Raw genomic sequence first — 112,401 nt, 5'->3', positions numbered from 1 at the left:
CGATCCCTATTTCCCGAAAGTCGTGCCGATTGTCATCGTTGCCGCGGTCGCAATACTCATCATGAGCGCGATCGTCATCATGCTCTCCGAACTCTTCAGCGGCCGCGCGCTGCGCCCGGTCGAATCTGTGGGTGCCGAACCGCGCATCATCGAAGACAGGGTCGAGGAGGGGGGGCCGGATGAAGGGCAGGACGAAGTGCGGCCCATTTCCCCGGCGAAGATTGCCAGGCCCAGCATGCTGACGGCAGCCGTCGAAGACGACGAGGAGCCAGAAGCCGAGCCTGTCACGGAAGCACCCGCCGACGACAATGAATTCTCCGTATCGTCAGTCGCGAGCTATCTCATCGACTGCCGCGCACCGCTTGCCGTTTCGATATCTCCGACCGGTGACAATGGCTCCGCCGCAACCGTTGCCCTGGCGCGCAGACTGGCCGACGACGGACGCCGCGTGATCGTGATCGACATGACAGGCTCGGGCTATCCGACCGAACTGATGGCCGAAAACCCCGAGGCATTGGGCGTTACCGACCTTCTCTGCGGCGAGGCTGCCTTTGGCGAAACGATCCACGGCGACCGGATGTCAGATGCGCATCTGATCCCGCAGGGTGCGAGCGATGTGCGCCGCGCCATGCGGGGCGTCGACAGGCTTTCGCTGCTGCTCGATGCCCTGTCATCGGCCTATGATATCGTCCTGGTGGAATGCGGCGCAGCCGATGTCGCCGGCGTTTCGCGGCTGACGCGCAGCAAGGAAATCGAGATTATCTTGTCGCTGCCGGAGATAGATGAGGCTGCTTTCGTCGGCCTGATGCAGGATTTCCAGAGCGCCGGCTATGAGCGCGTCGTCCTGATGTCGGGCGGCGAAGAGGCTGCCATGTACACCCCCGCGCGGCACGCGGCCTGATCTTTAAAGCGTGTCACTTTAAATCTTTGTTTTACGCATGTCGCTGTCGCAAAACCGCTGGGCACTTTTGCGCGACATGCTTACCCAATCTTGGCCCGAATGCTCTGGGCGAATTTATACAGACCGGGGCGGGCCTTGATGAAGGCCTTGCCCCGGGTGATCGCCCGATGCGCCGTGCCGGCCGCGATGCCGATGCCGGAGATCGGCAGAACCACATCATAATGGTCCGTTTCGACGGGCGCCCAGGAGCGCTTGTAGGTCTGGTCGCCGAGACCGAAATCGAAGAGAGCGACTCCCTTGCCGTGCAGACCCGATATCATCTGCCAGAAGAGGAATTCACCGGGGCTTGCATCCGCAATGAGATCCTCGTCGATCGCGCCGAACTGGCAGATGACGTGGTCACCCTTGCGGGAAATGCCTGATAGGGCGGCGATGCGCCCGTCATATTCGCCCTTCAGGCGCAGGCCCCGCATCTGCAGGCAGAAGCTGTCGCCGCTCCGCCTGTCGATCAGCCCGTGCAGGAACGTTTTGGTCTCGGTATCCGCAAAGACATCGGGCAGGCCCAGCGAGGCGAAACGCGCGCTTTTCAAGCGGAAGAAAGTGTCGAGCAGTTCGTGCTGTTCGGTCAGGTCGTCCGGCGCGATATAGTCAAAACCACCAACCGCCTCCAGCCGCCGGCTCTGCACACGGAATTTCTTGCGCCGGTTCTTGGCATTCAACTGCTGCAGTGTCTTGTCGAATGTCTCGAAGAGCGGAAGCTGATAGGCGTGGTTCTGGTTCTGGACAGTGGGCAGGCCGGCAAGCATGCTGCGGCGGTCGCGCCATTCCAGCGGGATATTCTGCAAGAGAAGCAGATCGGCCTTGCCGGCGAGCGCTGCACGAAGGCGAGCGGCAAGGTGATGGCTATCAACCGTATCGCTGTCTTCGGCAAAGGCCTGCGAAAACAGGCCGGTATTGATGTTGCTGTGGTCGGCGCCGATGAATTTGGCGATCCGCATGCCGCGCGAGGCGACGATTTCCACCGGCAGGATGAAGGCGGTATGGCCACCACACCTGCCACGCAGGATGGCGAGCGGCCGGCGAAAGGCCGTTGCCCAGGCCGCGCACCAATCATAGCTCTGATGCAGCGAGGAAAGGTTATCGCGCTCCAGCCCGCGCCATTCCTCCTCCAAAGGCTCCATCCTGTCGAAAAGCTGGATGTCGAGTTCGGCCATCGCGAGTTTCACGCTGAGCTGCCGCAGACGGGAAATGCCGGCATCGGCTTGCGCCGCAGCGTCGAACTTTTGTTCAGGAACATCGAGCCTCTGCGTCTGCACTTTCTTTCTCCGGTCGAGAGATCGCTGCAGAGGAAGGTAGAGCGGGCAGACGTATATTTGGTTTAACCGCCGCGCCGGAGCGAGGTTTTCCGCAGATCAGGGTTATCCCGCCGTTAATCGGGCCCTACTGCTGTTTCGGACCGGCCATCCACTTGATGATCACCATCGCCGGCAGCACCCAGAGCAGGCCGGTGAGCGCGAAGTAAAGCAGGTGTCCCCACCAGGGCGCATTGCCGAGCGTCGCGACCGCGATCGTATTCGCCACAATCGCATAGAAAAGCACGAGGATGATGATCAGGATCGTGCCGATGAATTTGCGAAGGCGGATGGGCATCGTATAACTTTCGAACGGATGGGACTGAGCCGGCGCGACGGCATGCCGCAAAGGTTCGGGGCTTGTTTTGCATCAGCCGGTGGGGCAAATCAACTGCCGGATAAAAGGAGAGATCATGGCCGTCGCGAACCTGAACCCGGAGCAGGCAATCCGCACCGAAGTACGCAGGCAGGACAACAACCGCCGCGCCGTGCGTATCTGGCTGGGTTTCGTGTTGCTGGCGCTCTTCTGTCTTGTGCTCGTCGGCGGCGCGACGCGGCTCACCAATTCCGGCCTCTCCATCACCGAATGGAAACCGATCCATGGCGTCATCCCGCCACTGAATGCCGCCGAGTGGGAAGAGGAGTTCAAGCTCTACCAGCGCATTCCCGAGTTCCAGCAATTGAACAGCGACATGACGGTCGATCAGTTCAAGGGCATCTTCTGGTGGGAATGGGCGCACCGGCTGATCGCGCGCGGCATCGGCGTGATCTTCGCGCTGCCGCTCATCTTTTTCTGGGCGACGGGCAGGATCGAGAAGCGCCTGCGCTGGCCACTTGCCGGCATCCTGGCGCTGGGCGGCCTGCAGGGCTTCATCGGCTGGTGGATGGTCTCCTCCGGCCTGTCTGCGCGCACGGATGTCAGCCAGTACCGACTTGCCACCCATCTCGTCATGGCCTGTCTGATCTTCGCCTCCTGCATGTGGATCATGCGCGGGCTCTCGCCGCATTCCGAGGATGCGGCTCCGACGAGGAATTCCCACCGCTGGGCGGCGGTGATCGCCATCTTCTCGCTCTTCCAGATCTATCTCGGCGCGCTGGTCGCCGGCCTCGATGCCGGCTTCACCTATAATACCTGGCCGCTGATGGATGGCGCCGTCGTGCCCTCCGACCTCTTCATTCAGCAGCCCTTCTGGATCAATCTCTTCGAAAACCCGAAGACGGTGCAGTTCATCCACCGCTTCGGCGCCTACACGCTCTTCGCTCTGGCGCTCGTCAATATGGTGATCGCATTGCGCGCCGCATCCTGGACCACCCATGCGCGCCGGGCCGTGGTGCTCTTCGCACTCGTCACGATCCAGGCGGCAATCGGCATCACCACGCTCTTGCTTGAAGTGCCGCTGCACTGGGGCCTGCTGCATCAGGCGGGCGCGCTCGTGGTCTTCGGTTTCGCCGTCGCCAACTGGCGCGGCTATTACGGCGAATATCCCCGCGCAACTGTTATCGCCGAACGCGATTGAGCAGGGTGGCGACGTCTTTCTCCCCTAGCTCGCGGAAGAGTGAATGGGATCAATGCGATAAGTCCTCGCATGGATTTGCCGTGACATGCTAGATTGTCAGCTTGGCGTATGGGCGATCCTATGAAGGGGGATGTTCACATGAACAGATTTCGCACATTCGTGATGGCCGGCGCTCTGATCACGCTTTCGGCGATCGCTTCGGGCTGTACATCGACGGGGAGATACGACTATGGCGAGGATACATCCCTGAATCCGGCCTGTGCCGGCGGTTTCCGTCCCAGCGATAATCGGCCCTGCTCTTATTGAGCCAAAGCCAATAGGGCTCACCAAGTTCCGGTAAGCGCAGAGGCCGCAAGCAATAGCCCGGTCAGAATATTTGCCAGGAACAGACGATAATTCACATCCGGACGAGCAAGGTCGATCCGCCGGGTTTGCCAGGCAAGGTGCGCGGCTATAGCGAGCATTCCAAACGCATAGGGCAGAGACATGCCCAACAGCCAGCCTCCGACAGACCACGCAACGATCGTCAAGGCGTAAAACAGGCCGATGATCAGCTTGCCATGCCGGCCGAACAGGATTGCCGTCGATTTCAGGCCGAGGCTTCTGTCGTCTTTCACATCGACATAGGCATAGACGGTATCGTAGCCGATCTGCCAGGAGATGGCTCCCGCCCACATGAGGACTGCACCGGCAGGAATATGGCCGGCTATTTCGGCCCAGGCCATGAGCATGCCCCAGTTGAAGGCCGCGCCCAGCACCGCCTGCGGCCAATGGGTGAAGCGTTTGCAGAGCGGATAGATGAACACAAGGGGCAGGACGCATAGGGCGACGAGCCGCGTGTAGGGCGTCAGAAACAACAGGAGAGACGCCGCCAGGGCGAGTTCGATGCCCAGAAAGGTCAACGCCTGGCCTACGCCGATCTGCCCGCTCGCCAGAGGCCGAAAACGGGTTCGCTCGACATGGCCGTCAAATTTCCGGTCCGCGATATCGTTGATCGTGGAACCGGCGCTTCTCATCAGCAGGGCGCCGAGCGTGAAGACGACCATTTGTTTGATATCGGGCAGGCCATGAGACGCCTGAAACAGCGCCGCCCAGCATGGAAAAAGCGTCAGCCATATTCCGACCGGGCGATCCAGCCGTGCTAGCCTCGTGTAAGGCCGCCACGTGATTGGCAACCAACGATCCACCCAGTCACCCCGGTGAATATCGCTCAAATCCGGGCGGCTTAACGCGCTCATGGCATGATCCAAAATTCTTAATGAAAGCAGTTATTTCGTATCTGGGATTGGCGGCCGCAGAATAGGGGCTTTCGCAGTCATTGCAATGATCGCCCTGCGCCAATGACCCATTCAGCCTGTGTGGGAGAGAACATTCAGCAGCTTTCCGCTGGGGTCGCGAATATAGAAGCGACGAACGCCCCAAGGCTCGTCTGCTGGCCCATAGAGGATCGCATGACCGACTTTCGTCACGCGTCGATAGACCTCGTCCACATCGTCGACCTCGATCGAAATGTCAGGCACTGCGGTTCCCGAACCGCCTTCCGTCGCAATCCCGATCTGGGTGATTGCTCGCCTGTCGGAGGCAAGGGTGACGATCCAGCCGTGGTCCATCACGACATCAAGGTCGAACAGCTCGGAATAGAAGTTTCGCACCTCTTCAATGGAAGGGGTGGCGATATTCGGGACGATGCGCAGCACTGTCATGGTGTTCCTCCCTGCGGCATCGGCCCGAAAACCGGAATCGATTTTCGGAAAGCCTGACGCGTAGAGTTAAATAGTTAGAGCATCCTTTGTGCGTCCGAATGGACACACGGCGCTCTTCCCGTGAAAGGGAAATAGCATTTGGTCGATCAGCGGAACAGTTCAGGCTCTGTCTGCTGAACTGCTCCGCATGTCGTCGTCAGCGGACCTCAGATGCTCGCCTGCAGTCCGTAGAGATTGGCATAGATGCCACCGCTTGCCATCAGCCTGTCATGATTGCCTTCTTCGACGATGCCGTCGCCGGTGAGCACCAGAATGCGGTCGGCATGGCGGATCGTCGAAAGGCGATGGGCGATGACGAGCGTCGTACGCCCCCTGGCAAGTGTCAGGAAGGCCTGCTGCACGGCTCGCTCGCTTTCATTGTCGAGCGCGCTCGTCGCCTCATCGAAGATGAGGATGGCAGGGTTCTTGAGGAAAGCGCGGGCGATAGTCAGCCGCTGGCGCTGTCCGCCCGACAGTTTTACGCCGCGCTGGCCGATGTCGGTCTGATAGCCCTGCGGCAATGCCATGATGAAATCATGCGCATGGGCAGCGCGTGCGGCGGCTTCCACCTCCTCGTCTGTCGCATCCGGGCGACCGTAACGCAGGTTGTCCGCCACGGTGCCGGCGAAGAGATAGACATCCTGCTGCACGACGCCGAGATGCCGGCGCAGCGAGGCGAGCGTCACATCGCGGATATCGGTGCCATCGATTTCGATCGATCCATCAGTGACATCATAGAAACGGGGAAGCAGCGCGCAGAGCGTGCTTTTTCCCACGCCGGACGGGCCGACGAGCGCCACGAATTCTCCAGGCTGGATGGTGAGCGACAGGTTGCAGAGCACGTCCGTCCCGTCGTCATAGCTGAAATCGACATTCGAAAGCCGGATCTCACCCTTCGGGGTGCTCAACGCACGGGCCGAGGGGCGATCCACAACGTCGGGGTCGATCTCCAATATCTCCATCGCCCGCACGAAGCCCGTATAACCCTCCTGCCAAAGCCGGGCGAGGTTCGCCATCCGCTTGACCGGATCGACGAGTACCCCGACGCACAGCAGGAAGGTCAGGAGATCGGCAATGGTGAGCTCCGCCGCAAGGATGCGCAATCCGCCGAGGATGACGACCAGAAGCGTAATGATCTGGGCGAATGTCTCGGCACCAGCGGAAAACCAGGCCTCGCTGCGGTAGCCATCGGCGCGGCTTTCGAGGAAGCGTCTGTTCAGCGCCGCAAAGCGTTTCCGCTCCAGGTCTTCATTGGTAAAGGACTGGACGACCCGAATGCCCGCCAACGCGTCTTCCACCCTTTCGTTGACGGCGGCGATCTCCTGCTTGCTCGCCTCAAGCGCACGGTTCATACGCCGGTTGAAGTGCAGCGCGTAAGCTACTGCAAACGGTGTCAGAAAGAGGATCAGAAAGGCTAGCTGCGGATCGATGAAGAACAGCACTGCCATCGCCCCGCTATATTTGAGGATGGCGATCAGCAGGTCTTCCGGACCGTGATGGAAAAGTTCACCCAGCCAGAAGGAGTCACCGACGATGCGGCTCATCAACTGGCCGGTGCGGTGCCGGTCGTAGAAGCCGAAGGATAGCTTCTGGCAGTGATCGAACAATTCCTGCCGGATATGCGCCTCGATATGCGCGCCCATCATGTGGCCGCGATAATCGACGAAGAAGATGGCAGCTGTCTCGACCGCCACGATGGTCAGCATGACGCCGCCAATGCCGAGGATCTGCCAATAGGCCGAAGCCGTGTCGGTGAGCTCGATGAGATGGCTCATGACGATGTTGGCGCAGAGCGGAAGGGCTACTGCGGCGGCAGCGACGACGACTGCACAGGCGATGTCCGCCATGAGCAGGGGAAGATGCGGCCGGAAATAGGACAGGAACTTGCGCAGGCGCATCTGGCGCCAGTCGCGGGTTTTCGATGCGGTTGAGAAGGTGCGATTATGACGCTGCGGTTTTTTCTCCGCGCGTGGAAGCAAACTGGACATGAAGACGGATATCCTGAGTGTTGATCTTGTTGTTCTGGTTGATCAGGATCGTTTTCATAGGTGCCTCCCATCGGCGTGAAACAGGGGCTGCGCACCTTTCAGGCAGCGCGGCCTTGCTGATAGCGTGCCGCTTTTAACGCAAAACGCCGCGAAAGGCGACAGTCTTTTGCTTTGGCGCATGACGGCGGCAGGTTTGTGCAGGAGCTCCGGACCATTTCCGCTTACGGATCCGGCCCGCTGATCTCTTCCTGCAAGCGCTCGAAAGCCGTTGGAAACAACGTGGCAGGTGGGCTGTAAGGATTGGAGAAGGCGTAGATGAAGAAGAGAATGATGCCGGTAAAAACGCCGAAGATCGACAGCAGCAGCAAGTTGCGGCCGTCAGGCGGGTAGGGGTAATAACCGATGGCGGTAAAGATAACGCCGGAAACCGCGGCAAACCAGAAGATCAGGCTGATGGAGTCGGTGCCGCTGTTTTCCCTCCGGTCGCGGGATTCCGAAATCATATGGATTTCTTCGAGCATGTGGCCGCGCAGGCTCTCCTGCTTGGCATTGACGGGAGCCAGTTCGAGAATTCTGAGATAAGCGTTGTTCCATTGATCCCAGGCCGCCGAAGAGAGTTCGCCGGTGCGCCCGAGTTCGCCCCATTCCTGCTCGATGACGATGCGGACATAATCTTTCAGCGCCTTCTGGATTGGCGCCTGTGCTTCCGGGCCATAGCGTTCAGCATCATAGAAGACATCGCCGACCGCATTGCTTTCCACTGTGCTTTCCGTTCGCAGCGCCTGATATTCGATCATTTCCTGCGCAAAAACGAGGGCAAGGATGAGTGCATGCAGGCTGGCAATGCGGGTGATGACCGAACTGGCAAGCTCCCTGTCCCGCCCGCCCGGATCACCGCCCATGACCAGATGCATGACGTAGTAGGCCGCAAGCACGGTTGCGGTCGTTCCTCCAATGATGGCAATGCCGATTAGAACCGACGCCATGAAGCTCCCCTTGCGAGGGAGTGTACGGCTTTCGTGGCAGACGGGCAATCGCGCCTGGTTCTACCGAAGCAGGCTATCGAAAATGGGCATGCCGCCGACCGCGGAGGCTGCAATCAGAATGTAGCAGGTCATGCGGAAGGTGCTTTCCTTGGCGAATCCGAACAGCTTCGAGCCACCGTAGAGGCCGAGCGCATAGGCGGGCAGCGTGACGATGGTGAGCGCAAAGACCGTGGAGACGAACAGCCCACCGAAATAATAGCTGACGAAGCTGAAGACCGTGGAGATCGAAAAGTACAGGATGACGTTCGAGCGCACACGCGTGAAATTGCTGCTGCCGCCGAGCCAGTAGGCGACAACAGGCGGCCCGCCGAGTTGTGCCGCGCCGCTGAAGAGACCGGCAATAAGGCCGATCGCCGCGCTGAGCGGAGCGACCGGCTTGCCATGATAGCGCCAGCCGGAGACAAGCAGCGCCAGCAGGAAGATGGCGATCGCCGAGATGATCCAGCGCAGCAAAAGCGGGTCCATGAGCGCCAAAACCGCCGTTCCGGCCGGAACACCGAGGGCGGCACCTGCTGCCATCGTGAAGACCTCGCGCCTGTCCGCCCCGCGCCATGCGGCCGGAATCATGCCGAGTGTCGCAAGCCCGTCGATGACGAGCAGTACAGGCGAGGTGAGCTTCGGCCCGATGACGGCGCCGGTAAGCGGGATGAAGATGAGCGCTGCGCCGAAACCGGAAAAGCCGCGCGCAAGCCCGGCGACGAAGGCAAAGACGATAAGCGCGTAGATGCCGTGATCGGGCAGCGCGGCATCAAACCAGGCCCGCAGGCCGGTCACCAGCGCTTCCAGCGTCATCGATCAGGCTCCATATTTTGGATTGGGAGACAGGGCGAAGGCCCTGGCCCTGTCGTCGCACTCATCTGACAACAGGCAAATGCCCGATGTCACGCGCCCAGCATCAGATCCATGTTCTGGACAGCGGCACCCGATGCGCCCTTGCCGAGATTGTCGTAGACGGCGACGAGAAGCGCCTGAGCCGTATCGTCATTGGCAAAGACGTGCAGGCGCATACGGTTGGTGTCGTTGTAGATTTCGGGGTTGAGCTCCGCAGTGCGCTCCGTCGTCTCGAAGGCAGCGACTTCGACGAAGCCCCTGATACCAGCATAATAGTCGGCGATCGCGGCATGCAGCTCGGCACCCTTCGGCACCTTGGGCAGATGCGAGAGCTGAAGCGGTACGGTCACGACCATGCCCTGCGCGAAATTGCCCACCACCGGCTGGAAAAACGGCACGCCCGAAAGCTTGGCGTAGCGCTGCAGTTCCGGCAGGTGCTTGTGCTTGAAGCTCAGGCCGTAGGGCATGTACTCAGGCGCATCCTCGCCCCTGGCGACATAATCCTCGATCATGGAGCGGCCGCCGCCGGTATAACCGGAGATGCCGTTGACCGTGACCGGGAAATCGGCCGGGACGAGGCCTGCCTCGATCAACGGGCGTAGCGTGGCGATCGGTCCCTGCGGCCAGCAGCCGGGATTGGCGACACGCTTTGCCGAGGCGATGATGCCGGCCTGCTCCTTGCTCATTTCCGGGAAACCATAGGCCCAGCCTTCGGCGACGCGATGCGCCGTCGAAGCGTCGATCACCTTGGTGCGGTCGTTCTCGATCAGGCTGACGCTTTCCTTGGCGGCATCGTCGGGCAGGCACAGGATGGCGATATCGGCCTCGTTGAGGAGGGCGGCGCGCACCGACTTGTCCTTGCGGCTCTCGGTCGGGATGGACAGCAGTTCAAGATCGCGGCGCTCGGCCAGACGTTCGCGGATCTGCAGACCCGTCGTTCCAGCCTCGCCATCGATGAAGATCTTTGCTGTCATGATTATCCTGCACTTTCAGTGGTTTGTAATTGCTTCCGGAATCAGTTTGCCATGAAGTTGATTCAGTTTGATAACGGCATTCATCCTGCCGTCGCGCGCCGTTCGGCGTGGAGGCCCAGCATATACATCGCGACCGTCGCCCCCGCAATGGCGGTGATATCGGCGTGGTCATAGGCCGGAGAGACTTCGACGACGTCGGCGCCTCTGACATCGAGCTGCTTCAGCCGCTGCAGCACGGAGAGGATCTTTGCGCTGGAGGGGCCGCCCGCAACCGGCGTCCCGGTGCCCGGCGCAAAGGCCGGGTCCAGGCAGTCGATATCGAAGGTGAGATAAACGGGCGAACCCTTCGTATGGCTGATGATCGCGGAAGCGACTTCCGTCGCGCTCATCTCCTCGACCTGATGGCCGTAGAGTAGATGGATGCCGAAATCGTCAGGCGCATGGGTGCGGATGCCGATCTGGATCGAGCGATCAGGATCGATGAGGCCGGCCCGGACCGCACGCGCCACGAAGGAGCCGTGATCGATGCGGCGCTCGTCATCCAACCAGGTGTCCTGATGCGCGTCGAACTGCACGAGCGCCAGCGGGCCATGACGTTCGACATGCGCCTTCAGCAATGGCCAGGTAACATAATGGTCGCCGCCGAGGGTCAGCAGGAAGGCGCCGCTGTCGAGGATGGCGCTTGCCTGCCGCTCGATGGCTGCGGGCGTGTCCTGATGATTGCCGTAGTCGAGCAGGCAGTCGCCATAGTCGATGACGGCCATTTCGGCGAAGAGATCGCGCTGGAATGGATATTGCGGATCATTGTCGAAGATCGCCGATGCACGGCGGATCGCCTGTGGCCCGAAGCGCGTACCCGGCCGGTTGGAGGTCGCAGCATCGAAGGGAATGCCCCAGACGACGGCATCGGCTCCGGTCAGATCCTTGGTGAAGCGGCGGCGCATGAAGGAAAGCGCGCCGGCAAAGGTCGGGTCGGAGGCAGCCGATGTCAGGCTCTGTGCCGTGAAGGCATGGTCGATGGTTCTATTCGCCATGGGAGGCTCCTTCCTCGGCGGTAAAGTCATAAGCGCGTTCTACCCGCGCAATGCGAACCTTATATTGCTTGTACCAGCGCTTACGGCCGAGGTGCTGGGCGGCGAGATGGTTTGCCACCTGTTTCCATGCCTTCAGGCTGTCCTCGTCGGCCCAGTAGGAATTGGTGATGCCGAAGCCATCGGCATCCCGCGCGCTTTCGGCCCCAAGACAGCCCGGCTGCTGCAGCGCCAGTTCCGCCATTCGGTCTGCCATCGCGCCATAACCATCGTCGCCGTCGGTACGAACAGAGGAGAAGGTCACGACGTAATAGGGCGGCTCGGGCGTGGTGGCGAAGGGTGAGGGCTGGGTGGAGGACATGATCGGGTTCCTTGTCTCTAAAGGAAGGGGTAGGCGAGCTTCCGCCAGATTTCAAGGAAACCCATTTCAAGCTAGGGGGCGGATCTTGTCCGCCGCCCCTTTGATCTTAGCCGCGAGCGCGGATATGGCGCAACGCAAGCAGGGTGATGATACCCATCACAGTGCAATAGCCGGCGAGCGGCCATGCCGTATTGCCGTCCAGCAGCAGCACGAAGAGCGTGCCGATGCAGCCGACAACAAGGCTTTCGACGCAGAAATAGAGCGCAACCGCCGTTCCGGCTGTTTGGCCAAAGGCCGCCAGCGCACCGTTCGCTGTGACGGCGGTCGTCAGCACGATACCGACGGCAATCACCCACATCGGCAGGACGAAGCTGGCGAATGAGGGGGCAAGCAACACCTCGCCGGTGCCGAGGAGCAATGCGCCCACAAGAAGCAGGCCCATACCGCGGGCAAGGCTGCCGGCCATTCCCCATCGCACAACGAAACGGCCGGCGAAGCGTGCGGATATGATCATCACCGCTGCTGCCGTGGCGAAGGAAAGGCTGAATGCGAAGCCCGAAAAGCCTGCATGATCGATCAGAACACGAGGTGCGGTGGAAAAGAATACGAAGAAGGCTCCCATCGCCGCGCTGAAGCCCATCGTGTAGGTCCAGAAATGCGCATTCGCCAGGATTGCGCGCATGCTGATCGTTGCATTGGCTGATGCCGCAGGTCTCGTTTCGTGCCAGCCCCGCAGCGCATTGAGGATCGCCGCAATCATCAGTCCGCCGAGCAACAGGAAGATGGCACGCCATCCGGCATGATCGGCCATCAGTGTGCCGGCGATCGGTCCGAGCGCCGGCACGAAGGAGAGGATCGCGCCAAGCAGGCTGTAGATGACTGCGCCTTCCGGCCTCACGGCATAAACATCGCGCACCGTTGCAAACGTCGCCACAAGTGCCGCCGACGCGCCGGCCGCCTGGACCAGACGCAGCACGACGAACAGTGTGGCCGATGAAGTGGCTGCGAGCAGCAGCGAAGAGGCCGCAAACAGCAGCGCGCCGCCAAGCAGCACCGGGCGCCGGCCGATCCGGTCCGACAGAGGGCCGAAGAGCATCTGTCCGGCGCCGAGGATCAGCATATAGAGGCTCAGCGTCAGTTGAACGACTGTCGCCGATGTGCCGAGGGCTTCAGGCATCGTCGGAACGACGGGGAGGTAGATGTCCATGGCAAGCGAGGCCAGGATATCGAAGGGTGCCAGAAGCAGCATCGCTGCCGGCAGGGAGCAAGTCCAGTTCCTGTTTTGGGAAGGCATAGGTATTCATCCGCTCGAATGAGTTCATCCGGTGGCGATCTGCCTTCTCATCGCAGTCTGGATTGATCGGACAGATGCCGCAACAACATCAAAAGGTTGCTGCGGCCTATCTGTCTGCGGACGGGGTGGCTCCCATGTCAGGTCCTGTCTTGTCCGGTTTGAAACCTGGCGTCGATTTAGCAGCCGGGTTCTGCGCCGGCAATAGATGAATGCTGCGCGTTGACTTCGCAAATCGCTTCCAAGAAGCTGCGGCACCAAACAGCAAGGAGCTACATCCAATGTTCGATCACGTATCAATCGGGGTCAAAAGCCTCGACAGATCACGCCAGTTTTATGATGCGGCGCTGGCGCCGCTGGGTTACGAGCGGCTGTCGAATTTCGACGGGACGATGGGGTATGGCGCCGAACGCCCTGCTTTTTGGGTCAGCGAAGTTGAGCGGCCGGTGCCCGCCGATCGCGGGTCGGGGCTGCATTTCTGCTTCGTCGCCACGAGCGAAGAAGCCGTCGATGCCTTCTATGCTGCCGCTTTGGCCAATGGCGGCGAGGATAATGGTCCGCCCGGCATCCGTCCGGATTACAGCCAGTTCTACTATGCCGCCTTCATCATCGATCCTGATGGATATCGGCTGGAAGCTTTCTTCAACAAGCCCGAATAAACGAAAAGGCCGGGCGCGAGCCCGGCCTTTCCATGAAAGCATATCCAGAAAGCGATTAGCGCTTCGAGAACTGGAACGAACGGCGGGCCTTGGCCTTACCGTACTTCTTACGTTCGACGACGCGGCTGTCGCGAGTCAGGAAGCCACCCTTCTTCAGGATCGGGCGCAGGCCCGGTTCGAAGTAGGTGAGGGCCTTCGACAGACCGTGGCGAACGGCACCGGCCTGGCCGGAAAGACCGCCGCCGGCAACCGTAGCGATGATGTCGAACTGGCCGTCGCGGGCAACAGCTACGATCGGCTGGCGCAGGATCATCTGCAGAACCGGACGTGCGAAATATTCCGCGAATTCCTTGCCGTTGACGATGATCTTGCCGGAGCCCGGCTTGACCCACACGCGGGCAACAGCGTTCTTGCGCTTGCCGGTCGCGTAGGAACGGCCAAGCGAGTCGACCTTGCGGACGTGAGCGGGAGCAGCAGCGGCTACTTCCGACGACGTGCCGAGATCCTTCAGGGAAGAGAGGTCAGCCACTATCAGGCGCTCCTTACGTTCTTCTTGTTCAGCGAGGCGACGTCGAGGACGGACGGCTGCTGGGCTTCATGGGGATGGTTCGGGCCGGAATAGACGCGCAGGTTCTTCATCTGGCGACGGCCGAGCGGGCCGCGCGGAACCATGCGCTCAACAGCCTTCTCGAGGACGCGCTCCGGGAAGCGGCCTTCGATGATCTGGCGAGCGGTACGCTCCTTGATGCCGCCGGCATAACCGGTGTGCCAGTAGTAAACCTTGTCGGAATACTTCTTGCCGGTGAAAACAACCTTGTCAGCATTGATGACGATGACATTGTCGCCGTCGTCAACGTGAGGCGTAAAGGTTGCCTTGTGCTTGCCGCGCAGGCGCATGGCGATGACGGAAGCGAGACGGCCAACGACGAGCCCTTCGGCGTCGATGACAACCCACTTCTTCTCCACCTCTGCAGGCTTCTGGGAGAAGGTTACCATAATTGTTACTCTCTCTTGGATCCCCGTGCCCGAAGGCGAGGGGCGTTTCTTGTTGCTTGGTTTGGCTGGCTGAAAGACAGGCCAAAAAGAAAACGGCCCCGAAAGGCTGCATTTCCGGCGCGGCTTATAGCGGCAATCGAATAGCCGGTCAATATAAGCCGTTCCGAGCGCTGGAAAAATAGGGTAATGAAAACAACGGTTTATCTATGTGGTATCGCAATACCTCACATTAACAGGTCTGGAAAGGCCGAAGTTTTGCACTTTGGGCCGTGGCGGCGCCGTATTCGGCTCGAAATTGCCCCACCCTTGTGGCAAAAGGGCAGGACATAGACAGCGCACAGGAATATCCCATGGCCGAGATCGTATCCTTCCGCAAGGACAACAACAATTCGGGCGATGGCGCCCTTGTGCTCCGCCAGCTGTCCGGCGGGATATTGCGCCTGACGCTCAACAACCCGCCGGCCAATGCCCTGTCGATATCGACAATGGAAACGCTGATGGGCGAGCTGCAGGGGGCGGGCGACGACGAGGACGTGCGCATCGTCGTCATCGCTTCGACCGGCAATGTCTTTTCCGCCGGCCACGACCTCAAGGAACTGACCGCTCATCGCGCCGACGAGGACGATGGCGTCGCCTTCTTCGAGGAAACCTTTGCGCTGGCGGCCGACCTGATGCTGGAGATCACGCGCCTTCCGAAGCCAGTCATCGCTGAGATCGACGGGCTCGCGACCGCAGCGGGCTGCCAGCTCGTCGCAAGCTGCGATCTTGCGATCTGTACGGATACGTCCACCTTCTGTACGCCGGGCGTCAATATCGGGCTTTTCTGCTCGACACCGGCTGTCGCCGTCTCCCGCGCCGCCCACCGCAAGCAGGCAATGGAAATGCTGCTGACGGGCGAGACGATCGACGCCTCGACTGCCAAGGATTTCGGCCTGATTAACCGTATCGTACCGAAACAATACCTCACGCAGGTCGTCAGCAAATACGCTTCCGTCATCGCCTCGAAGTCGCCGCAGGCATTGAAGATCGGCAAGGAAGCCTTCTACCGGCAACTGGAGATGCCCATTGTGGAAGCCTATGACTATGCCGCAAACGTGATGGTCGACAGCATGCTGACCGGCGATGCGCAAGAGGGCATCGGCGCTTTCCTCGGCAAACGCACGCCCGAATGGAAGGGCGAGTGATCAGGCGAGCTTCAGGATCAGGCCGCCGAGCGCGATGATGATGCCGGCGAGGTAACGCCAGACGCTGGCTTTTTCCTTCAGCACCACAACCGAGATGACAAGCGCAAACAGGATGGCGGTTTCCCGTAGTGCTGCCACCGTCGCAACCGGAGCCTTCGTCATCGCCCAGAGCGCCAGCCCGTAGGAGGCGATCGAACCGGCGCCGCCGATCAGCCCACGCGCCCAGTTGCGCCTGACGTGAGTGGCGACAGCCACGAGACCGCGCTGCGACAGCGCCCAGGCGAAGAGCAGAACCGGCGGCAGAAGCGACATCCACAAAGTGTAGGAAACCGCATTGCGGGAAAGCCGGGCGCCGATGCCGTCCACATAGGTATAGGTGGCGATGACGCAGGCGTTGATGAGCGCCAGCATGATCGCGTGGCGGCTTCCGTGGCGGGCTTCGAAGGCGAGCGTAAGGATACCAGCGCAGATCGTCATAGTGCCGGCAAGCGCCCCGCCCGTCAGGTTCTCTCCCAGGATGAAGCCGCTGGTGGCGACGATGAGCAGGGGGGCGGCGCCACGCATCAACGGATAGACCAGGCCGATATCGCCGGCCCTATAGGCGGCGGCGACCAGCTGGAAATAGGCAAATTGCAGGATGGCGGAGGCCCCGATGAAGGGCCAGGCCTGCGGCTGCGGCAGGGGAAGCAGGGGAAGGAAGGGCAGTGAGGCGACCGCGCCGCCGGCAGAGATCAGCGCCGCATCGAGCGACTTATCCGTGCCGGCTTTGATGATGGCATTCCATGTCGCATGCAGAAGAGCACCGAAAAGGACGAGGAGAACGACGTCGAGGGGCAAGATGGCTGATCCGGGAGCAGTGCAACAAAATATGGGAAAACGTCACAGCTTTCCCGTTTAAACCTGCTATGAAATAACAACCTGCGTTTGTTCTATTTGATCTGAAGGTGTGTTCCGCATGTCCGAATTTTTAATAGCATGGATTGACTAGCTGAACAATTGCCCACCGCTGTAGCAATTTTTGCGTGCGCTCGAAATACGTTCAATTATGCTCACCTTACTCAACTATGAGATGTTCCTAATGGACACGTGAACATATAGTGATCAAATTATGTATGAAAGGTGAAGCTCTTACGAAGCAGGAGATTGTCAACAATCCTATGATGCTGAAATGTAGATATTATTCTATAACTTTGAAATGATTATAAATTTGCAACTTAAGAAAATAAGCCTCGAATTTTTGTATCCTTGAATTGAACATCGATCCTTTCGCGCATGCGAAAGGATCGATAATATTCAAAATTCCGAATGAACGCGGGTTAGAGACTATAGTGTGGGATGAAGAGCATCCCGTCCTGGTTGTCTATGTTCTGGCAGTTCAGCACTTTGCACTTGGGGTTGTCCTTGGAGGGAATGCTCGTCCATTCCGCATAATCGGTCGCATCGCAGTAGTTGCTGTTGCGGACATAGCGGTCGTAGAGGGGAAGACCGCGCGGCGAGGTGTAGCGAAAGATGACGGCGCCTTCACTGTGGATCGCCGCCCGCACGCTCTGGCAGGTCATGGCAAGCGGATTGTAGCGCGAGATCGCAAGCGCCGGCGAGGCGGTCAGCACGAGCGCGAGGGCAAGGGCGATTTTTTTCATGGCACAATTTCTCCCTGATATTCCGGCACCTATATATACGTCCAAAATTGGTCGACGGTTTCAATGAATCGCGACTGTGAAATCCGCCCCTGGTGACACCAGACTGGAGAGCCCTGATGAACTATGATTCCTATGCCGACGACTATCTCTCCGGCATTCTGAAATCCGTGAGAACCATCGCTCTGACAGGGGCTTCGCCCAATCCGGCCCGACCGAGCAATGGTGTCATGGGCTACCTCCTGTCGCGTGGCTATAAGGTCATTCCCGTCAATCCGGGGCAGGCGGGCAAGCAGATCCATGGGCAGACCGTTTATGCCCGCCTTGCCGACATTCCCGAACCGGTCGACATGGTCGATGTGTTCCGCGCATCCGAATATCTTGATGGAGTGGTGGATGAGGCCCTGGCACTCGATCCCCGCCCGCAGGTTGTGTGGGCGCAACTCGGCGTCAGCGACGATGCGGCCGCCGCCAAGGCAGAGGCCGGCGGCATCAAGGTCGTCATGAACCGATGCCCGGCGATCGAATATCCGCGTCTTTTCGGCTGACGCCATCAGGCAGGACGGATTTTCCCCGGAACGTGCTGCGGTTGAAAAAGATCGCGGTTAACTTTCGCAGTCGAGCGGCTATGATCGCGCCCGTCAACAACAGTACGGGAGGACGAAATGGCCAAAAACGATCCGGGATTCAACACGCTGGCAATCCATGCGGGCGCTCAGCCCGATCCGGCGACCGGCGCGCGGATAACACCGATCTACCAGACGACGGCCTTCGTCTTCAACGATTCCGATCATGCCGCAGCCCTGTTTGGCCTGCAGCAGTTCGGCAATATCTACTCGCGCATCATGAACCCTACCCAGGCGGTTCTGGAGGAGCGTGTCGCGGCGCTTGAGGGCGGCACGGCAGCACTCGCCGTCGCCTCCGGCCATGCGGCGCAGATGATCGTCTTCCACACGCTGATGCGCCCCGGCGAGAATTTCGTCGCCGCCCGCCGCCTCTACGGTGGTTCGATCAACCAATTCGGCCATGCTTTCGAGAATTTCGGCTGGCAGGTACGCTGGGCCGATTCCGACGACCCGGATGATTTCGAGAGCAAGATCGATGACAAGACGCGGGCGATCTTCATCGAAAGTCTTGCCAATCCCGGCGGTACCTTTGTCGATATTGCCGCGATCGCCGAAATCGCCCATCGCCACGATCTGCCGCTGATCGTCGACAACACCATGGCAACACCCTATCTCATCCGGCCGATCGAACACGGCGCCGATATCGTCGTCCATTCGCTGACCAAATTCCTCGGCGGTCATGGCAATTCCATGGGCGGCATCATCGTCGATGGCGGCACATTCGATTGGTCGAAGACCGGCAACTATCCGATGCTGTCCAGCCCGCGGCCGGAATATAATGGCGTCGTCCTGCACCAGACCTTCGGTAATTTCGCCTTCGCCATCGCCTGCCGCGTGCTCGGCCTGCGCGACCTCGGCCCGGCAATCTCGCCCTTCAATTCCTTCCTGATCCTGACCGGCATCGAGACGCTGCCGCTGCGCATGCAGCGCCATAGTGACAATGCGCTCGCTGTAGCCAAATGGCTGAAGGCTCATTCCAAGATCGCCTGGGTGAACTATGCCGGCCTGGAGGATGACCCCAACTACGCCTTGCAGCAGCGCTACTCTCCGAAGGGGGCGGGCTCCGTCTTCACTTTCGGCGTCAAGGGCGGCTACGAGGCGGGCAAGGCGCTGGTCGAAGGACTGGAACTCTTTTCGCATCTCGCCAATATCGGCGATACGCGCTCGCTGGTGATCCATCCGGCTTCCACCACGCACCGGCAGCTGACCGACGAGCAGAGGGTCGCCGCAGGCGCTGGGCCTGACGTGGTGCGCCTCTCCGTTGGCATCGAGGATGTGAAGGACATCATCGCCGATCTCGAACAGTCGCTGTCGAAGATCTGATGCAGTTCGTGAAGGACAGGGGCTCTTTCGAGCCCCTGTAACCTCATGACGATGCATTGCCACAAAGGTCAATGTCGATGCCATGGGTGTCGAACCACCATTCTTTCGATTTGTCCGGATGCTTGTGGCGGAGGCGTTCGAACTTTTCGGCGATCCGCTTCTGTCGATCGGCTTCCTCGGCAAAGAAATGATGATCCACCTTGCCGCCCATAATCTGGATGCGTCTCAGCAATTTGCGCAGGACGTAACCCTGTTCCTTGTTGCCCGGAACATAGCCAGAGCGGATGATCATCATCGCCGTCGAAACCAGCGTTTCAAGCGCGGACTCCGGTGGCGTTCCATTGATCAACATGTCGAGGCGTTCGAGGCCAAACCCCACGTCGATACAAGTCCCGAGCGGGTTGACGATGTTCCCGATCTCGATTCCGTCTCTGTAGAATTCGGTACAGTATCCCGTCACATTGCCGTCGCTCCAGGTGCATTCCGGGTCAGAGATGATCGGTACCCGTCCGCTATAGAGCGGGGACCACTCGTCGACCTTGTCGGGATGAATGGTGGCGTGATCCGGCGTCAGGCCGAGCGATCCGAGAAAGCCCAGCCAAAAGTCGATAGTCTCGCCGACCGTCATCTCGCGAAACGAGAACAGCCCAAGCATGGTGAAGTAGAGGAAGTGCGTCCCGTCTCCGATCTCTTCCAAGTCGCCCATGCGCAGGCAAGCCTGGCTGTTTGCGACGGTTCCCAGGTGGGATGGACTCGAGAAGAGGGGCTTGTACTGCTGCATTCCAGCGCTGCAGAAGAGCGTGGTATCGTCGTGCGGCCGTACGGATTCAATGCGTGAGAATGCAATGCCTCTGGAGAGGCAGTAGTTCTGGTATTCCTGGTTCAGGCGTCCCGCTGTGACATAGGCAACCTCCTTTGCTGTTGTGTGCCTGCGATTCATATACGGCCATGTGCAGCGTCAAACAATATGCGGCTGCCAGAGACCGGCCAGTTCATTGCGCAGATGCGCGGTGCGTGCCACCTTCGGATCATGGAAAACGAACAACATGATCCGCCCCATGGAGCGGAAATCCACCTCTCTCCCAATGAAGCGCTGGTTCTTTTCGAACTTTTGTCACGCTGGTGCGAACAGAGCAGTGCTGCGACTCCCAACGCGGAGTGCTTCGAAAGCACCGCTGAGGGGGCGGTGCTGCACAGGCTGTTGGCAGACCTTGAAAAGCAATTGGTATCGCCATTCAGGGCGGACTATGTTGCTCTCCTAAAAGAAGCTCGCGGCCGTCTGGCTGGAGGGTGGGATTGTCCTACTCTCAGGGGGTGATTGCCCCAGCGTCGGATGTCTGCTTAGACGTCGGCGCTGCCGTGTGAAAAGGCGGACGACTTTATTGCGGTTCGTGCAGAGGTTTGCTGCAAAGAACAGAAAGGCTTTCATGTTCCTGCTTTCCGTTGCAGCCATCTGGGCGGTGGCCGCCATTACGCCGGGTCCGAACTTTTTCATTGTCGTCAGAACGGCGCTGGAGGGGTCGCGAAGCGCGGCGGTTGCCGTCATCGCCGGTGTCATCCTCGGTACTTTCTGCTGGGGGCTGGCCGGCTGGCTCGGCATCAGCGCGCTCTTTGCCGCTGTGCCCTTCGCCTATCTGTTCCTGAAGGTCGCAGGCGGGCTTTATCTTTGCTTCCTCGGCGCGAAGCTCGTCTGGAACAGCTGGCGCAAGGTAAGCGGCAGTGAGCCGAATGCCGCGCGGGCAGGGATTGGTCCGAAGCAGGCCTTCTATTCGGGGCTCGCGACCAATCTCGCCAATCCGAAATCGGCCTTTTTCGTCGCCTCCCTCTTTGCAGCGACACTTCCGGTCGAGCACAGCTGGATACAGGGTGCTTCGGCTGTCGCCACGATGGTTCTGGTCTCCTCGCTCTGGTACTCCTTCGTGTTGACGGTGCTGCGCAATCCGGCCGTTGCCGGCGCCTATGCGCGCGGCCGCAAGACACTCGATGCCGCGGCCGGCGTCATCTTCATGGGCTTCGGCCTGAAACTTCTGACCTCGGCGCGGTGACCATGGCAAACGTTATCCCCTTCGATATCGACAGCATCGAACCGGAAGTCGGCGCTCCCGCCGCCGAACGCATTATCTCCGGCGATCCGCAATTCCGCACCTGGAACCTGGAGGAGGCCGAGGGCGGCCTTTATGCCGGCATCTGGGAGGCGACGCCAGGCAAGTGGCGTATCGTCTATGAGGAATGGGAATATTTCAGCGTGCTCTCCGGTCATTCCATCGTGACCGAGGACGGCGGCGAGCCCATTCATCTCAAGGCCGGCGACCGCCTCATCCTCAGACCGGGCTTCAACGGAACCTGGGAAGTGATTGAAACGACTCGCAAGGATTATGTGATCCGCCTCTGACGTCGCGGATCAGCCCTTGTTTTCGCCAGCCCGGAAGCGGCCGGCGAAATCCTTCGAGGCAATCAGGTTCAGCGTGTCGCGCAGCGCCTTTGCCTGTTCCTGGCCCAAGAGATGCTCGAAGCGTTGATGCGCTTCCCGCCAGAGCCTGGTCGCTTCCTGCCATTTTTCGATACCGGCTTCCGTCAGCCTGGCACGCTTGACGCGGCGATCCTTCTCGTCGGGCACGAGTTCCACCAGCCCGTCCCGGATCAGCGGCTTCAGCGTGTGGCCGAGCGCTGAAAGATCCATCACCATGTTTTCGGCCAGAACCTTCAGCGATGAGCCGGAATTCATATGGATCTGCGTCATCAGCGTATATTGCGTGCCTCTGAGGCCGCTCGCATCGATGACGTCATCATAGAGCTGGCCGAGCTGGCGCGTCGCTCTCTTCAGCGCGCTGTTGCTGCAGATCTGCCAGCCCTCGAAGAGCTTCGCCCGTTCATTCATCATCATTCTCCTGCGGCGGATGTCTCTAGCATATTGATGACGCGCCAAACGCCGCTACGTTTATTTTTCGTCGCGCCCCTTGCGTAAATTCGGGTTCGCTCCTCATATGGTGGCATATACCTCTAATTTCCAATCACGAAAGGATGGAACCATGTCTGCCTCCACTCTCGGAACTGCTCTCGTCACCGGCGCCTCTTCGGGCATCGGCGCAACCTATGCCGACCGGCTTGCCAAGCGTGGCTACGATCTTCTGCTCGTCGCCCGTGACGCCAGTCGCCTGAATGCGCTCTCGGAAAAGCTCTCGGCAGAGCAGGCCATCAAGGTGGACGTCTTGCCCGCTGACCTCACCAAGCGCGAGGACGTGCGCAAGGTCGAGCAGCGCCTGCGCGACGACAAGGCCATCACGCTCCTCGTCAACAATGCCGGCATCGGCCCGAAGGGCACGCTGCTCGAAGATGACATCGACTATCTCGAAACCATGATCGAACTGAACGTCGTCGCAGCAAACCGGCTTGCCGTTGCCGCCGCCCAGACTTTCGCCGAACGCGGCAAGGGCGCAGTCATCAACATCGCCTCCGTCGTCGCCTTCATCCCCGAGCGTTTCAACGGCACTTACAGCGCCACCAAGGCTTTCGTGTTGAACCTCACCCATGCGCTGAATGCCGAAGCCGGTCCGAAGGGCGTCAAGATCCAGGCTGTGTTGCCGGGCCTGACCCGCACCGAGATCTTCGAGCGTGTCGGCGGTTCCTTCGACAGCTTCCCACCATCCATGGTGATGGACGTGACCGACATGGTGGATGCCGCTCTCGCGGGTTTCGATCAGGGCGAGGTGATCACCATCCCTTCGCTGCCTGATATCACCGATTTTGACGCCTATACGGCCGCTCGTCATGGGCTTGGCCCGAACCTTTCTCTCGACAGGCCTGCCGCGCGCTACGGGATTTCCAAGGTCTGATTGCGACATTTTCGAACTGGGCTGCGGCAATCGACCGCAGCCCTGCGGCAATAGGGCCGCACCTCCTTCGCTAGGGCTTTGTTGATGCGCGATTCATTAGGAAAGTCAGTGACTTCAGTGGCTTATGCACAGCTTTGCATTTCATGTCACCCGTCATAAACTGTCATCAAACTGTAATAATAGACGCCTAGCCGCCTTCCCGTGACGAGGAAATTCAGCGCCCCTGACAGTGGACACCCCCTCCATGGCGCCGAGCCTCGTCGTCCTCTAGTTCCATCAGGGAAGAGTCGCAAATGCTCACCAAGAAACTCCTTTCGGCCTGCCTCGGCGCCGGCCTGGTTGCCGCTCTGGCAGTCTCGGCTTCCGCTGCCGACATTACCGGCGCTGGCTCCACCTTCGTCTACCCGGTTCTTTCGAAGTGGTCGGCAGACTACAACAAGGAAACCGGCGACAAGCTGAACTATCAGTCGATCGGTTCGGGTGGCGGTATCGCCCAGATCAAGGCTGCAACGGTTGACTTCGGTGCTTCTGACGCCCCGCTCAAGCCGGAAGATCTGACGGCTGGCGGCTTTGGCCAGTTCCCGCTCGTTGTCGGCGGCATCGTTCCCGTCATCAACGTCAAGGGCATCAAATCAGGCGAACTGAAGCTCTCGGGCAAGGTTCTCGCTGACATCTACCTCGGCAACGTCACCAAGTGGAACGACAAGGCCATCGCCGATCTGAACCCGGGCCTGAAGCTGCCCGACAGCCAGATCGCCGTCGTTCACCGCTCGGACGGCTCGGGCACCTCCTTCAACTGGACGAACTTCTTCTCCAAGGTAAACCCGGACTGGAAGTCGAAGGTCGGTGAAGGCACTGCCGTCAATTGGCCGGTCGGCATCGGCGGCAAGGGCAACGAAGGCGTTGCTGCTTACGTCACCCGCGTCAAGGATTCGATCGGCTACGTCGAATACGCTTACGCCCTGCAGAACAAGCTGCCCTACGTTCTCATCCAGAACGCTTCCGGCCAGTATCCGAAGCCGAATGCTGAAAGCTTCTCGGCTGCCGCTGCAAGCGCAGAATGGGGCAAGGCTCAGGACTTCTACCTGATCATGACCAACGCTCCGGGCGAAAAGGCCTGGCCGATCACGGCGACCACCTGGGCAATCATGTACAAGGAGCCGAAGGACGCTGCTCGCTCCAAGGCTGCTTTTGCCTTCTTCAAGTGGGCTCTCGAAAAGGGCCAGAAGGAAGCTTCTTCGCTCGACTACGTTCCGCTTCCGGACACGCTCGTGAAGCAGATTGAAGGTTACTGGACGGCCTCCTTCAAGGGCTGATCCTGACGAAACTGCGGTCGGGGCGGAAAGCCAAGCTTTCCGCCCCTGATACCTTTGATACCCCCTCAAAGCAGCAGAGCGTACGGATATGAGCGAAGCATTGGCATCGCTGCCCGCCGACACCGCGGGCGTGAAGCGCCGCGACGGCGCCGCAGGCGATCGTATTTTTTACTGGATAGTTTTGGGCTGTGGTCTGTTCGTTCTCGCCGCCCTGCTGGCCGCGGCGATCTCCATGGCCCTGAGCGGGTTTCTCGCGTTCCGAACCTTCGGCTTCGGCTTCCTGACCGGCACGGAATGGGATCCGGTTGCCGAGAAATTCGCAGGCCTTGTGCCGATCTACGGTACGCTGGTCACCTCGGCGCTCGCCATGATCATCGGCGTTCCCGTCAGCCTCGGCATTGCGGTTTTCATCACCGAAGTTGCGCCGCGCTCCATTCGCGGGCCGATCGGCGGCGCCGTCGAGCTTCTCGCCGGCATCCCGTCGATCATTTACGGCATGTGGGGTCTCTTTACGTTTGCTCCCTTCATGTCGGATTACATCCAGCCGGTTCTGATCGACTGGCTCGGCCCGATCCCGGTGATCGGCGCGCTGTTCTCGGGCGCTCCGCTCGGCATTGGCATGCTGACTTCAGGCATCGTGCTGGCGATCATGATCATCCCTTTCATCTCCTCGGTCATGCGCGACGTCTTCCTGGTCGTCCCTGCGCAGCTCAAGGAATCGGCCTATGCGCTTGGTTCGACCAAGTGGGAAGTGGTGCGCGACATCGTCATCCCGCACACGCGCACTGCTGTCGTCGGCGGCATCTTCCTGGGTCTCGGCCGTGCGCTCGGTGAGACCATGGCGGTGACATTCGTCCTCGGCAACACCCACAATATCGCGGTGTCGCTGATGGAGCCCGGCACTTCGATCGCAGCGACCCTCGCCAACGAGTTTGCCGAGGCTTCGGACGACCTCTACAGGTCGTCGCTCGCAGCCCTCGGCCTCATCCTCTTCGTCGTCACCTTCATCGTTCTGGCAGCCGCCAAGCTCATGCTGGTGCGGATGGCAAAGCAGAGGGGAGAGTAATCGTGGCCACCTATTCGGGTTCCCTCTACCGTCGCCGCCAGATCGGCAGCACGATCGCGCTGACGCTTTGCGGCCTGGCGACCATGCTCGGCCTGGTCTTCCTGGTGTGGATCCTCTGGACGACGCTGATCCACGGCCTGTCCGCCATGAGCCCCAGCCTTCTTACGGAAATGACGCCGCCGCCCGGCGAGGACGGCGGCGGTCTCGCCAATGCCTTCATGGGCAGCCTGCTGATGGTCGTTCTGGCCGTTATCATCGGCACGCCGATCGGCGTGCTGGCCGGCACCTACCTGTCGGAATTCGCGCGCGGCAAGAAACTCGGCGAGGCCATCCGATTCGTCAACGACATCCTGCTCTCGGCGCCGTCAATCATCATCGGTCTGTTCGTATATGAAGTGGTCGTCCGCCCGACGTCACGCTTCTCGGGTTTCGCAGGCGGCATCGCGCTCGCCTTCATCTTCCTGCCGGTCGTGGTGCGCACGACCGACGAGATGCTGCGGCTGGTTCCCGACGTCATGCGTGAGGCAGCCCTTTCGCTCGGCATCCCGCGCTGGAAGGTCACGGTCAATGTCCTCTATCGCGCCGCCTCCACGGGCATCCTCACCGGGATCCTGCTCGCCATCGCCCGCATTTCGGGCGAAACCGCGCCGCTCCTCTTCACCGCTCTGAACAACCAGTATTGGAGCTTGGACATGTCCCAGCCGATGGCGAACATTCCGGTCGTCATCTTCCAGTTCGCCATGAGCCCCTATGAGCAATGGCAGAATCTTGCATGGGCCGGTGCCTTCGTGATGACGGCCGTCGTTCTAATCCTGAGCGTCGTATCGCGCTCCGTCCTGAACCGAAAAGGTGGGAAATGATGCTTCAGTCCCCAGACACTTTCGACACCACCAGCACGTCGGGAAAGCCGATGGCCAAAGACAAGATCTCCCTCGAGAAAGTCAATTTCTATTACGGCGATTCTCATGCGATCAAGGATGTGAGCCTGAGCTTCCCGGAACGTCAGGTCTCCGCCCTGATCGGTCCCTCCGGCTGCGGCAAGTCCACGCTGCTGCGCATCCTGAACCGCATCTACATGCTGTATCCGAAGATGCGCGCCAGCGGCTCGATCAAGCTTGACGGGAAGAACATTCTCGACCCGAGCTTCTCGATGAACGAGCTGCGCGCCCGCGTCGGCATGGTGTTCCAGAAGCCTGTGCCGTTTCCGATGTCGATCTATGACAACATCGCTTATGGTATTCGCCACCATGAGCGCCTCAACAAGGCCGACATGGACGTCCGCGTCGAGCAGGCGCTCCGGCAGGCTGCCCTCTGGGATGAGGTTAAGGACAAGCTGAAGGGCAGCGGCCTTGGCCTTTCCGGCGGCCAGCAGCAGCGTCTCTGCATCGCCCGCGGCGTGGCGCTGCGCCCGGAAGTCCTGCTTCTCGATGAGCCGACCTCGGCCCTTGACCCGATCTCGACCGCCAAGGTCGAAGAGCTGGTCGCGCAGTTGAAGGGCGAGTTCACGATCGTCATCGTCACCCACAACATGCAGCAGGCAAGCCGTATCTCCGACAACACCGCCTTCATGTATCTGGGTGAGCTGATCGAATACGGCCCGACCGCGCAGATCTTCCAATCGCCGAAGGTCAAGCGCACGGAAGACTACATCACCGGCCGTTACGGCTGATACGACATTCTTTTGCTGAAAAGGACGGACGGCGTGCGATGAGCATGCCGGCCGTTTTCAGTCCCTGATATCAGAAAGATGGCTTAGCAGACGAGATCCAGGCGATCGAGGCCGTGGAAGTGGTAAACGTCCTTGACGACGGGCGTCTTCGCAAGCTTGAGCCCCGGCAGGCGCCTGAAAAGGATCGGAAGCACGACATTGAGCTCCAGCCGCGCCAGCGGTGCGCCGATGCAGAAATGGATGCCGGCGCCGAAGGACAGATTGGGCGCCTCGTTGCGGTCGGGCGTGAACGTGAGGGGATCGGAAAACTTCGCCGGATCGAGATTGGCGGCGGCGAGGAGCATGCTGACCTTGTCGCCTCGCTTGAACTCTACGCCGTCGATCTCGGCGGGCTCGAGCGCCCAGCGCTGGAAGATGTGGACAGGCGCGCAGATGCGCAGCGTCTCCTCCACCGTCCGCTCGGTGGCGGCCTCGTCGCGGAAGAGATCGGCGGGATCGTAGCCGCTATCCAGAATGATGCGCACCGAATTGCCGATCTGGTGGACCGTCGCCTCATGGCCGGCATTGAGCAGCACGATGGTCGTCGAAACGAGCTCGTCTTCCGTCAGGTACTGGCCCTTGTGTTCAGTATGGATCATGTGCGTCAGCAGGTCGTCACGCGGCTCTGCCCGGCGCTCGGCAATGACCGTCTTCACGTAATCGGAAAATTCTCTGGCAGCCTGCTCGGCGGCATCCTCGTCCGCACGGGTGCGGCCGAACATATACATGCGCACATAGGCATGCGACCATTTCAGCAGCTGCGGCCCCATCTCCTCGGGAATGCCGATCATGCGGGCGATCATCGTCACCGGGATGATATCGGCAAAGGCCGAAAGAAGCTCGACTTCGCCCTTGTCGGCAAAGCCGTCGATCAGTCTATTTGCGAGCTCTTCCAGCTCCGGCTTCATCTTCTCGACATGGCGAGACACGAAGGCGCGGTTGACGAGGGTACGCAGCCGCGTGTGTTCCGGCGGCTCCAGCTCCAGCAGCGAATAGCGTTCGGCGAGATCGAAGGCGGCGATATGCGGCTCCGGTTCGGGCAGGCCAAGCTCCTCGCGGCTGGCAATATGCAGGATCTGCCGGCCGAAGCGGCGGTCGCGCAGCAGTCCGTTCACATGATCATAGCCGGTGACGAACCACTGCTTCTGCTGTTCCCAATAGAAGGTGGGACAATGGGCATGAAGCGCGGCATAGACCGTGTTCGGATCGCTGTAGAAGGCTGGGTCGCTGCCATCGAGCGACACGCGGCGGGTTGCTGGATCGATCTTGAGGAAGGGCGGTATCATCATGGGCAGAGGCTTAGCGGATTTGCCTTGCCTCGAAAAGATGGTCGCTTGAAGCAGTTCGAGCAAAACTGTGCAGCGGTTTTGCGTCCGGAATTGCGTAAAAACAAAAGGCTAGAGCTTTTCCGTTGCTTGAAGAAGCGGAAATGCTCTAGCCGGCGCGAGAGAGCACACCCATGCGGCGCAGTGCTTCCACCTGATCGTCGACGGTCGGCACGAGTTCGCCTGCATTGGTGTTCGGTTCGCCAGGCGCTGGTGCTGCAGCCTCCTCCTCGCCAAAGACGACCGTGCAGTTGCGGCCGGCAGCCTTCGCCGAATAGAGCGCTCGGTCGGCGGCCGACACCAGCCGGTCGATATTGGCCTCGATCGCCGAGGATAGTGCGATGCCGACGCTGACGGTGGCGGGAACCAGTGCCTCGCCCGTGTTGACCGGCAGGCGGCAGAATTCGGCGCGGATCGATTCCGCCAGCGCTTCTGCTTCGGTCTGGTCTCGGACGGTGACGAAGGCTGCGAATTCCTCGCCGCCCATGCGGCCGAAGATATTGTTGGGGATATATTGGCGGGCAAGGCGGGCAAAGGCGGTCAGGACAGCATCGCCCGACTGATGGCCGAAGCGGTCGTTGACGCGCTTGAAATGGTCGAGGTCGAAGAGGATGACGCCGACCTGATGCTGATCGTCATGCGCCTTCTCCTGGATCTTGCCGAAATAGCCGAGCAGGCCGCGGCGGTTCAGTACGCCCGTCAGCGAATCCGTGAGCGTCAGGAGGCGCAGGTGGCGTTCCGAGCGCTCCATGATGAGGCGGCAGGTGAGCGCGAAGGCGATGGTGAGCAGGAAGGCGCTGGCCATGGCGGCCGCGCCGCTGAAATTCGTCGCTTCCCCATCCGAAGGGAGAATAAGCGCCATTGCCAGCGCCACGCCGAAGCAGAGGAAGGCCTGCAGCACGAAGATCGCCATCAGCTTGATGCGGGTACGCTCGCGATGGATGTCGCCGGCGGCGACCGCCATGGCAAGCGCAGTGGCGCCAGTCGCAGAGGAGAGATTGTAGAGAATGACGCGGTTGGAATAATCCTCGTTGATCCATGGAAGGAAAACGCCCGCAAGCCAGATTGCCGGCGGCAGCAGCGCCCACCATTCCATCTTCTTGCGGTCGAGCGCCAGGAAGCCGGCGACCCAGGCGCTCTGGCCGAGCAGGGCAATGGCATTGCCGATTTCGATGGAAAGCAGGTCGGGGATTCCGCCGCGGGCCGCAACGAGCGCAAAGCCGATGCCGCTGAACAGGAAGCCGAGCGCCCAATAAAGGTAGGCGCCGCTCTTCTGGTTGTGGCGCCAGGCCACGCACAGAACCAGAGCGAGCGTAAGGGCTTCGGAGCACCAGATGGACAGACCTGTAGTGACATTGAACACGGCATCAACCCCTTGAGTGTTGGCCGCATCCTTGCCGAAGAAGCTCGCTGTTTGATTAATGGCACAAATCTGGGACCGGCAATTTCGGCGATATCTGCCGATAAGCTTTCCGCCCGGTAAATGTCTGTGAGTTCAGTCGAATGCGGTAAGCCTTCCTTCATCCTGTCACAGAGAAAAACTGTGAGAGGCAAAGGTAAGGCCTCGCCGTTAACAGGCGTTTGGGAGAAACGGGATAGTGAAATGCCAAAGCCATATGCCGCGCACCCTTCTTAACGTTATCCTTATGCGTGTCTTGAAGAGGGGGGCGGGGACACTCTATGTAGGGACAAGGCATTTTTCTTTGATTCCCGGCTTTCGCCGGAAAGACGTTAAAAGGACGCACATGAGAAACCCAGTCGATACCGCTATGGCACTCGTGCCGATGGTTGTGGAACAGACCAATCGCGGTGAACGCTCCTACGACATCTATTCCCGCCTGCTCAAGGAACGCATCATCTTCCTGACAGGCCCTGTCGAGGATCATATGGCGACGCTCGTCTGCGCCCAGCTTCTCTTCCTCGAGGCCGAAAACCCGAAGAAGGAAATCGCGCTCTACATCAATTCGCCGGGCGGCGTCGTTACTGCGGGCATGGCGATCTACGACACCATGCAGTTCATCAAGCCGGCTGTCTCGACGCTTTGCATCGGCCAGGCCGCTTCCATGGGCTCGCTGCTTCTGGCCGCCGGCCACAAGGACATGCGTTTCGCCACGCCGAATTCCCGCATCATGGTTCATCAGCCCTCGGGCGGTTTCCAGGGCCAGGCTTCGGACATCGAACGCCATGCCCGCGACATCATCAAGATGAAGCGCCGCCTCAACGAGGTCTACGTGAAGCACACGGGCCGTACCCTCGAAGAAGTTGAAAAGACACTCGACCGTGACCATTTCATGGATGCGGACGAGGCCCAGACCTGGGGCGTCATCGACAAGGTTCTGACATCGCGCGTCGAAATGGAAGGCGAGCAGGCCTAGTAATTAATAGGGATGGTGTTTTCGCCGCCACAGTTCTATCCCATTTGTGATTGAACAAGGGGTTTCATCTGGCGGCGGAGACGCTAATAGTAACTATTAATGCTATGTTGAATTTTTATGACATAGCATTCGGCATTCGAAGGGGAATTCGTTGCCGCCGGTACCCGGACATGATTGATTGGGCCCGGTTCGTACCCCCTGAAGCCCTTGTCGGCAGGAACTCCGGGTAGGGAGTGCTGCCAGGGAGCTGATTGAGTGGACCGCGATTTCGCGTTCGAAATGCGGCGTGCTGGAAGGAAAGTGATATGAGCAAGGTCAGCGGCAGCAACGGCGGCGACAGTAAGAACACCCTCTATTGTTCTTTCTGCGGAAAGAGCCAGCATGAAGTCCGGAAGCTTATTGCCGGACCGACCGTGTTCATCTGCGATGAATGCGTCGAATTGTGCATGGACATCATCCGCGAGGAGAACAAGTCCTCGATGGTCAAGTCCCGTGACGGCGTTCCCACGCCCCAGGACATCATCAAGGTTCTCGACGAATATGTCATCGGCCAGCGTCAGGCGAAGAAGATCCTGTCGGTCGCCGTTCACAATCACTACAAGCGTCTCGCGCACGCCTCCAAGAACGGCGATGTCGAACTGGCGAAGTCGAACATCATGCTGGTCGGCCCTACCGGCTGCGGCAAGACCTATCTTGCCCAGACGCTCGCCCGGATCATCGACGTTCCCTTCACGATGGCCGACGCGACCACGCTGACGGAAGCCGGCTATGTCGGCGAAGACGTCGAAAACATCATTCTGAAGCTTCTTCAGGCTGCGGATTACAATGTCGAGCGCGCCCAGCGCGGCATCGTCTACATCGACGAAGTCGACAAGATCTCCCGCAAGTCCGACAACCCGTCCATAACCCGCGACGTGTCGGGTGAGGGCGTGCAGCAGGCGCTTCTGAAGATCATGGAAGGCACGGTTGCTTCCGTACCGCCGCAGGGCGGCCGCAAGCATCCGCAGCAGGAGTTCCTGCAGGTCGACACGACGAACATCCTGTTCATCTGCGGCGGCGCCTTCGCTGGTCTCGACAAGATCATTTCGGCCCGTGGCGAGAAGACCTCGATCGGCTTCGGCGCGAGTGTCAAGGCGCAGGACGACCGCCGCGTCGGCGAAGTGCTGCGCGAACTGGAGCCGGAAGATCTGGTCAAGTTCGGCCTCATCCCGGAATTCATCGGCCGTCTGCCGGTCCTGGCAACGCTGGAAGACCTCGATGAGGATGCGCTGATCCAGATCCTGTCCGAGCCGAAAAACGCGCTCATCAAGCAGTATCAGCGCTTGTTCGAGATGGAAGACGTAGAGCTGAGCTTCCACGAGGATGCGCTGCGCGAAATCGCCCGCAAGGCGATTGTCCGCAAGACTGGCGCCCGCGGCCTGCGGTCGATCATGGAAAAGATCCTGCTCGACACGATGTTCGAATTGCCGGCGCTGGAAGGCGTGCGGGAAGTCGTCATCTCCGAGGAGGTCGCACGCGGCTCGGCTCGTCCGCTCTATATCTACGCCGACCGCCAGGACGAGAAGGCAAACGTTTCGGCCTGAAGCTTGAATTGAGAACCGTTATTTTAAGGGGCTTGCCTTGTGCAGGCCCCTTTCTATTTGAAAACAGGTGCCACGCCCTGATAATAGTTGCGGGCAAGGTTGAAAACAGCCGTTGCCGATGTTGCGCAAACGATGACCCTTGGCAATGATGCTGTGATTCCGTAGCGTGTTGCTGGCGTTGTTATTTTAGGCGGATCGGAAATGGTAAGCGTCGCTCCAGTCAGGCGCTTCATTGTGGTGGCGTTCCGGTGTAATAAAGCTGTCACAACCGTGGAACGCGGGCGTTAACGTGGCTTGAAAAGCGTAGTCAGAACCTCCACTTGTAACAATAAGTGAGAGTGCCGGCCGGTTCCCAAGCGGCCGCGCCAAAGAGCCCGGTAACGGGACGATGGAAAGGAATAAAAATGACGAAGAAAACGTCTGTAGCGAGCAGCACCGCCTATCCTGTTCTGCCTCTGCGCGACATCGTGGTTTTCCCCCATATGATCGTGCCGCTGTTCGTCGGGCGGGAAAAGTCTATCCGCGCGCTCGAAGAGGTCATGGGTTCCGACAAGCAGATCATGCTGGTCACCCAGATCAACGCCAGCGACGACGATCCGGACCCGTCTGCGATCCACCGCGTTGGTACGGTCGCGAATGTGCTGCAACTCTTGAAGCTGCCTGACGGCACCGTCAAGGTTTTGGTCGAAGGCCGCGCCCGCGCCGAGATCGACAGCTACACAGGCCGCGAAGATTTCTACGAGGCCCTTGGCCATGTGCTCGAAGAGCCGCATGACGATCCGGTCGAGCTGGAAGCGCTCTCCCGCTCCGTCGTGTCGGAATTCGAGAGCTACGTGAAGCTCAACAAGAAGATTTCGCCCGAGGTTGTCGGTGCGGCCAGCCAGATCGACGACTATTCCAAGCTCGCCGATACGGTCGCCTCGCATCTGTCGATCAAGATCACCGAGAAGCAGGAGATGCTGGAAACCACCAGCGTCAAGGGCCGCCTCGAAAAGGCCCTCGGCTTCATGGAAGGCGAGATCTCGGTCCTGCAGGTCGAAAAGCGCATCCGCTCTCGCGTCAAGCGTCAGATGGAGAAGACCCAGCGCGAATACTATCTGAATGAGCAGATGAAGGCGATCCAGAAGGAACTCGGCGATGGCGAGGAAGGCCGCGACGAGATGAGCGAACTGGAAGAGCGCATCGCCAAGACGAAGCTCTCCAAGGAAGCCCGTGAGAAGGCTGACGCTGAACTGAAGAAGCTGCGCCAGATGAGCCCGATGTCGGCTGAAGCCACCGTCGTGCGCAATTATCTGGACTGGCTGCTCGGTATACCCTGGGGCAAGAAGTCGAAAATCAAGTCCGATCTCAATAATGCCGAGAAGATCCTCGAAGCCGATCACTTCGGTCTCGACAAGGTCAAGGAGCGCATCGTCGAGTATCTGGCGGTTCAGGCTCGCGCTACCAAGATCAAGGGCCCGATCCTGTGCCTCGTCGGCCCTCCGGGTGTCGGCAAGACCTCGCTTGCCCAGTCGATCGCCAAGGCGACCGGCCGCGAGTACATTCGCATGGCTCTCGGCGGCGTTCGTGACGAAGCTGAAATCCGCGGTCACCGCCGTACCTATATCGGCTCGATGCCCGGCAAGGTCATCCAGTCGATGAAGAAGGCGAAGAAGTCGAACCCACTCTTCCTTCTGGATGAGATCGACAAGCTTGGCCAGGACTATCGCGGCGATCCGTCTTCGGCTCTGCTCGAGGTGCTGGACCCGGCTCAGAACTCGACCTTCATGGACCACTACCTGGAAGTCGAATACGACCTGTCTGACGTGATGTTCATCACCACGGCGAATACGCTGAACATTCCGGCTCCGCTGATGGACCGCATGGAAGTCATCCGTATCGCCGGCTACACCGAAGACGAAAAGCGCGAGATCGCCAAGCGGCACCTGCTGCCGAAGGCCATCAAGGAACATGCGCTGCAGCCGGACGAATTCTCGGTCAGCGACGATGCCCTGATGGCGATCAGCCAGCAGTACACCCGCGAAGCCGGTGTCCGTAACTTCGAACGCGAACTGATGAAGCTCGCCCGCAAGGCGGTCACCGAGATCATCAAGGGCAAGACGAAGGCGGTTCATGTCACGGCAGCAAATATCGACGACTATCTCGGCGTTCCGCGCTTCCGCCACGGCGAAGCCGAACGCGAAGATCAGGTTGGTGTTGTCACGGGTCTTGCCTGGACGGAAGTCGGCGGCGAACTGCTGACGATCGAAGGCGTCATGATGCCCGGCAAGGGCCGCATGACCGTCACCGGCAACCTGAAGGAAGTGATGAAGGAATCGATCTCGGCAGCGGCATCTTATGTCCGCTCGCGCGCCGTCGATTTCGGCATCGAGCCGCCGCGCTTCGACAAGAGCGACATTCACGTGCACGTGCCGGAAGGCGCGACGCCGAAGGATGGTCCGTCGGCCGGTGTCGCCATGGCAACCGCGATCGTCTCGATCATGACTGGCATTCCGGTCAACAAGGATGTGGCAATGACGGGTGAAATCACCCTGCGCGGTCGCATTTTGCCGATCGGCGGCCTGAAGGAAAAGCTGCTCGCTGCACTTCGCGGCGGCATCAAGAAGGTACTGATTCCGGAAGAGAATGCCAAGGATCTGGCCGAGATTCCGGACAATGTGAAGAACAACATGGAGATCATTCCGGTCTCCCGCATGGGCGAAGTGATCAAGCATGCGCTGCTGCGTCGTCCCGAGCCGATCGAGTGGGATGGCACGGTGGAAACGCCCGTCATTGCGACGGTCGAAGGGCTTGATGATGCAGGTGCGACCATAGCTCATTGAGCCTTGGCCGCCACATTTATGCCCAATTGTTACAAATCTTGAAAAAGGCCGGCGGTAACGCCGGCCTTTTTTTGTGAAAACGTCATGTAGGCGCTTGCTTTTCCTTGATTTGCAGGGTTTTTGGGTTCCCGGCGGGCCTGATGAAAGCGATTTCTGCGCCTAGCTTACAGATTGAGTTGTTTCAAACCATAGAGAAAGGGGTGGAAACATGAACAAGAATGAACTCGTGTCCGCAGTAGCCGAAAAGGCTGGACTCACGAAGTCTGACGCAGCATCTGCCGTCGACGCAGTTTTTGATGTTGTGCAGGCTGAACTGAAGAACAAGGGCGACATCCGTCTTGCTGGCTTCGGCAGCTTCACGGTTTCTCATCGCGCTGCCACGAAAGGTCGCAACCCGTCGACCGGCGCCGAAGTCGACATCCCGGCACGCAACGTGCCGAAGTTCACGCCCGGCAAGGGCCTGAAGGACGCCGTCAACGGCTGATACGAGATTGTCCGCTGGCCGTAAACGAGAACGGCCGTGCAGGATTTTGAGGGGGTTCGGCATCGCCGGACCCCTTTTTGTTTTCGCCGCTTGCGGCACTCGGTACTTTGTCTTACGACGACAATGTTCTCAGGGCGGGGTGAAAGTCCCCACCGGCGGTAAGGGCTAAGGCCTGAGCCCGCGAGCGCCTTCTCAAGCCTCTGCTTGGAAAGGGTCAGCAGATCCGGTGTGATTCCGGAGCCGACGGTTAAAGTCCGGATGAAAGAGAATGAGCATGGCCGCGCGCGGGCAGGGATCTGCAGGCGTCTGCGTGCCGTCGCCTCATGCGTCCTGATTTATGTTTGGTCTCCTGCATAATTCCCCAACTCGGAATCGATTTAGGGGCGAAATTATGCAGCAATTCAAAGTTCGACAGCGTCCTTTGCGCGTCTGAAAAGACGCGCGGCGCTGTAGTCCGGATGGAAGACATGAATCAGAATTCCCTTGCAGCCTCGCATTCCCGCGCCGTTGCCGGTGCAGCCTTCATGGTGCTTGGAGGCGTCGTCTTCTCGCTCCTCAATGTCGTCACCCAGTGGCTCACGATGACGCTTGCCTTCCCGGCGACTTCCACAGCCTTCTGGCAATACGGCTTCGCCTTTCTTTTTTCGTTGCCCTTCCTGCGCAAGGTCGGTCTTTCCGCCATGCGCACGGACTATCCCTGGCGGCATGTCGTGCGCGTCGTCTTTGCCGCGCTCGGCGTCGAGGCCTGGGTTTCCGGCCTTGCCTCGGTGCCGATCTGGCAGGCGATCGCGCTCGTCATGACCTCGCCCTTCTTCATCATTCTCGGCGCGCGCCTGTTCCTCGGCGAACGGGTCGGACCTGCTCGCTGGATGGCGACGGGAACAGGCTTTGTCGGAGCGATGATCATCCTTCAGCCTTGGTCGGACAGCTTCACCTGGGCGGCACTTCTGCCTGTTATCTCGGCCCTGCTTTGGGGCGCCTCCTCGCTCATCACCAAGAGCCTGACCGGCATCGAGAAGCCGGAGACGATCACCGTCTGGCTGCTGGTGCTGCTGACGCCGATCAATGGCGGCCTGGCGCTCGCAGCGGGCTTCGCAGTGCCGACGGGCGCAGCGCTTGCGCTTTTCCTTCTGGCAGGCCTCCTGACGGTCGTGGCGCAATATCTGCTGACCCTTGCCTATGCGAGTGCCGACGCCGCCTATGTGCAGCCCTTCGATGACCTGAAGCTGCCGTTGAACGTGCTCGCGGGTTGGCTTTTCTTCGGCTATGCGCCGGCTGGTTATCTGTGGCTCGGGGCAGCGCTCATTCTCGCCGCGTCGCTCTTCATCATGCGCATCGAGATGCTTCGCGAACGGCAGGCGGCCTGACGCGAACTGTACAAATGTCGCAGGCTGTCATGTGTCTGTCATGGCAGTCCCGCAAAAAACCTCTGTTCGATTTTTTCGGCATTGGGGGATTTTCAATGACATCGTCTTCGCGCAAGGCAGCGATTGCTGCCGTGCTTTTCGCGTCCGTTGCCTTCCCGGCAGCGGCTGAGCCGGTTTTCAACCGCATCGCCTCTTTCCCGGTCGCGACCAACCTGCCGGCCGACAAGGACAAGCTTTCGACCACCTCGGCCGAAATCATCACCGCCTCGCAGGATGGCAACACGCTGATCTACAGCGATAGCCCGCTCGGCGCGATCGGCTTCATCGACATCACAGATGCCAAGGCACCCAAGGCCGGCGGCGCGCTGATGATGGACGGCGAGCCGACCTCGGTCACATCAGCAGCCGGCAAGGCGCTCGTCGCAGTCAACACCAGCGAGAGCAAGCAGAAGCCGTCCGGTCGTCTGGCGATCGTCGATATCGCCAGCAAGAAGATCGACGCGACCTGCGATCTCGGCGGTCAGCCTGATTCGATCGCCCTCAACAAGGACAGGACGCTCGGCACCATTGCCATCGAAAATGAGCGCGACGAAGAGGTCAACGACGGCAAGATCCCGCAGATGCCGGCTGGCGACCTCGTCGTCTTCCAGGTCAAGACCGACGGCACCGTCGATTGCGGCACGATCAAGCATGTCGCCCTGACCGGTCTCACAGGCGTTGCCCCGGAAGATCCGGAGCCGGAATTCGTTGCCTTCAACAGCCAGAACGAAATTGCGCTCACGCTGCAGGAAAACAACGAGATCATCATTCTCGACGGCACGACCGGCACGGTGAAGACACACTTCACCGCCGGCAGCACCGATCTTTCGGGCATCGACACCAAGCGTGACGGCGCCTTGAAGTTCACCGGCGAGAAGAAGGGCGTCCTGCGCGAGCCGGACGCCGTGAAGTGGCTGGACGACAACCGTCTCGTCGTCGCCAACGAAGGCGACTATGAAGGCGGCTCGCGCGGCTTCACCATCTTCGACAAGACCGGCAAGGTTCTCTACGAATCGGGTAGCTCTTTCGAGCGCGCCGTAGCGGCCCTCGGCCATTATCCGGAAAGCCGCTCCTCGTCGAAGGGCGTCGAACCGGAGGGTCTCGAAGCCGCCAAGTTCGGCGATGACAATCTGTTCTTCGTGCTCGCCGAGCGCGCTTCCGTCGTCGGCGTCTACAAGGATACGGGTGCTGATCCGGAACTGCTGCAGATTTTGCCGTCAGGCATTTCCCCGGAAGGCGCGATTGCCATTCCGCAGCGTAACCTGTTTGCCACCGCCAACGAACTCGACCTCGGCAAAGATGGGGGCACGCGTTCGCACGTCATGATCTATGAGCGCGGCGAAGGCGAAAAGGCCTATCCGCACATCGTCTCCGCCGAGAAAGACGGCAACCCGATCGGCTTTGCAGCCCTTTCGGGACTCGCCGCCGTCCCGGGCAAGCCGGGCATGCTCTACGCCGTCAGCGACAGCGTCCTGGGCTCGCAGCCGACGATCTACACGATCGATGCCACCAAGAAGCCGGCCGTCATCACCGATGCACTTGTCGTCAAGCGTGACGGTGCTCCGGCTCAGAAGCTCGATATCGAAGGCATCGCTGTTGCTGCCGACGGTTCCTTCTGGCTGGCTTCGGAAGGCTATACCGAGCGTCTCGTGCCGCACGCCCTCTACAACGTGACCGCCAAGGGCGACATCAAGACCGAGATCGCCCTGCCGAAGGAACTGCTCGCCAACGAAATCCGCTATGGCTTCGAAGGTGTAACGATCATCGGCACTGGCGACGATGCAACGCTCTGGATGGCCGTTCAGCGCGAGTGGAACGACGATCAGAAGGGCTTCGTGAAGCTTCTCTCCTATAACCCGAAGAAGAAGGAATGGGGCGGCGTTCGCTACCCGCTCGACAAGAGCGAAGGCGGCTGGGTCGGCCTCTCCGAAATTACCGCCCAGGGCGACAGCGTCTACATCATCGAACGCGACAACCTCGTCGGCGATGCAGCCAAGCTGAAGAAGCTCTACAAGGTCGCAATCTCCGACCTGAAGCCGGGCAAGCTCGGCGGCGAACTGCCTGTCGTCAAGAAAACGGAAGCCCATGACTTCATCGGCGACCTGAAGTCGGCCACCAACGGCTATGTTCTCGACAAGCTGGAAGGCTTCGCCTTCGACGCATCGGGCAAGGCCTTTGCCGTGACCGACAACGACGGCGTCAGCGATTCTTCGGGCGAGACCCTCTTCTTCCCGGTCAACCTGACCGCCACGAACTGAGTTCGCATTTCCACGAGATGGAAAGGCCGGGTTTTCGCCCGGCCTTTTTTCTTTGGTCCAATCGTGTCGGGCGATCTGGCGTGCCTAGGTCATGAATCTGGGAAGGGCAGCCGCCAAGGCGTCGACGGCAAGGCGGACTTTGAGCGGCAAATGCGGTGTCTGTAGCCAAAGGGCATGGCAGTCGTAGAGAAACGCCGGCTGCTCCGACAGCAGCACGTCGAGCGTTCCTGCCTGTACGCGGTCGCGAATCAGCCAATAGGGTAGCCAGGCAAGCCCCATGCCGGCCACCGCCGCGTCGGCAATCGCATCGAGATCATCGAGCCGCAGCCGGCTGTTCGGCCGGATTTCCAGGGGAGGGTGGTCGATGCGCGGAAAGAGCCAGGGGCGAAAGCGAGCCGAGCGCGCGTAAATTATCGCGTCATGCCTGCCGAGATCCTCCAGTTGCTGCGGCCTGCCGTGTACCTCGAGATAGGCCCGCGAGGCGCAGACCACCATGCGCTGACGCGCCAGGCGACGAGCGATGACGTGCGACCGGTCCTCGAGTTCTCCGGTGCGGATCGCGAGATCATAGCCGTCTTCTGCAAGATCGACGATGGGATCGCCGAGCGACAGGTTGAGTTCTAGATTTGGATATCGCCGGGCGAGTTCGAGCAGAACCGGGAGCACGCAGTGCCGGCCGAAATGCGCTGGCATGGCGACACGCAGCTTTCCGCAGGGTTCGGAAAGGTGATCGATTGCGAGTGCGTCTGCCGCCTCCGTCTCGGCAAGGATCATCCGGCAGCGTTCGTAATAGGCACGCCCAAAATCCGTCAGGCTCTGGCGGCGCGTCGTGCGATTCAGCAAGCTGACACCCAGCCGCTCCTCTAGAAACCGAATGTGCTTGCCGACCATCGGCCCGGACAGGCCAAGCGCGGTCGCCGCTGCGGCAAAGGAGCCGAGATCGACGGCCTTCACAAAAACGGTCATGCTGGTGAGGCGATCCATATTACAAACTCATGGTTTCTTCTGTCTTGCTCTTCGGCCAATTTATCTTCAACTGCTCAGTCGTCATAGCTCATTCGTTTCAATCGTTTTGGAGTTGATGGCAAATGGCACGCATAATCCGCTTTCACGAACTCGGCGGTCCCGAGGTTCTTCGCATTGAACATGTTGATGTGACACCACCCGGGCCGGGGCAGGTTCAAATCCGGGTCAAGGCGCTGGGCATCAACAGGGCCGAGGCGCTGCTGCGGTCCGGCGCCTACATCGAGATGGCACCTCTGCCGTCTGGCCTGGGTCTGGAGGCGGCCGGCATCGTCGAAGCGGTAGGCGAGGGCGTGGAGAGTGTTGCGCCGGGTGACGGCGTCAGCATCATTCCGCCGACCTCCATGGTGCGCACGCCCGCTTATGGTGAACTCGTCACATTCAACGCCGAATCCGTCGTCAGGCATCCGCCGTCTCTCTCCTGGGTGACGGCGGCCGCGACCTGGATGCAGTATCTCACCGCCTATGGCGCGCTCATCGATATTGCTCGGCTGCAGAAGGGGGATTTCATTGCGGTTACTGCGGCATCGAGCAGCGTGGGGATTGCCGCGATCCAGATCGCCAACATGGTGGGCGCCACGCCGATCGCGATCACCAGGACCGGGAAAAAACGTCAGTCACTACAGGATGTCGGTGCTGCGCATGTGATTGCAGCGCAGGAAGAGGATCTTGAGGCAAGGCTGAGTGAAATCGCCGGGGCGGAAGGCGTCCGCGTCGTCTTCGATGCCGTGGCAGGCCCGATCTTCGAACCGCTGACGGCAGCAATGTCCTTGGGCGGCATTCTGATCGAATATGGTGGACTGAGCACGGCGCCAACACCTTTTCCGCTGCCCGCCGTACTCGGCAAATTCCTGACGCTGCGGGGCTATCTCGTTCATGAGATCACGCGCGATCCGGCCCGACTGGAAGCGGCAAAGCACTTCATACTGGAAGGGCTCGAATCCGGGGCTCTCGAACCCGTCATAGCGAGGACATTCCCCTTCGAGCAGATCGTCGAGGCGCATCGCTTCCTGGAATCGAACGAGCAGTTCGGCAAGATTGTCCTGACGGTTTGATCCGGTTCGCGCCGAACGAATATCTCAGGCCCGGCCGATTCAGCCGGTCGGGCCTGAAGAGCAGTCAGTGCCTACCAGCGCTGATGCACATGCGGTGCGATCAGACGCTCGTAGATCTCGCGCGTCGCGGCCATGACATCGGCAGAGAGCGGCGCAAGATCGGCAGCGCCTGCGTTCGCCTTGGCCTGCTCGGCATTGCGTGCACCAGGGATGACGACGGTGACGGCTTCCGCCATCAGGATCCAGCGCAGCGCAAAGGCGGCCATGCTGGCACCTGCCGGCACAAGCTTGCGCACTTCCTCGACTGCCTGCAGGCCGACCTCGAAAGGCACGCCCGAGAAGGTCTCACCGACATCGAAGGCCTCGCCGTTGCGGTTGAAGTTGCGATGGTCATCGCTTGCGAACTTCGTGTCGCGGGTGATCTTGCCGGAGAGCAGGCCGCTTGCAAGCGGCACACGCGCGATGATCGCCACGTTCTTGCGGCGGGCCTCGCCGAAGAACAGGTGATCCGGGCGCTGGCGGAAGATGTTGTAGATGATCTGGATGCTGACGACGCCGGGATATTCGATCGCCTTCAACGCTTCCTCGACCTTTTCGACACTGACGCCGTAGCCCCGGATCTTGCCGGCTTTCTGCAACTCGTCCAGACCTGCGAAGACTTCGGGACGGTAGAGCACCTCCGTCGGCGGGCAGTGAAGCTGCACGAGGTCGAGGCTGTCCACCTGCAGGTTTTTCAGGCTGCGGTCGATGAAACCTTCCAGATTGGCTTTGGTGTAGCCCTCAGTGACGTGCGGATTGAGACGGCGGCCGGCCTTGGTCGCGACCATTGGACGTTCACCGCCCCGCGCCTTCAGCACGTCGGCGATGATCTTTTCGGAGCGGCCGTCGCCATAGACGTCGGCGGTATCGATGAAGGTCATGCCTGCGTCGAGCGCGGCATTCAGAGCGGCGCGGCCGTCCGCTTCGCTGACATCGCCCCAGGAGCCACCGATCTGCCAGGCGCCGAAGCCGACATCAGTGACGGTGAAGGGCAGGCGGCCGAAAACATGATGTTTCATGGAAATCCTCCGTTCGTGATGAAAGGCCTTCGCAGTAGCAGCCGCCGGGTGGGGCGGCAATTGCCGATGCCGCTTGGATCGCCTGCTGCGATCAAATATCCTTGTCCACGACGGCCTAAACCGCAGACGACGGAAGAACAGGAAAGATCATGGATATCAAGACCGCGGGCTCACGCCCCTCCACAAAAGGCCAGGCCGATTATTTCACCGGCTCCGTCCGCCTCGATCCGCTCGTCGAGGCGCCGGAGCCGGCGCGCGTGCGGGCATCTCACGTAACCTTCGAGCCTGGCGCGCGCACCGCCTGGCATACCCATCCCCTGGGTCAGACGCTGATCGTTACGTCAGGCAGAGGTCTCGCCCAGACATGGGGTGGGGAAATCAGGGAAATCCGCCCGGGTGATGTCGTGTGGTTCCCACCGGGCGAGAAGCATTGGCATGGCGCAAGCCCCGAGAGCGCGATGAGCCATATCGCCATCCAGGAGGCATTGAATGGCAGCGTTGCGGACTGGCTAGAGCAGGTCAGCAACGAAGAATATGTCGGCAAGGCCTGATGTGCGGTTAGCCTCTAAGAGACACGTGCATGCTATCCGGACATCCGTTTCGGATATTTGTCGCAGGAGAGGAGGGTGTTTCAGGCGCCTAAGCCCACATCCGCGCTGACTGATTGTGGAAAACGCGGCGCAGCGGATCAGCGTGAGGGGTGACACGGAACGCATGGCCAAGCGCTTCGGCGGCAAGCTCGTGCGGGCAAAGCGGAATTGCCGACTTGCCGGGGATCGGGGCAACTTTCCGAAACAATTTCAGGACTGTCATGGTTTTGTCTCCAAACCTGCTTGACACTAAAAGGCGAACCCCTTAGTTAGCCGCTCATCCCAACGGCCAGCCCGTTCGGAGAGGGTGCTCAGGCACCGGATTGCTTGAAAGAATGCGGGTGTAGCTCAGTCGGTTAGAGTGCCGGCCTGTCACGCCGGAGGTCGCGGGTTCGAGCCCCGTCACTCGCGCCATTTCAAGCAGGCGGCAAATCGTCGCCTCTGTCCGGTTTCGTGGTATCTTCACGGTCCGAAAGGTCCAATGCGCGGGTGTAGCTCAGTCGGTTAGAGTGCCGGCCTGTCACGCCGGAGGTCGCGGGTTCGAGCCCCGTCACTCGCGCCATTTTCTTCCTGAAAGCCATGCAGTTTCCGAGGGTCAGCCATGCGGCCTTCCGCAACTTTTACGGATTTGTCGCGACATCGTTGCATCTGCTTGATAATGTCCTTCTCACGCTGTTCGAATAGCTTCTGTAAAAGTCTTGCGCCGGGGCTCCGGCTGCGCTAACCACGGCTTGTTGCAACGCACGTTCGCTTGCCGGGCATTTGCCCAGTTGCGCCGCCAGGCGCCGCCCGCAAGCAGGGATGAACATGATGACTGAACTGCTCAGTTCTTATATTCCGATCGCTATTTTCATCGGCATCGCGCTCGTAATTGGCCTGGCGCTTCTCATTGCGCCGTTTGCCGTTGCCTTCAAGGCGCCCGATTCGGAAAAGCTTTCGGCTTACGAATGCGGCTTCAACGCATTCGACGACGCTCGTATGAAGTTCGATATCCGCTTCTACCTCGTGTCGATTCTCTTCATCATCTTCGACCTTGAGGTCGCCTTCCTCTTTCCGTGGGCCGTTTCCTTCGGCGCCATCGGCTGGTTCGGCTTCTGGTCCATGATGGTCTTCCTCCTCGTGCTGACCATCGGCTTTATCTATGAATGGAAGAAGGGAGCCCTGGAATGGGAGTAGCCCCCGCTGGCAATCAGACGCTTGTCGCGCAGCAGCCGAAGGGGATCATCGATCCCTCGACCGGTAAGCCGATCGGCAGCAACGACGCATTCTTCGGTGAGATCAACAATGAGCTCGCCGACAAGGGCTTCCTCGTCACCTCGACCGATGAGCTGATCAACTGGGCTCGTACCGGCTCGCTGATGTGGATGACCTTCGGTCTCGCATGCTGCGCCGTCGAGATGATGCAGCTCTCCATGCCGCGTTACGACGTCGAGCGCTTCGGTTTTGCGCCGCGCGCCTCGCCGCGCCAGTCGGACGTCATGATCGTCGCCGGCACGTTGACCAACAAGATGGCCCCCGCGCTCCGCAAGGTCTACGACCAGATGCCCGAGCCGCGTTACGTTATCTCGATGGGCTCCTGCGCCAATGGCGGCGGCTACTATCACTATTCCTATTCTGTGGTTCGTGGTTGCGACCGCGTCGTGCCGATCGACATCTACGTGCCGGGCTGTCCCCCCACGGCGGAAGCACTGCTTTACGGCGTGCTGCTGCTGCAGAAGAAGATCCGCCGCACCGGCACGATCGAACGCTAAGGGCAAGGACAGGAAATTATGAGCGAAGCCCTCACTGAGCTTTCGTCCTACGTTTCGGAAGCGCGCGGCAATCTGATTGCCGCCTCGCAGCTCAAATACGGCGAGCTGACGCTGACGACGACTGGCGACAATTTGATTCCGCTGCTGACCTTCCTGCGCGATGATGCCAAATGTGGCTTCATCAACATGATTGACATTTGTGGTGTCGACTGGCCGCAGCGCGAGCTGCGCTTCGATGTCGTTTATCATCTCTTGTCTCCGAAGCAGAACCTGCGCATCCGGGTGAAGGTGGCGACCGACGAGGATACGCCGGTTCCGTCCGCTTGCGCCGTCTATCCGGGCGCCGACTGGTTCGAGCGCGAGACCTGGGACATGTACGGCGTTCTCTTCACCGGTCATCCGGACCTGCGCCGCATCCTGACCGACTACGGTTTCGAGGGTCATCCGCTGCGCAAGGACTTCCCGACGACCGGTTTCGTCGAGGTTCGCTACGACGATGCGGCAAAGCGCGTCGTTTACGAACCTGTCGAACTGAAGCAGGAATTCCGCAATTTCGATTTCTTGTCCCCCTGGGAAGGCACGGAATACGTGCTGCCGGGCGACGAAAAGGCGAAGCAGTAAGTTTGAGGCGTGTGGCGGGCTCTTGGTCCGCCGTTCACTGACTACCTGAAAAAGCGAGCCCATCGCCATGACCGAACATAACGTCCGTAACTTCAACATCAATTTCGGGCCGCAGCATCCGGCAGCACACGGCGTTCTGCGTCTTGTGCTGGAGCTTGACGGCGAAATCGTGGAGCGCGTCGACCCGCATATCGGCCTGCTGCACCGCGGTACCGAAAAGCTGATCGAGACCAAGACCTACCTGCAGGCCGTTCCCTATTTCGACCGCCTCGACTACGTGGCGCCAATGAACCAGGAACATGCCTATGCGATGGCGGTCGAAAAGCTGCTGGGCATCGAAATCCCGATTCGCGGCCAGCTCATCCGCGTTCTCTATTCGGAAATCGGCCGTATCCTGTCGCATCTTCTGAACGTCACGACGCAGGCCATGGACGTCGGCGCGTTGACGCCGCCGCTCTGGGGCTTCGAAGAGCGCGAAAAGCTGATGGTGTTCTACGAGCGTGCTTCCGGCTCCCGCATGCATGCCGCCTATTTCCGTCCGGGTGGCGTCCACCAGGACCTGCCGGAAGATCTCGTGCAGGATATCGGCAAGTGGTGCGACCAATTCCCGGGCAAGCTCGATGATATCGACGATCTTCTGACCGGCAACCGCATCTTCAAGCAGCGTAACGTCGATATCGGCGTGGTTTCGCTAGAGGATTGCTGGGCCTGGGGCTTCTCTGGCGTGATGGTACGCGGTTCGGGCGCTGCCTGGGACCTGCGTCGCGCGCAGCCCTATGAATGCTATTCGGATCTTGAGTTCGACATTCCGATCGGCAAGAACGGCGACAACTACGATCGTTACCTGATCCGCATGATCGAAATGCGCGAATCGGTGAAGATCATGAAGCAGTGCGTCAATCGCCTGCTCGGTGATGCCAAGGCAGGGCCCTTCTCCTCCATAGACGGGAAGGTCGTTCCGCCGAAGCGTGGCGAGATGAAGCGCTCGATGGAAGCGTTGATCCACCACTTCAAGCTCTACACCGAAGGCTATCACGTTCCGGCCGGCGAAGTTTACGCTGCCGTCGAGGCGCCGAAGGGCGAGTTCGGCGTCTACCTCGTCTCCGACGGTACCAACAAGCCTTATCGTTGCAAGATCCGCGCCCCGGGCTATGCGCACCTGCAGGCAATGGACTTCATGTGCCGTGGCCACCAGCTCGCCGACGTCGCGGCCGTTCTCGGCTCGCTCGACATCGTGTTCGGCGAGGTGGATCGCTGATGCAGGCTCTGCCGCTCGCAGCTGCACTTCTTCTTTCGGCTTCCTCCGCCTTTGCGCAGGAGGCCGGAAAGCTCGGCACGCCGCTGGGCCACGAGGAAGCACAGCCGCCGGCAGAGCAATCGTCCATGGGCGAGCTTTTGTCCAAGGGCTATCAAATCAAGGCCGCCGTGCCGAATGGCGGCAAGTTCGTGGTATTTATGCAAAAAGACCAGTCGGCCTATGCCTGTGAAATGCAGTCTTTGACTGCTTCGCGGTGTGGAACGCTAAACTGACAAGGCGTGAGGAAGAATGTCCGTTCGTCGATTAGCCGAAGATCAATTCCAGCCGGCCGCATTCGCTTTCAGCGATGAAAATGCGGTCTGGGCGGAAAAGACGATTCAGAAATATCCCGCAGGCCGTCAGCAGTCAGCGGTTATTCCGCTGTTGATGCGTGCGCAGGAGCAGGATGGTTGGGTCACCCGTCCGGCGATCGAAAAGATCGCCGACATGCTGGACATGGCCTATATCCGTGTTCTCGAGGTAGCGACCTTCTACACCCAGTTCCAGCTTCATCCTGTCGGCACCCGCGCTCACGTGCAGGTTTGCGGCACGACGCCCTGCATGCTGCGCGGCTCGGAAAAGCTGATGGGCGTCTGCCGCAGCAAGATCCACCAGCATCCCTTCGAACGTAACGCCGAAGGCACGCTCTCGTGGGAAGAGGTCGAGTGTCTCGGGGCTTGCGTCAACGCGCCCATGGTGATGATCGGCAAGGACACCTATGAGGACTTGACGCCGGAGCGCCTGGAAGAGATCATCGATACGTTCGGGGCTGGCAATGGCGCGAGCATCAAGGTCGGTCCGCAGATCGACCGTCATCTGTCCTCGCCTGAGGGCGGTCCGACGACGCTTCTGGACGCAGTCGCCGTCAGCCGCACCCGGATCGAAGATACCCCGGCAATCGCCCCCGCCGACGGTGCGCCGGTTCCGCCCTCCGAGGCCGCTCGCCCAAAGAGCACCGATGCCGAGACCAATGCGTCGCTGAAGACGCCTGCGACGGCGCCGAAGGCGTCGGCCAGGAATGCGAAGGCTGCCGAAGTTCAGCCTCTTTCCGGAACGGCTGCTTCCGAGCCGGCTCCGGTGGTCGCAGTTACAGCTGCAGCGGCTGCAAAGCCATTGCTGACGGACAAGAATCGCCCGGCCGGCATCGAAAAGCCCGCCGCTCCCGACGATCTCAAGATGATCTCCGGCGTCGGTCCGAAGATCGAAGCAACGTTGAACGAAATCGGCATCTTCACTTTCTCGCAGATCGCGGGCTGGAAGAAGGCCGAACGCGAATGGGTCGATGGTTTCCTGAATTTCCGCGGCCGCATCGAGCGCGACGACTGGGTCAAGCAGGCCAAGGCGCTCGCCAAGGGCGGCGAAGCGGAATATATCAAGGTCTTCGGCAAGAAGCCGCGGTAAGAGGTGTGAAGCATGTTACAAGATAAGGACCGCATCTTTACCAACATCTACGGCCTCAAGGACAAATCCCTGAAGGGCGCGATGAGCCGCGGCAACTGGGATGGCACCAAGCAGATCCTGGAAAAGGGCCGTGACTGGATCATCGACGAGATGAAGGCTTCTGGCCTTCGGGGTCGCGGCGGTGCAGGCTTCCCGACGGGTCTCAAATGGTCGTTCATGCCGAAGCAGAGCGACGGCCGTCCGCATTACCTCGTCGTCAACGCCGACGAATCGGAGCCCGGCACCTGCAAGGACCGCGACATCATGCGCAACGATCCGCATACGCTGATCGAGGGCTGCGTGATCGCGAGCTTCGCCATGGGTGCGAATGCTGCCTATATCTATGTACGCGGCGAATATATCCGCGAGCGCGAAGCCCTGCAGGCTGCGATCGACGAATGTTATGACGCCGGCCTGCTTGGCAAGAACAATAAGCTCGGCTGGGATATCGAAATCTTCGTTCATCACGGTGCCGGTGCCTACATTTGCGGCGAAGAAACCGCGCTGCTCGAGAGCCTTGAAGGCAAGAAGGGCCAGCCGCGCCTGAAGCCGCCGTTCCCGGCAAACATGGGTCTCTACGGCTGCCCGACGACGGTCAACAACGTCGAATCGATCGCCGTCGCCCCGACGATCCTGCGCCGCGGCGCCGGTTGGTTCTCGGCAATCGGTCGGCCGAACAATGTCGGCACCAAGCTGTTCATGCTCTCCGGCCACGTCAACAAGCCGTGCACCGTCGAAGAAGAAATGGGCATCACCTTCCGCGAACTGGTCGATCGGCACGCCGGCGGCATCCGCGGCGGCTGGGATAACCTGCTCGCCGTCATTCCAGGCGGCGCGTCGTGCCCGATCGTTCCGGCCAAGGACATCATCGACTGCCCAATGGATTTCGACGGCCTGCGCGCGGTCGGCTCCTCCTTCGGTACGGCTGCCTCGATCGTCATGGATAAGTCCACCGACGTCATCAAGGCGATCGCCCGTATCTCGGCCTTCTTCAAGCATGAGAGCTGCGGCCAGTGCACGCCGTGCCGTGAAGGCACGGGCTGGATGTGGCGCGTGATGGAGCGTATGGCGCGCGGCAACGCGCAGAAGCGCGAAATCGACATGCTGTTCCAGGTCACCAAGCAGATCGAAGGCCACACCATCTGCGCGCTCGGCGATGCCGCCGCATGGCCGGTGCAGGGTCTGATCCGTAACTTCCGTCCGGAAATCGAAGCCCGCATTGACCAGTATACGGCCAATGCCCTTGATCACGGCGCGGTTCTGGAGGCGGCTGAGTAAGCGATGAGATCAAAGACATCCGACAGCAAGGTGGGGGAAGGGGCAGCCGATTTTGCGGCTGACTTCGGGCGTCTTGCTGCCGATGTTCTGGAGAACGCGCGTGCCATGCCTGTTCACCCGATGATGCTACATCCGGCCGCGGCTTTCGCCGCTGCCACAGCGATCGGTTTCGGTCTTTCCACGCATATGGCCGGCGTCATCTTCGGTGCTTGGCAAGGTGTCCTCGAAACGGCGAACAAGGCGGCAGCGGCGCTCGACGAGACGCTGCCGGATGAGAAGACGCCCGAGATGGACATCCGTCCGGAGAATATTCGCACGCCTGTTCAAAAGACCGAGTCGGTTCGCAGGGTGGCCAGGCCGAAACTGACGGTAGTCTCCGCCGAGGCTCCGGCGGAAGAAGCCGTGAAGCTGGTCGCGCCCAAGGCGAAACCGGCCGCAAGGTCCAGGAAGGTTGACGACCTCAAGCTGGTGGCTGGCATCGGCCCGAAGCTCGAGCAGGTGCTGAAACAAAAAGGCATCCGAACATTTGCCGATGTCGCGGCATGGAGCGAGGACGATGTCGCTCGCTTCGACGCCGAACTCGGGGTCGATGGCCGTATCCTGCGTGACGACTGGGTCGGTCAGGCCAAGGTGCTGGCGACGCGGGGCCGCAGGAAGAAATAAATTTCCAGCCGAATGCGATGGCTGGAGGACGGGCGGATCGATCGGCGGGGCAGGGGGCTCCGGGTCGGGATGCCGATGGCAGGTTCCGGGTCTCGGAGCTTGCGCAAGAGAATTTGGGCAATGCCGCCGCCAGAACGGACGAAATATCCGGCTTGGCAATATGGATGTTGCAAAAATAGGTTTGTTTGCCGGTGCCCGGCGAATGGGAAACAGGACTGAGTGACGATGGCAAAACTGAAGATTGACGGTAACGAGATCGAAGTTCCGGATCATTACACGCTGATTCAGGCGTGCGAAGAGGCCGGTGCTGAAGTTCCGCGCTTCTGCTTCCATGAGCGTCTGTCGGTTGCCGGCAATTGCCGTATGTGCCTCGTCGAGGTCAAGGGCGGTCCGCCGAAGCCGCAGGCTTCTTGCGCCATGGGCGTGCGCGATATCCGCGGCGGCCCGAACGGCGAACTGCCTGAAGTCTTCACCAACACGCCGATGGTCAAGAAGGCCCGCGAAGGCGTGATGGAATTCCTGCTGATCAACCATCCGCTCGATTGCCCGATCTGCGACCAGGGCGGCGAATGCGACCTGCAGGACCAGGCCATGGCCTTCGGTATCGACACCTCGCGCTATCAGGAAGACAAGCGCGCCGTCGAAGACAAGTACATTGGCCCGCTCGTCAAGACGGTCATGAACCGCTGCATTCACTGCACGCGCTGCGTCCGTTTCACGACAGAAGTCGCCGGCATTTCCGAGCTCGGCCTGATCGGCCGCGGCGAGGATGCCGAGATCACCACCTATCTCGAGCAGGCAATGACCTCCGAGCTGCAGGGCAACGTCGTTGACCTCTGCCCGGTCGGCGCTCTGACCTCCAAGCCCTTCGCCTTCACGGCTCGTCCGTGGGAATTGAACAAGACCGAATCGATCGACGTCATGGACGCCGTCGGCTCCGCGATCCGCGTCGATACCCGCGGCCGCGAAGTCATGCGCATCCTGCCGCGCGTCAATGAAGCCGTGAACGAGGAGTGGATCTCCGACAAGACCCGCCACGTTTGGGACGGCCTTAAGACGCAGCGCCTCGACCGCCCTTACGTCCGCAAGGACGGCCGCCTGCAGCCGGCGAGCTGGGGCGAAGCCTTCGGCGCCATCAAGGCTGCCGTATCGGCGACATCAGGCGACAAGATCGGTGCGATCGCCGGGGATCTCGCTTCGGTCGAAGAAATGTATGCGCTGTCCGAACTGGTGAAATCGCTTGGTTCCGAGAACCTGGACTGTCGCCAGGATGGGACGGCACTTGATCCGTCGCTCGGCCGCGCAAGCTACCTCTTCAACCCGACCATTTCAGGCATCGAACAGGCCGACGCGCTGCTCATCGTCGGCGCGAACCCGCGCTTCGAAGCCGCGATCCTCAACGCCCGCATCCGCAAGCGCTTCCGCCGCGGCGGCTTCCCGATCGGCGTGATCGGTGAAGGCGGCGAACTGCGCTACAAGTATGACTATCTCGGCTCGGGTCCGGATACGCTGAAGGACATCCTCGACGGCGGCCACGCCTTCGCCGAAGTCCTTTCCAAGGCGTCCAAGCCGATGATCATTATCGGTCAGGGCGCTCTGACCCGTACGGATGGCGCTGGCGTTCTCGCAACGGCTGCCAAGCTCGCAGTCAACGTCGGCGCGATCGCTGAAGGCTGGAACGGCTTTGCTGTGCTGCACACCGCAGCTTCGCGCGTCGGCGGCCTCGATCTCGGCTTCGTGCCAGGCGCCAAGGGCGTCAACGCTGCAGAGATGCTGAAGGCCATGGACGTGCTCTTCCTGCTCGGAGCCGACGAGTTCGATGTCTCGGCCAAGACGGCGAAGTTCACGGTCTATATCGGTTCGCATGGCGATAACGGCGCACATGGTGCTGACGTCATTCTGCCGGCTGCCGCCTATACGGAAAAGTCGGGCACCTGGGTCAACACTGAAGGCCGCGTCCAGATCGGCAACCGCGCCGGCTTCGCGCCGGGCGACGCTCGCGAAGACTGGGCGATCATTCGCGCTCTTTCCGACGTGCTCGGCAAGAAACTTCCCTTTGATTCGCTCGGTGAATTGCGCAGCAAGCTCTATGCGGCGTTCCCGCATTTCGCGGCCGTTGACGAGATCGCCGCAGGTGAAAGCGCCCAAATTGCCGCACTGGCGAAAAAAGCCGGTAAGATGAACAAATCCGGGTTTGCGTCGCCGGTCAAAGACTTCTATTTGACGAACCCGATAGCGCGCGCCTCGGCTGTCATGGCCGAGTGCTCGGCATTGGCCCGCAACAATTTTAAAGTCGCGGCAGAGTAAGGGCAGGAACTCATGGATTCTTTCTTCTCGACCTATGTCTGGCCGGCGATCATCATGATCGGTCAGTCGTTGCTGCTGCTCGTCTGCCTGCTGGTCTTCATCGCTTACGTTCTTCTTGCCGACCGCAAGATCTGGGCTGCCGTCCAGCTTCGCCGCGGCCCGAACGTCGTCGGCCCCTTTGGCCTGTTCCAGTCCTTCGCCGACCTTCTGAAGTTCGTCTTCAAGGAGCCGGTCATTCCGGCTGGCGCCAACAAGGCTGTCTTCCTGCTGGCTCCGCTCGTCACCGTGCTTCTGGCGCTGTCGACCTGGGCGGTCGTGCCGCTCGCCGATGGCTGGGTGATTGCTAACATCAATGTCGGGATCCTCTACATTCTGGCGATCTCCTCGCTCGAAGTTTACGGCATCATCATGGGCGGCTGGGCTTCGAACTCGAAGTATCCGTTCCTCGGCGCACTGCGCTCCGCCGCGCAGATGGTGTCCTACGAAGTCTCGATCGGCTTCGTCATCGTCACCGTTCTTCTCTGCGTCGGTTCGCTGAACCTGACGGATATCGTCAACGCCCAGCGCACCGGCCTCGGTACGATGATCGGCCTGCCGAACTCGTTCCTCGACTGGCACTGGCTGGCGCTGTTCCCGATGTTCGTCATCTTCTTCATCTCGGCGCTCGCCGAGACGAACCGCCCGCCCTTCGACCTTCCGGAAGCGGAATCGGAACTCGTCGCCGGCTTCATGGTCGAGTACGGCTCGGCTCCGTACATGATGTTCATGCTCGGCGAATATGCGGCCGTCGTGCTGATGTGCTCGCTGACGACGATCCTCTTCCTCGGTGGCTGGCTGCCGCCGGTCGATTTCTGGCTCATCAATTGGGTACCGGGCATTATCTGGTTCCTGCTGAAGTCCTGTCTGGTGTTCTTCATGTTCGCCATGGTCAAGGCTTTCGTGCCGCGCTACCGCTACGACCAGCTCATGCGTCTCGGCTGGAAGGTCTTCCTTCCGCTGTCGCTCGCCATGGTCGTCATCGTTGCATTCGTGCTGAAACTGATGGGATGGGCCTGATGTCCAACCTCGTTTCCGGCAAAATTGGAGATTGAAGATGGCAAGCCTGTCCGCCTCCATCAACTCGCTGTTCCTCAAGGAATTCGTCGGCGCGTTCTTCCTGTCGATGCGTTACTTCTTCAAGCAGAAGGCAACGATCAACTACCCCTTCGAAAAGGGTCCGGTCAGCCCGCGCTTCCGCGGCGAACATGCGCTACGCCGTTATCCGAACGGTGAAGAGCGGTGCATCGCCTGCAAGCTGTGCGAGGCGATCTGTCCTGCCCAGGCGATCACCATCGAAGCCGGCCCGCGCCGCAATGACGGCACGCGCCGCACGGTGCGTTACGACATCGACATGGTGAAGTGCATCTATTGCGGCTTCTGCCAGGAAGCTTGCCCTGTTGATGCGATCGTCGAAGGTCCGAATTTCGAATTCGCCACCGAAACCCGTGAAGAGCTCTACTTCGACAAGCAGAGGCTCCTCGAAAACGGCGACCGGTGGGAGCGTGAAATCGCCCGCAACATGGCGATCGACGCACCGTACCGCTGATTGAGATTTGAAATGCCGCGGGAAGGGCACTCTTGCCCGCCGCGGTCAACATGCACCGGGGCTTTGCCGGCGAAAGCTGCGTGAGGTCCTATCGGGCAGGGAAACTCCCGGCTGCCCGGGGGAAGATGAAAAAGGCACCAACATGGGTCTGCAGGCTCTATTTTTCTATCTTTTCGCCTTTATCGCGATAGCGTCGGCGTTCATGGTCATCTGGGCGAAGAACCCGGTTCACTCGGTTCTGTTCCTGATCCTGGTGTTCTTTAATGCAGCCGGTCTCTTCCTGCTGCTGGGTGCCGAATTCCTGGCGATGATCCTGCTTGTCGTCTATGTCGGCGCGGTCGCTGTTCTCTTCCTCTTCGTGGTGATGATGCTCGATATCGACTTCACCGAGCTTCGTGCCGGTGTTCTCGAATATGCGCCGATCGGTGCGCTGATCGGCCTGATCCTCGCCGCCGAACTGATCGTCGTCGTCGGCGGTAGCGTGATCTCGCCCGAGATCGCCAAGACCGTCGCCATGCCGATCCCGGCTCCGACCGTGCGCACCAACACGGCCGCCCTCGGCGACGTGCTCTATACGAACTACGTCTATTTCTTCGAGATCGCTGGTTTGATCCTGCTGGTCGCCATGATCGGCGCAATCGTGCTGACGCTGAAGCATCGCACCCACATCAAGCGGCAGAATATTTCCCGCCAGGTTGCCCGCACGCCCGCGACTGCCGTCGAGGTGATCAAGGTCAAGCCGGGGCAGGGCGTGAACTGAACCGAGAGGTCAAGGAACAAAGAACATGGTCATCGGACTTTCCCACTATCTCACGGTCAGCGCCATCCTCTTCACCATCGGCGTCTTCGGCATCTTCCTGAACCGGAAGAACATCATCGTCATCCTGATGTCCGTCGAATTGATCCTGCTGTCGGTCAATATCAATATGGTCGCCTTCTCGTCGTTCCTCAACGACATCGTCGGCCAGGTCTTCGCACTGTTCATTCTGACCGTTGCTGCTGCCGAAGCGGCGATCGGTCTCGCAATTCTCGTTGTCTTCTACCGCAACCGCGGTTCGATCGCGGTCGAAGACGTCAATATGATGAAGGGCTGAGCGGCTCATGTTCCTCTACAAGGCTATCGTCTTCCTTCCCCTGATCGGCGCGATCATTGCCGGCCTCTTCGGCCGCGCGATCGGCGCCAAGGCGTCGGAATATGTCACCAGCGGCCTGATGATCATCGCCGCCGTCCTGTCCTGGGTCGTCTTCTTCACGGTTGCGCTCGGCCATCCGGAAGGCGCGATCAAGGTCGAAGTTCTGCGCTGGATCCAGTCCGGCGGCATCGATGTATCCTGGTCGCTGCGTGTCGATACGCTGACCTCGGTCATGCTGATCGTCGTCAACACGGTCTCGACCCTGGTGCATGTCTATTCGATCGGTTACATGCATACCGATCCGCACCGCCCGCGCTTCTTCGCCTATCTCTCGCTCTTTACCTTCGCCATGCTCATGCTGGTGACGTCCGACAACCTGGCCCAGATGTTCTTCGGCTGGGAAGGCGTCGGTCTGGCCTCGTATCTGCTGATCGGCTTCTGGTATAAGAAGCCGTCTGCGTCGGCAGCCGCGATGAAGGCCTTTATCGTCAACCGTGTCGGCGACTTCGGCTTCGTGCTCGGCATCGCCACGGTCTTCGTGCTGTTCGGCTCGATCAACCTCGACACGATCTTCGCCAATGCTTCGACCTTCGCTCCGGCTGAAGGCGGCGGCGAGGCTGGTGAAGTGATCCTGAACCTTTTCGGCATGCATCTCGACAAGGCGCATGCGCTGACCGGCGCCTGCCTGCTGCTCTTCATGGGCGCTATGGGCAAGTCGGCGCAGTTCCTGCTGCACACCTGGCTGCCGGACGCCATGGAAGGCCCGACGCCGGTTTCGGCCCTCATCCATGCTGCGACCATGGTGACCGCCGGCGTCTTTCTCGTCGCCCGCATGTCGCCGATCTTCGAACACTCGCCGGATGCGCTCGTCGTCGTCACCGTGATCGGCGCGATTACCGCCTTCTTCGCGGCCACCGTCGGCCTCGTCCAGAACGACATCAAGCGCGTCATCGCCTACTCGACCTGCTCGCAGCTCGGCTACATGTTCGTGGCGCTCGGCGTCGGTGCCTATGGCGCGGCAATCTTCCACCTCTTCACGCACGCCTTTTTCAAGGCTCTGCTCTTCCTCTGCGCCGGCTCGGTCATCCACGCCGTCGACGGTGAGCAGGACATGCGCTACATGGGTGGCCTGCGTCCGCACATCAAGTGGACGTTCCGTATGATGATCATTGGCACGCTGGCGATCACCGGTGTCGGCATTCCCTTTACCCCGTTCGGCTTTGCCGGCTTCTTCTCGAAGGACGTCATCATCGAGGCTGCCTATGCGTCGCATTCGCCGGTCGCGGGCTTCGCCTTCACACTGCTGGTCATTGCCGCTCTCTTCACGAGCTTCTATTCCTGGCGCCTGATCTTCATGACCTTCTACGGCAAGCCACGTGCTTCGCACGAAGTCATGCATCACGTCCATGAATCGCCGCAGGTCATGCTGGTGCCGCTCTATCTCCTCGCGCTCGGCGCGGTATTTGCCGGCTACCTCTTCGAGGGCCGCTTCTACGGCGAGGAATATGCCGAGTTCTGGAAGGGTGCGATCTTCACCGGCGCCGAAAACGAACTGGTGGAAGAATTCCATCACGTTCCGGCCTGGGTTGGCCTCAGCCCATTCATCGCCATGCTGCTCGGCTTCGTGATTGCCTGGTATATGTACATCAGGTCGCCGTCGACGCCGCGCAAACTCGCTCAGCAGCACCGCGTTCTGTACCAGTTCCTGCTCAACAAGTGGTACTTCGACGAACTCTACGACTTCCTCTTCGTCCGGAGCGCCAAGGCTCTTGGCAACTTCCTGTGGAAGAAGGGTGATGTCGGCGTTATCGATACCTACGGTCCGAACGGCATTGCCGCCCGCGTGGTCAGCGTGACCGACCGCGTCGTGCGCCTGCAGACCGGCTACCTCTATCACTATGCCTTCGCGATGCTGATCGGCGTTGCGGCGCTCGTTACCTGGATGATGCTCGGGAGTTCCTTCTGATGACCGATTGGCCTATTCTTTCAACGGTCACCTTCCTGCCGCTCGTCGGCGTGGTGCTCCTGTTGCTGATGAACGGCGAAACCGAGAACGGCCGCAAGAACGTGCTGTGGATCTCCTTGATCACCACGGTCTTCACCTTCATCCTTTCGCTTTTCATCTGGATCGGCTTCGACAACGCCAATCCGGGCTTCCAGATGATCGAGCAGCATAGCTGGCTCGGCACAGGCATCGGCTACCATGTCGGCGTCGACGGCATCTCGATGCTGTTCATCATCCTCTCGACCTTCCTGATGCCCTTCTGTGTGCTCGCAAGCTGGCTTTCGGTCGAGAAGCGCCTGAAGGAATACATGATCGCCTTCCTCATCCTCGAAGTGATGATGGTCGGTGTCTTCGTCTCGCTCGATATCGTTCTCTTCTACGTCTTCTTCGAAGGCGGCCTCATCCCGATGTTCCTCATCATCGGTGTCTGGGGTGGCGCGAACCGCGTCTATGCGAGCTACAAGTTCTTCCTCTATACGCTGCTCGGCTCGGTGCTGATGTTGCTCGCCATCATGGCCATGTACTGGCAGGCCGGCACGACCGATATCGCCCAGCTTCTGAACTACCAGTTCCCGCCGGCGATGCAGACCTGGCTGTGGCTTGCCTTCTTTGCCTCCTTTGCGGTGAAGATGCCGATGTGGCCGGTCCACACCTGGCTTCCGGATGCGCACGTCCAGGCGCCGACGGCTGGTTCCGTCATCCTGGCAGGCGTGCTCCTCAAGCTCGGCGGTTACGGCCTGATCCGCTTCTCGATCGGCATGTTCCCGGTCGCTTCGGACTATTTCGCGCCGCTCGTCTTCGCGATGTCCGTGATCGCCATCATCTACACCTCGCTGGTCGCGATGATGCAGGACGACATCAAGAAGCTGATTGCCTATTCCTCGGTTGCCCACATGGGCTACGTGACGATGGGCATCTTCGCGGCGAACGCGCAGGGCCTGCAGGGTTCGATCTTCCAGATGCTGTCACACGGCATCGTCTCCGGCGCGCTCTTCCTCTGCGTCGGCGTCATCTATGATCGCACCCACACCCGCGAGATCGCGGCCTATGGCGGCCTGGTCAACAACATGCCGAAATATGCGGTCGCCTTCATGGTCTTCACCATGGCCAATGTCGGCCTGCCGGGCACCTCCGGCTTCATCGGCGAGTTCCTGACGCTGATCGGCGTCTTCCGTGCCAACACCTGGGTTGCGCTCTTTGCCGCCACCGGTGTCATCCTCTCGGCCGCCTATGCGCTCTGGCTCTATCGCAGGGTGATCTTCGGCGCGCTGGAGAAGGAAAAGCTGAAGGCTCTGCTCGACCTTTCGCCGCGTGAAAAGGTCATCCTTTATCCGCTGGTCGCACTTACCATCTTCTTCGGCGTCTACCCGGCTCCGGTCTTCGATGCGACCGCTGCTTCAGTAGACCATCTGATCAACAGCTATTCGGCCGCAGTGCAGGCAGCGCAGAATGTTGCGCTGTCGATGAAATGACGGGACTTTAGGACATGACCGCTGAAACAATCTCCCTAAGCCTGTACCTGTCCGCGCCGGAAATTATCCTCGCGATCGGTGCCCTAGTGCTGCTCATGATCGGCGTCTTCTCGGGCGAGCGGTCGGGTCCGCTCGTCAGCGTGCTGGCGATGATCTTGATTGCCATCTCCGGCCTCTGGCTGATCTTCGTTCCTGGTGACGGCCTTGCCTATGGCGGCGTCTACCTCGCGGATGGCTTCGCACGCTTCATGAAGGTGCTGGCGCTGATCGGTTCTCTCGTTGCGCTGTTCATGTCGATTGGTCATGCGCGGGAAAACCAGCTCGACAAGTTCGAATTCCCGGTTCTCCTGGTACTGTGCACGCTCGGTATCATGCTGATGATCTCGGCAAACGACCTGATCGCGCTCTATCTCGGCCTTGAGCTGCAGTCTCTGGCGATCTACGTCATCGCTGCGATCAACCGCGACAGCCTTAAGTCGACGGAAGCCGGCTTGAAGTATTTCGTGCTCGGCGCGCTCTCCTCGGGCATGCTGCTCTACGGCATGTCGCTGGTTTACGGCTTTACTGGACATACGCACTTTGCCGAGGTTGCCCAGGCTCTGACGGTCGAGGGCGCTCGCTCGCTCGGCCTGATCTTCGGCCTCGTGTTCATCCTCGCCGGCATTGCCTTCAAGATCTCGGCCGTTCCGTTCCACATGTGGACGCCGGATGTTTATGAAGGCGCACCGACTCCGGTCACTGCCTTCCTTGCGAGCGCACCGAAGGTTGCCGCCATGGCGATGATGACCCGTATCGTCATCACCGCCTTCGAGCCGGTGCTATCAGACTGGCAGCAGGTCATCGTCTTCATCTCAATCGCCTCCATGCTGCTCGGCTCGTTTGCGGCTATCGGCCAGAAGAACATCAAGCGACTGATGGCCTATTCCTCGATCGGTCACATGGGTTATGCGCTGGTCGGTCTGGCAGCCGGTAGTCAGACGGGCGTCACCGGCGTCATGCTCTACATGGCGATCTACATGGTCATGACGCTCGGCTCCTTCGCGATCATCATGTCGATGCGCCGCAAGGACGGCACGGTTGTCGAGAACGTCAACGATCTCGCTGGCCTGTCGACGACGAACCCCTTCATGGCTGTTGTGTTGACCGCGCTGATGTTCTCGCTCGCCGGCATTCCGCCGCTTGCCGGCTTCTTCGCGAAGTACTTCGTCTTCGTCGCCGCCATTGAGGCAAAGCTCTATGCGCTTGCCGTGATCGGTGTTTTGGCTTCGGTCGTCGGCGCTTATTACTACCTGCGTGTCATCAAGCTGATGTGGTTCGATGAGGCGACCGGCGAATTCGCCCGCGTCTCCGGCTCGCTGCGTCTCGTCTTCGGTCTCTCCGGCCTCTTCGTCGCCGCCTATGTTCTCATCGGCGGTCCGATCGGCGGCGCGGCTGAACTCGCTGCGGCAACGCTGTTCTGATGGCTTCCGACAAGCGACGCCGGATATCGCTCGGCGATATCAGGCACGAGGCTTTGTCGGATACATCGTCGACCAACACGGAATGCCTTGCCCGGGCTCGGGCAGGGGATGGCGGTCTGCTCTGGGTGACCGCGGAACGACAGACCGGCGGCCGCGGCCGCCGGGGCCGTCCCTGGGTTTCCGAGCGTGGCAACCTCTACGCCTCCCTTCTTCTGATCGATCCGGCGCCGATGGAGCGCCTTGCCTCGCTGCCACTGGCAATTGCCGTCGCCGTGCATCAGGCGATCCGAAGCGTGTTGCCGCCGGGCGCCGAACCGCTGGAGGTGAAGTGGCCAAACGATATCTTGATCGGCCGCAAGAAGACCTGTGGCATCCTCGTGGAAGGCGAACGGCTGGCGGACGGACGCCACGCGGTGGTGATCGGCATCGGCATCAATGTGTCCGTCATGCCGGACAACCCCATCTATCCGGTCACCTGCCTGCGTGATCAGGGAAGTGCTGCTTCGCCCGAAGAACTCTTCGCCCATCTCTTTGCGTCGATGGCCGAGGTGCTGGATATCTGGAACGAAGGGCTGGGCATAAGCGAGGTCACGGCGCTATGGCGTGCGGTTGCCTGCGGCATTGGCGAAAAGATAACTGTGAATCTGCCCGACAGGTCGATTTCCGGATATTTCGCCGGGATTGATGATAATGGCCTGTTGATGCTCGATATCGGCACAGGCAGGATGATGCCGATTGCGGCCGGCGATGTATTCTTTAGATAGTGGAAAAAACAAACATTATGGCGAAACAGGACGAACTGGTATTTCTGCCTCTGGGCGGGGTCGGCGAGATCGGCATGAATCTCGCGCTGTACGGCTACGGCCCGGCGGACCATCGCCAGTGGATCATGGTGGATTGCGGCGTCACCTTTCCGGGACCGGATCTGCCGGGTGTCGATCTCGTCCTGCCGGATATCCGCTTCCTCGCCAACGAGCGCAAGAACCTCAAGGCTATCATCATCACCCACGCCCATGAGGACCACTACGGCGCGCTCGCCGACCTCTGGCCGGGTCTGAACGTGCCGGTTTATGCCTCGCCCTTCACGGCCGGCCTGCTGGAAGCCAAGCGTAGTTTCGAGAAGGATGCGATCGGCGAAGTACCTATAACGGTCTTCAAGGCGGGCGATAGGATCAATGTCGGCCCCTTCAGCATCGAGGGTGTTGCCGTCAATCACTCCATCCCCGAGCCGATGTCGCTGATGATCCGCACGCCGCTCGGCAATGTCATCCACACCGGTGACTGGAAGATCGATCACGAGCCGTCGCTCGGGCCGCTGACCGACGAGACGCGCTTTCGCCAGCTGGGCGATGAAGGCGTGCTGGCGCTGCTCTGCGACTCCACCAACGCATTGCGCGACGGCGTCTCGCCCTCGGAAAAGGATGTCTCCGAAAGCCTGCGCAAGATCATCGAGAATGCCGAGGGACGCGTCGCGATCACCACCTTCTCCTCGAATGTCGGCCGTATTCGCACCGTCGCAGAAGCCGCCGAAGCAGCGGGTCGTGAAGTGCTGCTGCTCGGAAGCTCGTTGAAGCGCGTCTGCGACGTCGCTCAGGATATCGGCCTGCTGGAAGGCGTAAAGCCGTTCATCTCCGAAGAGGATTACGGCTTCATTCCGCGCGACAAGGTCGTGGTCATCCTGACCGGCAGCCAGGGCGAGCCGCGCGCTGCCCTTGCCAAGCTCTCCCGTGACGAGATGCGCAACGTGGCGTTTGCCGCCGGCGATATCGTCGTCTTCTCCTCGCGTGCCATCCCCGGCAACGAGAAGGCGATCCAGGATATCAAGAACGGTCTCGTGGAGCAGGGTGTTCACATCATCACCGATACGGAGGCGCTGGTGCATGTCTCCGGCCATCCTCGCCGCAACGAGTTGCAGAAGATGTACGAGTGGACGCGGCCGAAGGTCGTCGTGCCCGTGCATGGCGAGGCAACGCATCTGACGGCACACAAGGAGCTTGCCGAGCAGTCCGGCATTCCAACGGTACCGCGTGTGCGCAATGGTGACGTGCTGCGGCTCGCCCCGGGTCCGGTCGAGGTCATCGACGAGGCGCCGCATGGCCGCATCTACAAGGACGGGTCACTGATCGGTGACTTCGATGAGATGGGCATCGGCGAGCGCAAGAAGCTTTCCTATGTCGGCCATGTCGCGGTCAGTATCGTGCTCGACAGCCGCTACGACATCATCGGCGAACCTGATCTCGTGGCGATCGGCCTACCGGTCTATGACGACGAGGGCGAGGATATGGAGGATGGGCTGTTCGACGCCGCGATCGGCGCCTTCGAGAGCATTCCACGCGCTCGCCGCAAGGATATCGACATGGTACAGGAGGCCCTGCGCCGCGCCGTGCGCGCTGCCGCCAATCATACCTGGGGCAAGAAGCCTCTCGTCACGGTCTTCATCACCAGGGTCTGATGATGCTTGGCCGGGTGAACCATATCGCCATCGCCGTGCCTGATCTGGCTGCCGCAGTCGCGAGCTATCGCGATACTCTGGGGGCCGCAGTCTCGCAGCCGCAAGCCCTGCCGGCGCATGGCGTCACGGTCGTTTTCGTGGAACTGCCGAACACCAAGGTTGAGTTGCTGGAGCCGCTTGGCGAGGCGTCGCCGATTGCGGCCTTTCTTGAAAAGAATCCCGCTGGCGGCATGCACCACATCTGCTACGAGGTCGATGATATCCTTGCAGTTCGAGACCGGCTGACGGCATCTGGGGCGAGGGTGCTTGGCAATGGTGAGCCGAAGATTGGTGCCCATGGAAAGCCGGTGCTTTTCCTCCATCCGAAGGACTTCTTCGGTACGCTGATCGAGCTGGAGCAGGTCTGATCGCGGTGCGTCAGAGTGACCTAAACTGTCCACCGCCTTTGAACTGGCCGCCATTCCGGCTTATAAGCACCCAAAACCAGCCGCCAAGGCGCTAATCGACGGGAACCAAGATGTTTCAGGCCTTCCTCCAGGGATTCGCAGTCTATTTCATCATCTGGTGGATCACGCTTTTCGCCGTGTTGCCGATCGGCCTGCGCACTCAGGCCGAAGATAATGACATCGTACTTGGCACGGTGCCGAGCGCGCCGAGCCGTTTCCGCCCGCTTTTCGTCTTCTCGCTGACGACGTGCATCTCCGGCGCCATCTACGGTATCTGGTACATCGGCTCGACCTATTTCGGCCTCGGCTTCGACGCGCTTCCACAAATAGGGCCTAGCTTCTATTAAGGATGGCTTTTGCTCAAACTTTGAGCAGATGTAAATGCAACCGCGAAAAACCTGTCATACGCGCGTCATGCAAGTGAGGCAAAGAGCTTTCGTAACGGAAAGCGGGCTCACCTAGCGAAAGGCAGGGCTGGTTTTTCGGTGTAATTGGGAGCCGAAAAGCAAAAAAAAACAAGGCTAAAAGCCTTGTTTTAAGTATCGCGTGATCCTTAACCGTTACCGGGGCAGCGACAAGCGCGCCTAAGATCTGATCCTCCCAAGACTTGACCGCGAATTCGGCAAGAATTTAACCTTCTTGCCTGTTTTGTGAGCTAAAGCTAGCTCAAAGATTGTGCTTTGTCATTAGCTTTTTTTGCATTTTTGCTACACTCGCGCAAAATTTTTCTGTTGACAAGATTTACCTTCAAACCCTTATAAACACGCGTTTTTTCACGCCTGCTGAATTTGTAGGCGCTAACATGCGTCTGCGGGAGGCTGCTCGCGCCGGTCGCGGGTTTCTTTCCTGCTGCGAAGCGGCTATGAACGCTCCCATCTTTAACAAATACCGTCGATTCCGCTTGGGTAAGCGGCATCTCAACTGTACCGGAATCCGCCATGCGTCTGTCCCGCTTTTTCATACCCATCCTGAAGGAAAACCCCAAGGAGGCGGAAATCGTCTCTCATCGGCTGATGCTGCGCTCCGGCATGGTCCGTCAGCAGTCGCAGGGCATCTATTCCTGGCTGCCGCTCGGCAAGAAGGTGCTGGACAAGGTCAACAACATCATCCGCGAGGAGCAGAACCGCGCCGGCGCCATCGAGCTTCTGATGCCGACCCTTCAGTCGGCCGAGCTCTGGCAGGAAAGCGGCCGTTATGACGCCTATGGCAAGGAGATGCTGCGCATCAAGGACCGCCAGGATCGGCCTATGCTCTACGGTCCGACCAACGAAGAAATGGTGACGGATATCTTCCGCTCCTTCGTGAAGTCCTACAAGGACCTGCCGCTCAATCTCTATCACATCCAGCTGAAGTTCCGTGACGAGATCCGTCCGCGCTTCGGCACGATGCGCTCGCGCGAGTTCATGATGAAGGATGCCTATTCCTTCGATCTCACGCGCGAAGGGGCGGAGCATTCCTACAACAAGATGTTCACAGCCTATCTGCGCACCTTCGATCGTCTCGGCCTGCGCGCCATTCCGATGCGCGCCGATACCGGCCCCATTGGCGGGAATCTGAGCCATGAGTTCATCATTCTCGCTGATACCGGTGAGTCCGAAGTCTTCTGCCACAAGGATTTCGTCAATTTCGACATCCCCGCCGAAAGCACGGATTTCGACAGTGTCGACGGTCTGAAGGGGATCTTCGACAAGTGGACGTCGCTCTATGCCGCGACATCCGAAATGCACGACGAGGCAGCTTTCAACGCGGTTCCGGAAAGCGAGCGTCTTTCTGCGCGCGGTATCGAAGTCGGCCATATTTTCTACTTCGGTACGAAGTATTCCGAACCGATGGGTGCAAAGGTGCAGGGTCCTGACGGTAAGGAACACTTCGTTCACATGGGTTCCTACGGTATCGGCCCGACACGCCTTGTTCCCGCCATCATCGAAGCATCGCATGATGAGAACGGAATCATCTGGCCGGAGTCGGTCGCGCCCTTCGATGTCGTGGTCATCAACATGAAGGCCGGCGACGAAGCCTGCGACGGCACTTGCGAGCTGATCTACGCAGCGCTGACCAAGGCCGGCAAGGACGTGCTCTATGACGACACGGACGACCGCGCAGGCACCAAGTTTGCGACCGCCGACCTGATCGGCGTGCCGTACCAGATCATTGCCGGTCCGCGCGCGGTCGCGAATGGCGAAGTGGAAGTGAAGGACCGGAAGACCGGCGCCCGCGAGACGATGACAATCGAGGCGGCGATCAACAGGTTCGTGGCTTAAAGAAAGACGGAGGCGAAATGGCAGAGGCAGCATTGGACCGGAGTTCCAAATCCGGCTTGGGTCCGGCTGGCAAGCCATTTTCTACCTTCGAACGCCTGGTGGCGTGGCGCTATCTGCGCGCCCGCCGAAAGGAGGCGTTCATCTCCGTCATTGCCGGCTTCTCATTCGTCGGCATCATGCTGGGCGTCGCGACGCTGATTATCGTCATGGCCGTGATGAACGGGTTCCGCACGGAACTCGTCTCTCGCATCCTCGGCATCAACGGCCACATGATCATCCAGCCGATTGATGGCCCCTTCACCGATTATGCCGACCTCGTGAAGAAATTCGAGGCGGTGCCCGGTATCAAGATGGCGCTGCCGCTGGTCGAAGGCCAGGTGCTAGCTTCCTCGCGGACGGGCGGCAGTACCGGTGCGCTGGTGCGCGGCACGCGGGCCGAAGACCTGACCAAGCTCAAGGCAGTATCCGACAATATCAAGTCTGGCGACATGGTGGGTTTTGCTGCAGGCGACAGCGTTTTGATGGGCACGCGCATGGCCGACCAGCTCGGCTTGCGGGTCGGCGACCTGATTACGATGACGTCACCGGAAGGTGACGTGACGCCGATGGGCGTCAATCCACGCATCAAATCCTACAAGATTTCCGGTCTCTTCGAGATCGGCATGTCGGAATACGATTCCTCGATCATCTATATGCCGCTGGAGGAATCTCAGCTTTATTTCAATGCCGACGGGCTGGTGCAGTCGATTGAGCTCTTCGTCGACAACCCTGATGATATTGATAATCTGAGACCCAAGGTTGAGGAGGCGGCCGGACGGCAGATCTTGGTCACCGACTGGCGCCAGCGCAACCAGACCTTCTTCTCCGCCCTGGAGGTGGAGCGCAACGTCATGTTCATGATCCTGACGCTGATCGTGCTTGTCGCCGCGCTCAACATCATCTCCGGACTCATCATGCTGGTGAAGGACAAGGGTAGCGATATCGCCATCCTGCGCACCATGGGTGCGAGCGCCGGTGCCATCATGCGCATCTTCTTCATGACCGGAGCGGCGATCGGTATCGTCGGCACGATCGCCGGCGTGCTGCTCGGCGTGCTCGTCTGCGTCAATATCGAGTCCATCCGCCAGTTCTTCTCATGGGTATCGGGCACGGTGCTTTTCGATCCCCAGCTCTATTTCCTCAGCCAGCTACCGGCAGAAATGGATGTGAGTGAAACGGTGTCGGTCGTCATCATGGCGCTGACGCTCTCCTTCATCGCGACGATCTTCCCCGCTTGGCGCGCCTCCCGCCTCGACCCCGTCCAGGCCCTTCGTTACGAATAAGGCTGAGATTCAAGGTCATGCATGATCCAAGGCCCAATCCAAGGAATGCCGCATTCATGAAACGCAATGTCGTTCTCAAGCTTTCGGGCGTCGAGCGCCACTATGGTCAGGGCGAAACGCTGCTGACCATCCTCAAGGGTGCGGATTTCACCCTGTCGAGCGGTGAGATGGTGGCGCTGGTGGCGCCGTCAGGCACCGGCAAGTCGACGCTGCTGCATGTGGCAGGGCTGCTGGAGCATCCTGACAGCGGCGAGGTAATGGTCAACGGTCGCCCATGTGATGGCCTCTCCGATGACAAGCGCACGGCCATCCGCCGCGGCGAGATCGGCTTCGTTTATCAGTTTCATCACCTGCTGCCGGAATTCTCTGCGCAGGAAAATATCATGATGCCACAGCTCATCGCCGGCCTCTCATGGAAGGAAGCGGGCGAGCGGGCAAAGATGCTTCTGGATTACATGCGCATCGGCCACCGCGGTACGCATCGCCCGGGCGAGCTTTCCGGCGGCGAGCAGCAGCGCGTGGCAATCGCTCGCGCCGTTGCCAATGCGCCGAGCCTGCTTCTCGCCGACGAGCCCACCGGCAATCTCGACCCGGAAACCGCCAGCTATGTCTTCGATGCTCTGGAGGCTCTGGTGCGCCAGTCCGGCCTTGCCGCGCTGATCGCCACACACAACCACGAGCTGGCCCGGCGCATGGACCGGCGCGTAACGATCTCCGACGGCAAGGTCGTGGATTTCTGATTATCAGGGGATAATCAGCCCGCCGCGATAATCGAGCTCATAGGCCTTTTGATCATCGACAAGGATGAATTCGTGGCCGCGGAAATGCGTGCAGTCGCCTTCGCTCGTATCGACATAGCGCCCCAACGAATGATCGAAGACCATGCCGCCGAGGAAGCGGCCTTGTTTGTAAAGCTGTGACAGCGCGGCGCTAATGATCGTGCCGGCGACAGTTCCGTCGATGATCCCGGGCTCGATGATCCGCCCAAAATAGTTCATCGCCCACACCGGCTTTTCCTCCAGCCAGACCACTTCCTGACCGGCAAAATCCGTGCCGCCGAAATAGCTGTCGAGGTAGCGCCAGATCCCGCGCTTGTAGCCGATATCATGGGCGCCGATCCGATAGGAGGGCTGCGGCTTCGCGCCGGCGACATAAGTCTGCGATTTGGCTTCGACAATGAAGCCGTTGAGTTCCTGCGTGTCCATCGTCCCGCTGCTCCGACGTTAACCATGTCCCGCGAGAGCGGGAGGGAATCCTGTTGACAACAGAACATACATGGAACAAATTAAAAACATAAGAGCACAGGAGAGCCAAATGACTGACATGATCCGTGATATCGCAGCATTCACCTCCATCGCAATGTTCATTGCCAGCTTTTCGCTGATCGTCATGGCAATGTAAGAATTCAGGGGATCGCATGGCTGCCATGCGGTCCCGAAGCGGGACTTTTTCTGGACAGAATCGCCTTGAATGCCGACAATGCTCTCTCTTCAGTGAGGCGGTTCGAAAGGCAGATCATGGCGGATGCGGAAAAAGGTGCTGCTGGCGCAGTCGTCGGCGGAAAACCGGGCTTCGTCCATCTGAGGGTCCACTCCGCCTATTCGTTGCTCGAAGGCGCGTTGCCCCTCAAAAAGATCCTCTACAAGGCGTCGGGCGACAGCCAGCCGGCGATCGCCATTACCGATACCAACAATCTCTTCGTCGCTCTGGAGTTTTCCCAGAAGGCGATGGAAGACGGTCTGCAGCCGATCATCGGCTGCCAGGTATCGATCGACATGGAAGACGGCCTCGAAACCGAAAAGCGGGGCGGCCACCAGACGCTGGTCAAGTTGCCCTCGATCGTACTTTTGTCCGCCACGGACGCAGGCTATGAACGGCTGGTCGATCTCGTCAGCCGCGCCTATCTCGGCGGCGAGAACAATCAGGCCATCAATATCCGCTCCTCCTGGCTGGCGGAAATCGGCACCGAAGGGCTGATCGCATTGACGGGTGCCTCGACCGGCCCCGTCGACATGCCGCTCAAGGACGGCCATGGCGCCCAGGCGGAGACTCGTCTGCTGGCGCTGAAGCGCATCTTCGGTGACAGGCTCTATGTCGAACTGCAGCGGCATGGAACCTACGACAAGCGGCACGAACAGAAGATTATCGGCCTTGCTTATAAGCACGACCTGCCGCTGGTGGCGACCAACGAAGCCTTCTTCCCGACGCGCGACGATTACGATGCGCATGACGCGCTGATGGCGGTGGCCCACAACGCCATCGTTTCCGACGACAGCCGCTTCCGCCTGTCGCCGGATCACTATCTGAAAAGCCGCGCAGAGATGGAAAAGCTCTTCGCCGACCTGCCCGAGGCGCTCGACAACACCGTCGAGATCGCAAGGCGCTGCTCCTTCGTGCTGAAGACCCGCAAGCCGATTCTGCCGCGCTTCACCGGCGCGACCGATGATCCCGAAGAGGCCGAGCGCGCAGAATCGCTCGAACTTCGCCGCCAGGCGGAGGAGGGGCTGGATATGCGCCTTGCCGAGCTTGGAATGTCCGCCGGCTACGAGGAGAAGGATTATCGCGAGCGGCTGGAATTCGAGCTCAGTGTTATCGAGCGCATGAAGTTCCCCGGCTACTTCCTGATCGTTGCGGACTTCATCAAATGGGCCAAGCAGCATGATATCCCGGTTGGCCCAGGCCGCGGTTCGGGCGCGGGCTCGCTGGTCGCCTATGCGCTGACGATCACCGACGTCGATCCGCTGCGCTTCTCGCTGCTCTTCGAACGCTTCCTCAATCCCGAACGCATCTCGATGCCCGACTTCGATATCGACTTCTGCCAGGACCGCCGTGAAGAGGTGATCCGCTATGTGCAGCAGAAATACGGTCGCGAGCAGGTGGCGCAGATTATCACCTTCGGTTCGCTGCAGGCGCGCGCCGCATTGCGCGACGTTGGCCGCGTGCTGGAAATGCCTTACGGCCAGGTCGACAAGATCTGCAAGCTGGTGCCGAACAATCCCGCAAACCCGACGCCGCTTTCGAAGGCGATCGAGGAAGAGCCGAAACTGCAGGAGGAGGCCGCCAAGGAACCCGTCGTCGCGCGCCTCCTGGATATCGCCCAGAAGATCGAAGGCCTCTACCGGCACGCCTCGACCCACGCCGCCGGTATCGTGATCGGCGATCGCCCGCTGTCGAAACTGGTGCCGATGTATCGCGATCCGCGATCCGACATGCCGGTCACCCAGTTCAACATGAAGTGGGTAGAGCAGGCCGGCCTCGTCAAGTTCGACTTCCTCGGCCTGAAGACGCTGACCGTGCTCAAGGTGGCCGTCGATTTCTGCAGGAAGCGCGGCATCGAGGTCGATCTCGCCAAGATCCCGCTCGACGACAAGAAGACCTACGAGATGCTTTCGCGCGGCGAAACGGTCGGCGTGTTCCAGGTTGAAAGTGCCGGCATGCGCAAGGCGCTGATCGGCATGAAGCCTGACTGCATCGAGGATATCATCGCACTGGTGGCGCTCTATCGTCCCGGCCCGATGGAAAACATCCCGACCTACAATGCCCGCAAGCACGGGGAGGAAGAGCTTGAATCGATCCATCCGACGATCGACCATCTGCTCAAGGAAACGCAGGGCGTTATCGTCTATCAGGAACAGGTGATGCAGATCGCCCAGGTCCTGTCGGGCTATTCGCTCGGCGAAGCCGATCTTCTGCGTCGCGCCATGGGTAAGAAGATCAAGGCTGAGATGGATCAGCAGCGCGAGCGCTTCGTCGATGGTGCGGTCAGGAACGGCGTGTCGAAGCCGCAGGCCGATAACATCTTCGAACTCCTGGCGAAGTTCGCAAACTACGGCTTCAACAAGTCGCATGCGGCCGCCTACGCCATTGTCTCCTATCAGACGGCCTTTATGAAGGCGCACTATCCGGTCGAATTCCTGGCTGCTTCGATGACGCTCGATATGTCGAACACCGAAAAGGTCAACGACTTCCGCCAGGATGCGAAGCGTCTCGGCATCGAAGTCATCGCGCCCTCCGTCCAGACCTCCTTCCGACAGTTCGAGACCGGCGACAACCGCATCTATTATGCGCTCGCGGCCCTCAAAGGGGTCGGCGAATCCGCCGTCGATCACATCGTCGACATGCGCGGCGATAAGCCCTTCGCCAGCATCGAGGATTTCTGCCTGCGCATCGATCCACGCCAGGTAAACCGCCGTGTGCTGGAAAGCCTGATCTATGCGGGCGCCTTCGATTGCTTCAATCTGGACCGTGCCCAGCTTTCAGCCGGCCTCGACCGTGTGCTCGGCTATGCGCAGCGCGCGCAGGAAAACAAGCTGAGCGGCCAGTCGGACATTTTCGGTGGCGCGCTGTCGTCAGGCCCGGAAAAGATCGCCCTGCCACCATTCTCGCCCTGGCTTGCTTCTGAGCGGCTGCTCAAGGAATTCCAGGTGCTGGGCTTCTATCTCACCGCCCATCCGCTCGACAGCTACAACAACCTCCTCCAGAAGATGCGCGTGCAAACCTTCCAGGATTTCTCGACGGCGGTGAAGCAGGGTGCTGCAAACGGGCGGCTGGCCGGCACGGTCATTTCCAAGCAGGAGCGCAAGACGCGCACCGGCAACAAGATGGGCATCATCGTCTTCTCGGATTCCTCCGGCCAGTACGAAGCCGTGCTCTTCTCCGAAATGCTGAACCAGTATCGCGACGTGCTGGAGCCCGGAAAATCCTTCGTCATCACCGCGATCGGCGAAGAGCGGCCGGAAGGTGTGAGCCTGCGTCTGCAGACCATTCAGTCGCTGGAGGAAAAGTCGCTGCAGATGCAGAAGGCTCTGCGTGTCTATGTCCGCGACTCCGGCCCGTTGCGCGCCGTCGCAGCACACCTGAATGCCAGGGGCGATGGCCTCGTCTCCTTTATCGTCATCAAGGAAGAGGGCAAGCGCGAAGTCGAGGTCGTGTTATCGGACAAATACCGGATCACGCCCGAGATCGCAGCCGCTTTGCGGGCTGCTCCCGGCGTCGTCGACGTCGAACTCGTCTGAAGAAAAGAGCGACCGGCGTTGCGCCGGCCGCCTTTGTTTTTCAGCCCGCCTGCAGCCGGCAGGATGCATCCGTGCAGCGGCCCCTGCCGAACCCCATGATGAGCGTGCCGATCAGCGTGGCCACGACAGGAACCAGCAAGGCGGCACGCAATGCCTCCAGCCGTTCGGACGGGCTTTCTCCGTCGCCGAGAGCAAGTGTGCCGACGGCGCTGACGGCGGAGAGGCCTAGTGCTGCGCCGAACTGGAACGACGTATTCACCAGCCCGCTCGCCAGCCCCTGTTCGTTTTCGGCAATACCATCAGTCGCAATAATCGTCAGCGGGCCGTAGCCGAGGGAAAAGGCAAGGCCGAGCAGGATCGTCGACGGCAGCATCGCCGCATAGGTCCAGTCGAGCCCCATGCCCAGGAAGAGCACATAGCCAGCGGCAGCGAGTGCAAAACCGCCAAGCACCACGCGTCCATTGCCGAAGCGCTCGACGAGCAGGGGCGTCAGCAGCGGTGCCAGAATGGCGTCCATGCCGATGACGATCAGGGCAAGGCTGGTTTCGAACGAGGACCAGCCCAGCAGTTCCTGCAGATAGAGCGAGACGATGAACTGGAAGCCGAAGAACGCGCCGGTGAAAAGCATCGCTCCGAGGTTCGATTGCACCAGTCCGGCAGACCGGAATATCCCGAGACGCACGAGCGGTGCACGTGACTTGCGTTCTATGAGTATGAAGGCAAGCCAGAGAACCGCGCTCGCCCCAGCCGCCGCGATTGTCCAGGTCAGGTCGTTGGTCATATGCTCCAGCCGTGTCAGCGCATAGACGGCAAGCAGCATGGCACCCGTCAGGGCCAGTGCGCCGGCAATGTCGAATTTCTGGCGTGGGGCGGCGTCTTCCTTGTTTTCCACGATCAGCTTCATACCGGCAAGCAGTAGGATGGCCGAAAAGATGACCGGCGCGAAGAACACCCAGCGCCAATCGATGGTGGACAGAAGCCCGCCGATGACGAGGCCGAGCGAAAAGCCCGCCGATGCCGTGCCGGCATAGATCAGGACAGCCCTGTTGCGCTGCGGCCCCTCGGGAAAGCTGCCATTGATAAGAGCAAGACCGGCTGGCGTCATGAAGGCGGCCGCTGCTCCCGTCACGAAGCGGGCCGTCAGCAGCATCCAGCCTTCGGTTGCAAAGCCGCCGAGACCGGAGAAAAGCAGGAATACGGTTAGCGCCGTCAGGAAGACTTTGCGCTTGCCATACATGTCGGCGACGCGGCCGCCGAGCAACATCAGCCCGGCATAGGCAAGCACATAGGCCGAGACTACGGCGCTGAGCGTCGTGGTCGAAAGGCCGAGTTCAGCGCGGATAGAGGGGAGAGCGATGTTGAGCATGGCTGCATCGACGCCTTCGAGAAAGATCGCGCCGCAGAGAACGGCGAGCATGCCGACAGCACTGCGGCTCATTCTTCCGCTACCCAGTGCCAGAGGAGGACTTGTAGACATTCTGATTTCCTTGTCAGTGAAGCAGGGAAGAGCGAGAATGGTTACATTTTGATCCTCGGTTCCCTATTGTAACCAAGGCTGACATAAGGCATGGTTCGAACCCATGGAAGAAGGCACTTCAAACTCACCGAGTGACTGCTGCAGCACCGACCGCGATTACGATATCCACCAGTGGGATGCGCGGGAGGACTGCGAGGTGCGCCAGATCCTCGATCGCATCGCCGACAAGTGGTCGCTGCTGGTCATTGCCCTGCTCGAAAAACGCACGTTACGCTTTACTGAGTTGCGCAAGAGCATCGATGGCATCAGCCAGCGCATGCTGACGACGACATTGCGCCAGCTCGAGCGTGACGGGCTGATCGAGCGGACAGTCTACCCAGTGGTGCCGCCAAGGGTCGATTATGCTCTGACGGAGCTCGGCTGCACGCTGCATGAGACCATCAAGGCGCTCGTTGTCTGGACGGAGACGAACCAGGCAAAGATCATCTCCGCCCGCCGACGTTACGACGAGCGTGCCAGCGAGAAGCTTTGGTAGGTCTCAGCTTTCGCGAGTGATGGTAATGAATTCCGTGCCTTCGCCGGTTTCGGAACCGAGACCGGTATCTGTAATCGTCAGCGTCGAGCCGGGCGAGATCAGCGCATCAATCCGGTGACGGGTTTCTTCTGACATCGAGATACGGCTGAGCGCTCTGGCGATTGGACGGCCGCTGATGATGGAGCTTTCCTGATTGGCGATGCCGAGCCGCTTAACCGTCTCGCGGGAGAGATTGTTCGCCAGCGTGACGCCCAGCCAATCCGCCGTGCCGGCCGCCTGATCAACTGCATGCAGCGAGAAGAAGTGTGTGCCGAGCGCAAGTCCCGGATCGCCAATCGTGATCGGCGCCTCGAAGAGCGGCCTGAAATCCTTGCGTACCATGATGACGCCATTCGGAGGCTCGCCTCTGCCTGCTGCAGCGTAAACTTCCCTTAGGAGAGTATCCGTGATCAGACCCTTGTCACGGGCAAATTCCGTTGGCCGCAGCGCCTTGAAGGCATTGATGGCCTGAACGGTCGCAGGACCGGCCAGCCCGTCAGGTTCGCCGGCGGCAAAGCCGAGCTGGTTTAGCAGGGTCTGAATATCGATGACGTTTTCACGCAGCGTCCGGCGCGTAATCAGCATGCTGATCGGCGCGGTATCCGCAGCGGGCGATTGCAGCTGGAACTGCGGCATCGGCAGGGCAGCCGTCGTCTCGTTCATGGCGACCTGCACCTGCATCTTCGCATCGCCGATGGATGGGCGCAGCTCGACGTCCGAGAGCAGTGGCGACGGCTCGGGCCGCTCCGGGTGGAACAGGGTCGGATGGTCGATCGGCTGCGGTGTCAGCTCGCTGTCGGTAATGATGACGGGCACGCCCATCTCGGTCATTTTGTAGAGTGATTTCGCAAAGGCGCCGGGCATGCGCACGCAGCCGTGCGACGCCGGATAGCGCGGTACGGAATTGGACTCGTGCAACGCGATGCCGGACCAGGTCAGCCGCTGCATGAAGGGCATCGGCGCATTCGAATAGATGTTGGATTCGTGGTACTTCTGCTTCTCGATGACGGAGAAGATGCCGCTCGGCGTCGTATGCCCGTCCTTGCCGCTCGAGATCTTGGAGGTCGCCACGACCTCCGTACCGTCATAGACGGCCAGCGACTGCTGGTCCTTGGACACGAATATCTGCAGCGTACGCGCATCGGCTGCAAAAGCCGGATCGACAAGAGCGGTCGCCGACAGCAACCCGATAAGGACACTTACACGCACAGACATGACGCAATACACCACATGCACAAAAACGACGCGAGTTAAGCACGCGAAGTTTAACGAAGGCTTGAATACGCCGGTGCGCTTTGATCACGAGATTGTGGGATATTCAATTTTATGCAAATCTAAAAAAGGAGAAGTCTTGGGGGAGACTTGGAAATGCATGTCGATATTGTTTCTGCGTTCGATGATCTGCATGCCCTGAAAGATAACTGGAACGAGGTCTATGCCGCCGATCCGGAAGGGCACTATTTCCTTTCCTGGCACTGGATCGCCCGATGGCTGGAGCGGCGGACATTATGGTTCGTTCTGGCCGCCAGGTGGCAGGGGGACGAGCGCTATGTGGCTTTCCTTCCCATTCAGCTTCATGTGGATTTCGAGGAATGGCAGGGCCTTGGCAATGTCGTACGCCTAGGTGGCACGCCCTATGCCGGCTGCAACGGTGTTCTGACGCGTCCCGAGGATGCAGAGGCGGCGCTGAGCGCTTTCGCCGATTGCCTGCAAAGCTTCAACTGGAAGCATCTCGATCTCGACGATATCTATATGCCCGAGGCGAGGCTGAAGACGTTTCTGGCCGCCTTTCAGCCTTCCGAGTTCTCAAGGAGGAAGGTTCCGCGCCGGCCGCATATCACCGCTGACGGCGAAAATATTGACCACGACGTGTATGTTTACGTCCCCCTTGGCGAGGATTTCGAAACTTTCCTGCATGAGCGCATCGGCGCCAAGACGCGGCGCAACGCCCGCAAGGCGCTGCGCGATCTCGTCGACCCGGAAAACGAGCTGCGCATCACACATGTGACGCCGGAGACGATGGAGCGCGATCTCGAGATCTTCTACGAGATGTGGAACGTGCAGTGGGGTAAGCGCCAGCCACGCTACGGCAAGTTCATCCTCGACAACAGCCGGCACATGCTGCCGGCCTGCATAAAGGATGGCACGGTCTTCATGCCGATCCTCTGGGACAAGGACAAGCCGGTCGGCACCTTCATCGTCTTCCTGGATCCCTATCGCAAGTCGATGGTGTGCTTCCTTGGAAGCCGCGACTTGACCTTCCGCCGCTCGATCAGCCCCGGCTTCATGCTGCATTGCTACAACATGCGCTGGGGCATCGAGAACGGCTATCGGACCTACGACCTCGGCACTGGCAACTATGGCTACAAGGACCTCTTTGGCTCAAAACACCATATCGTCGAGAAGCTGCAGATATCCACGCTCTCCGGCCGCAATATCGGCGATCGCCTCGATCCGCGCTCGCTGGATATCGCCATGCATCAGGCGGTGCATTTCTTCAGGAGCGGAAACCCGGACGCTGCAGAACTCTGCTGCCGGCAGATCCTTGTCGTCGATGATGCGCGTGCGCCTGCAATCTCGCTGCTGGCGGAAATCGAAGCAGCGCACCGGCCGAGGCTGGTAAGCGATCCCGCAGCCCATTTCAGTGCCGCCACCGAACGGCACCGCGCCGGCGATCTTGCCGCAGCGGAATCGGGCTACCGCGAGGTGATCTCGGTCGTGCCGGAGCATTTCGATGCCCTGCAGCATCTGGCGTTGCTACTGTTGCAGAAGGGCGATTTCAGCGCAGCCAGAGACTGTGTCGACAAGGCGATCGAGGTAAAACCGGCCTCCGCCTCGGCCTATTGCAATCGCGGCAATATTCTCGCGCGGCTATCAGATTTCGAAGAGGCGCTCGGAAATTACGATCGAGCCATCGCGCTGGACGCTGGCCATGCCATCGCCTTCAACAATCGCGGCAACGTACTGCGAAGGCTGGGCCGCCATGACGAGGCGGTAGAGAGCTACGACCGCGCCATCGCGCTCGATCCGGGTTATGCCCAGGCGCTGAAGAACCGCGATGCCGCGCTGCAGGAAGTGGCCACGGTGCAAGCCTAGCCTACCGGTTGCCCTTGCCGCCGAACGTATAGCCGGTTTCGACTGTGCCCTTGCCGAACTTGTCGCGCAGCTTGTCCATCGCTGCCTCCGCCGCCGCACGCCGGCCGGACTGCTGATCGATGAGATCGGGCGGATCGGCCCGGCCGGCATCGCCGAGATCGGTGACGCCGATGCCGATCAGGCGGAATTTCGTGCCGTCCGTTTCCTTCTCCAGAAGGTCGAGGCCGGTACGGAAGATCTTGTCGGCAAGCTGTGTCGAATCCTCGAGCCGCCGGTTGCGGGTTCGTGATTTGAAATCGGCTGTCTTCATCTTCAGCACGACCGTCTGGCCGGCAATGCCGTTCTTCTTCAGTCGCCAGGAAACTTTCTCCGAGAGATTGCGCAGGATCGGTACCAGATCGTCATGGCGCGAAATATCGTCGAAGAAAGTGGTCTCAGCCGAAACGCTCTTGGCGGCATCGTTGAGATGCACCTCCCTGTCGTCGATGCCGCGCGACAGGCGGGAAAGCCGTTGGCCGATGCTGCCATAGCGGCGCATCAGGTCGTTCTCCTGCATTTCCTGGAGTTGGCCGATCGTGCGGATGCCATCGGCTTCGAGCGTTGCAGCGAAGGCCTTGCCAACGCCCCAGATGGTCGTTACCGGGCGAGGCGCCAGGAACTCGACGGCTTCCTCCTGCCCGATGACCGAAAAGCCGCGCGGCTTCTGCAGGTCGGAGGCAACCTTGGCGAGGAACTTGCAGTAGGAGAGCCCGACCGAGACGGTGATGCCGATCTCCTTTTCGACGCGACGGGCGAACTTTGCCAGCGTGCGGGCTGGCGGATCGTGATGCAGCCGTTCTGTGCCTTCGAGTTCCAGGAAGGCCTCGTCGATAGACAGGGGCTGCACGAGTGGTGTCAGCTCCTGCATCAGCGCGCGGACCTGCCGCCCGACTTGAACATATTTCTCCATATCAGGGCGGATGACGATCGCCTGCGGGCAGGCCTCGAGCGCCTTGAACATCGGCATGGCCGAGCGTACGCCGTGGATACGCGCGATATAGCAGGCGGTGGAGACCACGCCTCGCTTGCCACCGCCGATAATCACAGGCTTGTCGGCGAGTTCCGGATTGTCGCGCTTCTCGACTGCGGCATAGAAAGCGTCGCAATCGATATGCGCGAGCGTCAGGTCATAGAGTTCTTTGTGACGTATCAGACGCGGACTGCCGCAGGCATGGCAGCGGCGCACGTCTCCCTTCTGCTCGGCAAGGCAGTCGCGACAGAAGCCGGGTGTCTTGTCAGATGCAGGCGCCATGGTGGGAACAAAGGTTGAACATCGCAACATTACGCCCTAAGCTTTCGAGTCTCAAGAGAGGAGGAGAGCTTGGCCGTGGATATCGATCTTCGTTTCGACCCTGTCACGGCCGAACGCTGGGGCGACTTTGAAAAGCTGTTCGGCCCACAGGGTGCCTTTTATAATTGCTGGTGTGTGGCGCTACGCCTGCCGCATGCCGTCCGCACGAAGATGGAGTCTTTGGAGCGCAAGGCCCATATGCAGGGTCGAATCGCGGCCGGACCGCCGCCGGGCATCCTCTGTTATGTCGAAGGCGAGCCGGTGGCCTGGGTGCAGGTCGGACCGCGCCATGATGTGCCGCAGTTCAATTCGCCGCGCACGGTCTCGCGGCCGTTGGAGGAGGACGATGCGCATGATCCCTCTATCTGGGCAGTCAGCTGTTTCTTCCTGCTGCCGAAGCTGCGCGGCAAAGGGCTGAGCCACAGATTGCTTGCCGGAGCCATCGATTATGCCCGCAGCCAGGGCGCGCGATTGCTGGAGGCCTGTCCGATCGACCATGTGAAGCAGTCGAAATCCGTCACGCTTTGCATCGGTTCGACGGCGATTTTCGATACGGCCGGTTTCGAGACGATCGCGCGGCGCAAGGACGGCCGGCCGCTCATGCGGCTGGATTTGTGCGTTTGACGAGGCCTGCCGCGAGATGCTGGTCGATGAGTTCTGAGGCATGCGGCCAGTCTCGCGCCCGCATAATATCCTCGGCGGCCACCGGCGCGAAGCGGTGGACGGGCGAGTCCGGCATGAGATGGATGAGCAGACAATCGGCCACATGCTCCTTCACGGAATGCAGGTTCCGCGCCATATCGTCGATAAAGATGACAGGAAGGTCGCGGCCGCCATGCAGTGCCTGCACAATCGGTCCCTTCGGCTGCTCGCTGGCCAACAGCGGGAAGTTCAGACCGGTGCTGTCGAGAAGGCGGCGGCGATGCGCGGAAAATTGCGGCGGCATCGCGGTGAGGAACAGGACGTCGGCGTCATCAGACAGGCGTTCGAGTGTCGAAACGACCGGATCGAACGGCGTCTGCCAGCTTTCCTGGGCCTCGAAGAATTCGAGGATCAGCCGGCTGACATGCTGATCCTCGAGCGCAAGCCCGTCGGCGAGCGAGACGATGTTGCCGTGGAGGCGGAAGGAACGCGGCAGGAATTCGTGGCCGAGGCTTTTGAGGTACTGTTGAAAAGGATCGATGAATTGCAGCACCACATCATCGACATCGCAGACGATGAGCGGCCTGTCGCCAAGGCGGATATGCGAGATGTCGAGTTCGGCGCTCACCATCAGTATTCTCCGGAATCGAGACCGGGCGGCGAGAAGTGGCGCCATGCCGCCGTCAGCGCCTCCGGTGTCGTGCCTGTCGCCTCGCAGAAGGCGATCGCCGTCGGCTCGTGGTTCATGAGGAAATCGAGCATGCCGGCCAAAAAGCCGGGATCGTTGATGGCATTACGCACCTGCTGCGGCTCGACGCCGGTCAGTGCCAGGAAGCGGCCGAAGAGATCTGGGTCGTTCGCCAGCCAGCCGAGCACGGCAATGGCCGTTTCTTGCGGAGCGGCTGCCGCCGCAAGTTGTTTCGAAGTCTTGAAGTTGCTTTGCATTGCGGCGGTCAAGTTACCTTTTTTTCAACCAAATACCGGTAGTTTGCACTATCGGTTTCATGGAGCCATTTGTCAGCTAATGTCTTTTCAAGAGACATCTGGCTTCAAGAACGGACGTAAGGACAGCTTGTCATGCCCAAACAGGTGATGATTGTAGAAGATAACGAGCTCAACATGAAGCTCTTTCGCGACCTCATCGAGGCCTCGGGCTATACCACGATCCAGACCCGTAATGGCATGGAAGCGCTTGATCTTGCTCGCAAACATCGCCCTGATCTTATTCTTATGGATATTCAGCTTCCGGAAGTGTCCGGCCTTGAAGTGACAAAATGGCTGAAGGAAGACGACGAACTCCACGTGATCCCGGTCATTGCCGTCACCGCATTCGCCATGAAGGGCGACGAGGAACGGATTCGTCAGGGCGGCTGCGAGGCCTATGTCTCAAAGCCGATCTCCGTTCCAAAATTCATTGAAACGATCAAAACTTATTTGGGCGACGCCTGAGGCATCGGAAAAGATTCATGACTGCGCGAATACTGGTGGTTGACGATATTCCGGCGAATGTGAAGCTGCTCGAAGCGCGGCTGCTGGCCGAATATTTCGACGTACTGACCGCAGCCGACGGCCACGAGGCGCTGGCGATCTGCGACCGCAACCAGGTCGATCTCATCCTGCTCGACATCATGATGCCCGGCATCGACGGCTTCGAAGTCTGCGAGCGGCTGAAGGCCAATCCGAAGACTGCCCATATTCCCGTCGTCATGGTCACCGCGCTGGACCAGCCGGCCGACCGTGTGCGTGGCCTGAAGGTCGGCGCCGACGACTTCCTGACCAAGCCGGTCAACGACCTGCAGCTGATCTCCCGGGTGAAGAGCCTGCTGCGCCTGAAGACGTTGAGCGACGAACTTCGTATGCGCGCCGAGACGGCCCATACGATGGGCTTGGATGAACTGATGCGAGCCGGCGACGGTCGCTACGACGAGGCGGGACAGATATTATTGGTCGACAGCCGCGCCAACTCGCAGGAACGCATTATCAGGGCGCTGAAGCCCGTCGCCGATGTTGTCGCCATTTCCGATCCGCAGGCTGCCCTTTTCGAAGCGGCCGAGAGCGCCTTCGAACTTGTCATCGTCAACGCCAATTTCGATGACTACGACCCGCTGCGACTCTGCTCGCAATTTCGCTCGCTGGAGCGGACCCGTTTCCTGCCGATCCTGATCATCACGGAGCAGGGCTCCGATGAAATGGTGATCCGCGCGCTCGATCTCGGCGTTAACGACTATATCGTCCGCCCCGTCGATCCGAACGAGCTGGTCGCCCGCAGCCTGACGCAGATCCGCCGCAAGCGCTACAACGACCGCCTGCGCGCCAGCGTCAAGCAGACGATCGAGCTCGCCGTCACTGATCCGCTGACCGGCCTCAACAACCGCCGTTATCTCGACAACCATCTCAACGTGCTCTTCAACCGTTCGATGGCCCGCGGCCGGCCGCTCTCGGTCCTGATCACCGATATCGACAGGTTCAAGCACGTCAACGATACCTATGGCCATGACGGCGGCGACCAGGTGCTGAAGGAATTTGCAAACCGCGTGCGCTCGACCGTTCGTGGCGCTGATCTCGCCTGCCGTTATGGCGGGGAGGAATTTGTCGTTGTCATGCCGGACACCTCGCCGGAAGTCGCCGCGGCCGTTGCAGAGAGGCTGCGCGCAGCCATCGAAAGCACGTCGTTCCTGCTGAAGTCATCAGGCGAAACGCTGAATATTACGGCCTCTTTCGGCATATCCTCGCGTATCGCCTCGGTCATAACACCCGACCAGCTCATGAAGCAGGCAGACCTTGCGCTGTATGAGGCGAAGAACACCGGGCGCAACCGCGTCGTGGCCTCAGCCGCCTGACGATACGGCGCTCCGTAACGCGTCGCTTTCGGTTATCCACTGGGGGTAGCTGGACCTTACGAATATTTAATGTTGATGGCTGCAACGAGGAGGCTTGCTTTTCAAGCCGATAGCGAAAAAATGAACTTTAAAGCCTGTTTCTTCCTATGGCAGACATCGCCTGCGCCCGAAAGATAGAGGCAATGAATGAAGAAAGAAGAGCGAACTATAACCGCCTAATGGACAGCTTGTCCGCGTAAGTCGTATTTCGGAACACGTAACGCCGGCGCCTTACGTAAGGGTAGGGGCGACCGTGTTATTGTAATATATTTATCGAATTCTTGGCAGGGGCAAATATTGTCCTTTTGGTAAAAGAGAACGGATGTTTCTTTACATGTACCAAAACTGGACTTTTAACCATAGAATCATGCCTTGAAATTTTACCATTAAGAATTTGTTGATTTTCTTTCATTTTTGCGCAAATTATCGGCTTAGAACAGAAAACGCTCCCATGGAGGAGCCGTCGATACCCCATGATGCTCAGGTCCGCCGCATCTCCTGGGTCGTGGGGTCGGTCGGCTGGTACGCAATTTAAACGGTTCCTCGTGCCGTTTTGCATGCTGGCCGACCCCCTTTTCGTAAAAACGCCGTCACTTCCCGAAGATGGAAGGGCGGCGTTTTTCTTGTTTGCGCTAACATTGCCTCATGCGAGCCCAGTACAAACAAAAAGCGCGCAACCCGAGGGCGCGCGCTTTTTTGAAAAAACCGTGAGATCAGGTAAATTACTTGATCTTGGTTTCCTTGAACTCGACATGCTTCTTAGCAACCGGGTCGTACTTGGTCTTCGTCATCTTGTCCGTCATCGTACGGCTGTTCTTCGTCGTGACGTAGAAGAAACCAGTGTCGGCCGTCGACAGAAGCTTGATCTTGATAGTGGTAGCCTTGGCCATGGTCGTCCTGCCTTTAAGAAAATGAAAGCCGTGGAAAGCCGGATAGGCTCCACGGCAAATTCTGGCGCGAAACTACGAATCTAGCCCGAAAAGTCAAGCCCGCTTTCCGAGGAAAAGCAGTCTTATGCCGGCGAGCACGGCATAAAGCCCGAAGAAGCAGGCAATTGCCCAGGCAAAACCGTTGTTTCCGGCAACATCGATGGCCGCGCCGATCGCCTGCGGACCGGCAACGGTGCCGACCGCATAACAGAAAACGAAGGCCGCATTGGCTGCCGCAAGGTCCGAGCCTGTCAGTCGCGAGCCGAGATGGCTGAGTCCGACTGTGTAGAGGCCGGAGACGCAACCGCCCCAGAAAACCAGAAGCCCGGCCATGAGAAGCCAGTTATCGACGAGGATCGGCAGCATCATCGTGCCGATGAAACCGGTGAACGCCATCAGAACGAGCAGGGGACGCTTGTCCTTGATGCGGTCCGAAAGCAACCCGAGCGGGATCTGGAAGATGACGTTGCCGACACCCATCATGGTGAGCAGCAGGGCCGCCTGCGATTCCGTGAAATGTGCACGCACCGCAAAGATCGGAAAGAGCGAGAGGCCGCCGGCTTCGACCGCACCGAAAATGAAGACGGCTGCGGTCGCGGTCGGCACCAGGAAGACGTAGCGCATGAAATGCAGCTCCGGCTTCTCGTCCAGGACAGGGCTTTCATGGCGGGCGATGAAAATCGGGATCGCAGCCAAGAGGATCGCAAAGGCACCGACCAGGAAGGGCAGGATGCCGTCGCTGCCGAGCAGCGAGAAGATCAGCGGGCCGGCTGCAAAACCGAGTGAAAGGACGGTCGCGTAGATGCCGAGCACGAAGCCGCGTTTGGAAGGCGGCGAGGCCGCGTTGATCCAGAATTCAGAGAGGATGAAGAGTGTGGTCGTGGCGCCGTGGAAGGCGAAGCGCAGCGGAAACCACATCCAGAAGTCCTGCGCGTAGTAGAAGCCGAGCGCGCTGAATGCCGAGATCAGCACCGCCCACAGCATGGTGGGCGCCACCCCGTATTTATGCGCCAGCTTGGTGGTGATCGGCGCTGCTGCCATCGCTGCTACGCCGGCCATGGCCGTATTGAGACCGATAAGGGTGGAGGAGATGCCCCGCTTTTCGAGAATGATGCTCAGAAGAGGAAGTCCCAGGCCGATCGCGATGCCAACGGCGGAAATGGACGAGACGGCTGCCACCAGAGAAGGCCAATGGATTTCCTCGACATCGCCCGGTGTGCCGTTTCTCGGCTGAGACATTTATCCATCCTTAGAGAAGTATGCGGACGAATCGTCCGTCTGGTGCCACATAGAAAGACATAGACATGCCAAATCCGAGTGACGGGCAGGGTTCATAATATTTCGGGCGTTCGTCGGCAATTCCTGGAGTGTAAGCCTTCCCCGCACAAGAAATGATTACCGCTTCGATCTGCTGCAGATAGTCGGCTACAGGCCGTGGCGCTTAGGTCGCTGCCACTACACGCGAAATATGTCTGTAAGGTGAAGGTGTTCAAGCTTGCCGGCCGGGTATGTCGTATTCATCATGTTCGTCGTCGCCGCCGCCGAAACCATGCATCCTCAGCGCCCACTGTAGGCCTATGACGCCGCCCTTGATCGGCTGGATCGAGACGAGTGCGGTTATGATGGTGATCGGCGCCCAGATGGCGAGATGTGCCCAGACCGGTAGCACGAAGGCCATGTCCGTCAGCATGAAGCCACCGATCACGACGTGGCCGATCACGAAGATGACAAGATAAGGCGGCAGGTCGTCGGCGCGCTGGTGGTACATAGCCTCGCTGCAGGCGGCGCAATGATCGACGGGTTTGAGGAAGGCTCTGAACAGCTTGCCGACGCCGCAGGCCGGACAGCGGTTGAGCATGCCGCGCATGATGGAGCGTCCGAGCGGGCGCTCTGCATCGGGCGTATCCCCGTAGCGGACGACCTCATCTGTCGGTGTGCTCATAGGTCTTTCCTTTCCGGAACTAGCGCCGCCCGCGCGGCGGCCTTGTTCCGACCTTCTTGCGGGCGCGATTTGCATCGCGTCGTCCGGCCTTGTGGAAGGAGCGCACCGCCGTCGGCATGTTGCGTCCCTCGCTCAGCATTTCAAAACGCAGGGCGCCTGCAAGCGGTATCGCCTCTGCCAGCCGCACCGTCACATTATCGCCGAGACGATAGCCAAGGCCGGTTTTTTCACCGCTTAGGGCCTGATGAGCCTCGTCATAGATGAAGTAGTCGGTGCCGAGCGTAGATATAGGGATGAAACCATCAGCGCCATAGTCCGGCAGCATGATAAACAGGCCGGATTTGGTGACACCCGAAACGCGCCCTTCGAATTCCTGGCCGATGCGGCCGGCAAGATGATGGGCAATGAGACGGTCGACTGTCTCGCGCTCGGCGGCCATGGCGCGTCGCTCGAAGGTCGAGATTTCGGCGGCGATATCGTCGAGTGTTGCCTCTTCATCCGGCGTGATGCCGCCTTCGCCGAAGCCGAGCGAGCCGACCAGCGCGCGATGGACGATGAGGTCGGCATAACGGCGGATCGGCGAGGTGAAGTGTGCGTACTTCATCAGGTTCAGGCCGAAATGGCCGATGTTTTCAGGACTGTAGATTGCCTGGCTCTGCGACCGCAACACCATCTCGTTGACCATGGTCTGATGCGCCGTGCCGTCCGCCTTGGCGAGAATGCCGTTGAAATTGTTGGCCCGCATATTGCCGCCTTTGGCAAGCGAGATGCCGAGCGTGGCTAGGAATTCGCGCAGGATTTCCTGCTTGGCGAGCGTCGGTCCGTCGTGAATGCGATAGATCAGCGGCTGGCGTTTCTTTTCGAGTGTCTCGGCGGCGCAGACATTCGCCTGGATCATCATTTCTTCGATCAGCTTGTGCGCATCGAGGCGCGGCGGAACGAAGACCCGGTCGACGGTGCCGTCAGGCTTCAGCAGGATCTTGCGCTCGGGCATATCGAGCTCGAGGGGCTGACGCCGGTCTCGGCCGCGCTTCATCGTCTCGTAGGCGCGCCAGAGCGGCTTCAGGATCGGCTCCAGCATTGGCCCGGCCTTGTCGTCGGGCTTGCCGTCAATCGCCGCCTGCGCCTGTTGATAGGAGAGCTTGGCAGCACTCTTCATCATGATGCGGTGGAAGGTATGGCCAATCTTGCGGCCTTCCTTCGAAAAGACCATGCGCACGGCAAGAGCAGGACGGTCGACGCCTTCCTTCAGCGAGCAGAGATCGTTGGAGATGCGCTCCGGCAGCATAGGCACGACACGGTCGGGGAAATAGACCGAATTGCCGCGCTTCAGCGCTTCGCGGTCGAGCGGTGAATTCGGCCGCACATACCAGGATACATCGGCGATGGCGACCGTGATGATGACGCCGCCGGCATTGTCTTCCGATGGATCATCCTCGGCATAGACGGCGTCGTCATGGTCCTTGGCGTCGGCAGGGTCGATGGTAATCAGCGGCATGTCGCGCCAGTCTTCGCGATGCGACATGGTGGCAGGCTTGGCGTCATCCGCCTCTGCGACGGCGGCGGGAGGGAAAACATGCGGAATACCGTGCGCATGCACGGCAATCATCGAGATCGCCTTTTCCGATCCGACCGAACCGACGACCGAGAGAACCTTGGCGCGCGGCAGTCCGAAGCGGCCGAGACGCGCAATCTCCACCTCGACCAGATCGCCGTCCTTGGCATCGCCCTTATATTCAGGGTCGATCACCATTTCCTCGCCGCGCCGGTCGATGGGCAGCAGGCGTCCGGCACCTCCCGGCGCGTCCTTGAAGACACCCATGCTAGCGCCGCGGCGTTTGTCGATCACTTTGATGATGCGGGCGGTGTAGGCCGGGCCGCCGCGGTCGACGGCGGGGAAGATCTTAGCGAGGATACGGTCGCCGAGGCCGGCAACGGGCGACTTGCCCTTGCCTTGTCGGCCGGCTGGCGATTGCTGGCGGATGGCGACGGCCGGGGCCACGCCCTGATCCTCCGGCCATTCGGCGGGGCGACCGATCAGATCGCCGTCCTTGTCGCGCGTGGTGATGTCGAGCACGGTGACAGGCGGCAGTGCACCCGGCCGGATCAGCGACTTGCGGGTCTTCTGCAGCATGCCTTCCTGTTCAAGCTCCTGCAGCAGGCGCTTGAGCTCGACGCGGCTTTCGCCCTTCAGCCCGAAGGCCTTCGCGAGTTCGCGCTTGGAGGCCTTCTGCGGATGTTCGGCGATGAAACGAAGGATCACCTCACGTGGCGGCAGCACTCCATGCACGACGTTCAGCGGCTCGGGCGCAGCTTCCCTGCTCGAGCGGCCGATCTTTCCCGGGCGTTTGCCCATGGGTCTCGTAGTCTCGCGCGGTTCTCTCGTCACCCTCAGCTCTTTTTCGTTTTCGCCGATGCTTTTGCCTTGGTCGCCTTCGGCTTGGCGGCAGTCTTCGTCGGCTTGGCTTCCGCTGCGGCAGCCTTCGGCTTTGCCTTGGCTTTGGTCTTGCCCGCGGGAGCCTTGCCGGCCTTTTCCACGATCAGCGCCAGCGCTTCCTCGACGGTGATGGCCTGCGGATCCTTGTCCTTTGGCAGCGTCGCATTGACCTTGCCCCAGTTGACATAGGGGCCGTAGCGGCCGTCGCGAACGGTGATTGCGCCACCGTCTGGATGATCGCCGAGTTCCTTCAGGGCTGCCGGCGTTCCGCGGTTGCCGCCTGGCGCCTTCGCCTGCTTTTCGGCAATCAGCGTCACGGCGCGGTTGAGGCCGACCGAGAAGACGTCCTCGATGCTCTCCAGATTGGCGTAGGTGCCGTCATGCAGCAGGAATGGCCCGTAGCGACCGAGCCCGGAAGAGATCATCTTGCCGGACTCCGGATGCTTGCCGATATCGCGCGGCAGCGAAATCAGCGCCATCGCTTTCTCGTAATCGATATCCTCAGGCTTCCAGCCCTTCGGCAGCGAAGAGCGCTTGGCGTCCTTGCCGTCGCCACGCTGGATATAGGGGCCGAAACGGCCCGAACGCAGCGTCAGTTCCTCGCCGGTGGTCGGATCGGTGCCGAGGTTCTTCGGTTCGTTCAGCGCAGCGCCTTCAGCCTCGCCGCCATTTTCGGAGGAAAGCTGGCGGGTATAGTTGCATTCCGGATAGTTCGAGCAGCCGACGAAGGCGCCATATTTGCCAAGCTTCAGCGACAGGTTGCCAGTACCGCAGACCTGGCAGATGCGCGGATCGCTGCCATCCTCGCGCTTGGGGAAGACCAGCGGCGCCAGTGCTTCGTTCAACGAGTCCAATACATTGGTGACGCGCAGTTCCTTGGTGTCTTCGATCTGCGAGAAGAAATCCTTCCAGAAGTCGCGAAGGACCTGCTTCCAGTTGAGCTCGCCTGCCGAGATCCGGTCGAGCTTCTCTTCGAGATCGGCCGTGAAATCATATTCGACATACTTGGTGAAGAAGCTTTCGAGGAAGGCGGTGACGAGACGGCCCTTCGCCTGCGGGATCAGCTTGCGTTTGTCGATCGTCACGTAATCGCGGTCGCGGAGCGTAGCCAGCGTCGCGGCATAGGTGGACGGCCGGCCGATGCCGAGCTCTTCCATCTTCTTGATGAGCGAAGCTTCGGAATAGCGCGGCGGCGGCTCGGTGAAATGCTGTGTCGAGTTGATCTTCTGCTTGGCGAGGTTCTCGCGCGCATTGATCTCCGGCAGGCGACCATCCTCGTCGTCGGCGTCGTCGCTCTGTTCGCCGTCTTCCTTCTGGTCGGTATAGGCGGCGATGAAGCCATCGAAGCGGATGACGGAGCCTACCGCACGCAACCCAGCCTTCTGGCCGTTATTGTCGGCAATGATTTCCGCCGTCGTGCGCTCAATCTCGGCCGACGCCATTTGGCTGGCAATGCCGCGCTTCCAGATCAGGTCATAGAGGCGGATCTGGTCGGCATCGAGGAACTTGCGGACGCGGTCTGGCGAGCGGTTGAAATCGGTCGGACGGATCGCTTCGTGCGCTTCCTGGGCGTTCTTGGCCTTGGTGGAGTAGAAGCGCGCCTTTTCGGGCAGATAACGCTCACCGAACTGATCCGCGATGGCGCCGCGCGCCGCATCGATCGCTTCCGGCGCCATCTGCACGCCGTCGGTACGCATATAGGTGATGAGACCGACCGTCTCGCCGCCGATATCGAAACCCTCATAGAGCTTCTGCGCGACCTGCATGGTGCGCGAAGCCGAGAAACCGAGCTTGGAGGAGGCGGCCTGTTGCAATGTGGAGGTCGTGAAGGGCGGAGCCGGATTGCGCTTGACAGGCTTTGCCTCGACGCTTTCGACGACATAGCTTGCGCCTTCCAGCAGTGCCTTCAGTTTGCCGGCTTCGTCACCATTGCCGATCGCGCGCGGCTGCAGCCGCTTGCCGTCGGCGGCAACCAGCCTTGCTTCGAACTCGTCGCCGCGTGGCGTCTTCAGGAGCGCTGAAAGGTTCCAGTATTCCTCGGAGATGAAGCGCTCGATCTCGGATTCACGATCGCAGACGAGGCGCAGCGCAACCGACTGCACGCGGCCGGCCGACCGCGCGCCGGGCAGCTTGCGCCAGAGAACGGGCGACAGGTTAAAGCCGACGAGATAATCGAGCGCACGGCGCGCGAGATAGGCATCGACCAACGGGACATCGATGTCACGCGGATCGGCCATCGCATCGAGCACGGCCTTCTTGGTGATGGCGTTGAAGACGACGCGTTTGACGGGCTTGCCGTTGATGACGCGCTTCTTGTTCAGAAGGTCGAGAACATGCCAGGAGATCGCCTCGCCTTCGCGATCGGGGTCGGTCGCCAGGAACAGCGCATCGGAGGATTTCACCGCGTCGGCAATATCCTTCATGCGCTTGGACGAGGCGCTATCCACCTCCCACAGCATCTCGAAATCCTGATCCGGAAGAACTGATCCATCCTTGGCAGGCAGATCGCGCACATGGCCGAAAGAGGCGAGCACCTTGTATCCTGGACCCAGATACTTGTTGATCGTCTTGGCCTTGGCAGGCGATTCCACCACTACAACATTCATGATGATTCTCTAAAAAAGTGCCGATCCGGCGAACAAGCAGGCGGAACATGCACTGCAGCATGAATACCGGCCCTCCGACATGGACAGGGAATTCGCTCTGGTCAAGAGGTTTGCTCTAATTTTACGTCTTTGCGACGTGACGCAACCATTGCGCGACTGTTGGTGTATTGCAATTCAAGATAATTGCTCTGTCATTTTTGAAGTTTGGTTCGGGCTCCTTGTAAAGCAGCCTTTTCTGATTTCACAGAGACAATTATGGCGCCCAAGGTTGCAGGAACAGACATCGATCGCTCGGCATCGCGTGAGAACATTGCTTTCATCCGGCAGATGCTTGGAGAGTTACGTCAGGTAGATGAACGCGAAAATGCGGAGATGCTCTGCTATCTTATCGAAATGGCCTATGTCGAATCTGGCGACCTGCAGGCACGCATGACAGCTCAGTCGGTCATGGAAACTGAAACCAACCCGCCGGCATGGCGGTGAAGCCGCCCGGCCATATCCAGCTCCAGAAGAACGAGATAGACGGCGGATGCCGAAAGGCCCGTATGGCGAATAATGTCGTCGATCTCCGCCGGCGTCGTGCCAAGCGCATCGATGACGAGTGTGCGATCCGTTTCGTCGGGCGGAAGCGATATCCTGCCGCCTTCGCGCCTCGGTTCTTCTGCTGACGGCAGCGAGAAGAGATCGGGCTGGGAGAGCGGCGCCAAGGCCTCGACAACGTCCTCAGCTGCGGTGACGATCGTCGCCCCGTCCTTCAATAGTCCGTTCGTGCCGTGACAGCGCGGATCGAGCGGCGAGCCCGGCACGGCAAAGACCAGCCGTCCGAATTCGCCAGCCATCCGCGCCGTGATCAGCGAACCGGAACGAACCGCTGCTTCCACGACAACGACACCGAGCGAGATGCCTGATATCAGCCGGTTGCGGCGCGGGAAATCGCGGGCGCGCGGTTCCCAGCCGAAAGGCATCTCACTGACGGCAAGCCCGTTGCCATTCCATATACCCTCGAGCAGCCCGACATTTTCGGGCGGGTAGGGCTGGTCCAGCCCTCCGGCCATTGCGGCAATGGTGCCGGTATCAAGGCTCGCCCGGTGGGCGGCCGTATCGATGCCACGGGCAAGCCCGGAGACCACGGTATAGCCCGCCCGGCCGCAGTCGCGGGCGATCATCGCCGCAAACTTCGCGCCGCTGATCGAAGCGTTGCGCGAACCGACGATGCCCACCGCCGGCCTGTCACCCACGGAAAGATCACCCTTGACCGCCAGCAGCGGCGGCGCGCCGTCGATCTGACGCAGAGCCTGCGGATAGTCGGGCTCGCCGATACCGACGAAGCGGGCGCCGAAGCGCTGTGCTGCCTCAAGTTCACGATGGGCTTCAGCCTCGGTGGCTATGCGGATCGAACGGGTCGCACCGCCGCGCGCCGAAAGCTCCGACAGCATGGAAAGTGCCGCTTCTGCCGAGCCGAAATGATTAACGAGATCACGAAAAGTCGCGGGGCCGACGTTGTCGGAACGGATCAGCCTCAGCCAGGCGATCCTCTGCCTCTCCGTCAGCGCAATTCCCTTTGGCCTTGCGCTGAGCGCGTCCATTACCCTTTAGCCCCGATCTTGCTTTCCGTCCCGCTCATCAGGCGGGAGATATTCGCCTTGTGTTTCCAGTAGGAAATGACGGTCATGATTGCCATGATCGCCGCTACCTTTTCATCGCCCAATATCCACAGTGCAACCGGAATGACAAGCATCGCAACCAGAGCGGAAAGCGAGGAATAACGGGTGGTAAATGCGGTTCCCAGCCAGACGGCTGCAAACAGCAGAACCATTGATGGAGCGACGCCGAGCAGCGTGCCGATATAGGTGGCGACACCTTTGCCGCCCTTGAAGCCGATCCAGACCGGGAAGAGGTGGCCGATGAAGGCAAAGAAACCAGCAATGATGCCCGCTTCCTCACCCACGAAATAGGCCATGATCCAGGCGGCTGCGGCAGCCTTCAGCGCATCCAGCAGCAACGTTGCGGCCGCAAGCTTCTTGTTGCCGGTGCGCAGGACGTTGGTGGCGCCGATATTGCCGGAGCCGATGCTGCGCACGTCGCCAAGGCCGGCGGCGCGCGTAAGAATGAGACCGAACGGGATGGAGCCGAGCAGGTAGCCCACGACGACGGCGGCAAGCGCCAGGGGCAGCGTAATCTGCCAGGTGACAAGATCAGATATCATTTTGTTCCCCAACTCTTCTTGCGGAGAGCCCACCAGCAAGGGCAGGGCAGCCTTCAGCCCTGCAATGCGTGAACCAGCTTGCCCCTGACATAGGTCGCGACGGCCCGCCCGCTGAAGCGCGCATCCTCAAACGGCGTGTTCTTCGAGCGGGAAAGAAGCATGTCCTTGGCGACAAGCCAAGGCTCCTCGAGGTCGATTAAGGCAATATCGGCCTTCGCACCGGGCTTCAATGTTCCGGCATCGAGCCCGAAGATCTGTGCCGGGCGAGTCGACATCGCATCGATCAGCCGCATCAGGCTGACATCGCCGCTGTGGTGCAGCCGCAATGCTGCAGCCAGCATCGTTTCGAGCCCTACGGCCCCATCCTCAGCCTCGCCAAAGGGCAGGCGTTTGGTATCGACATCCTGCGGATCGTGCGAGGAGACGATGATATCGATTGCACCCCTGGCCAGCGCGTCCACCATCGCGACCCGATCGTCCTCGGAGCGTAGCGGTGGATAGAGCTTGAAGAAGGTGCGGTATTCGCCGATGTCGTTCTCGTTCAGCGCCAGATTGTTGATCGACACACCGCAGGTGACATTCGCACCGCGCGAACGGGCAAGCTCGATCGCCTCGACCGATTCCGGAACCGATATCATCGCCGCATGGTAGTTGCCTCGCGTCAGCTGGGCGATGCGCAGGTCGCGCTCGATCGGGATGAGCTCCGCTTCCTTCGGAATGCCGGAAAGGCCGAGCCAGCTCGCCAGCAGGCCTTCATGCATGACGCCGTTGGCGCCGAGATATTTGTCGCGTGTGGCGCAGGAGATGACCGCGCCGAATTCGCGCGCATAGGTCATCACCCGGCGCAGCACCTGTGTGTCGTGGATGCTCGAATGGGCATCGGTGAAGGCGACGGCGCCTGCCTGCATCAGCAGGCCGATTTCCGTCATTTCTTCGCCGGCAAGCCCCTTGGTGATGGCCGCTGCCGGATAGACATTGACGACGGCTGTATCCCGCGCCGTCTTCTTGACGAATTCGACGAGCGCGATGTCGTCGATGACAGGATGGGTATCCGGCATCATGATGATGGAGGTAACACCGCCTGCTGCCGCAGCACGGCTTGCCGAAGCGATCGTTTCGCGGTGTTCGCCACCGGGTTCGCCGATATGGACGCGCGCATCGACGAGGCCCGGCGTCGCGACGAGACCGGTGCAGTCGCGCACGGTAGCGCCTTCCGGCGTGCCCTGGTTCTGCGCATCCTTGCCGGCCGCAACGATGAGACCGTTCTTGACGATAACGGTCCCGACCTCATCGAGATTGCGGGAGGGGTCGACGATGCGCACATTCTTGAGGACGAGATTGCTCATGCGCCCACTCCATCAGTGCGGGGTCCCTGGTTCTGGGAAACCAGCAGGGTCTCCATGACGGCCATGCGCACGGCAACCCCCATTTCCACCTGTTCGGCGATTACGCTCTGCGGCCCGTCGGCGACCTCAGAGGCGATTTCCACGCCGCGGTTCATCGGTCCCGGATGCATGACGAGGGCATCGTCCTTCGCCGCCTTCAGCGTTTCCGCATCCAGCCCGTAGAAATGATAATATTCACGCACCGACGGCACGAAGGCGCCGGACATGCGCTCGCGCTGCAGTCGCAGCATCATCACCACATCGGCGTCCTTCAGCCCTTCCTTCATCGAATGGAAGACCTCGACACCCATCTCGGCAATGCCGGCCGGCAGCAACGTTGCGGGGGCGACGACGCGCACCCTTGCGCCCATGGCGTTCAGAAGCAGGATGTTGGAGCGCGCCACGCGCGAATGCAGCACGTCGCCGCAGATCGCCACGATGATGCGCGAGAGCCGGCCCTTGGCGCGGCGGATCGTCAGCGCGTCGAGCAGCGCCTGCGTCGGGTGCTCATGCTGGCCATCGCCGGCATTGACGACGGAGCAGGAGACCTTCTGCGCCAGAAGGGCTGCAGCACCAGCGCTGGAGTGGCGGATGATCAGGACATCAGGCCGCATCGCATTCAGCGTCATCGCCGTATCGATCAGCGTCTCGCCCTTCTTCACCGAGGAATTGCCGACCGACATGTTCATCACGTCGGCGCCGAGGCGTTTGCCGGCAAGTTCGAAGGAGGCTTGCGTTCGCGTCGACGCTTCAAAGAAGAGGTTGATCTGCGTCAGTCCCCGAAGGGTCGACGTCTTCTTTTCTCTCTGTCGGCTGATCTTGACGGCTTCGTCAGCCTTGTCGAGAAGATAGGTAATATCCTGCTCGGTGAGGCCCTTGATGCCAATGAGGTGGCGGTGGGGGAAAAAGACCATGACCCTGCCTCTTATTGTCTTCGCGGGGTCTATAAAGAGTGCAGGGGGATGGGGCAAGCTTGTGCTGTGCGCAAATCCCTATGTTCCCCATGCATTTTCCGTCGAATCTCGATAGAGCAGAAATCTGCGAATCACGAACTTCCGGTTTACCTTTGCCGGRCTCATGAAATAGAAGCGAATAATGACCTCCGCAAACCGGACTGAAGACAAACTCGCCGAACTCAACCAGCCGAGCCTCTGGTCGGGAATCAATGCCTATCGATCCGATCCACTGATCGTCGATCTGACTTCCACGCTGCCGCGCACCATCCGCGAAGACCTTGAAAACATGGGCCGCTATGTGACCTCGCCGGAAGCGCAGGAACTGGCGCGCATGGCAAACCAGGGCACGCCGCAGCTTCGAACCCACGGTCCGCGCGGCGAGCGTCTGGATATCGTCGAATTCCACCCGGCCTGGCATGCGCTGATGCGCCGTTCCATGGCGTCCGGCCTGCATTCCTCCGTCTGGGACCCGCAGGCCGATACGGAAGCCAAGGATCAGGCCCATCACATTCGCGCGGCTCGTTTCTATCTGACGGCGCAACTCGAATCCGGCCATCTCTGCCCGATAACGATGACCAGCGCGTCCGTTGCAGCTCTCTCGGCCTCACCGGCCGTGCAGAAAGACTGGGCGCCGAAGATCCTGTCGCGCAAATATGATTCATCCAACCGTCCCGCCATGCAGAAGTCGGCCGTGACGATCGGTATGGGCATGACGGAAAAACAGGGTGGCACGGATGTCCGCGCCAACAAGACTGCTGCCGAAAAGGTCAGCGAGGGCATCTATCGCCTCTCCGGCCACAAGTGGTTTATGTCCGCGCCGATGAGCGACGCCTTCATCATGCTGGGGCAGACCAAGGAGGGCATGGGCTGCTTCCTGGTGCCGCGTCTTCTGGAGGACGGTTCGGCCAACGGCCTGCAGTTCCAGCGCCTGAAGGACAAGATCGGCAACCGCTCCAACGCTTCTTCCGAGGTTGAGTTTACGGATACGTTCGGCTTCCTGCTCGGGGCTCCGGATGGTGGCATCCGCACCATTCTTGACATGGTGACGCTGACGCGTCTCGATTGCGCCCTGGCGTCCTCCGGCATCATGCGCGCCTCGCTGGCCGAGGCCGTGCACCATACCCGCGGCCGCAGCGTTTTCGGCAAGATGCTCGTCAACCAGCCGATCATGACGCGCGTGCTTGCCGACATGGCGCTCGATGTGGCCGCAGCCACGGCGCTCTCCTTCCGCCTTGCAGATGCCTTCGACAAGGCGCGCGGCAATGCCGAAGACGCCGCCTACGCCCGCGTCATGACGCCGGTCGCCAAGTACTGGTGCTGCAAGATCGCCCCGGCGCTGATCTACGAGGCGATGGAGTGCATCGGCGGCAGCGGCTACATCGAAGAACGTCCGATCGCCCGCCATTATCGCGAGGCCCCGGTCAATGCGATCTGGGAAGGTTCGGGCAATGTCATGGCGCTGGACGTGCTGCGCGTCTTGAACCGCGGCAAGGACCTCTTCGAGACGGTTTTTGCAGGTCTCGCACGCGATCTCGGCCCGGCTGGCAAGAAGACGATCGACGTGCTGCGCGCAGCGATCGCGCTCTGCGAACAGGACGAGGGTGCTGCCCGCCTGCTCGTCGAACAGCTGGCACTCGCCGCCGGTGCCGCCGAACTCTACCGCCTCGGGGCAGGACGCATTGCCGATGCCTTCATCGAGACCCGACTTGCCGGCGGCTGGCGCTCGACCTACGGCATGCTCGATTCCCGCTTTGACGCGAGTTATATCGTCGACCTGCTTTATCCGCCGGCTGCGTAGTGCCGGCGTTTCGCAATGCGCGGCGGGACGATCTCGGTGAGATCTATGCCATCTCGCTTGCGACCGGCGACGGCGGACAGGATGCGAGCCATCTCTATCGCGATAACAGGCTGATCGGTCATATCTATTCGGCACCCTACGTGGTGCTCGGCCCGGAAATGACCCTTGTCGCGGAAGACGAACAGGGCATTGCCGGCTATATCGTTGGTGCTTACGACACGGCCGCTTTCGAAGGCTTGCTCGAGCGCGAATGGTGGCCCTCTTTGCGCGATCAGTATGCCGATCCTGCCGGCGATCCTTCCCAATGGACCACCGATGAACGCCGCAGCTTTGCGATCCATCATCCACGCATCATGTCGGCTGATATCGTCGAAGCCTACCCCGCCCATATTCACATGAACCTCCTGCCGCGCCTGCAAGGGCAGGGCGTCGGTGGCATGCTTCTGAAGCAGTGGGTGTCACAGGCCCGAAAGGCAGGCGTGCGCGGTATTCATCTCGGGGTCAATGCCGGCAACCAGGGCGGCCAGCACTTCTGGTCTTCACGAGGTTTCGTGCGCCTGCTCCCGCCGCTCGTCTCGGCATCGGAAACCACTGTCTGGTTCGGCCGCACACTCTAGGCTGAACTTCGTCCGACGGGCAGCAGGCTGAACGCCCTTCATTCAACGACATAAAAAATCCGGCCGCGTTGCCGCAGCCGGATCGTGTCACTTATCGCCGAAAATCAGCGTTCAGAAGAAGCCGCGGCGCTGCCACCAGCCGGCCTTCTTCGGCTTGCCTTCACCGTCAGTCTCTCCGTTTTCGGTGCGGTTCGAGGTGACCGTCGGTTCGGAGGACGAGATGTTGGAGCCGCGGTTGGCGCGGGCAGGCTTTGCCTCTTCCTGTGCTGGGGTCGCGAGATCTGCAGAGGCTTCCATCACTTCAGGCTCGGCTTCGGCAACGGGTGCTTCAACAGCAACCGCTTCTGCGACCGGCGTTTCAATGATGGGCTCTTCGACCGGCGAGGGTGCTGCGACCTTACGGCGGCCACGGCCGCGTGCGGGCTTGACCACTTCGGCAACGCTTTCGCTGTCTTCGATGGCAGCCGCGGCGGACTGGCCTTCATTGGTTTCAGCTGCGATGACTTCGATCACCTCTGCCTCGGTCGCAGACGTCACTTCGGCTACGCTATCGTCGGCTTCATCCGCGTCGCCGTCTTCGGAAGCTGCACCTTCAGCGCCTTCCTCACCACGATTACGGCGTCCGCCACGCTTGCCTCGACGGCGGCGCTTGCGGCGCTGAGAATCATCGCCCTCGGCGTGGGCGTCTGCAACACCTTCGGCGGCATCGCTGTCGCCTTCGCTGCCCTCGTCTTCGCCGTCTTCGCCATCGTCAGCCTCGTCGGAGACGGTATCGGCTCCAACCTGCTGCTCGGCAGTGCCGTTGCGGCCACGACGGCGGCGACGGCGTTTGCGCTTGCGTCCATTTTCGCCTTCACCCTCTGCGCGGGCGGCAGCAGCCGGGCGCTCGGAAGCGGCAGGCTTTTCTTCCAGCTCTTCGTCTTCTTCCTCGTCGTGCTCGATGACGACATCATCATCATCATCGTCGTCGGGGATGGCTGCGAAATTGAAGAGGCTTTCGATCTTGACGGGGTTTTCAACCGGTTCGCCACGATCGATCGCGAAGTGCTGAGCACCAACCGAACCATCAGCATCGATGATGATCGCCACGCCGAAGCGGGCTTCATAATCGACGATCGTCTGGCGCTTGTGGTTGAGCAGGTAGAGCGCGATATCGGGCGTCGTGCGTACCGTGATATTATGCGTGGTGTTCTTGAGCAGATACTCCTCGACGCCGCGCAGCACATGCAGGGCAACGGAGGACTGCGAACGAACGTGGCCGGTGCCGCCGCAATGCGAGCAGACCTGCGTCGTCGATTCAAGAACGGAAGCGCGGATGCGCTGGCGCGACATTTCCAGAAGGCCGAAATGCGAGATGCGGCCGACCTGGATGCGGGCGCGATCGTTCTTCAGGCATTCCTTCAGCTTCTTCTCGACGGCGCGATTGTTGCGCTTTTCTTCCATGTCGATGAAGTCGATGACGATAAGGCCGGCAAGGTCGCGAAGGCGAAGCTGACGGGCGACTTCGTCTGCAGCCTCGAGGTTCGTCTGGAGAGCCGTATCCTCGATCGAATGCTCGCGGGTGGAGCGGCCGGAGTTGACGTCGATCGAAACCAGCGCTTCGGTCTGGTTCATGATCAGGTAGCCGCCGGACTTCAGCGTTACCTGCGGCTGCAGCATGCGGTCGAGCTGCGCTTCGATGCCGGAACGCGAGAAGATCGGATGGATGTCGCGGTAGGGCTGAACCACCTTGGCATGGCTCGGCATCAGCATCTTCATGAAGTCTTTCGCTTCACGATAGCCTTCTTCGCCGGAGACGATGACTTCGCTGATATCCTTGTTGTAGAGGTCGCGGATCGAGCGCTTGATGAGCGAGCCTTCCTCGTAGACGAGGCAGGGTGCCGTGGAGGCGAGCGTCAGCGTGCGGACGTTCTCCCACAGGCGCATCAGATATTCGAAGTCGCGCTTGACCTCGACCTTGGTGCGGTTCGCACCGGCCGTGCGCAGGATCACGCCCATGCCCTGCGGCACCTCGAGCATGCGGGCGATTTCCTTCAGCCGCTTGCGGTCCTGCGGATTGGTGATCTTGCGGGAAATGCCGCCGCCGCGCGCCGTGTTCGGCATCAGAACCGAATAGCGGCCTGCGAGCGACAGATATGTCGTGAGGGCAGCGCCCTTGTTACCGCGTTCTTCCTTGGCGACCTGCACCAGCAGGATCTGGCGGCGCTTGATGACTTCCTGGATGCGGTACTGCTTGCGCGGCTTGCGCTGCACACGGTCCGGAACCTCTTCCATCGCGTCTTCGGCGCCGACGGATTCAATAACTTCCTCTTCGCCGTGGTCGTCATCATCGTCGTCATCATCCTGACGGCGCTTGGAGACGTCCTCGGAGATGGAGTCCGTTTCGACCATTGCGGCCATCTCGCCGCCGGTCGAGCCTTCGTCGTCGTTGTCGGCAACAGACGCTTCCGCTGCTGCCTCTTCGGCGACAGGTTCGACTACCTTCTTGCGGCTGCGGCGGGCGCGAGGCTTCTTGGCCGGGGCTTCTTCAGCAACAGGTGCTGCCTCTTCGGCGGGTGCGGCTGCTTCTTCTGCCGCGACTGCCTCGGGCTGTTCGACCGGAACGATGCCGATATCAGGCTGGTCCTGCGTCGAGAGATCGACCATAGGAGCCGTCTCGACATGCTCGACATCCTCGTCGCGGCGGTGCTCCTCGGCTTCGGCACGAAGCAGGGCCTGACGGTCGGCAAGCGGGATCTGGTAATAGTCGGGATGGATTTCGGCAAAGGCCAGGAAGCCGTGCCGGTTGCCGCCGTAGTCTACGAAAGCGGCCTGCAGCGAGGGCTCTACCCTCGTTACCTTTGCAAGATAGATGTTGCCGCGGATCTGCTTCTTGTGCTGCGACTCGAAGTCAAATTCTTCTATACGGTTCCCGCGAACGACAACGACGCGCGTCTCTTCTTCGTGAGACGCATCGATAAGCATTTTGTCTGCCATGTAAGCTGAGCTCCTCGGCGAGGCCGCGAGAGCGCATTCCCGACTGCTGTTGACACAGAAAGAATGCGGTCCGCTGTGGCCGCGCCGGATAATGAAAGTCGAGATTGGTGCGAGGGGCAGGGCAGCAGCCAGACCGCAGCCGGAACATTTTCGTTCCGGGGCCTGTACACTTCAGATAAAACCTGCTGCGAAACCATCAACAACCAAGCGCGATCGATAAATGACGAAGACCCATTTCGGGTCCGATGAGTTTGCTCCCTGAGAGCGTGGTGGCTGATCCACCAATGAAGTCCCAGCATGAAGCCGGAAAATCAGGATCCAGTTCTTGAGTGGAAATGCATTAGACGGCGGACGATTACCGGTTGTGGCGCCAGGTCCGTAGTGGCTGGCTGCCTCGCGGCGACTCTATCCCGTCAACACCTCTACCCTAAAATTTGTTGTATGTTTTCTCTGTCACAATAGCAAGGGAAAAGCCAAATGTGCCATAATATTGATGGATTTCGTATCGCATAAACTCCTCGGGGATAGGCGATCCTGAGTCGTGGTCGGTGCGCGCGCGCTCGCCTCCAGCGGGCGTTCGCGGAAACGGTGGTGGCTCCATCGCGATAATAAATAGGGTGTGGCGGGCTATTGTTTAAGAGTTCTCGGATCGCAGCGGAGTTGTCCGCAGGGCGCAAACTGGGTTTTACGGCGTGGCTTTTGGCCTTCGCAGCGTTTTGCGCGGTCCCGGGCGCGGCAGCCGGTACGAAGGATCCCCTGCTGGCTTACGGAGCACGCATCGTCGGCGACGACGCCAGAACTCGCATCGTTATCGATTTCGACCGTGAGCCGCGTTTTTCCGTCCACTATATCGCCAATCCCGAGCGTATCGTCGTTGACCTGCCGGCAACGGCCTTTGGTTTCCCCGCCAAGGATCTTGAGGCGCGTGGTCTCTTCAAGGACATTCGCTACGGCGCCATGGACGAGGGCAGCGCCCGCATCGTGCTGACGGCGGCGCGTCCGGTCCAGCTCGCGCTCGCCAAGGTGCAGATGGATGAGAGCGGTAATGGCCACCGGCTGGTGCTCGATGCCGAGATGATCGATAAACAGAAGTTCGCCGAGTTGGTGAAGACGCAGTCCTGGACCGATCAGGCCGATGCAGCTCAGACGACAAGTGCGATTCCCCAGCCGGAAAAGACCGCACCCGGAGATTTCGTCATTGCCATCGATGCCGGCCATGGCGGCATCGATACCGGCGCGATCGGTGTCGATACGAAGACCGAGGAAAAGCAGGTGACGCTAGCCTTCGCCAAGGCGCTCGCCGACCGCCTGAACAAGGAGCGGGGCATCAAGGCTTTTCTGACGCGCGACAACGACGAATTCCTGTCGCTCTCGCAGCGCGTGCTCATCGCCCGACAGAACCATGCGGGCCTCTTCATTTCGCTGCATGCCGATACGCTGAAGCAGAAGGACATTCGCGGCGCAACCGTCTACACGATTTCCGACAAGGCTTCGGACAAGCTCGCCGCCGATCTCGCTGAGCGCGAAAACCTGTCGGACCAGATCGCCGGGAAGGAAACGGTCGCCGAGCCGCCCGAGGTTGCTGATATCCTCCTCGACCTGACGCGGCGCGAGACGCAGGCGTTCTCGATCTCGCTCGCCGAAAGCGTGCTCGCTTCCTTCAAGGACCAGGTCGGCACGATCAATAATCCGCATCGTCACGCAGGCTTCCGTGTACTGCAGGCGCCAGATGTTCCCTCGATCCTGCTCGAACTCGGCTTCCTCTCCAATGTCGATGACGAGAAGCTTTTGCTTGACGATACGTGGCGAGTGAAGATGACCGATCTTCTGACGGATGCAGTGAAGCGTTACCGCACCAGCCTGATGGCAAACGGTGGTTAGTGCCTATCCCGGTCAGAACGATTCAATCTGAACGGTAAAGGCTTTAAACCAGGCGTTGCCCGTAAGTAACAACCACCCTAAACCGGGCCTCTTGCCGGAAGGGAAGGCGAAAGTGGCGGGGTAAGCCCTATTTTGCTCACATTCGCGCCGTTACTCCACTCTATATGTTTCGCACCTGTCTAAGACGAAATCGCCTTGTGGCGCCAACGCTCATGGAGTAAGCCGCGCAACGTGCAATGAGACATGATCTGTGCGATTGTTGCGGCTGCGCCGATCTAATGATTAGAAATACCGGTAGCTGAAAATATGGTTAGACTTCTTGGATATTTCTTCGGGATAGCGTGTGTCCTTTTCCTGGGCGCTGCGGCGGTTATTGCCGTCTATCTTGCCAATGTCGCGAAGGATCTTCCTGACTATGCGGTGCTCAACAGCTATGCGCCGCCGGTCACCACCCGTGTTCACGCCGGCAACGGTGCCCTCATGGCCGAATACGCCAAGGAAAAGCGCCTTTTCCTGCCGATCCAGGCGATCCCGGACCGCGTGAAGGCGGCCTTCCTTTCGGCTGAAGACAAGAATTTCTACAACCATCCTGGCGTTGACCTGACGGGCCTCGGCCGCGCTATCCTCGTCAACCTGCAGAATTTCGGCTCAGGCCGCCGGCCGGTCGGTGCTTCGACGATCACCCAGCAGGTGGCGAAGAACTTCCTTCTGACCTCGGACCAGACGATCGACCGCAAGATCAAGGAAGCAATCCTTTCCTTTCGCATCGAGCAGGCCTACAGCAAGGACAAGATCCTCGAGCTCTATCTCAATGAGATCTTCTTTGGCCTGAACTCCTACGGTATCGGCAGCGCCTCGCTCACCTATTTCAACAAGTCGGTCACCGAACTGACGATCGCCGAATCCGCCTATCTCGCTTCGTTGCCGAAGGGCCCGGCCAACTACCATCCCTTCCGTCATCCGGAAGCCGCTCTCGAGCGCCGCAACTGGGTGATCGATCGTATGGTAGAGAATGGCTATGTGAGCCAGAGCGACGGCGAGGACGCCAAGAAGCAGCCGCTCGGCGTCACTGCCCGCACCAGCGGCCCGTCTCTTTTTGCTTCCGACTATTTCGCCGAAGCCGTCCGTCGCCAGCTCATCGACCAGTACGGCGAGAAGACGCTGTATGAAGGCGGTCTCTCGGTGCGCACCTCGCTCGATCCGCAGATGCAGCTCGAGGCCCGCAAGGCGCTGCAGGACGGCTTGGTCACCTATGACGAGCGTCGGGGTTTTCACGGCCCGGTCAAGCAGATCGCTGCCTCGGGGGACTGGGGACCGGCGCTCGCCGAAGTTCCCGCTCTCTCCGACGTGCCGGAATGGCGCCTTGCCGTCGTGCTTGCCGTGTCCAACGAGGCCGTCGATATCGGTCTCCAGCCGCCGCAGGATGGGGGTGGCAAGGTTGCGGCCGCGCGCGAGCGCGGCACGATCGCCGCCAAGGACATGCAGTGGGCATTCCGCTCCGCCACCGGCGACCGCAAGTCGACAAGGTCGCCGGTCGGCGTCGTGACGGCAGGCGATGTCGTTTATGTCGAGCGCCTTGGCGGTGACGGCTCGACCTCCTATCGTCTGCGCCAGCCACCGAAAGTGCAGGGCGGTCTCGTCGCCATGGATCCGAAGACCGGCCGCGTTCTCGCCATGGTCGGCGGCTTCTCCTATGCCCAGTCGGAATTCAATCGCGCCACTCAGGCGATGCGCCAGCCGGGCTCCTCCTTCAAGCCCTTCGTTTATGCTGCCGCGATGGACAACGGCTACACGCCGGCCTCGGTCATCATGGATGCGCCGATCGAGATCGTTTCGGGCGGTCAGGTGTGGAAGCCGGAAAACTACGGCGGCGAAGTCAGCGGTCCCTCGACGCTGCGCTCCGGCATCGAGAATTCGCGCAACCTGATGACGGTGCGCCTTGCTAATGACCTCGGCATGAATATCGTCGCGGAATATGCAGAACGCTTCGGCATCTACGACAAGATGCCGCCGCTGCTCGCCATGTCGCTCGGCTCGGGTGAAACGACGGTGCTGCGCATGGTTTCGGCCTATTCGGTCATCGCCAATGGCGGCAAGCAGATCAAGCCGACGCTGATCGACCGCATTCAGGACCGTTACGGCAAGACGATCTTCAGGCACGAGGAACGTCTTTGCGAAGGCTGCAATGCGGGCGACTGGCAGAGCCAGGAAGAGCCTAACATCGTCGACAACCGCGAGCAGGTTCTCGATCCGATGACCTCTTACCAGATCACCTCGATGATGCAGGGCGTCATCCAGCGTGGTACCGCGGCCGGCAAGGTCGATCTGGCGGGCCGCGACGTTGCCGGCAAGACTGGCACGACCAACGATGAGAAGGACGCCTGGTTCGTCGGCTTCACGCCGGATCTGGTCGCAGGCCTTTACATGGGCTTCGATACGCCGGCTCCGCTCGGCCGCGGCGGCACGGGTGGTGTTCTCTCGGCGCCGATCTTCAACGAATTCATGCAGGCGGCCGTCAAGGATATGCCGGAATCCAAATTCGTGGTCCCGGCCGGCATGAACATGATCGCGATCAACCGCAAGACCGGCATGGCAGCTGTCGACGGCGATCCAGGCACCATCATCGAAGCCTTCAAGCCAGGCACCGGCCCGGCCGACAGCCTCTCTGTCATCGGCATGGACGGCACGATGGCGCCGGAGGAAATCCTGCGCACGTCGCCGCAGGCAAACCAGGCGGTTCAGACCAACACGCCAGGCCTGTTCTGATCGACACCGATTTTTGTTGCGCCCGCCGCGGCTCTTTACATCCGCGGCAGGCGTCTCTATGTCACGAGCCTTAAAGAATAGCCCGGCATTCCCAGAATACCGAAGCAAAGAAGCAGGAAAATGCGAGCGGAAATCCAGAACATAGTCGATGAAACCAAGCAGGCTATCACCCTGCTGAGGAGGCATCTTTGACTGGGACCAGGCGGTAAGACGACTGGACTGGTTGAACAACAAGGCAGAGGATCCCAACCTCTGGAACGATGCACAGGAAGCCCAGAAGCTGATGCGCGAGCGTCAGCAGCTCGATGATGGCATCAATGGGGTCAGGGCGCTGGAACAGCAGCTTTCCGACAATGTCGAGCTCATTGAACTCGGGGAAGAAGAAGGCGACGAAAGCATCGTCAAGGAAGCCGAGGCCGCGCTGAAAAGCCTGCAGGCCGAGGCAGCCCGCCGACAGGTCGAAGCCATGCTATCAGGCGAAGCTGATGGCAACGACACCTACCTGGAAGTCCATTCCGGCGCGGGCGGCACGGAAAGCCAGGACTGGGCGAACATGCTTCTGCGCATGTACACCCGCTGGGCCGAGCGCCAGCGCTTCAAGGTCGAGCTCATGGAAGTGCATGACGGGGAAGAAGCCGGCATCAAATCCGCCACATTGCTGGTAAAAGGCCATAACGCCTATGGCTGGCTGAAGACGGAATCGGGCGTCCATCGTCTCGTGCGCATCTCGCCCTACGACAGCAATGCGCGCCGCCACACATCCTTCTCGTCGATCTGGGTCTATCCCGTCGTCGACGACTCGATCCAGATCGAGATCAACGAAAGCGACTGCCGTATCGACACCTACCGTTCGTCGGGCGCCGGCGGCCAGCACGTTAACACCACCGACTCGGCAGTGCGCATCACGCATATCCCGACAGGCATCGTCGTGCAGTGCCAACAGGAGCGTTCGCAGCACAAGAACCGCGCCAAGGCCTGGGACATGCTGCGCGCCCGCATGTACGAAGCCGAGTTGAAGAAGCGCGAGGACGCCGCCAACGCCGAAGCCGCTTCCAAGACGGATATCGGCTGGGGCCACCAGATCCGCTCCTACGTTCTGCAGCCCTACCAGCTGGTAAAAGACCTGCGCACCGGCGTTGCGAGCACGGCTCCTGACGACGTGCTCGATGGCGACTTGAACGAGTTCATGGAAGCCGCACTTGCTCACCGCATCAGCGGCGCAGCCGACGCTGTCGTCGACGATGTCGACTGACCAGTGAAGACAGATCTGAGATAGAAGGCCCCGGAAACGGGGCTTTTCTTTTTCAGGTGTCCACTGGAATGTCAGTTCTGTGAAAGAACCCACCTGACAGTTCGGCGATCTCCTCGTGGACATCAGCACGTTCTATGCCTGCCGGATCGGTGAAGAGATGTTCTGCGAAGGAAAGTCCCATTGGCGTGCCCTCCGGCAGGAAGACATAATGCCCAAGCCCGCCCGGAAGTATCCTGAGGAGGCTTCGATCAAGTCGTGCATGCAGCCAATTTGAACACTCTTCGACCGGAGCCGTGTTGTCGGCATCACCGACCAGAATGAGGGCAGGCCCATCAATGGCTTTCAGGCTGTCTTCACTGAAGCCTCGGACCGATCGACCCGGCGCGCAGACCAATGCCGCTCTGATCCTGTCATCGCGATAGGATTGCGACATCCTCGACCATGAATCGCGAAATGCCGTGCTCGTGCCAAGCAGCGACGGAATATGATCGGCGAGGTCAGGAAACTCCCTCGGACCGCGCGGTCCTCCAGGCTTCAGCCTGGATTGTTCGAACTGCGAGAATTGCGCGACAGCGCCGAGGAGCAGCATGACCGTATAGGCTCCCGCTGAAAATCCGGCGGCGAACACGCTATCGGTATCGATATGCCCGGCAAGATCACCCTGCCAGTCCTCGCGGCGGTCGAGCATGAGACTTAGATCGGGCGCGCGCTCCCAGAGACAGGCAAAACCCTCGGCGCGATAGGGCTCGCCGCTGGTATTGCCGTGATGGTTGACGCCGAGCGCGATAAATCCTCGATTGACCAGGCGGCTGGCAAGCCATTCCAGCCCGGCAGCCGATCCGCCGGTGCCATGCGACAGCAGGACCAGCGGGTAGGGCTTCGCCATTGGCTGAAGGGGGGCATCGCGGGCAACTGCCACCCTTCGGAACCATCTTCGTCCCGGGATTTCGGTTTCGAGCGAGCCCTCGGCTGCTGGATACCATAGGGACCAGCGGATCGGTCTTGGGCCGATCGCGTCCCAGTCCGGCCGCGTCTCGTCGTGAAGCACGCCTTCGCGAAAGCCGAGTTTCATGGCCTATGCCTCGAACAGTCCGGTGACACTCAGTTCGTCGCCTTCTCCACGGTAATGTCCCCGAACTCGTCGATCAGCACGGTCCAGCCATCGGATTCGGCGCTAGGGTCGGTCTTCACATAGACCGTGGCGAACAGGCCAGGCTCCTTGATGATGCCGCTCGAATTCTCGGGCCGGATATCTGTGACATAGGGCTTGAGGTCGCTGATTTCCTGCAATTCGACCGTCGAGATGATGGCGGGTCCGGCGTCGCTCTGCGCGATCTGCTGCAGGTAGACCTTGGAGGTCTTGTCGGACTGGCGCACGGCGAAAAGCTTGTAATAGCCGTGTCGCCGCTGCTGCGGCTTGGCATCAGCGGTGCTGACGCTCTGGGTGGTTGTCGGCGCGCGCTCGACCGGCAGCGAATTGCCGTCGTCTTCCCAATAGCCGGTGCTGGTCGCGAAGATGATCGAGGCCGGCAGGATATCGTCGTGAACGGTCTGTGCCTCGGCGGCGATCGCCCATCCCGCTACGAGGAACGCCGTCATAAATGCTTGCCGCATCGCCATTATTTCAATCCTCGAATTGTTCTGCCAAAATCCGGTCCGACCAAGAGCGGTCGGGATCGGAAAGGATGCGTGCTGTCATGTCCTCGGATTGGGCGATGCGCACATGCAGTATGGATTTGATCTCCGTATTGTCGGCGACGGCATTCACCGGCCGCTTCTCGGCTTCCAATATGTGGATGTCGACGGTTACGCGGTTGGGAAGCAGCGCTCCGCGCCAGCGTCGCGGACGGAAGGCGCTGACTGGCGTCATGGCGAGCAGGGGGGCGTCAAGCGGCAGGATCGGACCGTGAGCGGAAAGATTGTAGGCGGTAGAGCCCGCAGGCGTTGCCACCATCAAGCCATCGCAGATCAGTTCCTCCAGCCGCACGTGCCCGTCGATCTCCACCCTGAGCTTCGCCGCCTGATAGGATTGCCGGAAAAGATAGACCTCGTTGATCGCAAGCGCGGACGAATTGCTGCCGTCGGCATTGCGCGTCGTCATTTTCAACGGATGAAAGGCATTCTCGACGGCGAAACAGATGCGGTCGTGCAGGCCATCTGTCTTGTAGTCATTCATCAGGAAGCCGACTGATCCGCAATTCATACCGTAGACGAGCTTGCCGCTGTTCATCGTGCTGTGCAGCGTCTGAAGCATGAAGCCATCGCCGCCGAGTGCGACGATGACGTCGGCCTCGTTTGCGGGCACATCGCCGTAAAGACGAATCAGCTCATCCCGTGCGGCGAGCGCTTCGGTCGTCGGCGAAGCGATAAAAGAAAGCGTCTGAAATGACCTGCCCATGCAATGCCCTTTGTTATGCTGCTCTAGCTAAAGGATAAAGGGCTTGTACGACAAGACGTTTTGCGTTGCGCGCGAAGTTCGGATGATCTTATCACCCATAGATCGGCCCGCGATTTAGTCCACCGGGCTTTCCCAACCATAGCGCTGATCGACAACGGCTGTGGATAGCCTTCTTCGACTGCCCGAAAGAGGCAAATTTTCTTTACAAAAGATCAGAATCTGCTACTTCGCAGCCGTTGCCCTTGTAGCTCAGTTGGTAGAGCACCTGATTTGTAATCAGGGGGTCCCGGGTTCGAACCCTGGCGGGGGCACCAGTTTTCCAACCATTCCATGACATGAACAAAGACTGAAGGGTCGATTCAGCGGCAATTCAGGTGCGCTCGGCCATTCTCGCTTCATCAGAAACGAGGAAGTGAGCCATGAAGGTCGCCAATTTTCTCCTAGCCGTTGCTCTTTCGGCAGGTACCCTGTTTTCCGCCGTAGCACCGGCTGCGGCTGTCCCTCTCAACCGTCCGGAAGTCTCACACCAGAGCGATGTGATTCAGGTCCGCGGCGGTGATCGTGATTGGGGCGATCGTGACGATTGGCGGGATCGCCGCGATTGGCGGGATCGCCGAGACTGGCGTGAACGCCGCTATTGGCGACCGGCCTGGGGCTATGAGCGTCGCGAGTGGCGGGGAGAGGAACGTTGGCGCGAACGTCGCTGGCGCCATCATGATCGGCCCTACTGGCTCTACCGGAGCTGACGGCTGATCAGCAAAGGGCGGTTGCCGGCCTAAACAAAATCCCGTCGCAAAGGTCCAACCGTGCGGCGGGTTTTTTGTGCCTGTAAACATGCATTCTGCCGCATAGACTAGGTGCTTCGAGCAGACAGATATTATTGACTGACCACCAGTCAATAATATAGAAGAAGGCAGATGCCCGCCGCGATGGAGTTCGCCATGTCTGCAAAAACGCTTTTGACCTCCTTGTTTCAGTATAAGGCCAACGTCGATGAGGAACTGCTGGACGCTCTCGACTCATTTTCCGATCGGGGGCCATCCGAGGAGCTGCTGTCCGCTTTCCGCGTCCTCAATCACGCGCATATCGTCGACCGGATCTTCGCCGCCAACCTGCAGAAGAAGTTTCACGGGTACACGGCGAGTTGGAGCAGGGAGCCGCCGGCCTTTGCCGATCTCGCCTCCGCGATCAGGCAAACCGATGAATGGTATCTGAACTATGTATTGCGGCTTACGCCCGACGAGCTGGAAGAGGTGATCGACTTCACTTTCACCGATGGCGGACAGGGCCGTATGTCGCGGGAGGAGATGCTTGCCCATGTGATTACACATAGCGGCTATCACCGTGGCGAGGCCGGTCGTCTTTTGCCTGACATTGAAAACACTGCTATGCGGGACGTCTTCGCAGGCTACCTTCATCGAGCGGAGCCTCAGCGTCGCGGGCATTGACGGATTTTCCGATGGCACCACGCGTGGCCGGCAGGCCAAGGACTAAACCGGCTGAGGAAAGACGGGACGAGCTCATGCTTGCGGCCGAACGCCTCTTTCTCGACAAGGGGGTTGAGCATACGACGATCGAGGAGATCACCCAGGGCGCTGCCGTCTCGAAGGGAGCCTTCTACCTTCACTTCTCCTCGAAGGCGGATGTTATCGAAGCATTGCGGACCCGCTTCGTTCAAAATCTCCTGAACGGCATCGTGGAAGAAGTGGGTAAACAGGGTGTAAGCGACTGGAACGGCAAGTTGACAGCCTGGGCAAAAGCCTGCGCCGAGGGCTACCTGAACGCATCGCCCCTTCACAACCTTGTCTTTGCTGTTGCTCCGCCGCCGAGCCGCGAAGGCCTGACAAGCAACATCCTGATAGATGATCTCGCGGAACTCCTTGCAGCAGGCGACCGCGAAGGGGCTTGGCCGCTGGCGGACCCGGCATTCACCGCCATGTTCCTGTTCAACGCCCTTCATGGTGTCGTAAATCAGGACGGTGTCGGCGAAAATGGCGCTGACCGTGCGCGGCTACTCGGCAATATCGCGGAAAACGTCCGGCGTCTCGTCCGTTGAGGAGATTTGACGTCAGGTTCACTTCTGCTCGGGTGCGTTCACACTTGATGCGATCTTCGTGCCGTTGCCCGTCTGTCCGGCGCCGGACGGAGACATCATCGCGAGGCTGAGCACCGAGGCAATCATAATGGCAACGACAGCAATCATCAGGCGCATGAACATTTAAATCCCTGTTTGTCTTGCGGGATTAAACGTCTGACGGCTTTGCGGGTTCCGGATCGGCTATTGCGCTGACGGAGGTGGGCTTGCTGGCGTCGTCGACGGCGCCAGCGGATCCGGCTGGCGGATCGGGTGAGACTTGTCCACCCACATGATGCTCAAAATGACCATGACGAAGACCGCAATGAAGAGAACACCGAAGATCAGCGGTCGAAATGCCATAATGCGGATTTCCTTTTGTCCGGTGCCCCAGGGGATAAAATGCGTTGCCGACAATAGTGACCAGCAAGCTCTTTCCAACGCGGAATATGGACCAGAGGAGGAGGTGTTCAACCGCGATGGCGGGATCCTTGCCTCTGTCCACGACATATTAAGAGTGATCTGCAGGCTGTGGTCTATGCCTTTAGATGCAGCCCCGCCGCATAAAGCGCAATCGCCGCGGCATTCGATACGTTCAGCGATTTGATGGCGCCAGGCATATCGAGACGGGCAAGCGCGCTGACGGTTTCCCGAGTCTTCTGCCGCAGGCCCTTGCCTTCGGCGCCGAGCACAAGCGCTATTCTGCCACCTGAGAACGTGCCTTCCAGTGGCGCCGGTCCCTCCGAATCGAGCCCGATCGTGAAGAAGCCGAGCTTGTGCAATTCGCCGAGCGCATCCGAGAGATTGGTGATCTGTATATAAGGTATGAGTTCCAGCGCGCCGGAAGCCGATTTGGCAAGTACGCCCGATTCGGTCGGGCTATGTCTCTGGGTGGTGATAACTGCGCCTGCATTGAAGGCGACGGCCGAGCGCATGATGGCGCCGACATTGTGGGGATCGGTCACCTGATCGAGCACGAGAAGCAGCGGACTGTCCTTCAGCGCTTCCAGCCTTCGGACGGGCAGGGGGCTTGTTTCCAGCATCACGCCCTGATGGATTGCTTCGGGGCCGAGCACCTTGTCGATATCCTGTGGCGAAACCATTTCGACGGGAATGCCGATCGTCTCGGGATCGATCTCCAATCGCGCAAGCGCGTTCTGCGTGACCGATAGCTTGATCTTCTTGCGCTCCGGATTTTCGAGCGCGGCGCGAACGGTATGAAGGCCGTAAAGGAAGACCTGGTCGGGGGCCATCGCCGGCGGCTTCCAGTCGTCCCCGCCACGCTTGCGCTTCTGCGGCGCCGGCGTCGGGATTTCACCGCGTTCGCGCTTGCCGTCGCGATGCGCGCGTCGCAGCGTTGCGTAATGCGTGTCCTTTGCGGACTTGTCAGTGATGGGCGTGTCGCCGGATTTCTTATCTTTGCTCATGCGGCTTTATAACGATGGCGCCTGTTTCCGCATAGACCTTCTTTCTTACGCCGGCTTTCAACAGGCGATGAAATTTTTCCTGTCTTTTCCATTGTCTTCGTGTTGACAGACTGAAATGCTCCGGTCATATACGCGGCGCAGACGACGGGGCGGCAATGCTTCAAAGTCTGACGAACTTGGTCTCACGATCCGGACGAAAAACTGGAGAGATGCCCGAGTGGTTAAAGGGGACGGACTGTAAATCCGTTGGCTCAGCCTACGTTGGTTCAAATCCAACTCTCTCCACCATTCGTCATTGGATCGGACCACCCCGCGGGTATAGCTCAATGGTAGAGCAGCAGCCTTCCAAGCTGAATACGCGGGTTCGATTCCCGCTACCCGCTCCAGCTTGATCCCCACTATCGAAGACTTGTTTTAGCGCGTTGCGTTCGAGGCGGAAGGTGCTGTGTCGCCAGCACTATGTGATGCTTGCGCGGCGATTGCAAAAATCGCAGCTGCCTCTGGGCTTGGCTGAAGCGCGAGCCCAGGCCTTCTGTCGATTTTGTCTGGAATTTCAGATGTTTTGGGGAGGGCACAGGCGAATCGTCTTGCGGGTTGCGAATTAGCTCCCATATGCGCTCACACGCGAAGAATGGCGTCTGCAATTAAGTCTTGCGCAATTTCGCCGAAAGCCTTAAACGGCGGCACTAAACCGGTTCGCCGGGGTCACCCATTTTACGTCCACAGGAAGCATTCAAATGGCAAAGAGTAAGTTTGAGCGCAACAAGCCGCACGTCAACATCGGCACGATCGGCCACGTTGACCACGGCAAGACGTCTCTGACGGCAGCGATCACGAAGTATTTCGGTGAGTTCAAGGCGTATGACCAGATCGACGCTGCACCG

General features: G+C 60.2%; 105 protein-coding genes, 5 tRNA genes and 1 riboswitch (1 of these 111 only partly in view). Of the genes, 65 read left to right on the top strand and 45 right to left on the bottom strand.

All coding sequences use genetic code 11. The annotated features are described in order from the left end of the window. Positions 1-901 carry the 3' portion of an exopolysaccharide transport family protein gene (locus AC1DUP_RS12225; RefSeq protein ID WP_113335268.1) on the top strand. 1,277 nt of this gene lie to the left of the window's left edge, so the window shows 901 of its 2,178 coding nt (coding positions 1,278-2,178); the start codon falls outside the window, past its left edge; the stop codon is at positions 899-901. Positions 902-981: 80 nt separating this feature from the next. Here the strand turns inward: AC1DUP_RS12225 and AC1DUP_RS12220 are convergent, their stop codons facing one another. Continuing rightward, entirely contained in the window at positions 982-2,217 is a 1,236-nt protein-coding gene (locus tag AC1DUP_RS12220; RefSeq protein WP_477832773.1) for a GNAT family N-acetyltransferase, read from the bottom strand. 124 nt (positions 2,218-2,341) lie between these two features. Next, positions 2,342-2,551 (bottom strand): DUF2842 domain-containing protein, encoded by a 210-nt coding sequence (locus tag AC1DUP_RS12215; RefSeq protein WP_029616260.1) that lies wholly within the window; start codon positions 2,549-2,551, stop codon positions 2,342-2,344. Positions 2,552-2,666: 115 nt separating this feature from the next. Between AC1DUP_RS12215 and AC1DUP_RS12210 the strand changes: the two genes are divergently transcribed. After that, the gene (locus AC1DUP_RS12210; protein WP_477832772.1) at positions 2,667-3,770 is read left to right on the top strand and encodes a COX15/CtaA family protein; all 1,104 of its coding nucleotides are present in this window, start codon (positions 2,667-2,669) and stop codon (positions 3,768-3,770) included. A gap of 323 nt (positions 3,771-4,093) precedes the next feature. On the opposite strand, the gene ubiA is transcribed toward AC1DUP_RS12210, so the two are convergent. The 9 genes from ubiA to cml all read right to left on the bottom strand — a co-directional run bounded on the left by ubiA (position 4,094) and on the right by cml (position 13,037). Further along, positions 4,094-5,008, bottom strand: coding sequence for a 4-hydroxybenzoate octaprenyltransferase (gene ubiA, locus AC1DUP_RS12205; RefSeq protein ID WP_477832771.1), 915 nt, complete (start codon positions 5,006-5,008; stop codon positions 4,094-4,096). Between the two features lie 111 nt (positions 5,009-5,119). Then, a complete protein-coding gene (locus tag AC1DUP_RS12200) occupies positions 5,120-5,473 on the bottom strand; it encodes a VOC family protein (RefSeq protein ID WP_113301201.1) in 354 nt (117 codons plus the stop codon). Between the two features lie 206 nt (positions 5,474-5,679). Then, positions 5,680-7,500, bottom strand: coding sequence for an ABC transporter ATP-binding protein (locus AC1DUP_RS12195; protein ID WP_477832770.1), 1,821 nt, complete (start codon positions 7,498-7,500; stop codon positions 5,680-5,682). A 221-nt stretch (positions 7,501-7,721) separates the two neighbouring features. Beyond that, complete coding sequence (locus AC1DUP_RS12190) at positions 7,722-8,486, bottom strand: bestrophin-like domain (RefSeq protein ID WP_477832769.1); 765 nt, start codon at positions 8,484-8,486, stop codon at positions 7,722-7,724. Between the two features lie 60 nt (positions 8,487-8,546). After that, a complete protein-coding gene (locus AC1DUP_RS12185) occupies positions 8,547-9,338 on the bottom strand; it encodes a sulfite exporter TauE/SafE family protein (RefSeq protein ID WP_477832768.1) in 792 nt (263 codons plus the stop codon). A gap of 89 nt (positions 9,339-9,427) precedes the next feature. Beyond that, a complete protein-coding gene (argC, locus tag AC1DUP_RS12180) occupies positions 9,428-10,351 on the bottom strand; it encodes an N-acetyl-gamma-glutamyl-phosphate reductase (RefSeq protein ID WP_477832767.1) in 924 nt (307 codons plus the stop codon). Between the two features lie 80 nt (positions 10,352-10,431). Next, entirely contained in the window at positions 10,432-11,385 is a 954-nt protein-coding gene (speB, locus tag AC1DUP_RS12175) for an agmatinase (protein ID WP_113308462.1), read from the bottom strand. Then, complete coding sequence (locus AC1DUP_RS12170; RefSeq protein WP_113301207.1) at positions 11,375-11,743, bottom strand: antibiotic biosynthesis monooxygenase family protein; 369 nt, start codon at positions 11,741-11,743, stop codon at positions 11,375-11,377. The genes speB and AC1DUP_RS12170 overlap by 11 nt, the downstream gene beginning before the upstream one ends. A 106-nt stretch (positions 11,744-11,849) precedes the next feature. Beyond that, the gene (gene cml, locus AC1DUP_RS12165; protein WP_477832766.1) at positions 11,850-13,037 is read right to left on the bottom strand and encodes a CmlA/FloR family chloramphenicol efflux MFS transporter; all 1,188 of its coding nucleotides are present in this window, start codon (positions 13,035-13,037) and stop codon (positions 11,850-11,852) included. Positions 13,038-13,315: 278 nt separating this feature from the next. On the opposite strand from cml, the gene AC1DUP_RS12160 reads away from it, so the two are divergent. Further along, positions 13,316-13,693, top strand: a complete 378-nt coding sequence (locus AC1DUP_RS12160; RefSeq protein WP_113301279.1) for a VOC family protein — start codon at positions 13,316-13,318, stop codon at positions 13,691-13,693. Between the two features lie 55 nt (positions 13,694-13,748). Here the strand turns inward: AC1DUP_RS12160 and rpsI are convergent, their stop codons facing one another. Together rpsI and rplM are read right to left on the bottom strand one after the other, a co-directional pair. Beyond that, positions 13,749-14,222 carry a 30S ribosomal protein S9 gene (gene rpsI, locus AC1DUP_RS12155; protein WP_113301209.1) on the bottom strand — a complete coding sequence of 158 codons (474 nt, stop codon included), beginning with the start codon at positions 14,220-14,222 and terminating at the stop codon, positions 13,749-13,751. 2 nt (positions 14,223-14,224) lie between these two features. Then, positions 14,225-14,689 carry a 50S ribosomal protein L13 gene (rplM, locus tag AC1DUP_RS12150; RefSeq protein ID WP_113301210.1) on the bottom strand — a complete coding sequence of 155 codons (465 nt, stop codon included), beginning with the start codon at positions 14,687-14,689 and terminating at the stop codon, positions 14,225-14,227. A gap of 350 nt (positions 14,690-15,039) precedes the next feature. On the opposite strand from rplM, the gene AC1DUP_RS12145 reads away from it, so the two are divergent. Next, positions 15,040-15,873 carry an enoyl-CoA hydratase gene (locus tag AC1DUP_RS12145; protein WP_113301211.1) on the top strand — a complete coding sequence of 278 codons (834 nt, stop codon included), beginning with the start codon at positions 15,040-15,042 and terminating at the stop codon, positions 15,871-15,873. On the opposite strand, the gene AC1DUP_RS12140 is transcribed toward AC1DUP_RS12145, so the two are convergent. Beyond that, positions 15,874-16,710, bottom strand: a complete 837-nt coding sequence (locus AC1DUP_RS12140) for an EamA family transporter (protein WP_477832765.1) — start codon at positions 16,708-16,710, stop codon at positions 15,874-15,876. Between the two features lie 479 nt (positions 16,711-17,189). Beyond that, positions 17,190-17,513: a hypothetical protein gene (locus AC1DUP_RS12135; RefSeq protein WP_113308466.1), complete on the bottom strand. Its 324-nt coding sequence runs from the start codon at positions 17,511-17,513 to the stop codon at positions 17,190-17,192. 116 nt (positions 17,514-17,629) lie between these two features. Here AC1DUP_RS12135 and AC1DUP_RS12130 point away from each other — a divergent pair, with 116 nt between their 5' ends. After that, a complete protein-coding gene (locus AC1DUP_RS12130) occupies positions 17,630-18,058 on the top strand; it encodes a CoA-binding protein (protein WP_113510530.1) in 429 nt (142 codons plus the stop codon). Between the two features lie 117 nt (positions 18,059-18,175). Further along, on the top strand, positions 18,176-19,459 hold the full coding sequence (locus tag AC1DUP_RS12125) for an O-acetylhomoserine aminocarboxypropyltransferase (RefSeq protein WP_113301215.1): 1,284 nt from the start codon (positions 18,176-18,178) through the stop codon (positions 19,457-19,459). A gap of 43 nt (positions 19,460-19,502) precedes the next feature. Here AC1DUP_RS12125 and AC1DUP_RS12120 read toward each other — a convergent pair whose 3' ends face one another. Then, positions 19,503-20,399, bottom strand: a complete 897-nt coding sequence (locus AC1DUP_RS12120; protein ID WP_477832764.1) for an alanine--tRNA ligase-related protein — start codon at positions 20,397-20,399, stop codon at positions 19,503-19,505. A gap of 487 nt (positions 20,400-20,886) precedes the next feature. Here AC1DUP_RS12120 and AC1DUP_RS12115 point away from each other — a divergent pair, with 487 nt between their 5' ends. Together AC1DUP_RS12115 and AC1DUP_RS12110 are read left to right on the top strand one after the other, a co-directional pair. Continuing rightward, the gene (locus tag AC1DUP_RS12115) at positions 20,887-21,504 is read left to right on the top strand and encodes a LysE family translocator (protein ID WP_113301281.1); all 618 of its coding nucleotides are present in this window, start codon (positions 20,887-20,889) and stop codon (positions 21,502-21,504) included. A 2-nt stretch (positions 21,505-21,506) separates the two neighbouring features. Then, positions 21,507-21,851, top strand: coding sequence for a cupin domain-containing protein (locus tag AC1DUP_RS12110; protein ID WP_113301216.1), 345 nt, complete (start codon positions 21,507-21,509; stop codon positions 21,849-21,851). A gap of 9 nt (positions 21,852-21,860) precedes the next feature. Here the strand turns inward: AC1DUP_RS12110 and AC1DUP_RS12105 are convergent, their stop codons facing one another. Then, positions 21,861-22,337 (bottom strand): MarR family transcriptional regulator, encoded by a 477-nt coding sequence (locus AC1DUP_RS12105; RefSeq protein ID WP_113510527.1) that lies wholly within the window; start codon positions 22,335-22,337, stop codon positions 21,861-21,863. A 151-nt stretch (positions 22,338-22,488) separates the two neighbouring features. Between AC1DUP_RS12105 and AC1DUP_RS12100 the strand changes: the two genes are divergently transcribed. The 5 genes from AC1DUP_RS12100 (at position 22,489) to pstB (ending at position 27,343) form a co-directional block, all read left to right on the top strand. Then, entirely contained in the window at positions 22,489-23,292 is an 804-nt protein-coding gene (locus AC1DUP_RS12100; protein ID WP_477832763.1) for an SDR family NAD(P)-dependent oxidoreductase, read from the top strand. Positions 23,293-23,585: 293 nt separating this feature from the next. Then, positions 23,586-24,608, top strand: a complete 1,023-nt coding sequence (gene pstS / locus AC1DUP_RS12095) for a phosphate ABC transporter substrate-binding protein PstS (RefSeq protein WP_113301219.1) — start codon at positions 23,586-23,588, stop codon at positions 24,606-24,608. 88 nt (positions 24,609-24,696) lie between these two features. Continuing rightward, positions 24,697-25,674 (top strand): phosphate ABC transporter permease subunit PstC, encoded by a 978-nt coding sequence (gene pstC, locus AC1DUP_RS12090; protein WP_477832762.1) that lies wholly within the window; start codon positions 24,697-24,699, stop codon positions 25,672-25,674. 2 nt (positions 25,675-25,676) lie between these two features. Continuing rightward, positions 25,677-26,534: a phosphate ABC transporter permease PstA gene (gene pstA / locus AC1DUP_RS12085; RefSeq protein ID WP_477832761.1), complete on the top strand. Its 858-nt coding sequence runs from the start codon at positions 25,677-25,679 to the stop codon at positions 26,532-26,534. After that, a complete protein-coding gene (gene pstB, locus AC1DUP_RS12080; protein ID WP_477832760.1) occupies positions 26,534-27,343 on the top strand; it encodes a phosphate ABC transporter ATP-binding protein PstB in 810 nt (269 codons plus the stop codon). The genes pstA and pstB overlap by 1 nt, the downstream gene beginning before the upstream one ends. 83 nt (positions 27,344-27,426) lie before the next feature. On the opposite strand, the gene AC1DUP_RS12075 is transcribed toward pstB, so the two are convergent. Then, positions 27,427-28,671 (bottom strand): cytochrome P450, encoded by a 1,245-nt coding sequence (locus tag AC1DUP_RS12075; protein ID WP_477832759.1) that lies wholly within the window; start codon positions 28,669-28,671, stop codon positions 27,427-27,429. A 145-nt stretch (positions 28,672-28,816) separates the two neighbouring features. Continuing rightward, a complete protein-coding gene (locus AC1DUP_RS12070; protein ID WP_113301222.1) occupies positions 28,817-30,070 on the bottom strand; it encodes a GGDEF domain-containing protein in 1,254 nt (417 codons plus the stop codon). A 382-nt stretch (positions 30,071-30,452) separates the two neighbouring features. Here AC1DUP_RS12070 and clpP point away from each other — a divergent pair, with 382 nt between their 5' ends. The 6 genes from clpP (at position 30,453) to AC1DUP_RS12040 (ending at position 39,635) form a co-directional block, all read left to right on the top strand. Next, positions 30,453-31,082 (top strand): ATP-dependent Clp endopeptidase proteolytic subunit ClpP, encoded by a 630-nt coding sequence (gene clpP, locus AC1DUP_RS12065; protein WP_113301223.1) that lies wholly within the window; start codon positions 30,453-30,455, stop codon positions 31,080-31,082. Between the two features lie 305 nt (positions 31,083-31,387). Further along, positions 31,388-32,665 (top strand): ATP-dependent Clp protease ATP-binding subunit ClpX, encoded by a 1,278-nt coding sequence (clpX, locus tag AC1DUP_RS12060; RefSeq protein WP_113301224.1) that lies wholly within the window; start codon positions 31,388-31,390, stop codon positions 32,663-32,665. A gap of 404 nt (positions 32,666-33,069) precedes the next feature. Beyond that, positions 33,070-35,487, top strand: coding sequence for an endopeptidase La (gene lon, locus AC1DUP_RS12055; protein WP_113301225.1), 2,418 nt, complete (start codon positions 33,070-33,072; stop codon positions 35,485-35,487). A gap of 208 nt (positions 35,488-35,695) precedes the next feature. Continuing rightward, on the top strand, positions 35,696-35,971 hold the full coding sequence (gene hupB / locus AC1DUP_RS12050) for a DNA-binding protein HupB (RefSeq protein ID WP_003558438.1): 276 nt from the start codon (positions 35,696-35,698) through the stop codon (positions 35,969-35,971). A gap of 121 nt (positions 35,972-36,092) precedes the next feature. After that, positions 36,093-36,245, top strand: a riboswitch (FMN riboswitch). Positions 36,246-36,429: 184 nt separating this feature from the next. Beyond that, positions 36,430-37,338 carry a DMT family transporter gene (locus AC1DUP_RS12045; protein WP_477832758.1) on the top strand — a complete coding sequence of 303 codons (909 nt, stop codon included), beginning with the start codon at positions 36,430-36,432 and terminating at the stop codon, positions 37,336-37,338. Between the two features lie 95 nt (positions 37,339-37,433). Continuing rightward, complete coding sequence (locus tag AC1DUP_RS12040; RefSeq protein WP_113301285.1) at positions 37,434-39,635, top strand: esterase-like activity of phytase family protein; 2,202 nt, start codon at positions 37,434-37,436, stop codon at positions 39,633-39,635. 84 nt (positions 39,636-39,719) lie between these two features. On the opposite strand, the gene AC1DUP_RS12035 is transcribed toward AC1DUP_RS12040, so the two are convergent. Next, a complete protein-coding gene (locus AC1DUP_RS12035) occupies positions 39,720-40,619 on the bottom strand; it encodes a LysR family transcriptional regulator (RefSeq protein ID WP_477832757.1) in 900 nt (299 codons plus the stop codon). A 104-nt stretch (positions 40,620-40,723) separates the two neighbouring features. Here AC1DUP_RS12035 and AC1DUP_RS12030 point away from each other — a divergent pair, with 104 nt between their 5' ends. Further along, a complete protein-coding gene (locus AC1DUP_RS12030) occupies positions 40,724-41,713 on the top strand; it encodes a zinc-dependent alcohol dehydrogenase family protein (RefSeq protein ID WP_477832756.1) in 990 nt (329 codons plus the stop codon). Between the two features lie 71 nt (positions 41,714-41,784). Here the strand turns inward: AC1DUP_RS12030 and AC1DUP_RS12025 are convergent, their stop codons facing one another. Next, the gene (locus AC1DUP_RS12025; protein ID WP_113510521.1) at positions 41,785-42,771 is read right to left on the bottom strand and encodes an aldo/keto reductase; all 987 of its coding nucleotides are present in this window, start codon (positions 42,769-42,771) and stop codon (positions 41,785-41,787) included. A 149-nt stretch (positions 42,772-42,920) separates the two neighbouring features. Here AC1DUP_RS12025 and AC1DUP_RS12020 point away from each other — a divergent pair, with 149 nt between their 5' ends. Beyond that, positions 42,921-43,322: a (R)-mandelonitrile lyase gene (locus tag AC1DUP_RS12020; protein WP_477832755.1), complete on the top strand. Its 402-nt coding sequence runs from the start codon at positions 42,921-42,923 to the stop codon at positions 43,320-43,322. 88 nt (positions 43,323-43,410) lie between these two features. Here AC1DUP_RS12020 and AC1DUP_RS12015 read toward each other — a convergent pair whose 3' ends face one another. Continuing rightward, complete coding sequence (locus AC1DUP_RS12015) at positions 43,411-43,584, bottom strand: hypothetical protein (RefSeq protein ID WP_477832754.1); 174 nt, start codon at positions 43,582-43,584, stop codon at positions 43,411-43,413. Positions 43,585-43,698: 114 nt separating this feature from the next. Between AC1DUP_RS12015 and AC1DUP_RS12010 the strand changes: the two genes are divergently transcribed. The 22 genes from AC1DUP_RS12010 (at position 43,699) to AC1DUP_RS11905 (ending at position 63,618) form a co-directional block, all read left to right on the top strand. Beyond that, positions 43,699-43,775: transfer RNA gene (locus tag AC1DUP_RS12010), tRNA-Asp, on the top strand. A gap of 71 nt (positions 43,776-43,846) precedes the next feature. After that, positions 43,847-43,923, top strand: a tRNA-Asp gene (locus tag AC1DUP_RS12005). A gap of 248 nt (positions 43,924-44,171) precedes the next feature. Continuing rightward, on the top strand, positions 44,172-44,537 hold the full coding sequence (locus AC1DUP_RS12000; RefSeq protein WP_008521906.1) for an NADH-quinone oxidoreductase subunit A: 366 nt from the start codon (positions 44,172-44,174) through the stop codon (positions 44,535-44,537). After that, complete coding sequence (locus AC1DUP_RS11995) at positions 44,528-45,112, top strand: NuoB/complex I 20 kDa subunit family protein (RefSeq protein ID WP_113310752.1); 585 nt, start codon at positions 44,528-44,530, stop codon at positions 45,110-45,112. The genes AC1DUP_RS12000 and AC1DUP_RS11995 overlap by 10 nt, the downstream gene beginning before the upstream one ends. A gap of 18 nt (positions 45,113-45,130) precedes the next feature. Continuing rightward, a complete protein-coding gene (locus AC1DUP_RS11990; protein ID WP_113301231.1) occupies positions 45,131-45,733 on the top strand; it encodes an NADH-quinone oxidoreductase subunit C in 603 nt (200 codons plus the stop codon). Between the two features lie 67 nt (positions 45,734-45,800). Continuing rightward, complete coding sequence (locus tag AC1DUP_RS11985) at positions 45,801-46,991, top strand: NADH-quinone oxidoreductase subunit D (protein WP_113301232.1); 1,191 nt, start codon at positions 45,801-45,803, stop codon at positions 46,989-46,991. After that, a complete protein-coding gene (locus tag AC1DUP_RS11980; RefSeq protein WP_113301233.1) occupies positions 46,991-47,263 on the top strand; it encodes a hypothetical protein in 273 nt (90 codons plus the stop codon). The genes AC1DUP_RS11985 and AC1DUP_RS11980 overlap by 1 nt, the downstream gene beginning before the upstream one ends. A gap of 16 nt (positions 47,264-47,279) precedes the next feature. Further along, positions 47,280-48,431: an NADH-quinone oxidoreductase subunit E gene (locus AC1DUP_RS11975; protein ID WP_115035335.1), complete on the top strand. Its 1,152-nt coding sequence runs from the start codon at positions 47,280-47,282 to the stop codon at positions 48,429-48,431. 12 nt (positions 48,432-48,443) lie between these two features. Continuing rightward, positions 48,444-49,748: an NADH-quinone oxidoreductase subunit NuoF gene (gene nuoF, locus AC1DUP_RS11970; RefSeq protein ID WP_113301235.1), complete on the top strand. Its 1,305-nt coding sequence runs from the start codon at positions 48,444-48,446 to the stop codon at positions 49,746-49,748. A 3-nt stretch (positions 49,749-49,751) separates the two neighbouring features. Further along, entirely contained in the window at positions 49,752-50,411 is a 660-nt protein-coding gene (locus tag AC1DUP_RS11965) for a 5' DNA nuclease (RefSeq protein WP_477832753.1), read from the top strand. Positions 50,412-50,636: 225 nt separating this feature from the next. Beyond that, positions 50,637-52,718, top strand: a complete 2,082-nt coding sequence (gene nuoG, locus AC1DUP_RS11960; RefSeq protein ID WP_113301237.1) for an NADH-quinone oxidoreductase subunit NuoG — start codon at positions 50,637-50,639, stop codon at positions 52,716-52,718. Positions 52,719-52,730: 12 nt separating this feature from the next. Further along, positions 52,731-53,774 (top strand): NADH-quinone oxidoreductase subunit NuoH, encoded by a 1,044-nt coding sequence (gene nuoH, locus AC1DUP_RS11955; protein WP_113301238.1) that lies wholly within the window; start codon positions 52,731-52,733, stop codon positions 53,772-53,774. 37 nt (positions 53,775-53,811) lie between these two features. After that, the gene (nuoI, locus tag AC1DUP_RS11950) at positions 53,812-54,303 is read left to right on the top strand and encodes an NADH-quinone oxidoreductase subunit NuoI (protein ID WP_113301239.1); all 492 of its coding nucleotides are present in this window, start codon (positions 53,812-53,814) and stop codon (positions 54,301-54,303) included. Positions 54,304-54,445: 142 nt separating this feature from the next. Beyond that, positions 54,446-55,063 carry an NADH-quinone oxidoreductase subunit J gene (locus AC1DUP_RS11945; RefSeq protein WP_113301240.1) on the top strand — a complete coding sequence of 206 codons (618 nt, stop codon included), beginning with the start codon at positions 54,446-54,448 and terminating at the stop codon, positions 55,061-55,063. Positions 55,064-55,088: 25 nt separating this feature from the next. After that, the gene (gene nuoK / locus AC1DUP_RS11940; protein WP_113301241.1) at positions 55,089-55,397 is read left to right on the top strand and encodes an NADH-quinone oxidoreductase subunit NuoK; all 309 of its coding nucleotides are present in this window, start codon (positions 55,089-55,091) and stop codon (positions 55,395-55,397) included. Between the two features lie 7 nt (positions 55,398-55,404). After that, positions 55,405-57,402, top strand: a complete 1,998-nt coding sequence (gene nuoL / locus AC1DUP_RS11935) for an NADH-quinone oxidoreductase subunit L (RefSeq protein WP_113510516.1) — start codon at positions 55,405-55,407, stop codon at positions 57,400-57,402. Beyond that, positions 57,402-58,913, top strand: coding sequence for an NADH-quinone oxidoreductase subunit M (locus AC1DUP_RS11930; protein ID WP_113301243.1), 1,512 nt, complete (start codon positions 57,402-57,404; stop codon positions 58,911-58,913). The genes nuoL and AC1DUP_RS11930 overlap by 1 nt, the downstream gene beginning before the upstream one ends. Positions 58,914-58,927: 14 nt before the next feature. After that, complete coding sequence (nuoN, locus tag AC1DUP_RS11925; protein WP_113301244.1) at positions 58,928-60,373, top strand: NADH-quinone oxidoreductase subunit NuoN; 1,446 nt, start codon at positions 58,928-58,930, stop codon at positions 60,371-60,373. Beyond that, positions 60,373-61,137, top strand: a complete 765-nt coding sequence (locus AC1DUP_RS11920) for a biotin--[acetyl-CoA-carboxylase] ligase (RefSeq protein WP_477832752.1) — start codon at positions 60,373-60,375, stop codon at positions 61,135-61,137. The genes nuoN and AC1DUP_RS11920 overlap by 1 nt, the downstream gene beginning before the upstream one ends. A 17-nt stretch (positions 61,138-61,154) precedes the next feature. Beyond that, positions 61,155-62,825 carry a ribonuclease J gene (locus AC1DUP_RS11915; protein WP_477832751.1) on the top strand — a complete coding sequence of 557 codons (1,671 nt, stop codon included), beginning with the start codon at positions 61,155-61,157 and terminating at the stop codon, positions 62,823-62,825. A 2-nt stretch (positions 62,826-62,827) separates the two neighbouring features. Further along, positions 62,828-63,232: a methylmalonyl-CoA epimerase gene (gene mce / locus AC1DUP_RS11910; RefSeq protein ID WP_113301286.1), complete on the top strand. Its 405-nt coding sequence runs from the start codon at positions 62,828-62,830 to the stop codon at positions 63,230-63,232. A 110-nt stretch (positions 63,233-63,342) separates the two neighbouring features. Further along, positions 63,343-63,618 (top strand): DUF1467 family protein, encoded by a 276-nt coding sequence (locus AC1DUP_RS11905; RefSeq protein ID WP_113310759.1) that lies wholly within the window; start codon positions 63,343-63,345, stop codon positions 63,616-63,618. 314 nt (positions 63,619-63,932) lie between these two features. Here AC1DUP_RS11905 and AC1DUP_RS11900 read toward each other — a convergent pair whose 3' ends face one another. After that, a complete protein-coding gene (locus tag AC1DUP_RS11900) occupies positions 63,933-64,211 on the bottom strand; it encodes a hypothetical protein (protein ID WP_477832750.1) in 279 nt (92 codons plus the stop codon). Here AC1DUP_RS11900 and proS point away from each other — a divergent pair. The 3 genes from proS to AC1DUP_RS11885 are packed head-to-tail and all read left to right on the top strand — an operon-like array spanning position 64,210 to position 67,594. After that, positions 64,210-65,532, top strand: coding sequence for a proline--tRNA ligase (gene proS, locus AC1DUP_RS11895; RefSeq protein ID WP_113301248.1), 1,323 nt, complete (start codon positions 64,210-64,212; stop codon positions 65,530-65,532). The genes AC1DUP_RS11900 and proS overlap by 2 nt on opposite strands. A gap of 17 nt (positions 65,533-65,549) precedes the next feature. Next, complete coding sequence (locus tag AC1DUP_RS11890; protein WP_477832749.1) at positions 65,550-66,854, top strand: lipoprotein-releasing ABC transporter permease subunit; 1,305 nt, start codon at positions 65,550-65,552, stop codon at positions 66,852-66,854. Between the two features lie 56 nt (positions 66,855-66,910). Further along, entirely contained in the window at positions 66,911-67,594 is a 684-nt protein-coding gene (locus tag AC1DUP_RS11885; protein WP_113510558.1) for an ABC transporter ATP-binding protein, read from the top strand. A 3-nt stretch (positions 67,595-67,597) separates the two neighbouring features. On the opposite strand, the gene AC1DUP_RS11880 is transcribed toward AC1DUP_RS11885, so the two are convergent. Beyond that, complete coding sequence (locus AC1DUP_RS11880) at positions 67,598-68,059, bottom strand: DUF5680 domain-containing protein (RefSeq protein WP_115035330.1); 462 nt, start codon at positions 68,057-68,059, stop codon at positions 67,598-67,600. Positions 68,060-68,371: 312 nt separating this feature from the next. On the opposite strand from AC1DUP_RS11880, the gene dnaE reads away from it, so the two are divergent. Continuing rightward, positions 68,372-71,869 carry a DNA polymerase III subunit alpha gene (gene dnaE, locus AC1DUP_RS11875; protein ID WP_477832748.1) on the top strand — a complete coding sequence of 1,166 codons (3,498 nt, stop codon included), beginning with the start codon at positions 68,372-68,374 and terminating at the stop codon, positions 71,867-71,869. Positions 71,870-71,909: 40 nt separating this feature from the next. Here dnaE and AC1DUP_RS11870 read toward each other — a convergent pair whose 3' ends face one another. Beyond that, the gene (locus tag AC1DUP_RS11870) at positions 71,910-73,346 is read right to left on the bottom strand and encodes an MFS transporter (RefSeq protein ID WP_477832747.1); all 1,437 of its coding nucleotides are present in this window, start codon (positions 73,344-73,346) and stop codon (positions 71,910-71,912) included. A gap of 103 nt (positions 73,347-73,449) precedes the next feature. Here AC1DUP_RS11870 and AC1DUP_RS11865 point away from each other — a divergent pair, with 103 nt between their 5' ends. After that, on the top strand, positions 73,450-73,881 hold the full coding sequence (locus tag AC1DUP_RS11865; protein ID WP_477832746.1) for a winged helix-turn-helix transcriptional regulator: 432 nt from the start codon (positions 73,450-73,452) through the stop codon (positions 73,879-73,881). Between the two features lie 3 nt (positions 73,882-73,884). Here AC1DUP_RS11865 and AC1DUP_RS11860 read toward each other — a convergent pair whose 3' ends face one another. Further along, positions 73,885-75,135, bottom strand: a complete 1,251-nt coding sequence (locus tag AC1DUP_RS11860) for a L,D-transpeptidase family protein (protein ID WP_477832745.1) — start codon at positions 75,133-75,135, stop codon at positions 73,885-73,887. A 153-nt stretch (positions 75,136-75,288) separates the two neighbouring features. Here AC1DUP_RS11860 and AC1DUP_RS11855 point away from each other — a divergent pair, with 153 nt between their 5' ends. Next, on the top strand, positions 75,289-77,016 hold the full coding sequence (locus tag AC1DUP_RS11855) for a GNAT family N-acetyltransferase (protein ID WP_477832744.1): 1,728 nt from the start codon (positions 75,289-75,291) through the stop codon (positions 77,014-77,016). A 1-nt stretch (position 77,017) separates the two neighbouring features. Here AC1DUP_RS11855 and AC1DUP_RS11850 read toward each other — a convergent pair whose 3' ends face one another. Beyond that, a complete protein-coding gene (locus AC1DUP_RS11850; protein ID WP_477832743.1) occupies positions 77,018-78,307 on the bottom strand; it encodes a DNA polymerase IV in 1,290 nt (429 codons plus the stop codon). Positions 78,308-78,382: 75 nt separating this feature from the next. Here AC1DUP_RS11850 and AC1DUP_RS11845 point away from each other — a divergent pair, with 75 nt between their 5' ends. After that, on the top strand, positions 78,383-78,970 hold the full coding sequence (locus AC1DUP_RS11845) for a GNAT family N-acetyltransferase (RefSeq protein WP_113310787.1): 588 nt from the start codon (positions 78,383-78,385) through the stop codon (positions 78,968-78,970). Here AC1DUP_RS11845 and AC1DUP_RS11840 read toward each other — a convergent pair. Both AC1DUP_RS11840 and AC1DUP_RS11835 read right to left on the bottom strand, forming a co-directional pair. Next, positions 78,945-79,619, bottom strand: a complete 675-nt coding sequence (locus AC1DUP_RS11840) for a hypothetical protein (RefSeq protein ID WP_113310768.1) — start codon at positions 79,617-79,619, stop codon at positions 78,945-78,947. The two genes, AC1DUP_RS11845 and AC1DUP_RS11840, sit on opposite strands and share 26 nt — an antisense overlap. Further along, the gene (locus AC1DUP_RS11835; protein ID WP_113510506.1) at positions 79,619-79,933 is read right to left on the bottom strand and encodes a DUF3572 domain-containing protein; all 315 of its coding nucleotides are present in this window, start codon (positions 79,931-79,933) and stop codon (positions 79,619-79,621) included. The genes AC1DUP_RS11840 and AC1DUP_RS11835 overlap by 1 nt, the downstream gene beginning before the upstream one ends. Positions 79,934-80,065: 132 nt before the next feature. On the opposite strand from AC1DUP_RS11835, the gene AC1DUP_RS11830 reads away from it, so the two are divergent. Beyond that, positions 80,066-80,437 (top strand): response regulator, encoded by a 372-nt coding sequence (locus AC1DUP_RS11830; RefSeq protein ID WP_003547430.1) that lies wholly within the window; start codon positions 80,066-80,068, stop codon positions 80,435-80,437. Positions 80,438-80,454: 17 nt separating this feature from the next. Continuing rightward, entirely contained in the window at positions 80,455-81,828 is a 1,374-nt protein-coding gene (locus AC1DUP_RS11825) for a PleD family two-component system response regulator (protein WP_477832742.1), read from the top strand. A gap of 761 nt (positions 81,829-82,589) precedes the next feature. Here the strand turns inward: AC1DUP_RS11825 and rpmG are convergent. The 5 genes from rpmG to topA all read right to left on the bottom strand — a co-directional run bounded on the left by rpmG (position 82,590) and on the right by topA (position 89,781). Further along, entirely contained in the window at positions 82,590-82,757 is a 168-nt protein-coding gene (gene rpmG / locus AC1DUP_RS11820; RefSeq protein WP_003547442.1) for a 50S ribosomal protein L33, read from the bottom strand. A 93-nt stretch (positions 82,758-82,850) separates the two neighbouring features. Beyond that, positions 82,851-84,035: an MFS transporter gene (locus AC1DUP_RS11815; protein ID WP_477832741.1), complete on the bottom strand. Its 1,185-nt coding sequence runs from the start codon at positions 84,033-84,035 to the stop codon at positions 82,851-82,853. Between the two features lie 250 nt (positions 84,036-84,285). Then, positions 84,286-84,738 carry a DUF983 domain-containing protein gene (locus AC1DUP_RS11810; RefSeq protein ID WP_477832740.1) on the bottom strand — a complete coding sequence of 151 codons (453 nt, stop codon included), beginning with the start codon at positions 84,736-84,738 and terminating at the stop codon, positions 84,286-84,288. 19 nt (positions 84,739-84,757) lie between these two features. After that, on the bottom strand, positions 84,758-87,127 hold the full coding sequence (rnr, locus tag AC1DUP_RS11805) for a ribonuclease R (RefSeq protein ID WP_477832739.1): 2,370 nt from the start codon (positions 87,125-87,127) through the stop codon (positions 84,758-84,760). Between the two features lie 2 nt (positions 87,128-87,129). After that, on the bottom strand, positions 87,130-89,781 hold the full coding sequence (gene topA / locus AC1DUP_RS11800; RefSeq protein WP_477832738.1) for a type I DNA topoisomerase: 2,652 nt from the start codon (positions 89,779-89,781) through the stop codon (positions 87,130-87,132). A 255-nt stretch (positions 89,782-90,036) separates the two neighbouring features. Between topA and AC1DUP_RS11795 the strand changes: the two genes are divergently transcribed. Next, positions 90,037-90,264, top strand: a complete 228-nt coding sequence (locus tag AC1DUP_RS11795; protein ID WP_477832737.1) for a hypothetical protein — start codon at positions 90,037-90,039, stop codon at positions 90,262-90,264. Here the strand turns inward: AC1DUP_RS11795 and dprA are convergent. Genes dprA through AC1DUP_RS11775 form a run of 4 tightly spaced genes read right to left on the bottom strand, consistent with a single transcriptional unit; the run spans position 90,219 to position 94,286 of the window. Next, positions 90,219-91,367 (bottom strand): DNA-processing protein DprA, encoded by a 1,149-nt coding sequence (gene dprA, locus AC1DUP_RS11790; protein ID WP_477832736.1) that lies wholly within the window; start codon positions 91,365-91,367, stop codon positions 90,219-90,221. The genes AC1DUP_RS11795 and dprA overlap by 46 nt on opposite strands. Next, positions 91,367-91,987 (bottom strand): glycerol-3-phosphate 1-O-acyltransferase PlsY, encoded by a 621-nt coding sequence (gene plsY / locus AC1DUP_RS11785; protein ID WP_113301265.1) that lies wholly within the window; start codon positions 91,985-91,987, stop codon positions 91,367-91,369. Before plsY ends, dprA begins: the two co-directional genes overlap by 1 nt. Before the next feature lie 53 nt (positions 91,988-92,040). Then, positions 92,041-93,333 carry a dihydroorotase gene (locus AC1DUP_RS11780; protein ID WP_115035317.1) on the bottom strand — a complete coding sequence of 431 codons (1,293 nt, stop codon included), beginning with the start codon at positions 93,331-93,333 and terminating at the stop codon, positions 92,041-92,043. Then, positions 93,330-94,286, bottom strand: coding sequence for an aspartate carbamoyltransferase catalytic subunit (locus tag AC1DUP_RS11775; protein WP_112544507.1), 957 nt, complete (start codon positions 94,284-94,286; stop codon positions 93,330-93,332). The genes AC1DUP_RS11780 and AC1DUP_RS11775 overlap by 4 nt, the downstream gene beginning before the upstream one ends. A gap of 181 nt (positions 94,287-94,467) precedes the next feature. Between AC1DUP_RS11775 and AC1DUP_RS11770 the strand changes: the two genes are divergently transcribed. Beyond that, on the top strand, positions 94,468-96,126 hold the full coding sequence (locus tag AC1DUP_RS11770; RefSeq protein ID WP_477832735.1) for an acyl-CoA dehydrogenase family protein: 1,659 nt from the start codon (positions 94,468-94,470) through the stop codon (positions 96,124-96,126). Next, entirely contained in the window at positions 96,126-96,743 is a 618-nt protein-coding gene (locus AC1DUP_RS11765) for a GNAT family N-acetyltransferase (protein ID WP_477832734.1), read from the top strand. The genes AC1DUP_RS11770 and AC1DUP_RS11765 overlap by 1 nt, the downstream gene beginning before the upstream one ends. Before the next feature lie 111 nt (positions 96,744-96,854). Here the strand turns inward: AC1DUP_RS11765 and AC1DUP_RS11760 are convergent, their stop codons facing one another. Further along, the gene (locus tag AC1DUP_RS11760; RefSeq protein ID WP_477832733.1) at positions 96,855-99,719 is read right to left on the bottom strand and encodes an Rne/Rng family ribonuclease; all 2,865 of its coding nucleotides are present in this window, start codon (positions 99,717-99,719) and stop codon (positions 96,855-96,857) included. Positions 99,720-100,418: 699 nt separating this feature from the next. Between AC1DUP_RS11760 and AC1DUP_RS11755 the strand changes: the two genes are divergently transcribed. The 3 genes from AC1DUP_RS11755 to prfB all read left to right on the top strand — a co-directional run bounded on the left by AC1DUP_RS11755 (position 100,419) and on the right by prfB (position 105,618). Next, complete coding sequence (locus tag AC1DUP_RS11755; RefSeq protein ID WP_477832732.1) at positions 100,419-101,600, top strand: N-acetylmuramoyl-L-alanine amidase; 1,182 nt, start codon at positions 100,419-100,421, stop codon at positions 101,598-101,600. A 306-nt stretch (positions 101,601-101,906) separates the two neighbouring features. Beyond that, positions 101,907-104,366, top strand: a complete 2,460-nt coding sequence (locus AC1DUP_RS11750; RefSeq protein ID WP_477832731.1) for a penicillin-binding protein 1A — start codon at positions 101,907-101,909, stop codon at positions 104,364-104,366. 120 nt (positions 104,367-104,486) lie between these two features. Then, positions 104,487-105,618, top strand: a protein-coding gene (gene prfB / locus AC1DUP_RS11745; protein ID WP_162747266.1) for a peptide chain release factor 2 whose coding sequence is annotated in 2 segments (ribosomal slippage) — positions 104,487-104,555 and positions 104,557-105,618 — 1,131 coding nt in all. Because the reading frame shifts where the segments join, the coding sequence is not laid out codon by codon here. A 52-nt stretch (positions 105,619-105,670) separates the two neighbouring features. Here the strand turns inward: prfB and AC1DUP_RS11740 are convergent. Genes AC1DUP_RS11740 through AC1DUP_RS11730 form a run of 3 tightly spaced genes read right to left on the bottom strand, consistent with a single transcriptional unit; the run spans position 105,671 to position 108,016 of the window. After that, positions 105,671-106,690 (bottom strand): alpha/beta hydrolase family protein, encoded by a 1,020-nt coding sequence (locus AC1DUP_RS11740; protein ID WP_477832730.1) that lies wholly within the window; start codon positions 106,688-106,690, stop codon positions 105,671-105,673. Positions 106,691-106,719: 29 nt separating this feature from the next. Continuing rightward, positions 106,720-107,238, bottom strand: coding sequence for a hypothetical protein (locus AC1DUP_RS11735; protein WP_113310784.1), 519 nt, complete (start codon positions 107,236-107,238; stop codon positions 106,720-106,722). Between the two features lie 4 nt (positions 107,239-107,242). Continuing rightward, the gene (locus tag AC1DUP_RS11730; RefSeq protein WP_113301275.1) at positions 107,243-108,016 is read right to left on the bottom strand and encodes an NAD kinase; all 774 of its coding nucleotides are present in this window, start codon (positions 108,014-108,016) and stop codon (positions 107,243-107,245) included. Between the two features lie 238 nt (positions 108,017-108,254). Between AC1DUP_RS11730 and AC1DUP_RS11725 the strand changes: the two genes are divergently transcribed. The 4 genes from AC1DUP_RS11725 (at position 108,255) to AC1DUP_RS11710 (ending at position 110,072) form a co-directional block, all read left to right on the top strand. Continuing rightward, positions 108,255-108,330: transfer RNA gene (locus AC1DUP_RS11725), tRNA-Thr, on the top strand. A 105-nt stretch (positions 108,331-108,435) separates the two neighbouring features. Next, positions 108,436-108,762 carry a hypothetical protein gene (locus AC1DUP_RS11720; RefSeq protein ID WP_113310785.1) on the top strand — a complete coding sequence of 109 codons (327 nt, stop codon included), beginning with the start codon at positions 108,436-108,438 and terminating at the stop codon, positions 108,760-108,762. A 195-nt stretch (positions 108,763-108,957) separates the two neighbouring features. Further along, positions 108,958-109,464: a DinB family protein gene (locus tag AC1DUP_RS11715; protein WP_113310788.1), complete on the top strand. Its 507-nt coding sequence runs from the start codon at positions 108,958-108,960 to the stop codon at positions 109,462-109,464. A gap of 74 nt (positions 109,465-109,538) precedes the next feature. Then, a complete protein-coding gene (locus tag AC1DUP_RS11710; protein ID WP_477832729.1) occupies positions 109,539-110,072 on the top strand; it encodes a TetR/AcrR family transcriptional regulator in 534 nt (177 codons plus the stop codon). A gap of 18 nt (positions 110,073-110,090) precedes the next feature. Here AC1DUP_RS11710 and AC1DUP_RS11705 read toward each other — a convergent pair whose 3' ends face one another. The 3 genes from AC1DUP_RS11705 to rlmB form a co-directional block, all read right to left on the bottom strand. Continuing rightward, a complete protein-coding gene (locus AC1DUP_RS11705) occupies positions 110,091-110,234 on the bottom strand; it encodes a hypothetical protein (protein WP_162748577.1) in 144 nt (47 codons plus the stop codon). A gap of 60 nt (positions 110,235-110,294) precedes the next feature. Next, positions 110,295-110,453 carry a hypothetical protein gene (locus AC1DUP_RS11700; RefSeq protein WP_477832728.1) on the bottom strand — a complete coding sequence of 53 codons (159 nt, stop codon included), beginning with the start codon at positions 110,451-110,453 and terminating at the stop codon, positions 110,295-110,297. 173 nt (positions 110,454-110,626) lie between these two features. Further along, a complete protein-coding gene (rlmB, locus tag AC1DUP_RS11695) occupies positions 110,627-111,517 on the bottom strand; it encodes a 23S rRNA (guanosine(2251)-2'-O)-methyltransferase RlmB (RefSeq protein ID WP_113301278.1) in 891 nt (296 codons plus the stop codon). Between the two features lie 203 nt (positions 111,518-111,720). Here rlmB and AC1DUP_RS11690 point away from each other — a divergent pair. The 3 genes from AC1DUP_RS11690 to AC1DUP_RS11680 form a co-directional block, all read left to right on the top strand. After that, positions 111,721-111,805, top strand: a tRNA-Tyr gene (locus AC1DUP_RS11690). A 24-nt stretch (positions 111,806-111,829) separates the two neighbouring features. Beyond that, positions 111,830-111,903, top strand: a tRNA-Gly gene (locus AC1DUP_RS11685). Between the two features lie 351 nt (positions 111,904-112,254). Then, a partial coding sequence (locus AC1DUP_RS11680; protein ID WP_421387882.1) for a GTP-binding protein occupies positions 112,255-112,401 on the top strand: 147 nt, incomplete at its 3' end.

It is taken from the genome of Rhizobium sp. 01L419, assembly GCF_056400025.1.
Note: the sequence above shows the minus strand (reverse complement) of the source record. Positions and strands in the feature narration are given on the sequence as shown.

Excerpts from the sequence above, each read along its gene's own strand:
- AC1DUP_RS12215 (WP_029616260.1), bottom strand. The coding sequence starts at position 2,551 with ATGCCCATCCGCCTTCGCAAATTCATCGGCACGATCCTGATCATCATC.
- AC1DUP_RS12210 (WP_477832772.1), top strand. The coding sequence starts at position 2,667 with ATGGCCGTCGCGAACCTGAACCCGGAGCAGGCAATCCGCACCGAAGTA.
- ubiA (WP_477832771.1), bottom strand. The coding sequence starts at position 5,008 with ATGAGCGCGTTAAGCCGCCCGGATTTGAGCGATATTCACCGGGGTGAC.
- AC1DUP_RS12200 (WP_113301201.1), bottom strand. The coding sequence starts at position 5,473 with ATGACAGTGCTGCGCATCGTCCCGAATATCGCCACCCCTTCCATTGAA.
- AC1DUP_RS12195 (WP_477832770.1), bottom strand. The coding sequence starts at position 7,500 with ATGTCCAGTTTGCTTCCACGCGCGGAGAAAAAACCGCAGCGTCATAAT.
- AC1DUP_RS12190 (WP_477832769.1), bottom strand. The coding sequence starts at position 8,486 with ATGGCGTCGGTTCTAATCGGCATTGCCATCATTGGAGGAACGACCGCA.
- AC1DUP_RS12185 (WP_477832768.1), bottom strand. The coding sequence starts at position 9,338 with ATGACGCTGGAAGCGCTGGTGACCGGCCTGCGGGCCTGGTTTGATGCC.
- argC (WP_477832767.1), bottom strand. The coding sequence starts at position 10,351 with ATGACAGCAAAGATCTTCATCGATGGCGAGGCTGGAACGACGGGTCTG.
- speB (WP_113308462.1), bottom strand. The coding sequence starts at position 11,385 with ATGGCGAATAGAACCATCGACCATGCCTTCACGGCACAGAGCCTGACA.
- AC1DUP_RS12170 (WP_113301207.1), bottom strand. The coding sequence starts at position 11,743 with ATGTCCTCCACCCAGCCCTCACCCTTCGCCACCACGCCCGAGCCGCCC.
- cml (WP_477832766.1), bottom strand. The coding sequence starts at position 13,037 with ATGCCTTCCCAAAACAGGAACTGGACTTGCTCCCTGCCGGCAGCGATG.
- AC1DUP_RS12160 (WP_113301279.1), top strand. The coding sequence starts at position 13,316 with ATGTTCGATCACGTATCAATCGGGGTCAAAAGCCTCGACAGATCACGC.
- rplM (WP_113301210.1), bottom strand. The coding sequence starts at position 14,689 with ATGGTAACCTTCTCCCAGAAGCCTGCAGAGGTGGAGAAGAAGTGGGTT.
- AC1DUP_RS12145 (WP_113301211.1), top strand. The coding sequence starts at position 15,040 with ATGGCCGAGATCGTATCCTTCCGCAAGGACAACAACAATTCGGGCGAT.
- AC1DUP_RS12135 (WP_113308466.1), bottom strand. The coding sequence starts at position 17,513 with ATGAAAAAAATCGCCCTTGCCCTCGCGCTCGTGCTGACCGCCTCGCCG.
- AC1DUP_RS12130 (WP_113510530.1), top strand. The coding sequence starts at position 17,630 with ATGAACTATGATTCCTATGCCGACGACTATCTCTCCGGCATTCTGAAA.
- AC1DUP_RS12125 (WP_113301215.1), top strand. The coding sequence starts at position 18,176 with ATGGCCAAAAACGATCCGGGATTCAACACGCTGGCAATCCATGCGGGC.
- AC1DUP_RS12120 (WP_477832764.1), bottom strand. The coding sequence starts at position 20,399 with ATGAATCGCAGGCACACAACAGCAAAGGAGGTTGCCTATGTCACAGCG.
- AC1DUP_RS12115 (WP_113301281.1), top strand. The coding sequence starts at position 20,887 with ATGTTCCTGCTTTCCGTTGCAGCCATCTGGGCGGTGGCCGCCATTACG.
- AC1DUP_RS12110 (WP_113301216.1), top strand. The coding sequence starts at position 21,507 with ATGGCAAACGTTATCCCCTTCGATATCGACAGCATCGAACCGGAAGTC.
- AC1DUP_RS12105 (WP_113510527.1), bottom strand. The coding sequence starts at position 22,337 with ATGAATGAACGGGCGAAGCTCTTCGAGGGCTGGCAGATCTGCAGCAAC.
- AC1DUP_RS12100 (WP_477832763.1), top strand. The coding sequence starts at position 22,489 with ATGTCTGCCTCCACTCTCGGAACTGCTCTCGTCACCGGCGCCTCTTCG.
- pstS (WP_113301219.1), top strand. The coding sequence starts at position 23,586 with ATGCTCACCAAGAAACTCCTTTCGGCCTGCCTCGGCGCCGGCCTGGTT.
- pstC (WP_477832762.1), top strand. The coding sequence starts at position 24,697 with ATGAGCGAAGCATTGGCATCGCTGCCCGCCGACACCGCGGGCGTGAAG.
- pstB (WP_477832760.1), top strand. The coding sequence starts at position 26,534 with ATGCTTCAGTCCCCAGACACTTTCGACACCACCAGCACGTCGGGAAAG.
- AC1DUP_RS12075 (WP_477832759.1), bottom strand. The coding sequence starts at position 28,671 with ATGATGATACCGCCCTTCCTCAAGATCGATCCAGCAACCCGCCGCGTG.
- clpP (WP_113301223.1), top strand. The coding sequence starts at position 30,453 with ATGAGAAACCCAGTCGATACCGCTATGGCACTCGTGCCGATGGTTGTG.
- clpX (WP_113301224.1), top strand. The coding sequence starts at position 31,388 with ATGAGCAAGGTCAGCGGCAGCAACGGCGGCGACAGTAAGAACACCCTC.
- lon (WP_113301225.1), top strand. The coding sequence starts at position 33,070 with ATGACGAAGAAAACGTCTGTAGCGAGCAGCACCGCCTATCCTGTTCTG.
- hupB (WP_003558438.1), top strand. The coding sequence starts at position 35,696 with ATGAACAAGAATGAACTCGTGTCCGCAGTAGCCGAAAAGGCTGGACTC.
- AC1DUP_RS12045 (WP_477832758.1), top strand. The coding sequence starts at position 36,430 with ATGGAAGACATGAATCAGAATTCCCTTGCAGCCTCGCATTCCCGCGCC.
- AC1DUP_RS12040 (WP_113301285.1), top strand. The coding sequence starts at position 37,434 with ATGACATCGTCTTCGCGCAAGGCAGCGATTGCTGCCGTGCTTTTCGCG.
- AC1DUP_RS12035 (WP_477832757.1), bottom strand. The coding sequence starts at position 40,619 with ATGGATCGCCTCACCAGCATGACCGTTTTTGTGAAGGCCGTCGATCTC.
- AC1DUP_RS12030 (WP_477832756.1), top strand. The coding sequence starts at position 40,724 with ATGGCACGCATAATCCGCTTTCACGAACTCGGCGGTCCCGAGGTTCTT.
- AC1DUP_RS12025 (WP_113510521.1), bottom strand. The coding sequence starts at position 42,771 with ATGAAACATCATGTTTTCGGCCGCCTGCCCTTCACCGTCACTGATGTC.
- AC1DUP_RS12020 (WP_477832755.1), top strand. The coding sequence starts at position 42,921 with ATGGATATCAAGACCGCGGGCTCACGCCCCTCCACAAAAGGCCAGGCC.
- AC1DUP_RS12015 (WP_477832754.1), bottom strand. The coding sequence starts at position 43,584 with ATGACAGTCCTGAAATTGTTTCGGAAAGTTGCCCCGATCCCCGGCAAG.
- AC1DUP_RS12000 (WP_008521906.1), top strand. The coding sequence starts at position 44,172 with ATGACTGAACTGCTCAGTTCTTATATTCCGATCGCTATTTTCATCGGC.
- AC1DUP_RS11995 (WP_113310752.1), top strand. The coding sequence starts at position 44,528 with ATGGGAGTAGCCCCCGCTGGCAATCAGACGCTTGTCGCGCAGCAGCCG.
- AC1DUP_RS11990 (WP_113301231.1), top strand. The coding sequence starts at position 45,131 with ATGAGCGAAGCCCTCACTGAGCTTTCGTCCTACGTTTCGGAAGCGCGC.
- AC1DUP_RS11985 (WP_113301232.1), top strand. The coding sequence starts at position 45,801 with ATGACCGAACATAACGTCCGTAACTTCAACATCAATTTCGGGCCGCAG.
- AC1DUP_RS11980 (WP_113301233.1), top strand. The coding sequence starts at position 46,991 with ATGCAGGCTCTGCCGCTCGCAGCTGCACTTCTTCTTTCGGCTTCCTCC.
- AC1DUP_RS11975 (WP_115035335.1), top strand. The coding sequence starts at position 47,280 with ATGTCCGTTCGTCGATTAGCCGAAGATCAATTCCAGCCGGCCGCATTC.
- nuoF (WP_113301235.1), top strand. The coding sequence starts at position 48,444 with ATGTTACAAGATAAGGACCGCATCTTTACCAACATCTACGGCCTCAAG.
- AC1DUP_RS11965 (WP_477832753.1), top strand. The coding sequence starts at position 49,752 with ATGAGATCAAAGACATCCGACAGCAAGGTGGGGGAAGGGGCAGCCGAT.
- nuoG (WP_113301237.1), top strand. The coding sequence starts at position 50,637 with ATGGCAAAACTGAAGATTGACGGTAACGAGATCGAAGTTCCGGATCAT.
- nuoH (WP_113301238.1), top strand. The coding sequence starts at position 52,731 with ATGGATTCTTTCTTCTCGACCTATGTCTGGCCGGCGATCATCATGATC.
- nuoI (WP_113301239.1), top strand. The coding sequence starts at position 53,812 with ATGGCAAGCCTGTCCGCCTCCATCAACTCGCTGTTCCTCAAGGAATTC.
- AC1DUP_RS11945 (WP_113301240.1), top strand. The coding sequence starts at position 54,446 with ATGGGTCTGCAGGCTCTATTTTTCTATCTTTTCGCCTTTATCGCGATA.
- nuoK (WP_113301241.1), top strand. The coding sequence starts at position 55,089 with ATGGTCATCGGACTTTCCCACTATCTCACGGTCAGCGCCATCCTCTTC.
- nuoL (WP_113510516.1), top strand. The coding sequence starts at position 55,405 with ATGTTCCTCTACAAGGCTATCGTCTTCCTTCCCCTGATCGGCGCGATC.
- AC1DUP_RS11930 (WP_113301243.1), top strand. The coding sequence starts at position 57,402 with ATGACCGATTGGCCTATTCTTTCAACGGTCACCTTCCTGCCGCTCGTC.
- nuoN (WP_113301244.1), top strand. The coding sequence starts at position 58,928 with ATGACCGCTGAAACAATCTCCCTAAGCCTGTACCTGTCCGCGCCGGAA.
- AC1DUP_RS11920 (WP_477832752.1), top strand. The coding sequence starts at position 60,373 with ATGGCTTCCGACAAGCGACGCCGGATATCGCTCGGCGATATCAGGCAC.
- AC1DUP_RS11915 (WP_477832751.1), top strand. The coding sequence starts at position 61,155 with ATGGCGAAACAGGACGAACTGGTATTTCTGCCTCTGGGCGGGGTCGGC.
- mce (WP_113301286.1), top strand. The coding sequence starts at position 62,828 with ATGCTTGGCCGGGTGAACCATATCGCCATCGCCGTGCCTGATCTGGCT.
- AC1DUP_RS11905 (WP_113310759.1), top strand. The coding sequence starts at position 63,343 with ATGTTTCAGGCCTTCCTCCAGGGATTCGCAGTCTATTTCATCATCTGG.
- proS (WP_113301248.1), top strand. The coding sequence starts at position 64,210 with ATGCGTCTGTCCCGCTTTTTCATACCCATCCTGAAGGAAAACCCCAAG.
- AC1DUP_RS11900 (WP_477832750.1), bottom strand. The coding sequence starts at position 64,211 with ATGGCGGATTCCGGTACAGTTGAGATGCCGCTTACCCAAGCGGAATCG.
- AC1DUP_RS11890 (WP_477832749.1), top strand. The coding sequence starts at position 65,550 with ATGGCAGAGGCAGCATTGGACCGGAGTTCCAAATCCGGCTTGGGTCCG.
- AC1DUP_RS11885 (WP_113510558.1), top strand. The coding sequence starts at position 66,911 with ATGAAACGCAATGTCGTTCTCAAGCTTTCGGGCGTCGAGCGCCACTAT.
- AC1DUP_RS11880 (WP_115035330.1), bottom strand. The coding sequence starts at position 68,059 with ATGGACACGCAGGAACTCAACGGCTTCATTGTCGAAGCCAAATCGCAG.
- dnaE (WP_477832748.1), top strand. The coding sequence starts at position 68,372 with ATGGCGGATGCGGAAAAAGGTGCTGCTGGCGCAGTCGTCGGCGGAAAA.
- AC1DUP_RS11870 (WP_477832747.1), bottom strand. The coding sequence starts at position 73,346 with ATGTCTACAAGTCCTCCTCTGGCACTGGGTAGCGGAAGAATGAGCCGC.
- AC1DUP_RS11865 (WP_477832746.1), top strand. The coding sequence starts at position 73,450 with ATGGAAGAAGGCACTTCAAACTCACCGAGTGACTGCTGCAGCACCGAC.
- AC1DUP_RS11860 (WP_477832745.1), bottom strand. The coding sequence starts at position 75,135 with ATGTCTGTGCGTGTAAGTGTCCTTATCGGGTTGCTGTCGGCGACCGCT.
- AC1DUP_RS11855 (WP_477832744.1), top strand. The coding sequence starts at position 75,289 with ATGCATGTCGATATTGTTTCTGCGTTCGATGATCTGCATGCCCTGAAA.
- AC1DUP_RS11850 (WP_477832743.1), bottom strand. The coding sequence starts at position 78,307 with ATGGCGCCTGCATCTGACAAGACACCCGGCTTCTGTCGCGACTGCCTT.
- AC1DUP_RS11840 (WP_113310768.1), bottom strand. The coding sequence starts at position 79,619 with ATGGTGAGCGCCGAACTCGACATCTCGCATATCCGCCTTGGCGACAGG.
- AC1DUP_RS11835 (WP_113510506.1), bottom strand. The coding sequence starts at position 79,933 with ATGCAAAGCAACTTCAAGACTTCGAAACAACTTGCGGCGGCAGCCGCT.
- AC1DUP_RS11830 (WP_003547430.1), top strand. The coding sequence starts at position 80,066 with ATGCCCAAACAGGTGATGATTGTAGAAGATAACGAGCTCAACATGAAG.
- AC1DUP_RS11825 (WP_477832742.1), top strand. The coding sequence starts at position 80,455 with ATGACTGCGCGAATACTGGTGGTTGACGATATTCCGGCGAATGTGAAG.
- rpmG (WP_003547442.1), bottom strand. The coding sequence starts at position 82,757 with ATGGCCAAGGCTACCACTATCAAGATCAAGCTTCTGTCGACGGCCGAC.
- AC1DUP_RS11815 (WP_477832741.1), bottom strand. The coding sequence starts at position 84,035 with ATGTCTCAGCCGAGAAACGGCACACCGGGCGATGTCGAGGAAATCCAT.
- AC1DUP_RS11810 (WP_477832740.1), bottom strand. The coding sequence starts at position 84,738 with ATGAGCACACCGACAGATGAGGTCGTCCGCTACGGGGATACGCCCGAT.
- topA (WP_477832738.1), bottom strand. The coding sequence starts at position 89,781 with ATGAATGTTGTAGTGGTGGAATCGCCTGCCAAGGCCAAGACGATCAAC.
- AC1DUP_RS11795 (WP_477832737.1), top strand. The coding sequence starts at position 90,037 with ATGGCGCCCAAGGTTGCAGGAACAGACATCGATCGCTCGGCATCGCGT.
- dprA (WP_477832736.1), bottom strand. The coding sequence starts at position 91,367 with ATGGACGCGCTCAGCGCAAGGCCAAAGGGAATTGCGCTGACGGAGAGG.
- plsY (WP_113301265.1), bottom strand. The coding sequence starts at position 91,987 with ATGATATCTGATCTTGTCACCTGGCAGATTACGCTGCCCCTGGCGCTT.
- AC1DUP_RS11780 (WP_115035317.1), bottom strand. The coding sequence starts at position 93,333 with ATGAGCAATCTCGTCCTCAAGAATGTGCGCATCGTCGACCCCTCCCGC.
- AC1DUP_RS11775 (WP_112544507.1), bottom strand. The coding sequence starts at position 94,286 with ATGGTCTTTTTCCCCCACCGCCACCTCATTGGCATCAAGGGCCTCACC.
- AC1DUP_RS11770 (WP_477832735.1), top strand. The coding sequence starts at position 94,468 with ATGACCTCCGCAAACCGGACTGAAGACAAACTCGCCGAACTCAACCAG.
- AC1DUP_RS11760 (WP_477832733.1), bottom strand. The coding sequence starts at position 99,719 with ATGGCAGACAAAATGCTTATCGATGCGTCTCACGAAGAAGAGACGCGC.
- AC1DUP_RS11750 (WP_477832731.1), top strand. The coding sequence starts at position 101,907 with ATGGTTAGACTTCTTGGATATTTCTTCGGGATAGCGTGTGTCCTTTTC.
- AC1DUP_RS11740 (WP_477832730.1), bottom strand. The coding sequence starts at position 106,690 with ATGAAACTCGGCTTTCGCGAAGGCGTGCTTCACGACGAGACGCGGCCG.
- AC1DUP_RS11735 (WP_113310784.1), bottom strand. The coding sequence starts at position 107,238 with ATGGCGATGCGGCAAGCATTTATGACGGCGTTCCTCGTAGCGGGATGG.
- AC1DUP_RS11730 (WP_113301275.1), bottom strand. The coding sequence starts at position 108,016 with ATGGGCAGGTCATTTCAGACGCTTTCTTTTATCGCTTCGCCGACGACC.
- AC1DUP_RS11720 (WP_113310785.1), top strand. The coding sequence starts at position 108,436 with ATGAAGGTCGCCAATTTTCTCCTAGCCGTTGCTCTTTCGGCAGGTACC.
- AC1DUP_RS11715 (WP_113310788.1), top strand. The coding sequence starts at position 108,958 with ATGTCTGCAAAAACGCTTTTGACCTCCTTGTTTCAGTATAAGGCCAAC.
- AC1DUP_RS11710 (WP_477832729.1), top strand. The coding sequence starts at position 109,539 with ATGCTTGCGGCCGAACGCCTCTTTCTCGACAAGGGGGTTGAGCATACG.
- AC1DUP_RS11705 (WP_162748577.1), bottom strand. The coding sequence starts at position 110,234 with ATGTTCATGCGCCTGATGATTGCTGTCGTTGCCATTATGATTGCCTCG.
- AC1DUP_RS11700 (WP_477832728.1), bottom strand. The coding sequence starts at position 110,453 with ATGGCATTTCGACCGCTGATCTTCGGTGTTCTCTTCATTGCGGTCTTC.
- rlmB (WP_113301278.1), bottom strand. The coding sequence starts at position 111,517 with ATGAGCAAAGATAAGAAATCCGGCGACACGCCCATCACTGACAAGTCC.